At 63.4% G+C, this 115343-nt stretch carries 86 protein-coding genes and 3 pseudogenes (1 of these 89 running past the window's edge); 33 read left to right on the forward strand and 56 right to left on the reverse strand.

The features are described 5' to 3' along the window. On the forward strand, nt 1–1521 hold the full coding sequence (gene pdxR, locus LXM88_RS00005) for a MocR-like pyridoxine biosynthesis transcription factor PdxR (protein WP_262530957.1): 1521 nt from the start codon (nt 1–3) through the stop codon (nt 1519–1521). A gap of 377 nt (nt 1522–1898) precedes the next feature. Further along, complete coding sequence (locus tag LXM88_RS00010; RefSeq protein WP_262530958.1) at nt 1899–2399, forward strand: Ohr family peroxiredoxin; 501 nt, start codon at nt 1899–1901, stop codon at nt 2397–2399. A 114-nt stretch (nt 2400–2513) separates the two neighbouring features. Here the strand turns inward: LXM88_RS00010 and LXM88_RS00015 are convergent, their stop codons facing one another. Then, complete coding sequence (locus LXM88_RS00015) at nt 2514–3722, reverse strand: NAD(P)/FAD-dependent oxidoreductase (RefSeq protein WP_262530960.1); 1209 nt, start codon at nt 3720–3722, stop codon at nt 2514–2516. 230 nt (nt 3723–3952) lie between these two features. On the opposite strand from LXM88_RS00015, the gene LXM88_RS00020 reads away from it, so the two are divergent. The 5 genes from LXM88_RS00020 to LXM88_RS00040 all read left to right on the forward strand — a co-directional run bounded on the left by LXM88_RS00020 (nt 3953) and on the right by LXM88_RS00040 (nt 9324). Beyond that, the gene (locus LXM88_RS00020) at nt 3953–4954 is read left to right on the forward strand and encodes a bestrophin family protein (protein WP_262530961.1); all 1002 of its coding nucleotides are present in this window, start codon (nt 3953–3955) and stop codon (nt 4952–4954) included. Between the two features lie 329 nt (nt 4955–5283). After that, nucleotides 5284–6063, forward strand: a complete 780-nt coding sequence (locus LXM88_RS00025; protein WP_262531649.1) for an acetoacetate decarboxylase — start codon at nt 5284–5286, stop codon at nt 6061–6063. Between the two features lie 15 nt (nt 6064–6078). Beyond that, nucleotides 6079–6861, forward strand: a complete 783-nt coding sequence (locus LXM88_RS00030; protein WP_262530962.1) for a 3-hydroxybutyrate dehydrogenase — start codon at nt 6079–6081, stop codon at nt 6859–6861. 10 nt (nt 6862–6871) lie between these two features. Continuing rightward, a complete protein-coding gene (locus tag LXM88_RS00035; protein WP_262530963.1) occupies nt 6872–8143 on the forward strand; it encodes a patatin-like phospholipase family protein in 1272 nt (423 codons plus the stop codon). Nucleotides 8144–8319: 176 nt separating this feature from the next. Then, nucleotides 8320–9324 (forward strand): DedA family protein/thiosulfate sulfurtransferase GlpE, encoded by a 1005-nt coding sequence (locus LXM88_RS00040; RefSeq protein ID WP_262530964.1) that lies wholly within the window; start codon nt 8320–8322, stop codon nt 9322–9324. A gap of 1017 nt (nt 9325–10341) precedes the next feature. Here LXM88_RS00040 and LXM88_RS00045 read toward each other — a convergent pair. The 3 genes from LXM88_RS00045 to LXM88_RS00055 form a co-directional block, all read right to left on the reverse strand. Beyond that, on the reverse strand, nt 10342–11895 hold the full coding sequence (locus LXM88_RS00045) for a DHA2 family efflux MFS transporter permease subunit (protein WP_262530966.1): 1554 nt from the start codon (nt 11893–11895) through the stop codon (nt 10342–10344). A gap of 104 nt (nt 11896–11999) precedes the next feature. Continuing rightward, on the reverse strand, nt 12000–13316 hold the full coding sequence (locus LXM88_RS00050; RefSeq protein WP_262530968.1) for an HlyD family secretion protein: 1317 nt from the start codon (nt 13314–13316) through the stop codon (nt 12000–12002). A gap of 34 nt (nt 13317–13350) precedes the next feature. Beyond that, nucleotides 13351–15459, reverse strand: a complete 2109-nt coding sequence (locus tag LXM88_RS00055) for an efflux transporter outer membrane subunit (RefSeq protein ID WP_262530970.1) — start codon at nt 15457–15459, stop codon at nt 13351–13353. Nucleotides 15460–16082: 623 nt separating this feature from the next. On the opposite strand from LXM88_RS00055, the gene LXM88_RS00060 reads away from it, so the two are divergent. The 3 genes from LXM88_RS00060 (at nt 16083) to LXM88_RS00070 (ending at nt 17665) form a co-directional block, all read left to right on the forward strand. Further along, nucleotides 16083–16583: an Ohr family peroxiredoxin gene (locus LXM88_RS00060; RefSeq protein WP_262531650.1), complete on the forward strand. Its 501-nt coding sequence runs from the start codon at nt 16083–16085 to the stop codon at nt 16581–16583. Nucleotides 16584–16776: 193 nt separating this feature from the next. Next, nucleotides 16777–17256: a carboxymuconolactone decarboxylase family protein gene (locus tag LXM88_RS00065; protein WP_047903938.1), complete on the forward strand. Its 480-nt coding sequence runs from the start codon at nt 16777–16779 to the stop codon at nt 17254–17256. Nucleotides 17257–17260: 4 nt separating this feature from the next. Then, complete coding sequence (locus LXM88_RS00070) at nt 17261–17665, forward strand: cupin domain-containing protein (protein ID WP_065504483.1); 405 nt, start codon at nt 17261–17263, stop codon at nt 17663–17665. Nucleotides 17666–17790: 125 nt separating this feature from the next. Here LXM88_RS00070 and LXM88_RS00075 read toward each other — a convergent pair whose 3' ends face one another. The 4 genes from LXM88_RS00075 to LXM88_RS00090 form a co-directional block, all read right to left on the reverse strand. Beyond that, nucleotides 17791–18330 (reverse strand): HD domain-containing protein, encoded by a 540-nt coding sequence (locus LXM88_RS00075; protein WP_262531651.1) that lies wholly within the window; start codon nt 18328–18330, stop codon nt 17791–17793. Between the two features lie 138 nt (nt 18331–18468). Beyond that, nucleotides 18469–19518 carry a patatin-like phospholipase family protein gene (locus LXM88_RS00080; RefSeq protein WP_262530974.1) on the reverse strand — a complete coding sequence of 350 codons (1050 nt, stop codon included), beginning with the start codon at nt 19516–19518 and terminating at the stop codon, nt 18469–18471. A 92-nt stretch (nt 19519–19610) separates the two neighbouring features. Beyond that, nucleotides 19611–23066, reverse strand: a complete 3456-nt coding sequence (locus tag LXM88_RS00085) for an adenylate/guanylate cyclase domain-containing protein (protein WP_262530976.1) — start codon at nt 23064–23066, stop codon at nt 19611–19613. 78 nt (nt 23067–23144) lie between these two features. Beyond that, nucleotides 23145–23318, reverse strand: a complete 174-nt coding sequence (locus LXM88_RS00090) for an Arm DNA-binding domain-containing protein (protein ID WP_262530977.1) — start codon at nt 23316–23318, stop codon at nt 23145–23147. Between the two features lie 556 nt (nt 23319–23874). Between LXM88_RS00090 and LXM88_RS00095 the strand changes: the two are divergent. Further along, nucleotides 23875–24152, forward strand: a pseudogene (locus LXM88_RS00095) (DDE-type integrase/transposase/recombinase); the annotation flags it as partial. A gap of 177 nt (nt 24153–24329) precedes the next feature. On the opposite strand, the gene LXM88_RS00100 reads toward LXM88_RS00095, so the two are convergent. The 9 genes and pseudogenes from LXM88_RS00100 to LXM88_RS00140 all read right to left on the reverse strand — a co-directional run bounded on the left by LXM88_RS00100 (nt 24330) and on the right by LXM88_RS00140 (nt 32143). After that, nucleotides 24330–25709, reverse strand: a complete 1380-nt coding sequence (locus LXM88_RS00100) for an IS5 family transposase (RefSeq protein WP_262530978.1) — start codon at nt 25707–25709, stop codon at nt 24330–24332. Nucleotides 25710–25936: 227 nt separating this feature from the next. Further along, on the reverse strand, nt 25937–26902 hold the full coding sequence (locus LXM88_RS00105) for a porin family protein (RefSeq protein WP_262531652.1): 966 nt from the start codon (nt 26900–26902) through the stop codon (nt 25937–25939). Between the two features lie 835 nt (nt 26903–27737). Beyond that, complete coding sequence (locus LXM88_RS00110) at nt 27738–28274, reverse strand: YMGG-like glycine zipper-containing protein (RefSeq protein ID WP_318654670.1); 537 nt, start codon at nt 28272–28274, stop codon at nt 27738–27740. A 192-nt stretch (nt 28275–28466) separates the two neighbouring features. Next, nucleotides 28467–28595 (reverse strand): annotated as a pseudogene (locus LXM88_RS00115) (IS6 family transposase); the annotation flags it as partial. Beyond that, the gene (locus LXM88_RS00120) at nt 28549–29079 is read right to left on the reverse strand and encodes a Clp protease N-terminal domain-containing protein (RefSeq protein ID WP_262530979.1); all 531 of its coding nucleotides are present in this window, start codon (nt 29077–29079) and stop codon (nt 28549–28551) included. The gene LXM88_RS00120 and the pseudogene LXM88_RS00115, both read right to left, overlap by 47 nt. A 175-nt stretch (nt 29080–29254) precedes the next feature. After that, complete coding sequence (locus tag LXM88_RS00125; protein ID WP_262530980.1) at nt 29255–30745, reverse strand: alanine/glycine:cation symporter family protein; 1491 nt, start codon at nt 30743–30745, stop codon at nt 29255–29257. Nucleotides 30746–30811: 66 nt separating this feature from the next. Further along, nucleotides 30812–31063, reverse strand: coding sequence for a hypothetical protein (locus LXM88_RS00130; RefSeq protein ID WP_262530981.1), 252 nt, complete (start codon nt 31061–31063; stop codon nt 30812–30814). A 43-nt stretch (nt 31064–31106) separates the two neighbouring features. Further along, nucleotides 31107–31826 carry a MipA/OmpV family protein gene (locus LXM88_RS00135; RefSeq protein ID WP_262530983.1) on the reverse strand — a complete coding sequence of 240 codons (720 nt, stop codon included), beginning with the start codon at nt 31824–31826 and terminating at the stop codon, nt 31107–31109. Nucleotides 31827–31843: 17 nt separating this feature from the next. Next, a complete protein-coding gene (locus tag LXM88_RS00140; RefSeq protein ID WP_262530985.1) occupies nt 31844–32143 on the reverse strand; it encodes a hypothetical protein in 300 nt (99 codons plus the stop codon). A 65-nt stretch (nt 32144–32208) separates the two neighbouring features. On the opposite strand from LXM88_RS00140, the gene LXM88_RS00145 reads away from it, so the two are divergent. Further along, the gene (locus LXM88_RS00145) at nt 32209–32814 is read left to right on the forward strand and encodes a response regulator transcription factor (RefSeq protein WP_262531007.1); all 606 of its coding nucleotides are present in this window, start codon (nt 32209–32211) and stop codon (nt 32812–32814) included. Nucleotides 32815–32883: 69 nt separating this feature from the next. On the opposite strand, the gene LXM88_RS00150 is transcribed toward LXM88_RS00145, so the two are convergent. The 12 genes and pseudogenes from LXM88_RS00150 to LXM88_RS00205 form a co-directional block, all read right to left on the reverse strand. Continuing rightward, nucleotides 32884–36567, reverse strand: a complete 3684-nt coding sequence (locus LXM88_RS00150) for an ATP-binding protein (RefSeq protein WP_262531009.1) — start codon at nt 36565–36567, stop codon at nt 32884–32886. Between the two features lie 94 nt (nt 36568–36661). Then, nucleotides 36662–37162 (reverse strand): transposase, encoded by a 501-nt coding sequence (locus LXM88_RS00155; RefSeq protein WP_262531011.1) that lies wholly within the window; start codon nt 37160–37162, stop codon nt 36662–36664. A 216-nt stretch (nt 37163–37378) separates the two neighbouring features. Continuing rightward, nucleotides 37379–43723, reverse strand: a complete 6345-nt coding sequence (locus LXM88_RS00160) for an autotransporter outer membrane beta-barrel domain-containing protein (RefSeq protein WP_262531013.1) — start codon at nt 43721–43723, stop codon at nt 37379–37381. A 352-nt stretch (nt 43724–44075) separates the two neighbouring features. Beyond that, complete coding sequence (locus LXM88_RS00165; RefSeq protein ID WP_262531015.1) at nt 44076–44969, reverse strand: DUF4150 domain-containing protein; 894 nt, start codon at nt 44967–44969, stop codon at nt 44076–44078. Continuing rightward, a complete protein-coding gene (locus LXM88_RS00170; RefSeq protein WP_262531017.1) occupies nt 44966–45226 on the reverse strand; it encodes a hypothetical protein in 261 nt (86 codons plus the stop codon). The genes LXM88_RS00165 and LXM88_RS00170 overlap by 4 nt, the downstream gene beginning before the upstream one ends. Further along, nucleotides 45223–46488 carry a DUF2169 family type VI secretion system accessory protein gene (locus LXM88_RS00175; RefSeq protein ID WP_262531019.1) on the reverse strand — a complete coding sequence of 422 codons (1266 nt, stop codon included), beginning with the start codon at nt 46486–46488 and terminating at the stop codon, nt 45223–45225. Before LXM88_RS00175 ends, LXM88_RS00170 begins: the two co-directional genes overlap by 4 nt. Nucleotides 46489–46655: 167 nt before the next feature. Beyond that, nucleotides 46656–48350, reverse strand: a pseudogene (locus tag LXM88_RS00180) (type VI secretion system Vgr family protein); the annotation flags it as partial. Nucleotides 48351–48504: 154 nt separating this feature from the next. Continuing rightward, nucleotides 48505–49611: an ImpA family type VI secretion system protein gene (locus tag LXM88_RS00185; RefSeq protein WP_262531021.1), complete on the reverse strand. Its 1107-nt coding sequence runs from the start codon at nt 49609–49611 to the stop codon at nt 48505–48507. A 9-nt stretch (nt 49612–49620) separates the two neighbouring features. Next, complete coding sequence (gene tssG, locus LXM88_RS00190) at nt 49621–50697, reverse strand: type VI secretion system baseplate subunit TssG (protein ID WP_412524100.1); 1077 nt, start codon at nt 50695–50697, stop codon at nt 49621–49623. Beyond that, nucleotides 50697–52586: a type VI secretion system baseplate subunit TssF gene (gene tssF / locus LXM88_RS00195; protein WP_262531024.1), complete on the reverse strand. Its 1890-nt coding sequence runs from the start codon at nt 52584–52586 to the stop codon at nt 50697–50699. Before tssF ends, tssG begins: the two co-directional genes overlap by 1 nt. A gap of 30 nt (nt 52587–52616) precedes the next feature. After that, complete coding sequence (tssE, locus tag LXM88_RS00200; RefSeq protein ID WP_262531026.1) at nt 52617–53168, reverse strand: type VI secretion system baseplate subunit TssE; 552 nt, start codon at nt 53166–53168, stop codon at nt 52617–52619. Continuing rightward, on the reverse strand, nt 53155–53865 hold the full coding sequence (locus LXM88_RS00205) for a TagK domain-containing protein (protein ID WP_262531027.1): 711 nt from the start codon (nt 53863–53865) through the stop codon (nt 53155–53157). Before LXM88_RS00205 ends, tssE begins: the two co-directional genes overlap by 14 nt. A 730-nt stretch (nt 53866–54595) precedes the next feature. Here LXM88_RS00205 and tssH point away from each other — a divergent pair. The 13 genes from tssH to LXM88_RS00270 all read left to right on the forward strand — a co-directional run bounded on the left by tssH (nt 54596) and on the right by LXM88_RS00270 (nt 73259). Beyond that, the gene (gene tssH / locus LXM88_RS00210; protein ID WP_262531029.1) at nt 54596–57304 is read left to right on the forward strand and encodes a type VI secretion system ATPase TssH; all 2709 of its coding nucleotides are present in this window, start codon (nt 54596–54598) and stop codon (nt 57302–57304) included. Between the two features lie 39 nt (nt 57305–57343). Next, a complete protein-coding gene (gene tssB, locus LXM88_RS00215; RefSeq protein ID WP_262531030.1) occupies nt 57344–57892 on the forward strand; it encodes a type VI secretion system contractile sheath small subunit in 549 nt (182 codons plus the stop codon). Between the two features lie 32 nt (nt 57893–57924). Next, nucleotides 57925–59418 carry a type VI secretion system contractile sheath large subunit gene (gene tssC / locus LXM88_RS00220; protein WP_262531032.1) on the forward strand — a complete coding sequence of 498 codons (1494 nt, stop codon included), beginning with the start codon at nt 57925–57927 and terminating at the stop codon, nt 59416–59418. A 272-nt stretch (nt 59419–59690) separates the two neighbouring features. Next, nucleotides 59691–60332 (forward strand): hypothetical protein, encoded by a 642-nt coding sequence (locus LXM88_RS00225; RefSeq protein WP_262531034.1) that lies wholly within the window; start codon nt 59691–59693, stop codon nt 60330–60332. Nucleotides 60333–60649: 317 nt separating this feature from the next. Continuing rightward, entirely contained in the window at nt 60650–61306 is a 657-nt protein-coding gene (locus LXM88_RS00230) for a hypothetical protein (RefSeq protein WP_262531036.1), read from the forward strand. A gap of 207 nt (nt 61307–61513) precedes the next feature. After that, complete coding sequence (locus LXM88_RS00235; protein WP_262531037.1) at nt 61514–61984, forward strand: Hcp family type VI secretion system effector; 471 nt, start codon at nt 61514–61516, stop codon at nt 61982–61984. A gap of 84 nt (nt 61985–62068) precedes the next feature. Then, nucleotides 62069–62572, forward strand: a complete 504-nt coding sequence (gene tssJ / locus LXM88_RS00240) for a type VI secretion system lipoprotein TssJ (protein ID WP_262531038.1) — start codon at nt 62069–62071, stop codon at nt 62570–62572. A 22-nt stretch (nt 62573–62594) separates the two neighbouring features. Beyond that, the gene (gene tssK, locus LXM88_RS00245; RefSeq protein ID WP_262531040.1) at nt 62595–63941 is read left to right on the forward strand and encodes a type VI secretion system baseplate subunit TssK; all 1347 of its coding nucleotides are present in this window, start codon (nt 62595–62597) and stop codon (nt 63939–63941) included. Nucleotides 63942–63998: 57 nt separating this feature from the next. Beyond that, a complete protein-coding gene (gene tssL, locus LXM88_RS00250) occupies nt 63999–65339 on the forward strand; it encodes a type VI secretion system protein TssL, long form (RefSeq protein WP_262531041.1) in 1341 nt (446 codons plus the stop codon). A 30-nt stretch (nt 65340–65369) separates the two neighbouring features. Further along, the gene (gene tssM / locus LXM88_RS00255) at nt 65370–69437 is read left to right on the forward strand and encodes a type VI secretion system membrane subunit TssM (protein ID WP_262531042.1); all 4068 of its coding nucleotides are present in this window, start codon (nt 65370–65372) and stop codon (nt 69435–69437) included. Nucleotides 69438–69465: 28 nt separating this feature from the next. Continuing rightward, complete coding sequence (icmH, locus tag LXM88_RS00260) at nt 69466–70722, forward strand: type IVB secretion system protein IcmH/DotU (protein ID WP_262531043.1); 1257 nt, start codon at nt 69466–69468, stop codon at nt 70720–70722. A gap of 5 nt (nt 70723–70727) precedes the next feature. After that, a complete protein-coding gene (locus tag LXM88_RS00265; protein ID WP_262531044.1) occupies nt 70728–71702 on the forward strand; it encodes a Ca2+-dependent phosphoinositide-specific phospholipase C in 975 nt (324 codons plus the stop codon). An 819-nt stretch (nt 71703–72521) separates the two neighbouring features. Further along, nucleotides 72522–73259, forward strand: coding sequence for a response regulator (locus LXM88_RS00270; RefSeq protein WP_262531045.1), 738 nt, complete (start codon nt 72522–72524; stop codon nt 73257–73259). A 129-nt stretch (nt 73260–73388) separates the two neighbouring features. Here LXM88_RS00270 and LXM88_RS00275 read toward each other — a convergent pair whose 3' ends face one another. From LXM88_RS00275 to LXM88_RS00320, 11 genes are all read right to left on the reverse strand, one after another. Beyond that, a complete protein-coding gene (locus LXM88_RS00275) occupies nt 73389–74855 on the reverse strand; it encodes an efflux transporter outer membrane subunit (protein ID WP_262531047.1) in 1467 nt (488 codons plus the stop codon). Next, nucleotides 74852–78052: an efflux RND transporter permease subunit gene (locus LXM88_RS00280; RefSeq protein ID WP_262531048.1), complete on the reverse strand. Its 3201-nt coding sequence runs from the start codon at nt 78050–78052 to the stop codon at nt 74852–74854. The genes LXM88_RS00275 and LXM88_RS00280 overlap by 4 nt, the downstream gene beginning before the upstream one ends. A gap of 10 nt (nt 78053–78062) precedes the next feature. Next, nucleotides 78063–79286 (reverse strand): efflux RND transporter periplasmic adaptor subunit, encoded by a 1224-nt coding sequence (locus tag LXM88_RS00285; RefSeq protein ID WP_262531049.1) that lies wholly within the window; start codon nt 79284–79286, stop codon nt 78063–78065. A gap of 321 nt (nt 79287–79607) precedes the next feature. Further along, nucleotides 79608–79808 (reverse strand): hypothetical protein, encoded by a 201-nt coding sequence (locus LXM88_RS00290; protein ID WP_262531050.1) that lies wholly within the window; start codon nt 79806–79808, stop codon nt 79608–79610. A 445-nt stretch (nt 79809–80253) separates the two neighbouring features. After that, nucleotides 80254–81039, reverse strand: coding sequence for an AMP-binding protein (locus LXM88_RS37090; RefSeq protein WP_318654671.1), 786 nt, complete (start codon nt 81037–81039; stop codon nt 80254–80256). Beyond that, on the reverse strand, nt 80939–81862 hold the full coding sequence (locus tag LXM88_RS37095) for an AMP-binding protein (protein ID WP_318654672.1): 924 nt from the start codon (nt 81860–81862) through the stop codon (nt 80939–80941). The genes LXM88_RS37090 and LXM88_RS37095 overlap by 101 nt, the downstream gene beginning before the upstream one ends. Nucleotides 81863–82044: 182 nt before the next feature. Continuing rightward, nucleotides 82045–83154: a porin gene (locus LXM88_RS00300; protein WP_262531052.1), complete on the reverse strand. Its 1110-nt coding sequence runs from the start codon at nt 83152–83154 to the stop codon at nt 82045–82047. Between the two features lie 170 nt (nt 83155–83324). After that, nucleotides 83325–84194, reverse strand: a complete 870-nt coding sequence (locus tag LXM88_RS00305) for an SDR family NAD(P)-dependent oxidoreductase (protein ID WP_262531053.1) — start codon at nt 84192–84194, stop codon at nt 83325–83327. 13 nt (nt 84195–84207) lie between these two features. Beyond that, complete coding sequence (locus LXM88_RS00310; RefSeq protein ID WP_262531055.1) at nt 84208–85512, reverse strand: MFS transporter; 1305 nt, start codon at nt 85510–85512, stop codon at nt 84208–84210. A 116-nt stretch (nt 85513–85628) separates the two neighbouring features. After that, nucleotides 85629–86678 carry a 3-keto-5-aminohexanoate cleavage protein gene (locus LXM88_RS00315; protein ID WP_262531056.1) on the reverse strand — a complete coding sequence of 350 codons (1050 nt, stop codon included), beginning with the start codon at nt 86676–86678 and terminating at the stop codon, nt 85629–85631. Between the two features lie 38 nt (nt 86679–86716). Next, a complete protein-coding gene (locus tag LXM88_RS00320) occupies nt 86717–87109 on the reverse strand; it encodes a carboxymuconolactone decarboxylase family protein (RefSeq protein ID WP_262531057.1) in 393 nt (130 codons plus the stop codon). A 150-nt stretch (nt 87110–87259) separates the two neighbouring features. Here LXM88_RS00320 and LXM88_RS00325 point away from each other — a divergent pair, with 150 nt between their 5' ends. After that, complete coding sequence (locus LXM88_RS00325) at nt 87260–88282, forward strand: AraC family transcriptional regulator (RefSeq protein WP_262531058.1); 1023 nt, start codon at nt 87260–87262, stop codon at nt 88280–88282. A gap of 66 nt (nt 88283–88348) precedes the next feature. Here LXM88_RS00325 and LXM88_RS00330 read toward each other — a convergent pair whose 3' ends face one another. The 5 genes from LXM88_RS00330 to LXM88_RS37220 form a co-directional block, all read right to left on the reverse strand. Then, nucleotides 88349–89689: an SLC13 family permease gene (locus LXM88_RS00330; RefSeq protein WP_262531059.1), complete on the reverse strand. Its 1341-nt coding sequence runs from the start codon at nt 89687–89689 to the stop codon at nt 88349–88351. A gap of 17 nt (nt 89690–89706) precedes the next feature. Beyond that, the gene (locus LXM88_RS00335) at nt 89707–90732 is read right to left on the reverse strand and encodes an amino acid ABC transporter substrate-binding protein (RefSeq protein ID WP_262531655.1); all 1026 of its coding nucleotides are present in this window, start codon (nt 90730–90732) and stop codon (nt 89707–89709) included. 48 nt (nt 90733–90780) lie between these two features. Then, nucleotides 90781–91986 carry a sodium/glutamate symporter gene (gene gltS, locus LXM88_RS00340; protein ID WP_262531060.1) on the reverse strand — a complete coding sequence of 402 codons (1206 nt, stop codon included), beginning with the start codon at nt 91984–91986 and terminating at the stop codon, nt 90781–90783. A 362-nt stretch (nt 91987–92348) separates the two neighbouring features. Continuing rightward, nucleotides 92349–93029 (reverse strand): IS6 family transposase, encoded by a 681-nt coding sequence (locus LXM88_RS00345; RefSeq protein WP_262531656.1) that lies wholly within the window; start codon nt 93027–93029, stop codon nt 92349–92351. 4 nt (nt 93030–93033) lie between these two features. After that, complete coding sequence (locus LXM88_RS37220) at nt 93034–93447, reverse strand: Arm DNA-binding domain-containing protein (RefSeq protein WP_412524101.1); 414 nt, start codon at nt 93445–93447, stop codon at nt 93034–93036. Nucleotides 93448–93759: 312 nt separating this feature from the next. Between LXM88_RS37220 and msrB the strand changes: the two genes are divergently transcribed. The 4 genes from msrB (at nt 93760) to LXM88_RS00365 (ending at nt 98356) form a co-directional block, all read left to right on the forward strand. Next, nucleotides 93760–94290: a peptide-methionine (R)-S-oxide reductase MsrB gene (gene msrB, locus LXM88_RS00350; protein ID WP_262531062.1), complete on the forward strand. Its 531-nt coding sequence runs from the start codon at nt 93760–93762 to the stop codon at nt 94288–94290. A 35-nt stretch (nt 94291–94325) separates the two neighbouring features. After that, nucleotides 94326–96182, forward strand: a complete 1857-nt coding sequence (locus LXM88_RS00355; RefSeq protein WP_262531064.1) for a cytochrome c biogenesis protein DipZ — start codon at nt 94326–94328, stop codon at nt 96180–96182. Nucleotides 96183–96268: 86 nt separating this feature from the next. Further along, nucleotides 96269–97012, forward strand: a complete 744-nt coding sequence (gene msrA, locus LXM88_RS00360; RefSeq protein ID WP_262531065.1) for a peptide-methionine (S)-S-oxide reductase MsrA — start codon at nt 96269–96271, stop codon at nt 97010–97012. Between the two features lie 228 nt (nt 97013–97240). Next, nucleotides 97241–98356 (forward strand): aromatic ring-hydroxylating oxygenase subunit alpha, encoded by a 1116-nt coding sequence (locus LXM88_RS00365; protein WP_262531067.1) that lies wholly within the window; start codon nt 97241–97243, stop codon nt 98354–98356. 48 nt (nt 98357–98404) lie between these two features. On the opposite strand, the gene LXM88_RS00370 is transcribed toward LXM88_RS00365, so the two are convergent. From LXM88_RS00370 to LXM88_RS00405, 8 genes are all read right to left on the reverse strand, one after another. Beyond that, on the reverse strand, nt 98405–98794 hold the full coding sequence (locus LXM88_RS00370) for a cytidine deaminase (protein WP_262531068.1): 390 nt from the start codon (nt 98792–98794) through the stop codon (nt 98405–98407). Between the two features lie 129 nt (nt 98795–98923). After that, the gene (gene deoA / locus LXM88_RS00375) at nt 98924–100240 is read right to left on the reverse strand and encodes a thymidine phosphorylase (RefSeq protein WP_262531069.1); all 1317 of its coding nucleotides are present in this window, start codon (nt 100238–100240) and stop codon (nt 98924–98926) included. Between the two features lie 39 nt (nt 100241–100279). Beyond that, on the reverse strand, nt 100280–101554 hold the full coding sequence (locus tag LXM88_RS00380) for a NupC/NupG family nucleoside CNT transporter (RefSeq protein WP_262531070.1): 1275 nt from the start codon (nt 101552–101554) through the stop codon (nt 100280–100282). Nucleotides 101555–101707: 153 nt separating this feature from the next. Next, complete coding sequence (gene hydA, locus LXM88_RS00385; protein WP_262531072.1) at nt 101708–103165, reverse strand: dihydropyrimidinase; 1458 nt, start codon at nt 103163–103165, stop codon at nt 101708–101710. Between the two features lie 64 nt (nt 103166–103229). Beyond that, entirely contained in the window at nt 103230–104738 is a 1509-nt protein-coding gene (locus LXM88_RS00390) for an NCS1 family nucleobase:cation symporter-1 (protein ID WP_262531073.1), read from the reverse strand. A gap of 99 nt (nt 104739–104837) precedes the next feature. Then, nucleotides 104838–106145: an NAD-dependent dihydropyrimidine dehydrogenase subunit PreA gene (gene preA / locus LXM88_RS00395; protein ID WP_262531075.1), complete on the reverse strand. Its 1308-nt coding sequence runs from the start codon at nt 106143–106145 to the stop codon at nt 104838–104840. A gap of 58 nt (nt 106146–106203) precedes the next feature. Continuing rightward, nucleotides 106204–107541, reverse strand: a complete 1338-nt coding sequence (locus LXM88_RS00400) for an NAD(P)-dependent oxidoreductase (protein WP_262531077.1) — start codon at nt 107539–107541, stop codon at nt 106204–106206. Nucleotides 107542–107668: 127 nt separating this feature from the next. After that, the gene (locus tag LXM88_RS00405; RefSeq protein WP_262531079.1) at nt 107669–108949 is read right to left on the reverse strand and encodes a Zn-dependent hydrolase; all 1281 of its coding nucleotides are present in this window, start codon (nt 108947–108949) and stop codon (nt 107669–107671) included. A 355-nt stretch (nt 108950–109304) separates the two neighbouring features. Between LXM88_RS00405 and LXM88_RS00410 the strand changes: the two genes are divergently transcribed. Continuing rightward, nucleotides 109305–109997 carry a TetR/AcrR family transcriptional regulator gene (locus tag LXM88_RS00410; RefSeq protein WP_262531080.1) on the forward strand — a complete coding sequence of 231 codons (693 nt, stop codon included), beginning with the start codon at nt 109305–109307 and terminating at the stop codon, nt 109995–109997. A 101-nt stretch (nt 109998–110098) separates the two neighbouring features. Here the strand turns inward: LXM88_RS00410 and LXM88_RS00415 are convergent, their stop codons facing one another. Genes LXM88_RS00415 through LXM88_RS00425 form a run of 3 tightly spaced genes read right to left on the reverse strand, consistent with a single transcriptional unit; the run spans nt 110099 to nt 113756 of the window. Further along, complete coding sequence (locus LXM88_RS00415) at nt 110099–111289, reverse strand: acetyl-CoA C-acetyltransferase (protein ID WP_262531081.1); 1191 nt, start codon at nt 111287–111289, stop codon at nt 110099–110101. An 18-nt stretch (nt 111290–111307) separates the two neighbouring features. Continuing rightward, a complete protein-coding gene (locus LXM88_RS00420; protein ID WP_262531082.1) occupies nt 111308–112075 on the reverse strand; it encodes a 3-hydroxyacyl-CoA dehydrogenase in 768 nt (255 codons plus the stop codon). A 13-nt stretch (nt 112076–112088) separates the two neighbouring features. Next, the gene (locus LXM88_RS00425; protein ID WP_262531084.1) at nt 112089–113756 is read right to left on the reverse strand and encodes an acyl-CoA synthetase; all 1668 of its coding nucleotides are present in this window, start codon (nt 113754–113756) and stop codon (nt 112089–112091) included. A gap of 145 nt (nt 113757–113901) precedes the next feature. Here LXM88_RS00425 and LXM88_RS00430 point away from each other — a divergent pair, with 145 nt between their 5' ends. After that, nucleotides 113902–114906 (forward strand): AraC family transcriptional regulator, encoded by a 1005-nt coding sequence (locus LXM88_RS00430; RefSeq protein ID WP_262531086.1) that lies wholly within the window; start codon nt 113902–113904, stop codon nt 114904–114906. Nucleotides 114907–115274: 368 nt separating this feature from the next. After that, nucleotides 115275–115343, forward strand: partial view of a hypothetical protein gene (locus LXM88_RS00435; RefSeq protein ID WP_262531087.1) — the 5' portion only. 531 nt of this gene lie beyond the right edge of the window; only the first 69 of its 600 coding nucleotides appear in the window; it begins with the start codon at nt 115275–115277; its stop codon lies off the right edge, out of view.

A 115343-nucleotide genomic window follows, 5' to 3' on the forward strand; every position in this document is an offset into this window, starting at 1 on the left:
ATGTCTGAGCAAACGCCCCCACTGACCATCGAAATCGACCGGCACCATCAGTTGCCGATCTATCTGCAGATTTGCGAGCGGTTCAGAACCGCGATCGCCGCGGGTCATCTGCGTCCCGGCGATCGCGTGCCCGCGCTGCGTGGCCTCGCGACGCAACTGAACACGGCGCGCGGCACCGTCGAGCAGGCTTACACGATCCTCGTCGACGAGGGATATCTGCAAATGCGCGGCGCGGCAGGCACGTTCGTCTCGCCGTCCCTGCCGAAATCGCTGACGCGGCCGCCGCCCGCGCGAACCGACGAACAGGCACGGCACGCCGATAACACCGACTCGCTCCGAGCACCGGGCATGTCGCGCGACAGTCCGCCTCCGCCGCGCCCGCAGCCGATCGCCGTCGCAATGAGCGGCGTGCCGCGCCCGTTGCAACCCGGGCTCCCTGCGTTCGACGCATTTCCGCGCAAGGTATGGCACCGGCTCGTGTCGCTGCGCGCGCGCAGCGGCGACCGGGCGCTGCTCGGCTACCCGAATCCGGCCGGTTACCGGCCGCTGCGCGAACACATCGCCACCTACCTGGGGTTGTCGCGCGGCGTCACCTGCGTACCGGAACAGGTGTTCATCACCGGCGGCTACCGCGCAACGCTGGAACTCGTACTGCGCAGCCTCGCGCGTCCGAACGACCGTGTGTGGTTCGAGGATCCCGGCTATCTGCTCGCACGCAGCTTCCTGTCCGAGACTGGCGTGCAACTCGTGCCGGTGCCAGTGGACACCGAAGGAATCGACGTCGAACGCGGCCTCCAACTGGACCCACAGGCACGCTTCGCGCTGGTGACGCCGTCGCATCAGAGCCCGCTCGGGCACACGCTGTCGCTTGCCCGGCGAGTCGCACTGCTGGATTGGGCCGAAAAAGCATCGGGCTGGATCGTCGAGGACGACTACGACAGCGAGTTTCGCTATCTCGGCCGCCCGCTGCAGGCGCTGAAGAGTCTCGACCGGCGGGATCACGTGATCTATTGCAGTACCTTCAGCAAGGCGATGTACCCCGGTTTGCGGCTGGCGTACACCGTCGTGCCGGAGCGCGCGGTGGAGCGCGTCGAACGCGTGGCATGCAGCATGAATGCCGGCTCGCCGACGCTCTTGCAGGCGGCCCTGGCGGATTTCATCGAACAGGGCCACTTTGCCCGGCATCTGAAGCGGATGCGTACGCTGTACGGCGAGCGACGCACGCTGATCGTGCACGCTTTGCGGCAGGCGTTCGGCGAGCGGCTGATCGTCGAAATGCCGCCCGGCGGCATCCAGTTCGCGGTGCGCTTCGCAGAGGGCCCCGACGGGCCGGTCGACGACGTCGCCATCGCCGCGCGCGCCCGCGACGCGGGACTCGCGGTCTTGCCGCTCTCGATCTGGTATACGAACAGCCACACGCGGCAAACACCGCGCGGCCTCATCATCGGATTCGCGAACATCGCCGATGCAGACGAAGCGCACCGCCTCGCACACATGCTGCGCGCCTGCCTGGGTCCTTGACGCGCGGCACGCGGAAACTGCGTGCGTCAGCGAGCATCAGTGCGCGCCGGCAGCCGCTGCTACCGAGCATCACGAGGAAGTTCGCGGCGGCGCTCATCGAGCCGTTGTCCGGATTGGTGTCCAACGGGAAACATACAATCGCCCCGGACGGCTATACCGTCGTCATTTGCGCTCCTCTAGCATGAAGGCGTCTTTCTCCGGTAGACGAACCAGGAATCGGGCTGCACCGGAAGATTGCCGCATTCCTCATACGATATCCCGCTCCACAGCATTTCTCGAAGACGCTATTTGCCAGGGCAGTGCAGCCCCCTTCGCAAGACGCTTCGACGAATGAATGACTGAGGGTCGGAGCACGTCTCTGAACTCGAGCATGCATCATGGATGACAAGAAGCTGCAGGCCCCTCCGCTGTCCCTCCTCGACAGGTATCGGGGCAAGGATTTTCAATCTCTTTACACCACGACCGTCACCGTGTCCGGCGGCGAGACGGGGCACGGCCGCGCATCCGGCGTGGCCCGCTCGGATGACGGGAATCTCGCTGTCGACCTGCGCCTGCCCGCCGAGTTCGGCGGGCCCGGCAACGGGACCAATCCGGAGCAGTTGTTCGCGGCGGGCTTTGCCGCATGCTTCCACGGTGCGCTGAACCTGCTCGAGAAGCGCGCCGACATGGAGACCATCGACACCGTCGTGGAGGTGCAGGTTTCGTTCGGTCGCGATCCGATGGACGGTGGCTATGCACTGCTCATCGATGTCCGGGTCCGGATGCCCGGGGTCGACCGATCCATCGCGGAAGAAATGGTTCGAACGGCGGAGCGCCTGTGCCCGTACGCGAAGATGGCCAGACAAGGCACCATCAATATCGTGACCGTCATCGACTGACTCAACGCCTGTCGCGCGGCGGCAGCGTCCTGTCCGTTGAAGACGCTCATTGCTTCCGCCGCCGTGCGTCGCCGCCCCACTGCGCACCTCGCGACACGCATGGGGCGCTACAGGTCAGTCGAAGGATGCTTGCGGATTACCCGCTGCCAAAGCATCGGCACGATTCGGCGCCGGCGGGTAGATCCATTGCGTGTTGATCATCTGCTTGCGGGCCTTTCCTTCCGCGTGCGTCAGTTTGATCTGCCGATCCCAGCCTTCCGAGTAAACAGCGCCCCATTCGCCAAGGTCGACGCAGGTCGCATAGAACGGCTGTCTGTATTCCAGTGTCGGCACGCCGATCAGATCCGCGGCGACGTTGTGTCCGCCGAACTGCCCCATCACGATGGCGTGCTGGCAGGACATCAACGCATGGTGCCCGTCATCGTCGCTCCGCGCGCGCGCCACATCTCCCGCCACGAATACATGCGGCGCTTCGGCTACGCGAAGATCAGGCGTGACCTCGACGCGCCCAAGCGGGTCGAGATTCGAGGAGACTTGTGCCGTCAACGGGCTGGCACGCATTCCGCCCGCCCAGATCACCGTCATGGCTTCGATATGCATGCCCGACGCGGTACGAACGCCATCCGGCCCGACCGACACGACGCGCGATCCAAGTACGGCCTCGACGCCCAGCGAGTCAAACGCTTCAGCGACATACGGTCGAGGATTGGGGCCAAGATCGGGACCGATGTCGTCCTGCGCCCCGATCACGACGACACGACCCGTCGCGTCCGGGCCGAACCGCTCGCGCAATCGCTTGGGCAATTCGGTCGCGACCTCGATACCCGTAAAGCCGCAGCCGACGACCGCAACCGTATTGCGCGCCGGCGAATCCGGCAGTTTGGCCAGCGCCGCGAGGTGATCATCGAGCGCCACCGCGTCCTCGATACGATCGACCGAGAATGCGTGTTCCGCCAGCCCCGGCACCGGCGGCCTGCTCAACTTGCTGCCGCTGGTCAGCAACAATCTGTCATACGCGAGCAAACTTTTTTGGCCGCTTGAGCCAGCGACACTTACCGTCTTCTCGCGGGCGGAAATCTCTTCGACACTCCCTTCGAGAAACTTCACGCCAACCGCATCGAGCAGCGGCAGCAGCGGTACGGCCATCCGCTGCGGCTCGCTTTCGTACAGCCGCGGCCGGATCTGCAGTTCCGGTTTCGGGGAGATCAACGTGATTTCAACGTCACCGCTCGTCACACCCGCACCGTCCAGCACGCGGGCCGCGCCCAGTGCGCCCCACACTCCGGCGAAGCCGGCACCCACTATCAGGATTTTCTGCGACATGATCATTGCCCTCGGTTGATGTCGATAGCGGCAACCTGCCGCGCGAAATCATCGTAGGTCCACGCGGCACTGCGCAGTAGATCCGCAATCGTGCTCACGATGTTGCCTCATCGGCACCAATCGATCACATTCCGCCCGAATCGATCGCAGGCATGATGTGCGACGGAAGTTCGCGCGTTACCCAAACGCCATCTTCGTCACCCACCTGAATTATCGATGAGGCAAATAAAATGCATCTCGGAAAATCGTACAAATTATCGGAATTCCTGATCTGGACGCGCTGGAAAATATACGAACTCCTTATTTTCGGTTCCGTGCCGGTTGTTCTGTATAAGTTCTTTGCCATCACATGGCTGTCGATACCGCTGACGATCGTGGCTCTCCTCGGAACCGCGACGTCGTTTATCGTCGGCTTCAAGAACGTTCAAACGTACAACCGCGCGATGGATGCGCTGGAAATCTGGACCGATATCCTGAGCAAAAGCCGCCGCTGGGGCCAAATCACCCGCGACTTCGTCACGGACGAAGAGATCTCCCGAAAGCTGGTATATCGACACCTTGCGTGGCTGACCGCGCTGCGATACGACCTGCGTCGCCCCCGAATCTGGGAAAGCACGAGCAAACGCTACAACGCGGAGTACCGCCGGTTCTATCGCGTTCCGGAGTGGGAAAAAGACATCGATGATTTATTGCCGAAATACCTGTCCCCCTCTGAAACGGCACAGGCGCTCTCTTCTGCTTCCATCGCAACATTCGTGCTGAGCCTGCAAGGTAATTCGCTCAAGATGCTTCACATGGACGGCCACCTTAATTCGAATTTCTATATGGACCTTCAAAAAACGATCGGAGACTTCATTGATCTCCAATCACGATCGGAGTGTTTCAAGAACTTCCCCTATCCACGGCAGTACGCAACCGTCAGCGCTCTGTTCGTACGATTTTTCTGCCTGTCCCTTCCGTTCGGTCTTCTGAACGAATTCAACCGGCTGAACGATAGCGTCAGCGGCTTCATGCACGGCAACATGGTGTGGCTGGTGGTGCCTTGCAGTGTCGCCGTTTCGTGGATGTACACATCGCTCGAGCAGGTTGGCGAAAGCACGGAGAATCCGTTTGAAGGCGGTGCGAACGACGTTCCCATTTCGACGCTGTGCAGCACGATCGAGCGCGATCTGAAAGCGATGCTCGGAGAACCTGCAAGCGATCCGTCTAGCCGCACGATCATTGCGCTCTAGGGCGTTCAGCGTTTTTCGCACGCCACTGTTTGCACCGCCTGGATTTTTTACCGCGCAATCCCCCTGTCGTCGATTGTTGTCGCCGAGACAACATGGTGAGGTCCTTTGCGACGCTACTGCCGCACGACCACATCGCCTACGCTTGGCGCTGACGGTGGCCGTACATGCTGCCTGATGCTCTCCGGTAAGCAGACACGACACCGCAAGCGAAACGTGCGAGCCCACGCGGCGAGTCTGCGCCGCGTTGCGTTTTCGCGCGTCATTGGTCGCGTCAGCCAAGGCTGTCGCGATGGGTGCGATTCAGCACCTCACCAACCGAGGAACGAACCGTGACAGAAGAAGATATCCGCAACAACGTCTTTGCGATGCCCGTGCACAACCCGGCGTATCCGCGTCCGCCCTTTCGCTTCGTCAATCGGGAGTACTTCATCATCTCGTACGAGACGGACATGGACGCCCTCCGGGCCGTCGTCCCGGAACCGCTGACGGTCGACCGCGCCGTCGTCCATTACGAATTCATCCGCATGCCCGATTCGTCGGGATTCGGCGACTACACGGAAAGCGGTCAGGTGATCTCCGTTCTGGACGAAGACGGCAATCGGGCCAATTTCACGCACGCGATGTACCTCGACGATGAAGGCCCGATCGCAGCCGGACGCGAAATCTGGGGATTTCCCAAGAAGCTGGCGTCACCGAAGCTCTGCGTCGACGGCAAGGACACACTGCTCGGCACGCTCGACTACGGCACGCAGCGCATCGCCACCGGAACGATGGGTTACAAGTATCGCGCCCTCGACACGACGGCCGAGCGCCGCAAGCTCGCCGATACGCCCAACTATCTGCTGAAGGTCATTCCGCACGTCGACGGCTCGGCTCGCATCTGCGAACTGGTGCGCTTCTACCTGCGCGACGTCGACGTGATCGGTGCATGGGAAGGGCCGGCAGCGCTCGAACTGCATCCACATGCACTCGCGTCGGTTGCCGATCTGCCGGTTCGCAAGGTAATCGGCGCGCGTCATGTCATTGCAAATCTCACGCTCGATATCGGCGAAGTGGCTTATGACTATCTCGCCCCTGCCGAGTCGTTGAAACTCGCGGTCAATCAATAAGCTCCCGGAGGACGTATGGCACTGAATGACAAGGTCGCGCTCGTGACGGGCGCAGCAAGCGGTATCGGCGAAGTCTGCGCGCGCAAGCTCGCGGCAGACGGCGCGACGGTCGTGATCGCCGATCTGAATCTCGCGGCAGCACGAAAGGTTGCCGACGATATCGTCGCCAATGGCGGGAAAGCGTTGGCGATCGCCATGGACGTAACCAGCGAGGAAGCCGTCGATGCAGGCCTGGCGGAAACGGTGAACCGGCTGGGCGGAATCGACGTCCTCGTGTCGAACGCAGGCATCCAGATCGTCAACCGGATCGAGGACTATGCATTTTCCGACTGGAAGAAGATGCTGGCCATTCACCTCGACGGTGCATTCCTGACGACCCGCGCCGCGATCCGGCACATGTACACGTCGAACAAGGGCGGCTCGGTGATCTACATGGGCTCGGTACATTCGCACGAGGCCTCGCCGCTGAAATCCGCCTATGTGACCGCGAAACACGGGTTGCTCGGTCTCGCGCGAGTCGTCGCGAAAGAAGGCGGATCGCGTGGCGTGCGTGCCAATGTCGTGTGCCCGGGATTCGTCAGGACCCCGCTGGTCGACAAGCAAATTCCCGAGCAGGCAAAAGCGCTGGGCATCTCCGAACAGCAGGTCGTCAAGGACGTGATGTTGCGGGAGACGGTCGACGGCGAGTTCACGTCGCTGGCCGATGTCGCGAACACGGTTGCGTTCCTGGCCGGCTTCGAGTCGAACGCGCTCACCGGACAATCGATCGTGGTCAGCCACGGCTGGTTCATGCAGTAAGGAGAACACCATGAATTCGAGCCAGCGTAACAAGCTGAAGCAGCCCCATCGCATCATGCTCCCCGCCTATGACGAAATCGGGCTCGTGCTGCAGGGCGGCGGCGCACTCGGCTCATACCAGGCCGGCGTATACGAAGGTATGGCCGAAGTCGGCGTGGAGCCGACGCGAATCGCGGGCGTATCGATCGGTGCGCTGAATACGGCGATCATCGCCGGCAACGCGCCCGCGGACCGAACGGAGGCGCTGCGCGGCTTCTGGAACACCATCAGTCAGCCGACCGATCCGCTCTCGCACATCGGCGCGTACCTGTCGGCGTGGCCCGGGCTGGAAGACATGGGGCGAAGATGGTCGAGCGCATGGGCCGCGACGCGCACGCTGATGGAAGGTCAGGACGGATTCTTCTCTCCGCGCAGGCATGTGCCTTTCGCAGGGTTCGGCAGGAAACGCCCCGATCAGGTCAGCTATTACGACACGTCGGCGTTACGTGAAACGCTTTTGCGGTATGCAGACTTCGATCGCATCAATGACGGGAACATTCGCGTATCCGTCGGGGCGGTCAATGTGAGAACGGGCAATCTCGTCTATTTCGACAATTCGAAAATGCGCCTGGCGCCGGAGCATTTCATCGCCTCCGGCGCACTGCCGCCGGGCTTTCCGGCCGTCGAGATCGATGGCGAGTTTTACTGGGACGGGGGACTCGTTTCCAACACGCCACTCACCGAGATCATCCGGGAAAGCCAGCACAAGGACACGCTCGTGTTCCAGCTCGATCTGTGGAGCTCGCGAGGCAAGTTGCCGGGCGATTTCCTCGACGTCAGCGAGCGTACCAAGGACATTCAGTATTCGAGCCGCACGCGCGCCATCACCGCGTTCATGTCGCAGAACCAGAGGCACGCGCAGACGATCAAGGCGCTGCTCGAACATATTCCAGAACACGTGCGGCTTGCGCATCCGATATTGCAGGAGGCGCAGAAGACGGCGGACGGCAGTGCGGTGAACGTCGTGCACCTGATCTACAAGAACAAGGCGTTCGAGGGGCACTACAAGGACTACGAGTTCAGCAAGGACACGATGCGCGAGCATTGGGCGAGCGGTCTCGAGGATATTCGGCGCTCCTTCGGACACCCGGAGTGGTTCGAGATTCCGAGCCGGGAAATCGGCTTCGTGACGCGCGACGTACACCGCCATCGTCAGGACGTCCGCGAAATCGACGGCCTGGGCAAACGCGCCGTGCCGGCATCGAAACACTTGCCGGAAGAAGAACCGTCCGTTGCCAGGTAGCGCGCATCAACACCTTCCGTGGTTGGGAAAACGGGTCGTTCCAGGGCCGACACCGTGTGACGTGTGGCCCGTTTTGCGCAATTCCCGGTTCAACGTGCCGCGCTTTCGAGACCGGTTCAAGCGGAGCGATGAACGATCTTCGAGGTCGGGCAGGTGTCAGCCTCAAGGAGAGCACCATGATGTCGCATGAAATGATCGCGCGGTACGGCACGTTGGTCGTATTCCTGAATGTGCTCGGGTCTTCGCTTGGCCTGCCTCTGCCCGCCATACCGACCTTGATCACGGTGGGAGCGGGCATTGCGCTCGTCACGCACGTTGCGTCGTCGACGTTTCTGCATTTCTCGACGATACTGGGCGCCGCCATGATTGGCGGCTTGCTCGGCGACCTGGTCTGGTTTCAGGGTGGCAAACGGTACGGCAAGCGTACGCTTCATACCGTTTGCAAATTGTCGCAGTCGCGCGAAGCGTGCGTCAGGACGACCGAGCAATTTTTCGGGCGCTGGGGCGTACGCGTGCTCGTGGTTGCGAGGTTCGTACCCGGCCTGTCACTCGTTGCCGTTCCGCTATGCGGCGCGATGGCCGTCAGGTTGCGATCCTTCATCTTGTACGATTGTGCCGGCATTGCGCTGTGGGCGTCGATCGGACTGGCGATCGGCACGCTATTCGCTTCGCAGATCGACGTGATTTTCGCACTTGTCGCTCGTCTTGGCTGGCGTGCGCTCATCGTGATCGGCATCGCGCCGGCGCTGTATGTCCTGTATCGCTACTGCCGCAGACAGATGTTGGCAAATGCGCTCGCAAAGGCACGGATCAGCGCGGGCGAATTGCATGCGTTGCTCGCGAACAATCCGCGGCCGGTCGTGATCGATATCCGCTCCACCGAGCGGAGGATGCTCGATCCGTTTGTCATTCCCGGCGCGGTGATTGCCGATGAACGAAAGCCCCGGCAGATCATGGAGCGCTACGGAACGAACCGGACGCTCGTCATCTATTGTGCGTGCCCGCATGAGGTGTCCGCGGTGTCAATGGCCAGGCAGTTGCGCCTGTCCGGCGTCAAGCTGGCGTTGCCGCTCGCCGGCGGTATCGATGCGTGGCGCGTGGCGGGTTTCGATATCGAGCCGATGATCGCGATAAACGATGCGGCCATCGTCGGAGAAGAACGGAAACTTTTCACGCATTGACTGCGGTGGCGCCCCAAGCGCCAGAGTCGCCGGGTAGCGCGCCGTTACCGGCCTGTCGGGCCGGCGACCCGCCCGGCCGCGGACAGCGCCCCCGTTGGCCTCATGCAGCGTGCGTCTAAAGGCGGCGCCACGACCTTTGCTCCCCTGGTTTCGAGCATCTTCCCGACACCAGACGATCTTTCCCTTGCACGCAACTTGCATGGAACTGCATCGGGCACATCATCGCGCTCGCGTCGTAAACGGCTCTGCGGCACCAGCCGTTCATGCTTGTTCGCTTGCGGCGTAATGGCGGGACCTTGGCGAAGATCCGTGTCGACTGCGTGAGAGCGTGCCCGTGATCGAGTACCGTGAACCGGAAGCGCTCCCCCTGCGTGACAGGTGCCGTCGAATGACCGCGTGCGATCCGCACCATTCCTGACGGGCCCCGCTCCCGTGCAATGTCGAATGACGCCCTGGCGGACCGGGTATCCCGCTCCCGCGCCAGTTGCGCCGCGCGGCAACTTAGCCTCCTGCGAGCAGCGTGGAGAAGCGGTTTATCTGTCGGGTAAAGGCGATCCCCTTCGCGCTCCGGACAAGCCTGTTCCGAAAGCAGGCACCGGGGTCATCGTTATCGAAACGCAGACCTGTGCACGAGTTCAGGTTCCGGGGGCCCGCGGCCGCACTTGGCCGATCGGCAATCGGGGAGTTCACTATCACGCGGCTTTTCGTTGGAGATCGAAGCTGTCGTTGAACGACGCCAACTGAAGGTATTCGACAGTCAGTTGCCCAGCGCTCCGGAGCAGATCTGGCGACCGAAACGCCAGGCTCGCCGGCAGCTATCGCCAGACTGCGCCAACATTCGGGATCGTGACTTGCGCGTCCGTTACACCTGCCCGGCTTCTGCATCGAAGCTGACCAGGTGGTGTCCATTCATTCGACAATGACCGGCACCATGTTGAGGTCGATCATCACGGTTTGGCGAATTCCGGCTCGACGGCGCACGGGTGATCATCGCCGCGCGATTGAATGCGACCTCGATCAGTGCGCCCCTGCCGCGCCCCCACCACCGCCCTTGCCTGGCCTGGTGAGCCAGACCAGCGGGATGATGACGATGAAGATGATCGACGACAGCCAGAAGATATCGTTCAGCGCGAGCATTGCTGCCTGCGCATTCAGCGTACGTTCGAAGAATGTCGAGGCCTGATCCATACCGCCGCCCAGCGTCGTGTGGAGCTGCGCGATGGCGCTCGTATAGTCGGGGTTGTTCACGCTCGATTGCTCGGCGAGCCGCGCATGGTGCAGGATCGTCCTGTCGTTCCACCCGGTCGCGATCAACGACGTGCCGACGCCGCCCGCGAACACACGCACGAAATTGGACAGGCCGGCGGCCGCAGGAATCCTGTCGGGCGTCAATCCCGACAGGATGATCGCGGTAAGCGGCGTAAAAAAGAGCGCCATGGGAATGCCTTGCAACAAGGTCGGCAGCACCAGCGTATAGGGGTCGACGCTCGTCGTGTAATGCGATCGCATGAAGAATACGCCCGCAAAACCAAGGAAGGCCAGCGTCGCGAGCACCCGTGCATCGGACTTCGGCATGATCTTCGCCATCATCGGCGCAAGCAGCACGGCGAAGATCCCGAGCGGCGCCGTCACGAGTCCGGCGTCCACCGAACGATAGCCCAGATAGCCCTGAATCCATTGCGGCAGGATCACGAGATTCGAGAAAAACACCGCATACGCAACCGAGATCGCAATCGTGCCGCCGCGGAAATTGCGCACCGCAAAGAGCCGAATATCGACGATCGGGTTCTTCTCCGTGAATTCCCAGATCAGGAAGAACAGGAAGCTGATCGCGGCGACGACGGCAAGCACGCAGATCACGGGCGAATTGAACCAATCGAGATCCTTGCCCTTGTCGAGCATGATCTGCAGCGTCGCGACCCACACGATCAGCGACATCAGGCCCACCTTGTCGATGGGAAGCTTGCGCACCGGCGTCTCCCGATCGCGATAGATCATCCACGTCACGCCGGCCGCGAACAGGCCGACGGGAATGTTGATGTAAAAGATCCACGACCAGCTGTAGCTGTCGGTGATCCAGCCACCCAGCGCGGGACCGGCGATCGGGCCGACTGTCGCGGTCATCGACCACAGTGCCAACGCGGTCGAGCTTTTCTCCTTCGAATACGAACCCAGCAGAATCGCTTGCGAAAGCGGAATCAGCGGGCCTGCGACGACTCCCTGCAAGACGCGTGCCGCGAGCAGCACGAGCAGGTTCGGCGCGACGCCGCACAGCCACGACGAGAACACGAACAGCACGATGGCGGCCACGAACAGCCTGATCTGTCCGACGCGCTGCGTGAGCCAGCCCGTCAGCGGAATCGCGACGGCATTGGCCGCCGAGAACAGCGTGATCACCCACGTACCCTCGTCGACGGACACGCCGAGGTTTCCCGAGATGGTCGGAATCGCAACGTTGGCAATGGATGAATCGAGCACGTTCATGAACGTCGCGAGTGCGACGGCGAGTGTTGCAAGCACCAGCTTTCCGCCTGTCAGCGGAGGCGGTGCAGGTTGCATTGAGGAATTCATCTCGCTTCCACTCTGAAGGTTCGACGGGCCCGGCATATCGAGCCGGCCAGTCAGGCGATTGGATCACCCGGAATGCGACTGCGACACGCACTCCGGGTGGAGATTCAGCTTGCGCGCAGTCTCGTGCCGCGCGTGTCTCTTGCGTCGCGCTTTGCGGAAGTTGTCGACGATACGGCGGACTCCGTCTGCGCCGCATGTTCGACGACGATGTTTTGCGCGATGATCTTCTCGATCTCGGCATCTGCCTGCGCGCCGTATTCGGCGAACACATCGGTGCGATACGACGTATTCATCGCCGCGCCGAGCTGCGGGCCGGTGTTGTCGCGCGTATCCACATCGACGTTCATCGACAGGCCGATGCGCAGCGGATGCGCTTCGAGTTCCTTCTGATCGAGCTGGATGCGCGCCGGCAAACGCTGGACGATCTTGATCCAGTTGCCTGTCGCGTTCTGCGCCGGCAGGCTCGCGAATGCGCTACCCGTGCCCGCCGAGAAGCCGACGACACGGCCGTGGTACTTGACCTTGCCGCCATACACATCGGCCGTCAGCGTGACGGGTTGACCGATGCGCATGTTGCGCAGCTGACTTTCCTTGTAGTTCGCATCGATCCACACGCCGTCGAGCGGCACGATCGCCATCAACGGCGTGCCGGGCGACACACGCTGGCCGACCTGAACCGAACGCTTCGCCACATAACCCGTGACTGGCGCGGGCAACACATTGCGCGCGTACGCGAGATACGCATCGCGCACTTTCGACGCGGCGGCCTGAACGTTCGGGTGCTGACCGATCGTCGTGCGGTCGGTCAACGCGCGGTTGGCTTGCGCCTGTCGACGCGCGGCGTCGAGCGCGGCACGCGCTGCCGCCACGGCGTCGCGCGCATGTGCGATGTCTTCCGTCGACACAGCGCCGGTGCCGGCAACGGCCTGACGGCGGCGCAGATCGTCCTGGGCGCGGGCCAGATCGGACTGCTTCTGGGCGACGTTCGCGGCATAGAGATCGTTGTTCACGTACAGGCTGCTCACCTGCCGCACGGTCTGGCCCAGCGTCGCTTCGGCGTTGCCGAGCGCGACTTTCGCATCGGCATTGTCGAGCTTCACGACCGGATCGCCCGCCTTCACGATCTGCGTATCGTCGGCATTCACGGCAACGACGGTACCCGCCACCTGTGGCGTCAACTGCACGAGGTTGCCGCTGACGTACGCGTCGTCGGTAGATTCGTGGTAGCGCGCAACCGTCAGGTAGTACACGCCATACGCGATCGACGACGCGACGACCGCCACGCCGAGCAGCGCCAGCAGCATCCCGCGCCGCCGCGTCGCGGGTTCGCTTCCGACATCGTCGCCTCCCGACGGCGACGGATCATGATTCACGCGGGCGGCATCGACCGGCTTGCGCACCGGCAGGTTGATTTCGCTCATTTCAGTTCTCCAGGCAGATTCGATGGGTAGCCGCTCAGCGCGCGGCGATGGCAGGCGTGCCGGATGCGGACATGTCGGCGCGCGCCGCGGCCCCCGAGTCCGTGAACGACGAGTCGACGAAGCCGCCGCCCAGCGCGGACGCCAGCGCAATCTGCCGGTCGCGGCGGTTCATGCGCAGATTCGCGACGCTCTGATCGGCGGAGAGCGCATTGACGTCGGCATTCAACACGGTCAGTTGATTCGTGAGACCAGCCTTGTACTGCGCGAGCGCAAGCCCGGCGGCTTTCAGCGCGGCTTGCTGCGCAGTCTGCGCATCGACAAGCTGCGCATCCGTCGAACGCACGTCGGCAATTTGCGTGGCGACTTCGCTCAACGCGGTCACAAGCGCCTCGTTATAGGTCGCGACGGCATAATCGAAGTCGGCGTAGCGTCCTTTCAGTTGCGCGCGGAGTTCACCCGCGTCGAAGATCGGCAGGTGGATTGCCGGGCCGACCGAAGCCGTGCGGCTCGCCGCCGTCAGGAAGCGGCCGAAGCCGAACGCGTCGAGTCCGATCGCGGCGCTCAGGTTGATGTCGGGATAGAACTCGGCCTTCGCTTCCTTCACGTCGTGCGCAATCGCATCGACGTTCCAGCGGGCAGCCACGATGTCGGGGCGCCGGCTCACGAGATCCGCGGGCAAGTTGTCGGGCAGGCGAACGTCGTCGCCCATGCCGAGCGCCGGGCGCGCGATCAGCAATCCGCGATCGGGACCAGCGCCAAGCAGCGCGGCGATCTGATAGCGCGTCGCGAGAATCCGACCGTCGAGCGATTTCAACGCGGCGCGGCTCGTCGCGAGATTCGCGCGTGCGGTCTCGCGCTCGACCTGCGTGTCGAGCCCTGTCGCGATACGGCCCGCGGCGATGCGATCGATCTGCTCGCGCCGGGCGATCTCCTGTTCCGCGATGGCACGCAACATGTACAGGCGCGCAAGCTGGTTATAGGTGCGCGCGATCGACGTCGTGAGCGTCAGCCTGACCATTTCCTCGTCGGCACGGCTCGCCTGAAGCCGGGACACCGACGCCTTCAGCGCCTCGCGCTTCTTGCCCCAGAGGTCGAGCTCATACGAAGCGCCGAGGATGCCCCGGTTCTCCGTCTGCCATGACCCGCCATACGGCGGCGGAACGAGCGCCGTTCCTGAAAATTGCTGGCGTGTGAGCGCGTAGCTGGCGTCGACGCGCAGCATCGTTCCCGCATGCGCGGACTCGCTATACGCCTGCGCGGCCGCCACGCGCGCACGCGCCTGATCGAGCGTCGGGCTGCTTCTCAGTGCCTCGTCGATCAGTGTTTTCAGTTGAGCGTCACCGAACTGATCGGCCCAATCGGCAAGGGGCCAATGGCCTCGCTCGAACGGAAGGCTCTGCTGCGTCGCATACTGCTGCGGATCGGCCATCGCTGCATTGCCGTGAATGCCTGCGTAATTCACGCACGCCGACAATCCGGTTGCCGCGATCACCGGCACACCCGACCTGAACGCGCGTGACAGGTGTCGCCCGGCGATTGAAAAAATGTTCATTGCTCGTCTCGTCACGTAGTAGGCAAAGAAAACCGTTCTCGGAAATACCGCCATGCGGAACCGTTCCGGTATCGGCAGAAACGCAGCGTGACTCGAGCGCATTTCATCAGGACGGCACGACGCCGTGCATGAGCGCGAAGCAAGCATCTCGTTCGCAAACGCGAACAACGTTCTGATGCCCACCCACGGATTCCTCAAGCTGCGACGTACCTGCTCGCTGCGTCCGACACCCTGTACGCACCAGGTACAGAAGTGTTCGCAGTTGTTCGTCAGAAGCTGGTATCGGTCTTCACCAAGTCTCGACCTGGCCCGCTCGACAACGGTCATCCCGGTATAAACGGCATCCGGTTCCGGTTGAACACGGACACCTTTGTTCGCCGCGAAGCGACGCAACGAGATCCATTCCACCGGGCACCGTCTGGTGGAACGATGAAAGCCGCCGTAGTGAATGACCAGTCCGTTCCCCGCGTAGATTCCGTGATGTGCATACCCTTCGCGCTCACTGACGAGATGAGCCCCTGCTTCGATACCGGATTCCGTTCGAATCGGCGCCAGCGAAGTCGTCAGCCGATCGATATCCAACGTTTCCATCGCAAGCCTCCGAATCCTTATGCGCATCACATGTCGCGTCGCCGATGGGCCGCTTGCACGCGCAAATCGAAGAGTCGGTCACGGTCTTCCGGATCAAAGACAAAACCGCCCCCTCCCGAAATACACGTTTCGGGAACAGTTTCCGTTGCATTCGCGGCACGACATCGACGACGGCAAATCACGATTCCGTTCGCGTGCGTCGGGCGCTGTCGAAATCCGCGACTCGTCAGCGCTGCCGATCAATCGCATTGCCGTGCCGTAATACTAGGAGCCGGACCCATGTGCAGGTAGACCCGTATCGGAACACTTTCCCGTTCCTCATTGACACCAATCGGCCTCGTCTCTGCATTCGTCGAGAGATTGAAGCAACCGACTGCCTCCCGTGTTCACCCGATTGGTGCAGAGCGGGCAACACCATGCATCCCGAGTCGATCTGGTACGGCGACACGTCTTTGCCTAGCATGCAGGTGCGCGTGGTCCATCTTTCGGATGACGGTCATGGGGATCGACTTGCAGGCAAGACCTGCGCCATCGCGCTGATTCGCTTCGAAAAACAACGCACCGCCTCGACACACAAGGTTCGAGAGATGCTCGCGTTGGCCATGCAAGCAACCGGGAGGCATATGGAGAACGAGAGGTTACGACCTCCGCCGCTGACACTGCTCGACAAATACCGGGGGCGGGAATTCGCCGCGCTCTACACGACGAAAGTTACGGTCTCTGGAGGCGAATCCGGGCATGGCCGCGCATCGGGCGTCGCGAAATCCGACGACGGTTGTCTCGTCCTCGATCTGCGATTGCCCGTCGAACTTGGCGGCCCGGGCGGCGGCACCAATCCCGAACAGCTTTTTGCGGCCGGCTACGCCGCATGCTTTCACGGCGCACTGAGCCTGCTGGCACAACGCGCGCGGATCGACATCCGGGAAACGACCGTGGCTGTCGAAGTATCGTTCGGTCGTGATCCGGTAGATGGCGGATATGCGCTGATTGCCAACGTCACCATATGCATGCCGGGTGTCGACCAGCTGGCCGCGCAAGGCCTTGTCCGCGACACGGAACGCCTGTGCCCCTATACGAAAATGACGCGACAGGGAATCTGCAGTGTCATCACGGTGTCGGCATGACTGCATGCCAACGATGTGCGGTCGACGGCCGCCCTCGACGAACGATTGGTGCCGAAGGGGCAACATGGTGCACACGTACCCGGCACTACTGCCTCCTGACGCACGCGACTACGATGGTTGTCAGGCAGGCCCTGCGTTGAATCGTTCGACGCGGGTTCAGCAGTAGTCCTCCCACCGATCAGGAGAACAGATCATGACGCAACGCATCAACTACTTTCAGCAATCGCCGGAACTGACCAAGAAGCTCGTCGAGCTGGACGGGTTGTTTCAGAAGACGACGATCGAGGCGCCGGTCCGCGAACTCGTCGAGGTTCGCGCATCGCAGCTCAATGGCTGCGCGTTCTGCGTCGACATGCACATCAAGATGGCGAAAATCCACGGCGAGCGCGAATTGCGCCTGCATCACGTCGCGATCTGGCGCGAGTCGACGCTGTTTTCGCCGCGCGAGCGTGCCGCGCTGGAATGGACCGACGTACTGACCCACCTCCCGTCGCACGGCGTGCCGGACGACCTCTACGAGCGCGTCCGTGCGCACTATTCCGAGAAGGAGTTATCGGACCTCACTTTCCTTGTGGGGGCGATCAACAGCTGGAACCGCCTGAATGTCGCGTTCCGCATCGCGCCCGGCTCGTTCGACAAGATGTTCGGGCTCGACAAGGCCAACCTGGAGTGACGACATGAAACGCATCATGCTCGTTCTCGCGCCGCTGGTATCGTCGCTGCTGATGGTCGTTCAGCCGGCCGCCGCCGCACCGCAAGCCAAGGTCACGCCGCTGACCACGGAGCCGTTGCCCGAGTATCCGGGCAAGGAAGTCCAGATGATCGTCGTGGATTACCCGCCCGGCAGCGTCGACCCCGTTCATCGTCACGATGCGCACGCATTCGTCTATGTGCTCGACGGCAGCATCGTGATGGGCCTGAACGGTGGCAAGGAAGTCACGCTCCACGCTGGCGACACGTTCCACGAAGGCCCCGAGGACGTGCACACGGTCGGACGAAATGCCAGCAGCACGAAGCCGGCAAGGTTCGTCGTGTTCCTGATCAAGGACAAGGGGGCGCCGGTCCTCACGCCGGTGAAGTAGGGCGATCGTTGGCAAGGCCCGTCATCGGCGGGCCGATTCTCGATGAAAAAACTTGCCGCAAACAGTTCAGTTTTGGTTGGCTATCGACAGTTCTTTACGTGACAAGTCCCGGCAGCTAGTCGTCGCTATTCCGGAATCGGCAAGCCAAGCCGCCAACTCAAATTTCTGCGCGCTCGCGTCTCGCAGCGCGTGTAGAAGAAATCCGTGAGATAGATGCGCGGGCGGGCGAGTAACCCGCGCAGAATGGTCCGTTCATGAAGGTCGTAAGCCCGGTCGTCAAGATCGGGGCGCTCCGCCCTGAGGAGGCGGCCGTCTTCGCGAAATCTGCTGCGAGAAGCACCTAGCACGGCCAGGTCGATGTCGCACACAAAACGGGTATCCAGTTCTGCGGCAATGCCCAAGTGGGTCGTCGCGAGAATCATCGCGCAGATACGGTCGCTCGCGCGGATTCGCCCCCCGGCCTGCCGGCAGAACCAGTCCGCGCTACGCTGCTCGTTGTCTTGCGCGCCGGGAACGAAAATCGCGTCATGAAACCAAAGCGTGAGCTCGACGGTGTCCGGTTCGGGAATCGAGTCGCGCGCCAGGTCGAGATGACGCAAACATCGCCGGACATGCACGAGCGTATGGTAACGGCGCGCCGGCTCCCTATAGCATTGCGCCAGCATGCGATAGACATCGTTGGCATGTGTCCCGCCGCTGCATGACCACAACGCGACGAATCGCGCCTGCGTCCGGTTCACGTTCGCTCCTTGGCCCGGGACGGCTACGCACGAGCGCCCCATGCCGACATTGCCGCGATGCGCTCAGAGAAATTCCCTGCGGATGTCGATACTCGACCGCTGTCCGATGTTTCCGTAGTGATGCGCGAGCCAAGCATCCGCTTCGCGTCGCCCGTAGTCATGCAGTTCGCTGAGAAATCCCCAATCCGCGTTGTACTTGCTCGATACACTCAACGCGCACAGAGCGTCGTCGGCCCGAATCGAATGGATCAGCATTTCCTTCATCTCGCCGCGTTGTATCGTGCCTTGCTGGATCAGGTCGGTGACGAACGCGATGGCTCGCATCTCGCGCATCAGCGACGAATTGAAACTGATCTCGCTGATACGGTTGAGAATTTCGGCAGCCGTGATCGGCACACCGCGGCGCACGAGCGGATTGATGTGCACGATCACGACGTCGCGCGTCGCGCAATTGTAGATAAGGGGATAGATGGCCGGATTACCCATGTAGCCGCCATCCCAGTAGTACTCGCCGTCGATCGTGACCGCCTGGAACAGTGTCGGCACGCATGCCGATGCAAGTACCGCGTCGGCACTGACATCCGCTCCCGTGAAGAGACGTATTTTTCCCGTCTCGACGTTGGTTGCGCATAGATACAACCGGATCGGACAGTGCTTGTGCAGCGCGTCGAAGTCAACCTGGTTCTCGAGCACTTCGCGTAGCGGGTTCAGGTTGCCCGGATTGAACTGATAGGGCGAAAAGACGCGCAACATCATGTCGGCGAATGCATAAAGCGGCGAATGATCGAGCCCGAAGCTGTGCGTACCCTTCAGCCACGGCACCCAGCGCAGCGGGTTGTAGCGCTCCGCCGATTGCGCGACCGCCTGCCAGAAGTCGTGCAGCGCCTGACGCGCACCGTCTTCGCCTCCCTTTTGCAGACCATATGCGAGTACCGCGGCGTTCATCGCGCCTGCGCTGGTTGCACTGACACCCTCTATTGCGAGCCTGCCGTCTTCGAGCAGCCGGTCAAGCACACCCCAGGTGAAGGCGCCGTGCATCCCGCCACCCTGCAAAGCCAGCGCAATCTGTTTGCGCGGTACATCGTTGCGGCGTCTCGTGTGCGTGATTGTCATGCCCGTCTCCCCAGCTCTCCGTCATGCGGAGCAGCGGCAGGTAGTGGACGGTACGTCGTCACGCGATACGTCGTCGTGCGCCGCAGGTCCGTTCATCCTGTGCGCGCGTCCAATGCATCCAGCAGCGCTTTCGCCTCTCGCAGGTCGCTCGTGTCAAAGCCTTCCGTGAAGCAGGCGTACACCTCGGACAGCGCTTGCCTTGCCTCCACGGTCTTCCCCTGCCGTTGCAATAGCCGCGCAAGGTCTGACGCTGCTCGCAATTCCAGCGCTCTCGCACCCTGCCGGCGCGCTCGCGCGATCGCTCTGTGAAAACAGTCGACCGCTTCGTCATCGCCTGCGGCGGCAGTTCCCTCCTTGCCCGCCCCTCCGGCCAGATGGATTCCCGTGAGCCGGTACAGCTCGGCCTCGTAGCAATGCTCGCCGGATTGCTCGACGATCGTCGTCGCCTCTTCCAGCGTGTCTCGTGCTGCCCTCTTGTCACCTGCAAGCCAGTAACGGTCGGCGAGCAACGCGAGAGAATACGGCCGCAGGTCCTCGCCGCCAGCTGCCCGCTGCGCGTCGAGACCCAGCCGCATCTGCGCGATGCCGTCCTGAAGGTTTCCTTGCTCGCTCGTCGCCCAGCCTCGCAGAAGCGTCCCCCACGCAAGCCAGTAAGGCAATCCGTGCTCGGTCGATACGGTAATGACCGCATCCGCATGCTCACCGGCAAGCACCGGCTCTCGCCGCAGTTGATGCAGGTGGGCTGCATAGGTAAGGCTGAACGCCAGAGATGGCCCATAAGAAAGGCCCTGCGCGAGCGTGAGTGCTTCAGCGCTGCGTTTGAGTGCCTGCTCCGGATATCCCTGAAACCACAAAGTCAATACGAGGTAATTGAGCGCCCGAATGCCGGGATCCACCCCGTGTGCGAAGACATGTGCCTGATGCTGCTTCGGATCGTAGATCGCACGGGCCTGTTCCAGGTTTGCGCGAGCAGCGCCGAAATCGCCCTGCAGGAAAAAGCATGCGCCCAGCGCACCATGTGCCTCCACGAGCAAGCCCGGATCGTTCGCTTCCCGCGCGGTACCGAGCATCTGGTTGCTCAGATCAGTCGCGATTGCATACTCGCCGCGCACCACATGGTGTATCCGCAATCCCAACTGCGTCGCAAAGCGCTGCGATGCCTCGCCAGTCCGCTCGCATAACTCGAGCGCGCGCCGGTAGGTCACGCCCACCTCTGTCGCCCCATACCCACGGACATCCATCAAGACTGGCCCAAGGGAAAGCAGCAGCGTCAGTTCCCAATGCGCATGCATCGGTGTATCCGGCAAACGCTCGAGCAGCGCAAGCGCCGCTCCGAGGTGATTCATTGCATCGAGGTGGGCAGCATGACGTAGCGCCTGCTGCGCCGCACGATGCAGATATTCGACAGCCTTGGGAATGTTTCCGCTCTGACTGTAGTGGTGTGCGAGTTCGCTGCAGTAATCGGCGATGCGCGTCGGGAACAGCACCTCGATAGCCTGCGCAGTGCGCTCATGCAGTGTGGTGCGCCGCTCCGTGAGCAACGAGCGCCCGGCCACTTCCTGGGTCAGCGCGTGCTTGAACGAATAATTGACCTCGGGAAAGGCGGGCCGCTCGTAGATGAACTCCGCCGCTTCGAGATGGGCGAGCAGACGACGCAGATCGTCGTCCCGCGCCGGCTCTTCACTGCAAATTCGCCGGATCAGGCTGAACGGGAACTCGTGGCCTATCACGGCGAGCGCCTGTAGTAGCTCCTTTTCCTCGATGGGAAGCCGATCGATCCGGGCAGCCAGCACGCCCTGCACGGTGGTGGGAATATGCAGCGTCGCCGGGGTCGCCACGACGCGATAATGCCCGGCATCGCCGAGCAGCGATTTCTCTTCCACAAGCGTCTGGACCACCTCCTCAATGAAAAACGGGTTGCCCTCCGTCTTCTCAAGGATGAGCTGCTTGAGAGGCACGAGCGTGCGATCCTCGCCGAGCAGCACCGTAAGCAGTCCTTGAGCATCGGATGGGCCAAGCGGTTCGAGCCGGATTTTGCTGCAATGACGCGCGCCGGCCCACGCAGGCCGATACTCGGGCCGGTAGTTCACCAGAAGCAGGATCCGTGCGTCCGGCACGTGGTCGATCAAGTATGTAAGGAATGCTTCTGTTTCACGGTCCAGCCATTGCAGATCCTCGAACAGCAAATGGACCGGCTGATTCTGGCTCTCTCGCACGAGGAGCTGCCTGATCGCGTCGAAGGTGCGGTCGCGCCGGATCTGCGGATCCATTTCGACGAGCACCGACCCGCCTTCACCGATGCCAAGCAGATAGAGGACGTATGGCACGACGTCCTCGAAACTGCGCTCCAGAGTGAGCGCCTTGCCGATGACCTTTTCCCGGCAGCGCCGCTCGTCGTCCTGCGGCGTGATCTGGAAATAGTTCTTCAGGAGTTCGATGAGCGGCAAATTGGAAAACGCCTTGCCGTGCGATACCGAAAACGTTTCCAGCACCAGCGCGCCACGTCGTGAACGCTCTTTGAACTCGTGGAAGAGGCGAGACTTTCCGACGCCGGCCTCGCCCACCACGCCGACCACACGCCCATGCCCGGCCCTCATGGTCTCCAGGGCCCGGTTCAGGTGTTCCATTTCCGTTTCGCGGCCGACGAACCGCGCGAGACCACGGTGCGCCGCCAGTTGCAGGCGCGTGCGTAACGCACCCAGGCCAAGCACCTCGTATACGCAAAGTGGCGCGGGAATTCCCTTGAGTTGCGTTGCACCCAGCGCCTTGAACTCGAAATAGCCTTCGGCCAGCTTGTGGGTGGATTCACTGACGAGTATCGACGTGGGCGTGGCGATTCCCTCGATCCGCGATGCGATGTGGATCGTATGCCCGAGCGGATCGTATTCGGTGTGCAAGTCGTCGGTGCGGATGGAGCGGACGACGACCTCGCCGGTATGAACACCGACGCGAATTTGCAGAGGAATGCCCTCCTGCAGACGAATGCGGTCGCCATGTTGCCGCATCGCTTGCTGCATTCGCAGTGCAGCGAAAAGCGCGCGCTGTGCATGGTCTTCGTGGGCGATCGGTGCGCCGAACAGCGCGAGGATGCCATCGCCGAGCGATTTCGCTACGTACCCTTCATAGTAGTGGACCGCTTCCATCATCAGCTCGACCACGGGCACGATCAAGCGATGCGCCACTTCGGGATCGAGATCGTGGATCAACGCGGTCGATCCGGCCATGTCGGCAAACAGCGCGGTAACGGTCTTGCGCTCGCCCGCAGACGAGCCGCGCGCTTCCATGGCCGTGTGTTCGGCGCGGATCCGCTCGGCAAGATGATCCGGCGTGTAATGAATCGGGGTGGGCGACGAATCCTGACCCGATGATCGAGAAAGTGGCGGCGCAGCCGCAGGTGTCGACTGCGACGTCCCGCAATTGCTGCAGAAGCGTGCTGCTGGCTCTACCTCATGTCCACAATGCGGACAATGATGCGGCAGCACGGCCTGACATTCCTGGCAGAACCTCGTACCGGCAGGATTCTCAGACCCGCATATTGTGCAGCGCATAAAACCCTCTTCCTGCCAAGGGTCGACATCAATCCATTATGCGCCACCATCTGCGGGCATTCAGGCCGGCGAGAGTAATCATGCCTTGCCGAGCGGCTTGTCGCGCTGCTTGCCATTGATGCTGACGCGAACAAACCAGGTTTTCCCGCCGTCCGGGCCGACCCGCAGGAACAGTCCACGCTCATCCGACAGGAAATACCGCTTTCCCGTCGCCGGTGCGGCTTCGATCAGCCTGACCGTCAATGCGCCCATGATCGCCCTCTCCATCGATATCGCCACTCGATCGACCCGTGCATCCCAAGTAGAGCCTACCCCACACCGCGAACACTAAAAAGTCGTGGCTCGTGCAGGATTTCCGCGGAATTTTGTGGTCCGCCAATTCCCCGCAAACCCTCGTCAGACGGGGCCTGGACGGATTTCAGCGGATTTGGCCGGATCACCCGGAAAACATCACAATTCATTTAACTTTGAATCGTGCCTGTCCTGCGAGCCAACACCCGCAAGGCTTTCCGCTCCGGCCCTTGAAATTAAATTTCCGTCACCCCACCCGAACTCTAAATCGACACGAAAAAGCGGACGCGACACGTGCCTGGCGATGGCACAAGTCCGACCGGAATCCGCACTGCCTGCGGCCTCAGCGCCACAACGTCGTCACCCTGGCACCGTCCCGACAGCAACCGCTTGCTACCCGATCGCGGACGTCGAACCGCGCGTCACGAAGCTCACCAGGACCGAACTCGTGTCGCTGTGCCTAATCCAGCGCTGAGCATAATCACAAATATGCGAAGCTTCGCATATTCACGAATCCCGGCCAGGCCTCAACTTGGCGGCGCTCAAGGACATCAACGCCACCCGTGAGCAGCCAATCAAGATTCGTCAGCAAAATATCTGAACAATATCGTCGAGCAGGATCACCGCGCCATCAAGCGCCGAACCCGACCGATGATGGGCTTCAAAGATTTCCACTGCGCTCGCATCCTGCTCGGCGGTATCGAAGTGATGCACATGATTGCCAAAGGGCAAATGACAGCAGTTAGAAAGAACCAGGCGGCCGCCGAGCAATTCTGCTCGCTGGCTTCTGTATAAGGAATCCTATATATGCAATCCAGAATTCATGCACCTGGACGTTCTTATCGCGCCGGAACCGTCAGGCAGTCCGCGACAGACGGTCTATCCTGTTACTCAGGAAACACCCCGTCCGACGCAGGAGGAACGATCATGAAAGCGACAGCCCTGGCAGCGCTGCTTTGCGCGTTGCTTGCTTCAAGCGGTTTCGCAGCCGACTGCACGACGAGCGCACGCGGTACGACCACGTGCAGCAACGGCGACAAGGCGGTCCGCCACAACCCGAACACGGGCAATACGGCGAAGGCGGAAACGAATACGCGCGGGGTCACGACCGTACAGACCACCAACGGCGGTGAAGCCAGAATGAAAAACGGCAAGGGCGTTTACCGGGGGCCGAATGGTGAGACGTGCTACAAGACGGCGAATAGTCAGGGCTGTCGTTAGGGCCGCTCGGCAGTGAACTGCCCTGCGGGCTCTTGACTTACGACGGCGTGCCGCTTCTCGTGGTGACATTTGCCGTCTATCCCATCGCGAAGGGCTTTGTTCGGCAGGGTCACACCCAATTGCTTTCGGACGCAATCGGACTGCCTTGATGCAGACGGCCTTGCCGAAGCTGTTCCACCGGTTCACGAGGTTTGCGATGATCACGCCCTCGCGCTGCTGCGAGTCGAGCCGACGCGTCAGCAGTCGCGCGCCGATGCAGCGTTTGATTCGCGAGATCTGCGATTCGACCAGTGCGCGCTGGCCGTACCCGTATTTGTTCCGGAATGCGTGGATGCCCTTGTCCTTGATGTACCGAACGAGATGGTCGTGCCAGCGTGTCGCCGGCGGGTCATGAACAACCGCATTGGCCGGCGACGGAATCACGGGCTGCACGCTGCAGGCCGACCATGCTTCGGTCCGCGCGATATTGTAGTACGCGCCGTCGGCAATCACGCAGTCGACATTCGCGTCGACCGCCAGCACCGCATCCAGTCCTGCCTCGTCGAACACATGGTCCTCGGTGACCGCGATGGCGTGGATGTTCATTTCCGGATCGATCGACAGATGGACCTTGCGCCACGGCGTTCGGCTCGCGTCGCGGCCGTACTTCTGACGATGCCATTCGCTGGCCCGGCCGAAGCTCATGCCGATGCTGTCGACGAGCAGGCTGATCGCTTTGCCGTTGGCCAGACGGTCGGCCCCCCGCTGGCAACGCTGCCGCACCGGGACCGGCAGCGTCGCGAATCGCTCGCTGAGCTGCCCGAAGCCTGGCACGGCGATCTCGAGTCCACGCAGTCGCCAATACTCTTCCATGAAGCCGGTGATCTGGCGTATCGCCCAACGAAACAGCCGGTAAAACGTGTAGATCAGCTCGATGTAGACGTTCGTGTAGGTCGGGGCACGCCCGGACACACCCGGCACATACGGCCGGGCATTGATGACCAGCGCCTTCAGATCGCCGTCCGGGTATAGAGGCTGAGCTGGCCTCGCCGCTTCAGTCTCTGATTGTAGGCGCGGGCGTTCGCGACACGATACGTCTGTTTCGGGCGTTTGCGCGGCGCACTGGATTTCAGTGCTGGCTTTGTATGGCACTGAACGCACGAGGCGGATAGATCAATTGCCCCTTTCTATTCGACTTCACGCTGCCGCGCAACCACCCCTTCCGAACAAAGCCGATATATGCATGCAGACCGTTTCGACGTCACGAACAAGAAGCTTGCAAAAGGCGCCGGGGCCATACATGCACGAAAAGGTCGATTACCCCTTTACGCGAGCACTATAACGCTCCTGGCTTATCGCTTACGAATGAGCTCCGTGTATCAGAAGCGATAGCCGAGGCCAGCCTGGATCACGTCCGTGTCGCGGTTGTAGCGGGTCACGATGCGATTCCACGTAACACGCGTGAGCCAATGATCGGAGATTCGGTAGCTGGCTGAGATCGACACGACGCCCGACAGTCTGCCATCGCCGGGACCGGGCTGCCCTTCCAGCGTGCGCTCGTTGACCATGAAGTAGGCGCCTGCGCCGGCTGCCAGCGCGACCTTGTCGTCGAGGAACGTGCGAGTCAACCAGAACTGCGACGCGATGCCGTTACGGCGGACCTCCTGCTTCGCCCCTTCGTACATCCACGTCGCAGTCCAGTCGACCATGTTAGTAAGGCCGCGCCGGTATTCGAGGCTGCCACCGAGCGTCGACGGTGACGAGCGGCTGTTGACAATCGTTTCGCCAAGCATTGCCGTTATCTCGTTGTTCGTAACCTTGCCGGTGCGCGCCAGTGGCGTGTCGCGCAAACCTGGTGTACCGGGTGCGTCGAGCTGGTAGCCGATGCCGAACATCACCGACGTGGTGTTCGGGCCGCGTAGCAACTGCGTGCGATTCAGCTGCATCTGCGTGACCCAGCGATCCGACGTGTAGTAGGCGGCACGCACGCTCATCAGCACGCCCCAACCGTGCGAGTTCGAGTAGTCTTGGCCCTGGCCGGCCGGTGTAGTGTCGAAGTAGCGGTACGGTCCCGCACCCGCCGACAGCACGAAGCGACGGTTCTCGAGCGGCCAGCGCCCCCAGAACTGGACCGCCTGGCCGTCGCGGTGATGATTCGGAATGTGCCCCTCGTTATACCAACTGAAGCCGATCGCGGTGTGCGGGCTCAACCCCTCCAGGTAGTCGAACGCCCAAGCGTACGAGCGACCGCCGCCGCCCCAGAGTGAGCCGCCGAACAGCGCGAACTCTTGCGCGGACGCCGGGGAGGCGTACAACGCTGCGGCGGAACACAGGCCGATAAGCAGCGACCTGCTATGAGGAACGGGGTGCCTGCGGGACGTCGAGCAATTGGTTGACACGGGATACCTATTTCAATTGCATCACATTCCAATCTTCGCGCGCGCCAAGCGGTGTGTGGAGCGTATTCTGAAAATTGTATGTGACGCGCTTTGCCGGAAATCGTGTGAATAGTGCGGATCGTGTGCCGGATGGCGACGATGCCCGGCGTTCGATGCATCGCTGCGCTACTGCTTGCGACGCAATGAAACAGCCGACTGGCCGAACAAATAGTTAGATATCCAGAATTACATGTTACCCCTTCCATCAAGGGTATGCAGGGAGTTGCAGGATTTCCCCTCGATAAACCAAATGGATCTGAATCGAAACTTCGAAGTTGAGAGATGCGCGGACGGGTACCAACGACTTTTTCCGTAGCCGCCTGGATGCAGATGATCGATCTGTGCCGCCCGCTCGCCGTGCCTGCGAAGAAGCGCATGCCGCGGGCGCAAATCGAAGGGTCGCTGATGCCGGTGTTTGCTCATCGCGACCGCGCACGAAGGCCCGCCGAGGACATCGAACTATTCGTTTCGACCGTGCAACTAGCCGGTGCCGGCGTGAGCGCGGCGGTTCGGCCGCGTCTGTCGATCCGGCTGCAGGCCGGACTTCCTGTTCGACAAACTCCTGAAACCGCATTTGCACACCGATGCGCCGCGCCAACATTTCGGGTTGTGCACCCGGACCCGTTCGGTTCGGCCCGGTCCAGCGCAATCGCAGCCTCCAGAAGATCCGCCAACTCGATCCACACGGGTTGCTTCCCTGTCAGCTCGCCAAACTCATCGAAATCAACGTTCCGCTCCAATACTATTGGCTCGTGTAACCTCGTCCGTTCATGCACGCGGTTACCGCGCGCGTAAACGTCGACAGCTGACTCGCGGTGCTGCTCTGCATAGCCTGCTGCTGCTGTGCGGCGGCCTCCTCCCGACGAAGCCGGCGCATGCCGCCGCCGGCGGTACCCGTGACAGCACCGATTGCCGCCCCTTTACCCGCATCGCCGGCGATTGCGCCAATCGCGGCCCCAATGGCCGCTCCGCCTGCCGCGCCCGCCACGGGGCCACCCTGCGGCGGCTGGGGAGCAGGCGGAGATGCCGAGCGTTGCGCGAGGGCGACCGGGTCGACGCCAGTAGTCTGCTTTGCCCAGACCTGGCATTCAGCCGTATCGGTCTGCTGCTTTTGCGCACTCTGCTCCTTTGCCGGATAAAAGATCGGCTGCTGCGCAGACGCAACGCCACCGATCATCAATGCGACGAGGCCAATTGCCGAGCGTGCAGGCCACCGCTTGCTGAGCGGCACAACCTTGCGTGGCCATGCAGGCCACGATCGCTGTCGTGCGGATTCCATGTTTGGCCTCTCTTCCATCCTAATCAATCCAATCACATGACATCCCACTTCAAACTGTTTCATAAACGTGAAATAGTCGGCTCTGAAAAATCGACTGTTCCTTCAAGAAATCGCTGGCCAAGCGAATCGAGTTGATCCAGACAAAGCGGATATCATCATCGATGGGCCGAGTGAAGCATTGGACGTCGTCGATTCTTCCCGCTGCGGTGTAAAACGCCTCACCCAACGCATGATCGTCGTGGTCGACAGCGACAATCCCCGCTCGGCCATCATCTCAACCAGATCGCGCAGGCTGAGCTTGTAGCGAAGGTGCCCGCGCATGCACGCGAGCCTCGATCGACACGTCGCAAATCTGCTGGAACTCGCTGCGCATAAGCTTGCGATCGAGCCTGCCGAGTGTGGGTGCGTAGTTGCCGAGCGAGTAATAGTTCGGGCGTGCCACAAGCGCAAGCAGGATGGCCCCTGAGCGGATATTCGACTCCTTCAGGTTGATCGACGCGATCAGCCACGCGTCCTGCAACAGATCGAACAGCAGCGGCGAGAACGCCGGCTGACCACCGTTGCCGGCGCGCCTGGTTTCGATCGATCGGCCGATCGCATGTCTGACGAGCGCTGCGTCCACGTTCCGCCGGTGCAGCAACATCGGGATGTCGGCCTGATCGTCGTCGAGCAGCTTGACAAGCAGATGTTCGACGGTAACTTCGTAGTGTCCGTACGCGACGCATAGCCCGATGCCGTTCCCCAGCGCTCGCCTCGTATACGCATTGAGGCGGTCAATGAGGGGCGCGAGTTCGACAAGCATCATGTTGGTTCTCCAGCAAACTGATCGAATCGGCGGCACGGGTCGACGGGCAACGCCGCTCCCCTGCCGCCCGTGGTGTTGAATGTCGAACGCATGGCGGCGTCGAGGCGCGGTCGCGTCGTCGACTGAAACCGCCTGGTCGAACAGCACGCCGCGCACGGATCGCCTTCAGGCTTCGCTAAGATTGCCGTTCGCGAGCGACGGCACCGGCCGGGTTCATCTCCGCTTCCGCGGGCCGGCTATCGCGCCCCTCCCAGAAAGTGGCATTGGTCACGCCAAGTGCGACCGGGTTGTAGGTCAGCGGCTTTCCGGCGCGCTTTTGCGCCTCGAAATCGCGCAGCGCACTGAGCGCGGGTTTCTGCAGCAGGAAGATCGCGACGAGATTGAGCCACGCCATCAGCCCCACACCGATATCGCCGAGCCCCCAGGCGACGCTTGCGCTCTTGACCGCGCCGTAAAGCGTCGCCACCAGAATCCCGCCGCGCAACAGGAACGTCCAGGCGGCAGCGCTGCGCCCGCGGCTGAGATAGGCCACGTTGGTTTCCGCGATGTAGTAATACGCCAGGATCGTCGTGAATGCGAAGAAGAACAGCGCGAGCGCCACGAACGCCGCACCGAATCCAGGCAGGGCCGATTCGATCGCGAGCTGCGTGTAGCCCGGCCCCGCCTCGATACCGGCGGCACCGGAGAACAGCTTGTCGCCCGTCGGTGCAACAACGTTGTACGCGCCGCTCAACAGGATCATGAAGCCGGTCGCCGTGCACAGGAACAGCGTGTCGACATACACCGAGAACGCCTGCACGAGCCCCTGTTGCGCGGGGTGCTTGACCTCCGCCGCCGCGGACGCGTGCGGCCCTGTTCCCTGGCCTGCTTCGTTCGAATACACGCCGCGCTTCACGCCCCACTGGACGGCAAGGCCGAGCACCGCGCCGAAGCCGGCTTCCAGTCCCAACGCACTCTTGAACACGAGCGCGATCACGCCAGGCAATTGCTGGATATTCAGTGCGATCACGACGCCCGCGATCAGGATATAGCCGAGCGCCATGAAGGGAACGACGATCTCCGCGATACGCGCGATGCGCTTCACGCCGCCGAAGATGATGAGGCCGAGCAGCAGCACGATGATGGCGCCCGTGACAGGCTTCGCGATGCCAAACGAATTCTCGACTGCCGCCGAGATGCCGTTCGCCTGAACGCCCGGCAGGAGGAGGCCGCACGCAATCACGGTCGCGATCGCGAAGATCGCCGCGTACCAGCGCATCCCGAGCCCGCGCTCGATATAGTACGCAGGGCCCCCGCGGTACTGGCCGTCGCGACGCTCCTTGTAGATCTGCGACAGCGTCGATTCGACGAACGCGGTGCTTGCACCGAAAAACGCGACCACCCACATCCACAGCAGCGCGCCCGGCCCGCCGAACGTGATTGCAGTTGCGACACCCGCGATGTTGCCGGTGCCGACGCGTCCGGACAACGACAAGGCCAGCGCCTGGAACGACGAAATGCCCGCATCGGATGCCTTGCCGGCACGCATCAGGCGCAACATCTCGACGAAGTGGCGAACTTGCGCAAAGCGCGTGCGCACGGAGAAATAAAGTCCCGCCGCGAGGCAGAGGAAGATGAGCGCGGGACTCCAGACAATCCCGTTGACGGTATCAACCAGTTGATTCATCGATCAGTTCCGAACAGTCGAGTTGAGCAAACGCATTGCAAGTTTTCGGGATTCACGATGGCGAAATCACGCTTGCCTGTCGATCTTCGCCCACACCTTCGCAAAGCTTTTCGTTTTTCCAACACCTCGTAATTTTATTTCGGCATCCGCATTAGTCCTGTTCAGGAAGCGGTTGATGCTCGCTGCGATACCGGGATGCGCGATCCCGTCGCGCGCCTCTGGGCGTGCCAGCGTGGTTCGTTCGATGCACGGTCGATCGATCGCCGTTCGATCCCGTCGAGCGAACCGGCCCGCATCGCTCGACGGAAGAGATTTCATGAAGACGAGTCGGAATGTGCGGCGCGACGTTCATCGCACGGCTCTAGAACCTGTATGTGACCCCGACCGTGGACAACACCGCAGTCCGCTTTTCGACGATCGGGCTGTCCGCGGCATCGCCCACGAGCGACTTGACGCCCACGGAGGCGACGGTGCTCCAGTTCTTGTTCAGATGGCGGATCCACGCCACGTTTGCTTCGACGCTCTTGAAGCCGTGCGATATGGAGTACGGTGTCAGGTTGCCGTTGCTGCGCATCGCCTCTGCGTCCGTCACACCGAAGTAGGTATTCATATGACCGTTGTTGCCCCATGTCGTACCGATTCCGACACGCAACACGTCCTTCTGCGTAAGGGCCGCCGTGTAGGCACCTCCCGCGCGCACCGTCAGTCCATAGCCGCTGTGCGTCGCCTGCAATACCTTGACCGACGCCGACCACGGGCCATGCTGCCAGTCGACGAATCCGCCCAGCAGCGCCGTGGTCGAGATGTCGTCGGTCCCGGCCAGCCGATCCCCATCGCCCTCGTCGCGGCCGAAGGCGACCGTCGCCATCAGGCCCGTCGAAAAACCGGCACCCAACGGGAAGCGCACGCCGGTCGAGAGGTCGTTCACGAAGAAGTAGCCCTTTTCGTATTTCAGGATCGGCAGCGGCAAGACGCGATATTCCGATCCGCCTTCGTATTTGGGTGAGACGTTGACGCCCAGGCCAAGCGTCCCTGCCGCATGTGCCGAAGCCGCAAAAGCGGCGCTGACGGAAAACAGCATCGCTGTCCGGATGTACTTCATTGGTTGCCCTTCAATTCCACGTTTAGACAAAGCGAATTGTCGCGATGCACGCGCCGGCGGAACGATGGAAAAATAACAAACGGAGTCGGAAAATTCGGAATATGCGTGGCATGTCGATGCAGGCGACGCACGCGTGCGCGGCTCCGTCCGGATCGAACGGAGACCGATCGATCGCAGTCGTTCGGAAGATGCGACACGTGTGCCGATGACGTCACGCAACGCTGCGAAAACACGCGATGCAGATCCGCCGCCGCACGCCATATCGCGATAAAATAATGTTTTTTGATGAGCGCCACTCCGGCCGCTCCCGCTCGCCCTTATGACGCACTATGCGCATCACTCCGGATCGGGTCCCGCGTCGGTGAGCCGCGTCCTGCTGATCGACGATCATCCCGCCATGGTTCTCGCGCTGACGATCATCCTCGAGCGTGATCCGCTGCTCAAGGTCGTCGGCACCGCCGAGACGGGCAAGCTTGCGCTGAAGCGCTATCGCGAGCTGAAGCCCGATCTGCTGCTCGTCGATCTCGATCTGCCGGAGCTGGATGGCCTGAACCTGATCGAGACCATCCGGCACGCGGACAGCGACGTGAAAATTCTCGTCGTGTCGTCGCAAAAGGCCGCCCGATTCGCGACGCGCTGCCAGGCGGCAGGCGCAAACGGCTACGTCGAGAAATGCGAGGACATCCCGCAGATCCTGAACGCGGTGAGGGCCACGCTTTCCGGCTACAACTGCTTCCCCGCGATCAAGTCCACCGCCACGGCCGAAGGCCCGATCTCCCTGTTGAGCGAACGCGAAGTCTGCATCCTGACGTACCTCGCGCGAGGCTGGAGCAACAAGCAGATCGGAGATGCACTCTCGATCAGCAACAAGACCGTCAGCACGCACAAGAACAGTATCCTGACGAAGCTCGGGATCACGAACGTCGTCGACCTCGCGCTTTTCGCGAAAGCGAACGATCTGCTCTGACGCCGGTGGCCGCGCACCGCGCGCCTCGTCGTGCGGCCGCACCCGTGCCATCGCACGTGCCGCGACCTTTCACACCGAACGAACGTAGCCCGAGCACAGCGTGACGAGTTCGCGATCGAGCGCCTCGATGTGCTCGAACACCGGCTGACCGAGCGTCGCGAGCGGAACGTCGCCGCCGTCCTGCACACCGGCTTCCGCGACATTGCAAGCGTGGACCGCGGCACGTGCGCCGATCAGGTGGATGGCACTGCGCATATGGTGGACGATCGACACGAACGCGGCACGATCGCCTTGCTCGATGGCGCCCCGCAAGCGTTCGAGATCGGCGCGGTTCGCATCCAGGATGGTCCCGAGAAGCTTGCTTTCGTGCGCGGCATCACCCGCCGAAATGCCGTCGACGACGGCCATGTCGATCAGCCCTGTCGCTTCGGCCCGGCTCGCCGCTCCGTCGCGGCCATCGGCGCCTTCGCCTTGTTCCAGCCCGAGCGCGGCGAGCCTTGCGGCCAGCGCAGTCAGGCCGAGCGGCTTCATCAGGCACATGTCCATGCCAGCGCTGCGTGCGTGAGCCAGCATGTCGCGTTGGATGTTCGCGGTATAGCCGACGATCGGCGTCCTGGCGATGCCGCTTCGCGCCTCTTCGGCACGCAGACGCTGCGTCAGCTCATAGCCCGACATCTCCGGCATCAGGCAATCGGTGACCACCACGTCGAAGGATCCTCGCCACCACGCGTCGAGCGCGCTCGCGCCGTCCGCTGCCGCTTCGACCCGAAAGCCCAGGTATTCGAGTTGCCGGCACAGCACCAGGCGATTGGCGGGATGATCGTCGACGATGAGTGCCGTATGGCCGAGAAACGCGTTCGGCGGTACGGTGTCGATCTGTTGCGTAACGCCGCCCCCCACCGCAGCCGGTGCATCGAATGCCAAACGCACCGTGGTTCCGATGCCGGCCGCGCTCGTGACTTCGATCGTGCCGCCCATCATGTCGACGAGCGACCGGCAGATCGACAGCCCGAGGCCGGTGCCGCCGAATCGGATGCCGATCGATTGATCCGCCTGGACGAACGGCTCGAACAGGTGCGCTTGCTGCGTACCCGTCATGCCGATTCCCGTATCGGACACGGTCACGTCGATACGAACCCGGCTCTCACCGGTTCGCGTGATGCTCGCGCGCAACGCGATGCGTCCCTTCTCGGTAAACTTCACCGCGTTCGACAACAGGTTGCCGACCACCTGCCTGAATCGATGCGCGTCGACCACCGCACCGAGTTGCTCCGGATTGTCGATATTGACTGCGAATTCGACGTTCTTCTGGCGTGCGGGCCCGTCGAATATCCGCGCCATGCCGCGGAGCGCCGCTTCGACATTGCACGGCTCCGCGGCTAGCTCGACCTTGCCCGCCTCGATCTTCGACAGGTCGAGAATGTCGTCGATCAACGTCAGCAGGCCACTTGCCGATTCGTAGGCCGCCTCGATCGATTCGCGCTGCGAATCGACGGAGGCTGGCGACTGCTTCAGCAATTCAAGCACACCCAGGACGGCATTCATCGGTGTACGAATTTCGTGACTGACCGTTGCGAGGAACGTCGATTTCGCCAGGCTTGCCTCTTCCGCCCGGTCCTTGGCCTGCTGCATCGCGCGCTCCAGCTCCGCGCGCTGCGTCATGTCGATCCAGCCGCCCATCGTGCCGACAACCGCGCCCGCGCGGTCATGAAGCGGCGCAAACCAGAAGTAGGCATCCATGCTCCGCCCGAGCGGTCGCCACGAGCGATCCTCGAATACGGGCCGTCCGGTGCGCATCACCTGGCTGCGGCGCTCGTCGATCCAGGCAAGATCATCGGCGGCGCACACGCCCTGTTCCAACATCCGGCGGCCGATCAACGCATCGCGGGTCCGGTCGTAAGCGCGCGCAAGTGCTTCGTTGCATTCCAGGAAGCGGCCGTCCTTGTCGATCACGCAGAACGGCAACGGCAGGCTAGCGAACAGGTTGACCTGAAACGCCAATTGCTCCTCCAGGTTCGACTCCGCCAGCCTGCGCGCGCGAATCTGCCTGCGCAGGATGTAGATCCAGGCGATACTCCCCGCGCCCAGCAACACCATCACGAGCAATGCGACACGCAGGTAGCGCAATCGAGCGCTCCAGATCGATTCAGGAAGTCCCTCCGATTGCCATTTCTGCCTGAGCGTGTTCATGCGCAGCGGCGAGTTGCGCGCAGCGCCCTTGTCGAGAAGCGTGAGCAGCGGCGCGGCCGTATCACGTACCGCGAAACCGATCGGAAAATTCGTGCCGCCGTTGGTCGGGCTGATCACGAGCCGATCGCGATACTTCTGGCGAATCACGTAGCTCGCGGTTTCGATGTTCTGAATGGTCGCAGTCGCGCGGCCCTCCGCCACGTCGCTCATGGCCGCCCACACATCGGCCGCGACAACGATGCGCACCTTTGGCGCGAATCGCGCCAGTTCTGCGGCGGCGGGATTGCCTGTATCCAGCGCGACCCGTTGACCATCGAGCGAGGCGAGCCCGTTTGCACGCTCCGTATCCACGCGCGTCACGATCACCCACGGCGACATCGCGTACGGCGCCGACGACTTCCAGCCGCCCATGTCCGCGTCCGAGCGCGGCACGGCAAGCCGCAATTCGGCGCTCTTCAGGCCGGCCGGATCGAACACCGGCTCGAACGTCAGCCCTGTGAGTTCGCCGATGTCCTTCAGCAGATCGACCGCAAGCCCTGCCGCTCCGCCGTCGGACGTCCTGAACACGAACGGCGGCGAATCGCGCGGCACCGCATAGCGCACCACCGGGTGCGCTGCCACCCAGTTCCGCTCTTCGTCCGTCAGCGTCAGGTTGTAGATTCCGTAGTGATTGGAGATGGCGCTCCATCTCACCTGGATCGCCATCTTCCGACTCGCGGGGATCGCCGCGAGTATCTGGTCGATCATGCCGATCACGACCCGGTTCCGCGCGGTCGCGGCAAAGCGGAAGTCGTCTGCGTCGAATCGCGCGAAATCGGTGATCCTGACGTTCAGGAGCTGGAGCTGCTCGATCAGATAGTTGATGGCAGTCGCATTACCGACGAAGCTCTCCGCCTGACCGAACGCGACGGCATTGAGCGCGCTCTCCATCGTCGGAAACGGCTTGACCGTCATCTCGGGATACAGGCGCCGCACCTCCTCCGCGGGCATCAGGTCCGGTACATATGCCAGCACACGTTCGTCTTCCCTACCACGCTCCGGCACGTAGAGCGAATCCTTTTGCCGGCTCGCGACGACGGTCTGATTCGTGAAATACGGTGCGCTGTAGACGAAACCGGGATCGGCGCCATGCTGTTGCATGCTCGCACCGATATCGACCTTGTGCTGGCGCACGGCGTCCCTGAGCTCGGACTCGCTGCCGTACTGGACGATGTCGATGCTCGTGCCGGTTGCCCTTTCAACGATGTTCAGATACGACGCGCTGATCCCGTCATGACGACCCTGCGAATCGACGATATCGAACGGCTCGAGACCGTGCGACACGATGCCCACCTTGATCCTGCCACCGCGGGCCGCGAGCCACGCCTTCTGATCGGGCGACAGCGTGACGGGCACCTTGATGTCGACTACGGCCGGAACGGCGCCCTCCGACGCCAGCACGGCACGGCCGCCGATCGACGTCGACAGCACCATGAAAAGCAGGGCAGCGCACCACCGGAGACGGTAAGACATGGCGTCGAAAAAACGTTTGAGACGATCGGGAAGCGGGCCGGGGACGCACACGTGGTGTCCGGCATTGCGCGAGCAATGCCGCTGTCAGAAATGATAGCCGAGCGCGCGTTGCCCGGCACATCGGCCGCGGGCAATACGCCAATGTTCAGACGTATTCTGGAACCGCGGGCGGGGAGACGGCGGCGCATGTCTCTGGCCGCGGCCGCCGAACCTTCTTGCGGTGCCGGATTTCAGCCAGCAAGTGGTGATGCATTCCCCGATACAGCATCGCCAGCGCCTGTTCGAGCACGCCTGAGTCGCGCCATCGCTTGAAACGTCGGTGACAGGTCTGGTACGGCGGGTAATCGGCGGGCATCTGGGGCCACGGACAGCCGGTTTGCAACACATAAAGCACGCCGCCGAGCACGGCGCGCGCGTCCGTGCGCGGCCTTCCGCGCGACATCCCTGGCCGGCCACCTTCTGCCTCCTGCAGGCAGGCACGGATGCGCCCCCATTCCTCGGGCCTCAGCGCATCGAGCACCGCCAGCGACGCGATCTTCGATTTCGACTTCCCTGCCGGCCTCACAAGGTCAGTCCCGCGCCTGTTCGCATCGCCATCCGTGCTACCCGTCGGGAGCGACCCTGAATTCATCTGCTCAATATTCATGCTTGCACCTGCCTGATCCCGCATCTTCGGTATCCCGGCGATGGCGATGCCACGCGCGTGCGCCAGAATGCTTGCTGACGATTGTGCAAGCGGGGACGTGGTCAGGCAGTGGGAATTTTCCGAAATTCGATGGGAAGTGCTTTATTTCGGAACGCTGGTCGCCGGCGGCATACGTCGGGCGGTCCTTGCGGAAACGCGGGAGCATCGCCGCCCGGCTCACTGCCAGCTGTACTTGACATTCAACTGGCCCTGGACCGCCGCGTAGTCACCCAGGTCCGTCTGGATGCCCACCGCTGCCGACACCGACAGATTCTTCGTGCCCTGCCCTTGCATGCCGGTTTTGACTTCCATCCGGTTGCGCGGCAGCCCCTGGCTGAATACATTTCCATCCACGTTCACGGAAGGCGTTGCGGGCCCGTGCCACCAATTCATCTCCGCGAACGGGCGCATCTCACGGCCGGTGCCCCGGGACGTCGAGCCATGCAACCGAGCGCCCAGGCGCGTCAGCACGCCGTTATTGATCTGCGCGCCGATCAGTCCCGCCGGCGCGCCGTGCTCACCTGCGCGGTAATGCGAATACACAAGCTGTGCCTGCGGTTCGACGTAGACCCTTGCATCGTGCCCGTCGTAGATCCTGAACGAATAGCCGGTCTCGAGCGACCCCGTTACCGTCTGCGAGCGATACGAATCCGTCGCGAGGCTCCCGCCCACGCTATTGCTGTACGTCCCGTATGTCAGCCACGCGTCCAAATACGGCCCCGACAGGATGTCCCGGTCGCCGTACCACGTGGCGTACAGGCCACCGTTGTAGCCGGACACGCTGCCGCGGGCCGTTGCCGACGCGTAGCTGCCCGCAAGCGGATTCCACAACTGACGGGTCGACCAGTTCGTGTTGCTGGCGTACATGCCCATTACCCCGACACGCACACTGCCTTTGCCGCCGTCGCTGAAACGCAAGACATCCGCGCCTGCATGGAATATGCGTTCATTGGCACTCACGTCACGACCGTCGCCGGTCAGCGACGAGGTTTGCCCCGCGACGCGCACCCATGCCGCGCCGTCAATGCCGTCCGCGGCGTCCGAAACCGTCGTACCGGGCGCCTGACCCTGGCGTTGACGCAGTGTATGCACCGACATCATCATCGCGGCCAGCGCATTGCCCTGATACGCATCGGGCTCAGGCGCCTGCAGTGCCGTTGGAGCTGGCGACGGCAGGCTGACCAGGTACCAGTCGTGTTCGTTGCCGGCATTGCCGCTGCGTTTGAGCATATAGTCGTAGCCCCCCGTAGACACCGTGGCGAAGCCCCGACGGTAACCGTCGGACGCTTCATGCAGCGCGAATGCGCCCATGTCGGTCGTGCCGCCGTTCGAGGTCTGCACCACCTGAATGCCGACATCTGTCTGCGCGCCGTCGCCGCCAGCGCGTTTGAAGACCAAGCCGGTGGTGCCCGACGCATGGCCGCCATCGATCACCAGCCTGTCTGTCGCAGAATCGTCAGCGCCGTGCGCCGTGCCCAGCACGACCGTACCGTTCTCGCCGACGTAGTCGCCCTGGATCACCAGCGTGTTGCCCGTGCTGCCGCCTGCGAGGTTCACCGTGCCGCGATTGACCAGGCCTCCAGCCAGCGTGAAGATGCCGACCGGATCCGCGCCGCGATCCCGCAAGGCGTTCAGCGCGCTGACCGTGCCCGCGTTCACCACGCGACCGCTGACCGTGCCCAGACCCGCAAGCGTGCCGCCTTGGGCAACCGTGACCTCCTCCGCGCCTGCCCCGCCCAGGGTGATGTCCGGTGTCTGCGCGTCGCCGACGATCAATGTGCCCGCGTTCACCGCGGTTCGGCCGGTATATGTGAGCGCGCCACCCGCGGTCAGCGCGCCAGTGCCCTGCTTGACGAAGTCGCCAGAGCCGGAGACTGCGTTGGCCAGCGTCCAGTCGGTCGCCGTGTTCACCGTCAGCGTGCCGTCGTTGGCGACACCGGCCGTGCCCAGGTTCGCGGCCTCCACCACCGTCAGCATGGTGCCCGCGGCAGTCGTGAACCGACCGCTGAAGCCGCTGTTATCGCCAATCGCCGCCACTTCGGCGCCGTTGCTCAGGTTCACCTCGCCCGCCCCGCTGAGCGCGTTCACCAGCATACCGGTCGCCCCGTCCAGTGCCAGCGTGCCCTCGTTGACGATGTTGCCGCGGCCCAGCCCCGCCGCGTCGTCGAGCTGCACGGTCGCCCCGCTGTCGATCGCTACGTTGGCCGAAAGCGTCGCATTGGCACCCTGCACGTCCAGCACCCCGCCTTGCACGTGCAGTTGGCCAGCGCCAGTCAACGTGCCTTGCGAGGTGCCGCCGTTGACGATGTGCAGCGTGCCCCCGTGAATATCCAGCAGCGAACCGGCCTGCCCCTCCAGTGCCCCGATCGTCTGCGTCCTGCCGTTCAGGTCGGTTGTGGCCACCCCCGCCATGCGCAGCAGGCTGGTCTGGCCCAGCGCGTTGTTCGCATCCAGCCGCAGCCTGCCCGAGGCCACGGTGGTCTCGCCGGTATAGTCGCTCCGCGCATTGGATAGCGAAACGGTACCCGTGCCCGCTTCAATGGCCACGCCGCCGCCGCCGGTAAGCCTGGCCGACAGGTCGGCCGCGGCGCCGGCAGCGCCTGGCGCCTGGGCCAGCGTCAACATCTGGCCGTCCTGCAGGTCGAGCTGCGTGAGGCCGTAGTTCACGTACAGGCCATCGTCCGGCGCCGTGGTCAGGCGATAGTCGTAGGTGGCCACTGCGACCTTGCTGCCGCCCTGGGCGATGTCGACCGCCCGCGCGTCCGAAATGACATGGCCGTTCTGGTCCTGCAGCACTAGCGCACCGCCGCTGCCCATCGTCTGCCGCGCATCGACCAGCTTCACCAGGATGTTCGCGTCATCCTGCTCGAACAGGTTGGCGGTATCGGGGATGCCCGGTGCATTCGGCACGTATGGGTCCGGTACGTTGATCTGCACGGTACCCAGACCGCTGGCGTCCAGCACGCCGGTCTTGACCAGGCTGGTGGTCACCGTTTGATCGGGCAGCGTGGCATTGAACACCATCGTGCCGCCATTCAACGTCAGCCCGCCGATCGACTGGTTGCCGTCGCCCACCGTGATCACGCTGCCCATGTCCGCACGCAAAGTCGCGCTCGTCAGCGCCGTGGTGTTGACGCCGCTCAGGTCGAACTGGCTACGGCCCACCGCCAGGGTGCCAGCAAAGGCATCGCCGGTGGTCGTGTCAAAGTCGAATCGCTGACCGTTCGTGTCGGTCGTGACCAGCCCGCTGCCCGACAGCGCATTGCCCAGCGTGAACGCCCCGCCACGCTTTACCGCCAGCGTGCCGCCCGCTTCCACGCGGATATCGCCCACGATGTTGCCGGTGCCAGCGCCATTGCCGAGCTGCAGCGTGCCGGCACTGATCGTCGTGCCGCCCGTGTAGGTGTGGTCGCCCGTCAGCACCGTGGTGCCCGCGCCGATCTGCCGTACCTGCCCCGCGCCCGAGATCTCGCCATCGAACGCGAAGCGGTCCGAACGGCTGAACGCCAGCGTGCCATCGTTGGTAACATCGCCCACGATGCTGCCCGTCGTACCGCCGTTACCCAGTTGCAGCGTACCGCCAATGATTGTCGTACCGCCCGTGTAGGTGTTGGTGCCAGTCAGCGTCAGCGCGCCGGCGCCCTGCTTGACGAAGTCGCCAGAGCCGGAGACTGCGTTAGCCAGCGTCCAGTCGGTCGCCGTGTTCACCGTCAGCGTGCCGTCGTTGGCGACACCGGCCGTGCCCAGGTTCGCGGCCTCCACCACCGTCAGCATGGTGCCCGCGGCAGTCGTGAACCGACCGCTGAAGCCGCTGTTATCGCCAATCGCCGCCACTTCGGCGCCGTTGCTCAGGTTCACCTCGCCCGCCCCGCTGAGTGCGTTCACCAGCATACCGGTCGCCCCGTCCAGTGCCAGCGTGCCCTCGTTGACGATGTTGCCGCGGCCCAGCCCCGCCGCGTCGTCGAGCTGCACGGTCGCCCCGCCGTCGATCGCCACGTTGGCCGAAAGCGTCGCATTGGCACCCTGCACGTCCAGCACCCCGCCTTGCACGTGCAGTTGGCCAGCGCCAGTCAACGTGCCTTGCGAGGTGCCGCCGTTGACGATGTGCAGCGTGCCCCCGTGAATATCCAGCAGCGAACCGGCCTGCCCCTCCAGTGCCCCGATCGTCTGCGTCCTGCCGTTCAGGTCGGTTGTGGCCGCCCCCGCCATGCGCAGCAGGCTGGTCTGGCCCAGCGCGTTGTTCGCATCCAGCCGCAGCCTGCCCGAGGCCACGGTGGTCTCGCCGGTATAGTCGCTCGTCGCATTGGATAGCGAAACGGTACCCGTGCCCGCTTCAATGGCCACGCCGCCGCCGCCGGTAAGCCTGGCCGACAGGTCGGCCGCGGCGCCGATGGCGCCTGGCGCCTGGGCCAGCGTCAACATCTGGCCGTCCTGCAGGTCGAGCTGCGTGAGGCCGTAGTTCACAAAAAGGCCGTCACCCGGTGCCGTCGTCAGGCGATAGTCGTAGGTGCCCACCGCGACCTTGTTGCCGCCTTGAGCGATGTCGACCGCCCGCGCGTCCGAAATGACATGGCCGTTCTGGTCCTGCAGCACTAGCGCACCGCCGTTGCCCATCGTCTGCTGCGCACCGACCAGCTTCACGACAGTACTCCCCTCGTCCTGCTCGAACAGGTTGCCGGTATCGGGGGTGCCCGGTGCACTCGGCACGTATGGGTCCGGTACGTTGATCTGCACGGTACCCAGACCGCTGGCGTCCAGCACGCCGGTCGTGATCGTGCCGGCGGCCACCGTTTGATCGGGCAGCGTGGCATTGAACACCATCGTGCCGCCATTCAAGGTCAGCCCGCCGATCGACTGGTTGCCGTCGCCCACCGTGATCACGCTGCCCGTGTCCGCACGCAAAGTCGCGCTCGTCAGCGCCGTGGTGTTGACGCCGCTCAGGTCGAACTGGCTGCGGCCCACCGCCAGGGTGCCAGCAAAGGCATCGCCGGTGGTCGTGTCAAAGTCGAATCGCTGACCGTTCGTGTCGGTCGCGACCAGCCCGCTGCCCGACAGCGCATTGCCCAGCGTGAACGCCCCGCCACGCTCCACCGCCAGCGTGCCGCCCGCTTCGACGCGGATATCGCCCACGATGTTGCCGGTGCCAGCGCCATTGCCGAGCTGCAGCGTGCCGGCACTGATCGTCGTGCCGCCCGTGTAAGTGTGGTCGCCCGTCAGCACCGTGGTGCCCACGCCAACCTTGGAGACAGACCCATGACCCGTGATTGCACCCACATACGTGCCATCCTGCGATTCGCTAACATTGGGCGAATATTGGTTGAACACGACTTTGCCATGGTTAGTCACCAGCGGCGGAAGGCTTTGCGCCCGGCCTTCGAGTGTCGCCTCCAAGTTGGAGCCCGCGCCACTCAAGCTCGCGTCGGGATTCACCGTCACGGTGCCGTTAAAGTTCGTGTTGTTGCCCGCAAGCGCCAATACGCCATCGAATATGTACACCGATAACGGTGCATTGTTGCCCGTGTTGGCGATAGAGCCTGTCATCATCCATCGCCCCGCGCCTGTCTTGTTCAGGACCTGAAAATTGCTGAGTTGCCCGATTATGGTGTCGCTTGAATTCGCGAGCGCCTCAAGATTCAGCGTATTGAGTCCCCCACCGCCAGTGAGGTTACCCGTGATGCTTGAACCCGCCTCGAGCGTGACGTTATCGTCGCCACCGCCAAAGTTCAGGTTGCCGATGATCGTGGCGCCGGATCGGTTGGTAAAGTCGATTCCAACAGCGGCACCGCTGCTGCCGAGGGCGCTCACGGCCTCGATGGTGCCATGGTTATCGACCAGGTTTCGAGGACTGGAACCAGTGACACCCGTGTTTTGGAAATAAATTGCGGTACTTGCGCCGCCAATGATTGAGCCATGGTTCTCGATGATATTTCCAGCGCCATGCACGTTGATCGCTTCGCTAGTGATCTGGCTTCCCGCCGAAATTAGCTCAGCGTCTGCGCCAACGAATATGGTGGAGTTCGCATTAACTTCAATCGTGTTCCAACCTGTCCCGAAGTTCCCGCCACCCGTCCCATTGGCTGTTGTCCGAACTCGTGTTGTTTTTTCGGTTGGGGACGTCCCCGAACCTATGGTGATGGTTGCGTTGTCGTAAAGACTGATCGCGCTCCGATTTGTAACATCGATATCCGTTCCGCTCAGTACGGTGACGTTGACAAAATTTGCCGGGGCACTACCACCAGGTCCCTGGCCCAACCCTGTCCCATTCGTGCCGCTGCAAACGACATTGACATTGCTGATGTTGCCAGTAACCGGTGTTCCGTTTATGGTGCACTCAGCGTAGCTGTCCAACGAACTCATCAGTGCCGCCAGCGCCAGCGCGCTCTTCTTCAGCGCGACTGGCGCCCCAACGGACGCACGATCCATGCTCCACCGCTTGCAAGGCCCGGCGATGTCGCGCGATCCAGTTTCCCCTGGCCTGACCGTAAAAGTATTGCCATCGATATTTTTAATTGATGCAGTCATTCAACACCTTCTGATTTTCATATATTTCCACCCACAGGCAAATCCGCCCCGAAAACTCACTCGTGGCCGATCAATTCCGAGCCATTTCCCGCGCCCTGCTTGCTTGATGGAATGAAAAAAACTCGGCTGCCACGTGGCTTGCCAACCCGTTTCTTGCGACCCTTGATATCCGAACCGGCTTCCTCTTGGAATCGCTACAATTTATGTAGTCCTGATTTATATTTCTGTAATTTTTTATTCAAAAATTCGATTCATTCATGCTCGCAACGTGGATGTGAACGGAAGATCGACATGGGTAGCCACGTGATGCCGACATCACACTCTGAAGTCGTGGCTTTCCAGCTTTTGTCGCTTACTTTTTCACCACCTTCAGGCCGTCGCCGGCCGGCCTTGCGGCAACTACCGTGGCGGATATGGCATTACCTCCCGCCTTCGCAGACTGACTCGTCTGGCTCATCGCAACGATGCCCTCATCAGCCTGCGCAGCGACCTCTGCCACGTCGCTGACGTATGCGGCGACATTCGAGGCTTCGCTCGACCTGTCGGCAACGATGGCCGGCATGCTGCCGGACTCGGCCACCCCGACGCCCGGCGTCTCACTGGCGCTACCCTGTTTCCACGCGTCGATATACGACGTCGTGATGGATTCCACGAGTGACCGTGAACACCCTTCCGTAGCCAGCGGCACGCGTGACAGTTCGGCGGCGCAGGTGCCGGAATAAGCCCGTCCCTCGTCAGCATCGCGCGACGCGCAGTCCGCGCCGCGAGTGAAACCCTCGACCTGATGCATGACGTCCTGGTCGGGCGGCGGACTGGCGTCGCCCGAGACATTGCCGTCCGGGCTTACCGAGCCACTCGGCGCAGGTACTGTCAAGAAGATGCCGGTGCAGTTGCCGTTGTTCATCGTGCATGGGTCACCATCGCGCACGACCGCCTTGCCGCCTATCTTGACGGTGCCGCTGCCGCGTGTCGGCTTGACCTCGCCGCCGACCGTACCGGATTTGACGCCCATCGCGCTGCCAGCCTCGTCGCCGGTGCAGTTCGGCACGACACTTCGATCGAGCACACAGGCCGGCTTGCCGTTAAAGCGGACATTCGACGTCACGCCGGTCGACGCGCCGAGATCCGCGATGACGGGATACGGCACGGGCGGCGTAGCGCAGCCCATAGGCGTCTTGCAAACGTCGGGCGTATTGCCGATGGCCTTGAAGGTGCCGCATTGCCGAACCGCAACCTTATTGCTCATGGAAAAGTACTCCGCAGTCTGGGGCTGCTCCCTTTGCCGGCAGTGCCCGGAATCGAAGCGCAACGCGACTTGATGGCCCGCCCGGAAGAATGCGTCGGCATCACTTCGACGCTCGGGGGTGCACCATGGGTCAGGTGCGATCCACGCTGATCAAGCTGTTCCACTTTCGCACGCGCCTCGGCGGCGTGGCCGATCTTGTAACAGGCCCGGAATTCATCGGCGGCGTTCATCGTCATCCTGGCGTCCTTCGCGCTCATGCGACGCCCCCGTTGATGACATCGGACAGCGGCTCGCGCCGCGCGGACAGTCGCAGCTTTTCGCCGCGATCGATATAGCGCGCCTCGAAGCGCTGAGCATTCTTCGTGTTCCAGACTGTCGCGCGCCACACCAGCGTGACGTTCGGTTCCGCGGTCCCCGGCACGTCGATCAGCACCGTGTCGACTCGAAATGCAGCGAATTCGAGGGCACTACGGGTATAAAACCAACCCATTGGCAGATGACCGGGTAACGGCACTCGCAATTCCGTATCGCCGAGTGAGTTGACGAGCGCGCTTGCCGATCCCGGCGGCGAAAGGTTCGTGAGCACGATGGTTTCATCCCCTTTGAGAAGAGGAGCCTGCAACGCTCGATTTGCACCGTTCCAGTAGTCGAAGGTGAAGTTCTCCGGAAGCTCCGGATGCACGGCTTCCAGCCAATGCCGATCGAAGGTGCCAGCGAGGCTCCGGCGCGGCAACCATGCCCGCCCGGTCAACCCGAGGCCGGCAGGATCAGGCATGGAGGCCCCCTCTCCCGAGAGCGCGGCAGCCCAGCTTTGCGCGGTAACCCGTGCGTCTTCCCATTCGATCTGCGGCGCGGGAATGTATTCCGGTCGCGCGGCATCGATAAACCAGCGTTCCGCGTAACCCACGCCCAGCGGATTGGCTTCGCAAACGGTATGCGCGGCAGGAGGGTTCTCCCTGTCCGGATGATCCTGCTGCTGCGCCGCCGTCAGAAGAAACGCCTCCGGGATTCGCGCGGCGGCCTCGTCTTCCGTATCGATGCGACACTGACCGCCCCATGCATATTCATAGCGGATCGGCAAGGAGACAATCGGCTCCGGTTCGGCAAGCGCCCAGCTTCGCCCTCGCACAAAGCGCCGAGGTCCGGTCACGCTGATGCGACCGTCGAGCAAAAGACCGGAGGATGCACGATCGCGAGTCCTGCCAGCAGCGACGACGCGCACCGACGCGCCAAAGCGGGGAGTCGGCGACGCGTGTGGGGCATACGCGACAGCCGACACCACAACGTCGCACCGCGGTTTGTAGGGCGCGAGGTCGCTTTCCTCGATCACACTCGATCGGCCGCTCACGCCGTAGAAGCGATCCGTCGTGGCCAGCGGCTTTTGTGTCTCGCTGAGCACGAGTTCGCCGTCGCGCAACGCGAACGTCTGTCGAAGTACGACGGTGTGAAACCGCGCGCCGCCAGGTGCAGCCGATTCGAATGCCAATGCCGGAAACGGCGTGTAGTTTCGGAATTCCATAGCCAGTCGGTTCAGTTGATGTCGACGTCCTTGCCGTTGATCTGTACAGCCCCCGTGCCTTCGATCAGCAATTTCTTGCCGCGCAGCGTGATGGCGCCGCTCTTTTCCATGATGAAGATCGCATCACCGGACTTCAGTTCGAGCCGTTCGCCCGCGACGATCGTGCAGTTCTTCCCGACCTGCGTAACCTGCATTCCGTCGACCGTCACCGTACGGTCACGCTGCACGCTCAACGACTCGTCGTTCTCGACCTCGACGCGCATGTCTTTCTCGGCGTGAATCCATAACTCTTCGCTATCCTTCTTGTCTTCGAACCGAATCGCGTTGGCTGTTTCGTAACCGCCTTGCGTGGAACGTGTCAGTGTCCCGCTCTGCGTCGCGTTATCGGGCAACGGCCACGGTGGCATGTTGAGTGCGTTGTAGACGCGGCCCGTTACGACCGGTCGGTCCGGGTCGCCGTTTTCGAAATCGACAATGACCTCCGAACCTACGCGCGGAATGCTGATACTCCCGTAGTCGTTTCCTGCCCATGGGTACGACACGCGCACCCAGCATGACGAATTGTGGTCAATCACGGGCGAGCGATCCCAGTGGAATTTCAGCTTCACGCGTCCGTACTGATCGGTCCAGATTTCCTGCCCCTGCGGCCCGGTGACGATCGCTGTCTGCGGACCTGTCGTACGCGGCTTGAGCGCCGTACGCGGCGGACGGTACACGGTTGTCGTCGGCTGGACGACGAACGAACAATCGATGCGGTATTCGCCCATGCCGGTCGAGTCGCCGGCTTCGGTGGCCTTGAACTGCGCCTCGATCACCAGGTATTCACGATTTGCGCTGTCGTACGGAAAGCCCTTTAGCCGGAACGTCGCGCCGCATACCACGTTGCGCACGTTGCCGCCGCCCCGCGCGCGCGCGCCGAGCGAGAGCATTTCCTCCATCCGCAACCTTGCAATCCGCTCGCCGGCCTTCGGGTCTGCATAGTTCCCTGGCCACTCGTACCGCTCGAACTGGTTATGTGCCGTGTCTCGCTGCAGCGAATTTTCGACCCCGAGCTGGGCATCAGGCTTCTCGAAATTGAAGTCGTTTGTCGTCCAGCAGCCGGATTGGAGGCTTTCAGACGTATCGAACGTGTCGATATACTCCGTATCGATCTTTTGTCCCGGCGGGTAATACCGGAGCGTCCGATACGCGATGCTGTCGACCGGCTTGTGTGCGCCCAATTGATCCACGAGAACCATTCGATGCACTTTTTTCGAATGTTCGAAAAACCAGTAGATTCCGTGTTCCTGCATCAATCGCTGGATGAACGAGTAGTCTGTCTCTCCGTACTGCACCTGGTAAAGCAGCTCCGGATACTGCGCGCTCAGGCGCTTGTCATAGGAATACGTATATTTTCTCAACACCTCGTCGATGATCTCGATAATCGACTTCTTCTGAAAAATCCTGAAATCGGAGCGTTTGTCGGTCAAATAGATCCACGGCCGCAAGGTCAATCGATACCTGCACTGTCGGCTGGACTGCCCGGCAAAGACCGCTTCGGTGACGATGCCGCTGATTTCTCGTACGCTGTGGTCGGCATTCGCGCTCCCCGACATGCCAGGCGCAGCCGCTCCCATCCCGTCGAGCCGCACGGTCACGGTCAACTCCTTGCCGATCATGGCCTTGAGATCCAGGTTGGCCGCCTCCTTGCTCGACAGCGCCGGATCCGACGGCGTCAGAAACTCCAGCTCGTAGTGATAGATTTCCGACAAGCGCTCACTACCCGTCATGCTGCTGAGTTCCAGCATCGGGGCGCCGCTGGACGAGACGGGTAACGCGGGGCCACTTGCAGTGACGGTGCGGTTCTTGGAAAACGTCGGCATGAATGCAGCCCCTCCAGTAGATGGTCTCGATCGCCGGTCAACACCAACATGTGTTGCTTGCCTCTCGGTCGCGGCGCGACGCGCTCGCACCCCGTCCGCGCCTTCAACCACAATCTTCCGCAGCGCCGACGGCAGGACGGTTCTCGCGTTGCGGTTACCATTCGCTCTCCCATTGCGCAAGCAATTCCGCGGGCAAGGCCTTGACCACCTCGGCATAACGCTTGCCCACGAACTGTTCCGCGCGCCGCAGCAACACAGGAACCGGACTGCTTGGCTCGTGCTGCTCGAACCACCGGCAGGCCTCGCGAATGCGTTCGAGCGCGGCATCGCGATCAGCCGGCTCCGTATCGGTCCGCAGTCCACGCGCAGCGGCAGCCCGGCCTGTCGCGTCGTCGGCCGGCAACGCTACGGGTACGCCCGTCGCATCGCATCGCGACGCATCGTCGGACGGCAAGTCATCGACCATGCGCTGCGCGGGCGTGCCGACACGTCGATCATTCACGTCCACCACGTGACGCAGCAATCGGGTCAGTGGCGACAGGTCGGGAGCATGCGCGCCAAGGTGTTCTCGACTCCACGCATCTATCGAACCGAGACTCTCGAGCCCTCTGTCGAATCCGGACAGAACGGCCGGTTGCCGAGCGCGGAGTTCGTCGAGCTGCTGCGTCACCGATTCAGGCGTGAGCGCGTCGCTCGGGCGCGGATGCGCGAACGCCCGCTCGATATCGCGCACTTGAAGGCGCGTCGCAGTCGCCGTGGCAAGAACGATCTCCCGCACATCTGAAAGGAGTCCATCCGTATCGGTCAACGCCTGCAGCGCGTTCATGCGTATTTGAAGCGCCGCTTCGCGATCCGAGTCGACCGCCATTTGAGGGTGAATCACGTCGGGGAAGGCGGCCAGCCACGCGGCAAGCAAGCCGACTCCTTCGGCGAAGCCCGCAGCGGCGGCAAGACGTGTACGGCAACGCGTGAAGATGACAGCGAACCGCATATCCTTGCTGCGCATCATGAGCCGCCGGCAATCGCGATCCACGTCGCTCCAGCTCACCGGCTCCGGCGAGCCTACGAAGTCCCCATACTGCGCGTCCGGACGCGACGCGATCTTCGTGCAGAGCACCACGAACTCGGGATCGTATTCGAGGTCCGAACCGCACGGGGCCGTGCCACCAATGGGTTCCATCCAGTCATGAACGGTAACCGTGCCCGGCGGCTCCTTGCCGGTCGATTGCCTCTGCGATGTCGACTTTTTGCTGTTACCCATCGCCAACCTTCAGGCGCCGCGCCTGGCACGATCATCGCCATCGCGCGACGCGTGACATGCATGTTGATCCGGTTCGAAGCGCATGCCCGTGATCGGTTGATCGGAAGACGGTCGGCCCAGCCAACCTGACCAGCCAAGCTGCTGTGCCCCCCCGATCACCGCCGGCGGCGCACCCTGCGGCTTGATCCGCAATTCCAGCTCCCATTGGAATTCGTGGCCGACAAAGGTCCTCACCCATTCGACCAGCCGCGGCAAGAAGGCGCCCTGTGGCGTGAAGCGCAGATAGTCCGAGAAATCGAGCGGCCCGACGATGATGCGGAATCGGTGCTGGCGATCGGGTACCTGATCGCCGAGCATGGCCCCTTCCGCAATCGTCGAGGGTGCCCGAAGGCCGGCAAGCCGGCTGCGATCGCTCGGGGCCAGCGCGATCCAATGAAACACGTGCTCCTCGATGGTGACCGGTACACCGAAGTACTGCGCCAGCGTCGCGCGAAGCCCGTCCGGATTGCGCGCCTCTCGTACAAGATGTGCCGAAGCGGACAAGCGCGCATGCGCGGGCAGATGACCGTGGCGGATCTCTTCCGTATCCTGACCGATCAGGCTCGCTACATAGAACGAGAACCGCTCTCTCTCGGGCCGGTCGAGCCCGGCGGCGGATTGCCCCAACGCCCACGCGCGATACAGAAGCGTGAGGTAGCGATGGTGAAAAATGTCGAGAAAGGCGACGAGCGTCGGATCCCGCCGGCCCTCCTCGCGCTCACGCGCAATTTCGGTGACGTGGATCGGCAACGGCCCGTTCGGCCCGAGCATTCCCAACCCGAAGAGGCGCACTTTCAGTCGCCCGCGCGTCTCGCCCACGCTTGCGATCTCACGCGGCGCGAACGTCAGGCTTGGCTGCTGGCCCAGGCGGAACGGCTCCGCCTGCGGGCGTCGTGCCGTGCCGATCGGATCCACCCGCGGATCAGCGCCGATACGGCGGAGGAGCGTCAGGAAGCCGTAGCGCCACGGTTCCGCCTGCAGGCGCCGGAGAAACACCTCGGACAACGCCGCGTTTCGGGCGACGCCCCCTTCCGATGCATGTGCCATCATGCGACCCCGCGTGTGCCGATGCGCGCCGGCCAACGTGCGACTCGGCCGCGCTGCATCGAATGCAGTTCGGTTCGGGTGAAGGAATTGATCGAGACATGACGCGCCAGATAGTGTTCAAGTACCAGGCCGAACAGATAGGGGCTCATTCCGGAGAAGCCGTTTTCGTCAACGGTGAGTTCGCACTCGATACCACGTCCGAACACGAGCGGTCCGGCAACGGGAAGTTTGCACGTCACGGGTCTCGTCTGCACGCCCAGGAGGCTGTCGACCTGACGTTTATGATCAGCGTCGTCACTCGTCAGGAACAAACCCAGCATGTCACGGAGTCCTTGTCCGCCCGAACGGTGATCGAACTCATGTAGCGGCAAGTAATTGAAGTTCAGTTGCCTGATCAGGCGCCACGCCATTTCTCGCTCGGCAAAAGGCGCCTTTGGCGAGCTGGGCGCGCGAATCAGGCCGACGCTTTCGAGCGGCGCGTCGTCGGCAGCCGTGAGATCGGCGATGCCGTCACGCGGCACGAGGTTCGGCAGATCGCGGTTGGTCACCCACGCGTCGACCGACAGGTAACGAATATCCTCGCCGTACGGCGCTTCGTTCTGGTCGACGAGCGACACGAACATCTCCGTGCCGATATACGGCGTACGCGTGCCGTATCGGCGCGCCGAGTCCGATATCAGCCTGCGTTCGCGGCGCACCGAGAAGTACCGACCATGGTTGCCCTCGTCGTTGTTCAAAGTCTGGTACAACGGCCGGAATTCGCGTTCGGTCGATGTGGAGGAAACCTGGCCGCGCAGCCGCTCGACAGCAAACACTTCGTAGTCCATAGGCTCAAGGCGAGACGGCACGAGACGGAACTCCGTGTCGCTCTCCGAGAGTTCGATCTGATCCGTACGCTTCCGAAACAGATTGATGACCGGCGTGCAGAATAGCGCAAAGCGCGACGCGTCGACGAGATTGGCAAGCCGATCCGTCGCCTGGTCAAGCAGCACGACAATCTCGACGTCGCGGCCGTGTATACGGCTCAAACCCTCTCCAAGCCCGGTCAGCGTAAAGAAGTAGAACCGGCTCGGACACGCAAAGTATTCGTGCAGCAAGTTGTGGCCATGAAATTTCGACCAGCCGAGCGGCAACAGGCCTTGGTCGACATCCATGCCTTCGAGCGTCACCGCGTCCGACGAGACCGTGGATGGTGGATCGCCCGCAGTTGCAAACGCGCCGGGCGCGCCCGTCATCGATGCCACGCTCGCCGTGTGCAGCATTTCGAACAGGTGCGACGCAACCTGCTCGTCACCCGTCAAATAGACGGGCAGCCGGTCCAGTCCCTGCAAGTCGGCAATCCGCGCTTCATTGGTCGTACGAAGCCGCAGGCGCAATGCGCCACGCACGACGACGTCCTGCGGGACATACCGCTCGAGCGCCGGAATATCCGGCGGAATTCCGGTAAGCCTGGCCTCGACGATTTCGAGCGGATAGAGCGTGACATCCTGGCTGCTGCGGAACTGACAAGCTGTCTTCTCTCCGTCGGGCACGCGCGCCCGGAACACGGTGCCGCGTGCGATGCGAAAGCCATGCGCGAGATTGCCTTCGGTGCGGCTCGGATACAGCCGCGCGACCGCCATCGAGGGCGTAGGCGAGACGTAGTTCGGGTATATGACCTCGAGCAGTCGTTCCGTGAAGCGAGGGAATTCCGCATCGAGCTTGATCTGCAATCGCGCCGCCATGAAGCAGAACGACTCGATCAGGCGCTCGACGTACGGATCGGCCACCTCGCCGGCCTGCATGCCAAGCCTGCGTGCAATCTTCGGGTGCGCCTGCGCGAACTCCACGGCGAGTTCACGCATGTAGATCAGTTCCTGATTGTAGTAATCGAGTAGCCTTGGATCCATGGTGTGTCGTCGTTGATTGCTTCCGTCCGATCAACCCGCGCGCATACCGGTCACGCTAAGCTGGCCCGTTTCCAGATCGAGCGAACTCTGCACGATAAATTCGATTGGGTACGGATCCATGCGGATCATGCCGCGCACCGCGAATGAAAGCAGGTTGTACTGGGCACTGCCCCCGGCATCCGACAGCGGGCTGATCGACAGATCCTCCGGGCTCAGGCGCGGCTCGAAATCGAGGATCGCGCGCCTGATGATTTGCTCGATTTCCGTCCATTGACGCGACGCAACGAAGGCGCCGGCCAGGGGCGGCATGCCGAAGTTGACAGTCGATGCCGCAGCCTGTGGGAAGCGGGCCCGATCGATCAGGTCTTCGATGCTCGTCGTATTGAGCAGAAACGCCAGATCGCGTTGAACGATCGCGCGCATCTGTGCTCGATTGACCGCGTATTCGGCCGGTGCTTCATGCTGCCGAGACGGCGCGTCGTCGCGCAGGCGATCGAGCAGCGTCGGCAGCAGGTACATGTTTGCGCGACGGGGCGGTGCCATGCCGCGCAGTTCCGCGGCTCTACCCTTATCCGGCTCCATTGACTGCTCCTTCGCCCGGCAGGGCATGAATCGTTATGTCACCCGCCACGCCGGTGTCCGCGCGGGGCGCAACCGGGAAGCGCATCGGCAGCGGACTGTCGATACTCCACGCGTGGTGCTCGCGGCGCGCGAGTTCCGGCGGCAACGCAGCCAGTCGACGCGAAGCTGCAGCCTCGTATCCGGGCGGGGCGAAGAGCCGAAGTATCTCCGGCACCGGGTCGGGTTCATGCAACTTCATGACTTCGCTTTCCACCAGCGGGCCAAACGCCTGCTCCAATCGGCCATCACCGAAGAACCACGGTTCCATTGCGGCCAATCCACCCGTCGAGGCAGGCGGGCCCGACGACACATCGGCAGGTCCGGCGCCTGATTCGACCGCTGACGTGGCCTGAGGCACCCAATCCGCAGAGGCGAGCGACGCCCAAGGGTTATCGAGGGCGTGACAGTACTGATCATGCAACGTCGCGATCAGATCGTTCGACGCCGCATTCGTTTCACCGGACACATCTCGTGCGACGCCACAATCGATGTTTGCAGGCTCGCCGATCAAACCGAGTACGGCGTTGCTCCCGCGAAAATCTTCGTCGAGCTCGCTTTTCGACAACTCGGTGATGGGATCGGCGGCACGGTCGCGCATGCCGCTTGCATCGCGGACCGATGAGTCCGCGACTTGAATTGCTCCAGGCTTGGAGCGCATCGATGTCGGGTTTCCGCGAAGCAATCGAAAGGCACGCATGCGGCGAATCTCTGAATATCAATTTAATGTCATTCTAAACACGCCCCGTTACCACCTGTCCACAAATTCAAATCGACATGAAATTACATTTGAAGCATGCGATCGATCGGCGCCGACCACGACCCGCAACCCACGCGGCCCATTTGACCGATGTCGATCCATTTCCGGCTTCGCTTCAGTGCATCGCGGCCAGGACCTGTATACGAGTAAAGCGACACCGGCCCACCATTCGACAGGTTCATACACAAGCGGCGTTGCCTGCCGCGAGACGTCGTTCGCCTTTCGGCGGAAACATCAACACGGCAATCCAATTGTTTAATTTTAAACATTGCCATTACAAAACGAACACCAATGTTAATTCATAAATATTTTTATTTAATTTGTAACGCAACTCCTATTTCAAAATTCGCGCTTTGCTTTACGATGCTTACACCGAATTGGTACTGATTCACGATGCAAACCGCCACATGCGCTCGAGATTCGAACGCGCGAACCTGGCGCAGACAGTCTCTTTGCATTGACGCGCACCAGTTGTACGAATGGTCCGACACGTGTGGATCTGCACCGAGGTTCGAAGTGAAGCCGCCTGCACGATCGGGCAAATGTGCCGCGTGGTGGACATGATCTGCTCCACTCGCCGACCGCGAATGGCACAGGGCCGCTGTACGAATACAAGTTCTGGAGATGTCGCATGACGATTTCGCGCCAAGCGCTATTCGGCAAGCTCGGGGCCACGCTTTTCAGGAGCGCCGAGTCGGCCACGACTTTCTGCAAGCTGCGCGGCAATCCTTATGTCGAGCTTGTTCACTGGCTGCATCAGTTGCTGCAGCAACCTGATTCAGACTTGCACCGGATGCTGAGGCATTGCGGCATCGACCGCAAGGCACTGGATGGCGACATCGCACGCGCGCTTGGCGAGTTGCCCGCAGGCGCAAGTTCCATCATCGATTTTTCTCATCATGTCGAAGCCGCGATCGAGCGAGCGTGGGTGCTGGCGACGCTGAGCTTCAACGACCGGCGCGTGCGTGGCGCGTGGCTTGTCGTTGCGCTCGTGACGACCCCCGAACTCCGGCGTGTGCTGCTGTCGATCTCCGCCGCCTTCACCAGGATCCCGGTCTCCAACCTCGGCGAATCGGTGCTGCCATGGATAGACGGCTCGCCGGAAGCAAACGAGACCCCGTATGACAACACCGGCCTCGAGGCGATGCTTCCCGGCACGGCTTCCCATGCGATGCCTGCGCGATCGACGGGCTCTCCGCTCGAACAGTACTGCCTGGACATGACGGCAAGGGCACTCGCCGGTGAAGTTGATCCCGTTATCGGCCGCGAACAGGAAGTTCGCACCATGATCGACGTGCTGCTGCGCCGGCGGCAGAACAACCCCCTGCTCACCGGTGAGGCAGGCGTCGGCAAGACCGCGGTCGTCGAAGGTCTGGCGCTTGCGATTGCGAATCGCCAGGTGCCGCCCAAGCTTGCCGAAGCGCGCCTCATCAGCATCGACGTCGGCGCGCTTCTTGCCGGCGCAAGCATGAAGGGCGAGTTTGAAGCGAGGCTCAAAGGCGTGCTCGATGCGGCGGCAGCGTCACCCGTGCCTGTCATCCTGTTCGTCGACGAGGTACACACGCTGATCGGCGCCGGCGGCCAGGCGGGCACTGGCGATGCGGCAAACCTGCTCAAACCTGCGCTTGCGCGCGGCACCATTCGCACGATCGGTGCAACCACATGGTCCGAATACAAGCGGCACATCGAGAAAGATCCCGCCCTGATCCGCCGGTTTCAGGTATTGCAGATACCGGAGCCGGAAGAAGCTGCCGCGATCGCCATGGTGCGAGGTCTCGCCCCGACATTCGCCCAGCACCATGGCGTCTTCGTGCTCGACGAAGCCATTCGGGCATCCGTGATGCTTTCGCACCGCTACATCCCGTCGCGCCAGTTGCCGGACAAGGCGATCAGCCTGCTCGACACCGCATGCGCACACGTCGCGCTTTCGCAGCATGCTCCGCCGCGTGAACTTCAGAGGGTGCGCGATCAATTGCAAACAGCTCGCGCTGAACTCGATCTGCTAGAGAAGGAAGCGCGCATCGGCCTCGATGTCGACAAGGCAATCATGGCTGTACGCACACGTGTCGCCGAGGCACAGATCGACGAGGCCGCCATCGAGGCGCGCTGGCAGGCTCAGGTCGCCGCCGTACGGGCGCTGATCAGCGCGCGCGGCGAAGCCGAGGCGGACGACACCAATCCGGTTCCACACGGCGCACTGCGTGAACGCGAAGACATGCTTGCCGGCCTGCAGGGCGATATGCCGCTAGTCTTTCCGGAGGTCAGCGAGGCAATCGTTGCCGAAATCGTTTCGAACTGGACGGGTATCCCGCTCGGCCGCATGGTCACAGACGAAGTGGACGCCGTGCGAGTGTTGCCGGAGACGCTCAATGCACGCGTGATCGGCCAGCCCGAAGCACTGCGGCAAATCAGCGAGCGCGTCCAGACCGCGCGGGCAGGACTGACCGATCCGAAGAAACCGCTTGGCGTGTTCATGCTCGTCGGTCCTTCGGGCGTCGGCAAGACCGAAACCGCGCTCGCGCTCGCCGAAGCACTCTACGGTGGCGAACAGAATCTGATCACGATCAACATGAGCGAGTACCAGGAGTCGCACACCGTCTCCGGCCTCAAGGGAGCCCCGCCGGGCTATGTCGGTTACGGCGAAGGCGGGGTGCTCACCGAAGCGGTTCGCCGCCGTCCATACTCGGTCGTGCTGCTCGACGAAATCGAGAAAGCGCATCGCGACGTACACGAGATGTTCTTCCAGGTCTTCGACAAGGGTTATATGGAAGACAGCGATGGCCGATACATCGACTTCCGCAATACGACGATTCTGCTCACGAGCAACGTCGGCTCGGAACTGACAGCGCGCCTGTGTGGTGACGACGCGCCGGCGCCGGACGCGGATAGCCTCCGTGCCGCGCTCGAGCCGGAACTGCGCAAAGTCTTCCCCGCCGCCTTTCTCGGGCGCGTTTCCGTCGCGCCGTACCAGCCTCTGCGCGAAGCGTCGCTTGCTTACATCGTGCGCCTGCACCTCGATCGCGTCGTCCGGCGCATGGCCGAAAGTCACCGGATCGCACTTGTCTACGACGAGGCAGTCGTGAACTACATCGTCGGGCGATGCCTCGTTCATGAGACGGGTGCCCGCGTCCATATCGGCTTCATCGAGCAGCATGTGCTGCCGCGTCTCTCCGCACTGTGGCTCGATGCGTTCTCGGCGAAAGAAGTGCTCGAACGCATCGAGATCAGCGTCGCCGACCCACCGTGCACTTTCCCGGCCACGGCGCTGGTGTTCCGCAGCACATGCGTGGCGCCGGCAGACGATGCCGTGCGCGCCGTATCCGTCGAGCAGTCCTGCTAAACGCTGCCGCTTCATCACACGCTTACAAGGAGTTCGTTCATGTCCGCTTCCAGCAGTTCGCAGAAATTCATCGCGCGCAATCGGGCGCCGCGTGTGCAGATCGAGTACGACGTCGAAGTCTACGGCTCGGAGAAGAAGGTCGAGTTGCCATTCGTGATGGGCGTGCTTGCAGATCTTTCCGGCAATCCCGCGCAGCCGCTGCCGCCCGTGGCCGAGCGGAGCTTCCTGAACATCGACATCGACAACTTCGACGAACGATTGAAGGCCATCCAGCCGCGCGTCGCGTTCGCGGTGCCGAACACGCTCACGGATGACGGACAGATGCTGATCGACGTGACGTTCGAGCGTATCGAGGACTTTTCGCCGGCGGCGATCGCGCGCAATGTCGCGCCGCTTCGTCAACTGCTCGAGGCACGCATGCAGCTTGCGAACCTGCAGACCTACATGGATGGCAAGTCAGGGGCCGAAGCGCTCGTGAGCCGGCTGTTGCAGGATCCGGCGCTGCTCAAGTCGCTCGCGGCAGCGCCGAAGCCCCAAGTTCCCGATTCGGCTGCAACTGCGTCTGACAGCGCCGACTCCGCAAGCTGAGACAACCCGAGCACATACATAGAGGACAGACAATGGCGCAACAACAAGCAGCGGAGAACACGCCGGTCATGCAAACGCAATCGGACTTCGCGGAACTCCTGTCCCAGGAGTTCAAGCCGAAGACCGAACAAGCCCGTGAAGCGGTCGAACACGCCGTCCGGACGCTTGCCGAGCAGGCGCTCCAGCAATCGATCACCATCAGCAACGACGCCTATACGAGCATCGCCGCGATCATCTCGCAGATCGACCGCAAACTTTCCGAGCAGATCAACCTGATTCTTCACCACGACGATTTCCAGAAACTCGAATCGGCCTGGCGCGGCCTGCACCATCTGGTCTCGAACAGCGAGACGGACGAGCATCTGAAGATCCGCTTCATGGACATCTCGAAGGACGATTTGCGACGGACGATGAAACGCTACAAGGGCCTCGCGTGGGACCAGAGTCCGCTCTTCAAGCAAATCTATGAACAGGAATATGGCCAGCTCGGCGGAGAACCGTACGGCTGCCTCGTCGCCGACTACTACTTCGACCATACGCCGCCGGACGTCGATCTGCTTGGCTCGATCGCGAAGATTGCCGCCGCTGCCCACACACCGTTCGTGTCAGGCGCTTCGCCTTCGGTGCTGCAGATGGAATCCTGGCAGGAGCTGGCCAATCCGCGCGATCTCACGAAAATCTTCACGCAGAACCTCGAGTACGCGCCGTGGAACTCGCTGCGCGGTACCGATGACGCCCGCTATGTGGGTCTGGCCATGCCGCGCTTCCTCGCTCGCCTGCCATACGGGGTGAAAACCAATCCGGTCGACGAGTTCGACTTCGAGGAAGACGTCAACGGCTCGGACCACCGCCGCTACGCATGGGCAAACGCCGCCTTCGCAATGGGCGTGAACATCAACCGCTCGTTCAAGCTGTACGGATGGTGTTCCCAGATCCGTGGCGTCGAATCGGGTGGTACGGTCGAAAACCTGCCGTGTCATACGTTTCCGACCGACGACGGCGGTGTGGACATGAAGTGCCCGACCGAAATCGCAATCTCGGACCGACGTGAGGCGGAACTCGCGAAAAACGGCTTCATTCCGCTGATTCACCGCAAAAATACCGATCACGCCACGTTCATCGGCGCGCAGTCGCTGCAAAAGCCGGTTGAATATCACGATCTCGACGCCACCGCGAACGCCAACCTCTCGGCGCGCCTGCCGTATCTCTTCGCCTGCACGCGCTTTGCGCACTACCTGAAGTGCATCGTGCGCGACAAGGTCGGCGCGTTCAAGGAGCGCGAGGACATGCAGCGCTGGCTCAACGAATGGATCATGAACTATGTCGATGCCGACCCGGCCAACTCCTCCCAGGACACCAAGGCACGCCGGCCGCTCGCCGCGGCTGAAGTCGTCGTCGAAGACGTCGAGGGCAATCCGGGCTACTACCAGGCGAAGTTCTTTCTGCGTCCGCATTTCCAGCTCGAAGGCCTGACCGTGTCATTGCGACTGGTGGCGAAGCTGCCGTCGGTCAAGGAAGCTGCGTGATGTTTCATGCGTGTGCCGTTGTCGTGGCCGGATGCAATGGCGTTCATCCATCGATCAAAGGTGCGAACACCCGGCATCGCGGACATGTTACGCGGCGCGGCATCATCGGTAGAGCCCCCCGATCGAGACGGCCGAGGTACGCAATGAATTAGTACCAGTAATGCGTCGGCCGAGCATGCGCACCGTCGATGGCGGATCCATGTAAGAAATCGACACGTCATGGCGTGGAAATACAAGCCAGTTTTCCAAATCGAAATCAAGGAGCATTCCAGATGCCGTTGCTACCATTTTGCATTCCAAGCGCTCCGTCATTCAAGCGCCATTTCTTCCCTCATCAGTGGTCGCAGGTGGATGTTCTAAAGAAAACCGGCGTACGCGAGGCCCGCGGTGGAATGTGCTTCATGCTGACAATCGAGTGGTTGTCGTACATGATCAAAAATCACGTGTCAGTCGATACCTCATTCATTCGATTGATTAACGACCGAATCCTGTTGAAGCAGATTGCGGCGCAGCAGCGGCACTATCTAACCAACCCCTTAAATACGGCGACGAGTGGTCCGGTTGACGATCGCGAGATGGTAGAACTCGCAAGCAGGAAGTCATTAACTCACGGGCCGAAATTCAGCTTTGTCCCTTCAGGCATGGCTGACGTAATCGCACAGCAAATTGACAGCTGCGGGAGACCCGGTTTTTTTGAAATAGGAATCTTCCTCAAACCTGGCGGAGGCCATTCCATTGGTTTCGCGGTCGACATGTTCGGAAACCTGGCTCTCTTTGATCCGAATTTTGGGTTGGCCATGATTCAAACACCCTACCTGGGGAGCGTACAGCGCGGAGGCGTGTTTGACGATGTTATTGATGAATTGATATGCGCCTATGACGTTAATGACGGTGAGTGCGCGCGCGTGTCTTGATCCCAATGAAAATTCGACGCGCCGATACGGGTTCAGCGGAGTTAAAAGTTGCATCCCGGTAATTTCTCCGCCTTTCAGGAGCTTCAAGAAATGATCAATGCTGAGCGAAAGTGTGATCGCATGGCATGGCAGAACACGTCATGCAGCGCTGCATCACCGGGCGAACTCCCCGAATGAGACCAGGTCACTCGATGAATCAGAATCAGTGATTTGTTCATTTGACATGTGAATCGTCTTCGGAAAATTCGTGAACGCAAGGTCAACACGACATGAAGATATACGCCAATTTTTTGCAACTGGGTAACGGAGCAATCTAGATGCCATTATTCGGCCGCTCATTCGAACGCCATTTCGTCGCCCACCCGTGGTCGCAAGGCGATGTACTGGGGAAGACTCGCGTGCGTGAGGCTCAAGATGGAATGTGTCTCGCGCTGACGATCGATTGGTTGTCTTACATGAAGAAACATCACGCGTCAGTCGAAGCATCATTTTCTCGATTGATCAGCGACCGCACTCTGCTGAAACAGCTTGCGGGACAACAGCGACACTACGTCACCAACCCTCTTAGTGCGTTGCCGAGAAAGCAGAGAGGCCCGATTTCATCCACGGAATTGGTGGAACTCGCGAGCAAGGATTCTTTGACCCTCGGATTTGAATTTACCCCTGACCCGGCGCATTTTGCCGACGTAATCGCAAATGAAATAGAAAGACGTGGGCACCCCGTTTTTTACGAAGTTGGAATTTACTTCAAGACGGGAATTATCTTCAAAGAACGAGCGGGTCACTCCATTGGCATTGCAGTCGACGCATATGGAACTTTGGCTCTTTTCGATCCGAATTATGGACTGGCGACGATTCAGAAGTTGTTTTCCGGGTCCGTACAACGCGGAGGTACATTTGACGAAGTAATGAATGAATTGATCTCGACCTATGAAGTCAAAAAATTGACTTATAACTGCATGATAAATATATAAAAGAAATAAAACACCGCAAGGCAGATCTGGAGCCGAAGCCCGCAGCATTTCCGTGTTCGTCGACCTTCCCCAAAGGGAATTTTCTTGTACGACCAACGCCGAACCCACATTGCTCCGACATGCCTTGGTTGATCGCAAGAATTCCTGATGCAGCGTCCGATATGGGATCGCCGCATCTTCTTTCCACCCAAAGCAAGGAAGAAAACCATGAGCAACGATATCTTCATCAAGATCAACGGCATCGAAGGCGAATCGAAAGACGCCAAGCACAAGAACGAGATCGACGTCTCCAGTTGGAGATGGAGCATGTCCCAGCACGCCAATATGCACGGCGGCGGTGGCGGCGGCGCCGGGAAAGCCAGCGTGACCGACTTGCGTTTCGACCACGCCATCGATCGTGCGTCGCCCAACCTGATGAAGTACTGCCTGACCGGCAAACACATCGACCAGGCCGTGCTCGTGATGCGCAAGGCGGGAGGCAATGCACTGGAGCATGTGAAGATCACCATGAGCGACGTGATCATCTCGTCCGTCACGATGGACGGCGCATCCGATAGCGAGACCGTGTCGCTCTCATTTGCGAAGGTCAAGCAGGAGTACATGGTGCAGAACGAACAGGGCGGCAGCGGTGGTGCCGTGACAGCCAGCTTCAACGTCAAGGAAAACAAGGAAGCCTGAGCTTCCCGTCGTTTCGTTCCGTGTGCCCGGCGCGCGGCTTGCGCCGCCGGGCATGTCCCGTCTGTTTCACTTCGTGCCCTTCTCATGCGATTGATTACCGCTGCTACGGCCGCCGCGTTCGCACTGCTTCTCGCCGCATGTGCAAGTGGCGATCCGAAGGCCAAGGTACCGGTCCGTCTCGACCTGACGATACGGGCGACAGCCGATGTCAATCCCGACGATCAGGGGCGCGCCGCGCCGATTGTCGTCCGCATCTATGAACTCAGGACCGACGGCACGTTCAATGCCATCGATTTTTTCTCGCTGCAGGCGAATGACAAGACCTTGCTTGCTGACGACCTCATCAAGCGCGACCAGTTCCAGTTGCGTCCGGGCGAACGCAAACGTATTCGGCGCAACGCCGATCCTGCTGCCAGCACGCTCGGGGTGATCGCGGCTTACCGCGATTTGCCGAACTCGGCGTGGCGCGCGATCTATTCGATGCCGGATGTTCCGGACAAGGCCTGGTACCGCTTCTCGCGAGATCTGAAGTTGACCATCGATCTCGGCGAAAGCGCGATTCAGATCATCGACAAGACAAACCAGTGAAGCTTACCGCGCATACCCACACATGAGCTGGCACAACAAAGTCGTCTGGAGTGAAGGACTCTTTTTGCGCCCACAGCTGTTCCAGCAGCAGGAGCGCTACCTGGAGCACTATGCGCACAAGCGCGCTGCTCCCCTTTCACCGTTCTTCTATGGCTTCATTCATTACGCGCTGGAAGTCGAGGCGCTCGCGCTCGGCAAGGTGATCGTGAGGTCAGCGTCCGGCGTGTTCGCCGACGGCACGCCTTTCGATGCGCCCGGCAGCACGCCCCCACCTTCGCCACTGACGATCCGGCCCGAGCACCTCGACCAGCTGATCTATCTTGCGGTACCGATCCGCGTGCCCAACGGCGAGGAAACCACGTTCGACAATGGGGCCGATTCGCTCGCCCGGTACGCCGTGTTCGATACCGAGTTGCGTGATACGAATTCGATCGGACAGGGTCCGAAGGACGTGCAATTGTCGAACCTGCGGCTCAGGCTCGTGCCCGAAAAGGAGCTCACTGACGCGTGGATCGGGCTGGCGCTCGCCCGTGTGAAGACGATCCGCGCCGACGGCAGTATCGAACTCGACGATACGCTCGTTCCGCCGGTGTCCGGTTACGGTGCAAGCGATCGGCTGACCGGCTGGCTCGCAAAGATCCACGACCTGACCCGGCTACGCGCAAACGCACTCGCCCAGCGTCTGACCGGAGGCGACGGCAATGCCGGTACGGCCGCCGAGATCTCGGATTACCTGCTTCTGCAGACGCTGAACCGCTACGAGCCGCTGCTTCAACATCTCCGACGAGTGCCATCGACTTCGCCTGCCGATTTGTATGCGTTGCTCGTCGGCATGGCGGGCGAGCTCTCGACCTATGTGAGGACCGACACGCGCCGGCCCCTTGCGTCGCATCCGCCCTACCAGCATCAAGCGCCGCATCTGTGCCTCAGGCCGCTGGTCGATGACCTGCAGGCGCTACTCAATGCCGTACTCATACGCAGTGCGCAGATCATCGCGCTCACGGATCAACGATATGGCATGCGCAATGCCGTGGTCGACCCGGCCGACATGCAGGGCTTTACGGCGGTCGTGCTTGCCGTCCACGCGGCGATGCCGCCCGACACACTGCAGCAGCAATTTGCCGCCCAGGCAAAAGTCGGGCCGTCGGAACGACTGCCCGATCTCGTACGCGGCCACTTGCCCGGCATCGCGCTTCAAGCGTTGCCGGTACCGCCCCGTCAGATCCCGTTCAACGCGGGATACGTGTACTACGAACTGTCCCGCGTCGGCCCGCTATGGGAAGAAGTCGCCCGGCGAGGCAGTCTCGCATTGCACGTGGCTGGCGAGTTTCCCTCGCTCAAGCTCGAGTTGTGGGGCATCCGCGGGTAATCGCACGCGCGGGCCAGCGTCAGTCGCCCGAGCCGTTCGTCACTAACAGGGGGAGCAGTGACTTCCGAAGCAGTCAGCCGATTCAATGAGCAGGGACGACGGCACGGCAGCGAGGGCGCATCGGCGCCAGCGCAGCCGTTCGCTGCTGACGCAGCGTCTCCAGCGGCGCCAGCGGGGAGCCCTGCGGCACCGGCCTCGCATCGCCACGAGATTCCGCCTGGCGAGACGCCCGCGGACCGCCTCGCCGCGATAGCCGCCGCCAGCAACCCGTTGCTCGAGGCAGCACGGCCGCTGTTGCGGGCGCTCTCCGACATTCCCGACGAGCTCGATCCCGAGGGCGTAGAACAATTGCGCAACCTGCTCGAACAGGAGGTGCGCACCTTCCAGCAACTATGCGCGCATGCCAATATCCGGCGAGACCACATGCTGGGCGCACGCTATTGCCTGTGCACCGCGTTGGACGAAGCTGCGTCGCAGACGTCCTGGGGCAAGGGCGGCGACACCGGCGTGGCGTGGGCGACCCACGGACTTGCAACGATTTTTCACGAAGACCGCCATGGAGGCGACAAGGTCTATCTGCTGGTCGGCCGGCTGATGGCCGAACCGCAGGAACATATCGACCTGCTCGAGATCATTTACCGCATTTTCAGCCTGGGGTTCGAGGGCCGCTACCGCTACGAATCCGGCGGTCATCGCAAGCACGAGGCCGTACGCCAACGGCTCTACAACGAGATCATGTCCCAGCGCGAGGCCGTCCCGGTTGCGCTCTCTCCGCACTGGCAGTCGGACGCAAAGAGCCGGCGCGCGTCGTTCGTCGATTTTCCGGTATGGGTCACTGTCGTCCTGTTGTCGCTCGTCGCGCTCGGCCTGTTCGGCTACTTCAAGTATGAGTTGCTGCGCCGCGGCGCCGATGTACAACGGCAGATCGCCGACATTCGAAACACGTCCTCACCCCATGCAGCGCCGGAGCCGGCGCGCAAGCTCAGGACGCTACTCGAGGAAGAGATCGCCGCGGGCACGGTCAGTGTCGACGAAAGTGCGCACCGCAGTTCAATCACGCTTCGCGGCGACGCCATGTTTGCGCCAGGGAGTGCATCGATCAATGCGGCGATCTCGCCGGTAATCGCCAAGATTGCACGCGAGATCGCCAAGGTGGCGGGCAAAGTGACGGTGCTCGGCTATACCGACAACGTGCCGATCAGAAGCCCTCAGTTTGCTTCGAACGACGCACTTTCCATGGAGCGTGCGACTCAGGTCGCGCAAATTCTGCAAGCGTCGGGTGTCCCGGCGAGCCGCCTCGAAGCAATCGGCAAGGGCGATGCCGATCCGGTCGGCGACAACCGCAATGCGATGGGACGGGCACAGAACCGCCGTGTCGAAATCATCGTCGCGCAGTAGCGGAATCAAGAGATCAAACGGCATACGAACATGAAGAAATTCCTTTCGTTTCTGATATCACGCCAGTTTCTCGCCCTCCTTGCGCTCCTGACCGTCGCGCTGGCAATCTGGTTTTCCGGCCCGTTTATCGCGTTCGGGAGCTTGAAGCCGTTCGCGGGCGCCGGTGCGCGCGTGCTCATGACCGCGCTGCTGCTCGCCGGTGTACTGCTCCGGCTCGCGGGCTTGTCGATCAGTCCGGTGGTGATCACGCTCCTGTGCCTGCTGATCTGGCACGCAGGACCGCTGCTTGCATTCCGTGATATCCAGCCGTTCGCGTCCGTTGAAACACGCAGCGTTGCAATCGCGATCGTGCTGCTCGTGTTTGCGGGCTATTGGCTGTTCCGGCTCTGGCAGGAAATGCGCACCAACAGGCAATTCCTCGATCGCGTGCTGTCGTTTGGAGGAAAGAAGGAGCCATCGCCCGCAGCCGACCGGTTGAAAGAAGTTGCGCCGATCGTGTCCGGTGCGCTCGCACGCCTGAAAGCGATGCGCACCGGTGCACGCGGGCCATGGCGGCTGTTCCAGGGCAAGCGTTACCTTTACGAGTTGCCGTGGTACATCGCACTTGGCTCAAGGTCCTCCGGCAAAACGAGCATGCTGCTGAACGCCGGGCTGTCCTTCCCGCTCGCCGAACAAATGCAGCGGGCCGTGCGTGCGACCGATAGCCATACGCAAAATGTGGACTGGTGGTTGACCAATGATGCCGTGCTGATCGACACGGCAGGCTATTACACGCGTCACGGTACGTCAGAGCACGGCGTGCCGGCACCGTTCGACACCCAGGCCAAACGCGAGACCGATAATCAGGATGGCCAGACGAACGACGGCAAGGTCGACGTCAAGGCGATCTCTGCCGCAGCGGAGAAACTCACCGCGGCAACGACGGCGGCCATGCCCTCGACCGAAACCGGCAAGGTGCGCGCGCGTGCAGACGCGGCCGAATGGCTGGGCGTTCTCGGAATGTTGCGCAAGTATCGGCCGCGCGCGCCCATCAACGGCGTCCTGCTCACCGTCGATCTCACCGTACTCGCCAGCCGGGACGGCAGCCGGCGCCTGGCGGAAGCAGCCGATTTGCGCGCGCGCCTTGCGGACCTGCGTCGCGAACTCGGCATCCACTTCCCCGTTTATCTCGTCATCACGAAGGCGGACCGGCTGACCGGCTTTGTCGACTACTTTGCGCCGCTGACCGCCGAAGGCCGATGCCAGGCGTGGGGCTTTACGCTCCCCCATGGCGAAGAGCGCATCGCGAAGGAAGACATCCGCGCGCGCTGCCTGGATGAGCACGGCCACCTCGTGAAGCGTCTGGTCGATGGCATCAATACGCGCCTGCAGGACGAGCACGATACGCAAAGACGCCGAAAGCTGGCAGTGCTGCCGCAGGAATTCGCGGCGCTCGCTGGCCCGCTGTCCGAGTTGATCTCGCTTGTCTTTCTCGACTCGCGCTATGACGACACCCCGCTCCATACGGCCCTGCGTGGCGTCTATTTCACGAGTGCCGTGCAGACAGGCGACGAACTGGTCGTCGACCGGCACACGATCGCACAGCGACTCACCCCGGCAACAGCGAATGCAACGGTCGGCGCGACGCGCGAAACCGTCAATGAGAGCTTCTTCCTGCGTGACCTGCTCGCGAAGATCGTGCTTCCGGAAGCGCATCTGGTACGCCCGAACCTGCGTTGGGAGTTCCGCTTCCGCATCCTTCGCCTGCTTGGACACATGCTTGCGGTGCTGATCTTCGTGTGGCTCATGTTTGGTTTGCGCGTCAGTTTTGGCCACAACACCGACTATCTCGTTGCTGTCGCGCAAAAGGCGCAGGCGCTCTCGGAACGCGTCAAGCCGCTCTATCAGGACCCCAAGCCTCCGGTCATCGCCGACACGCTCTCTGACGCACGCCATTTGCCGACCTACCCTGGGCTCGACCTTTCGGATCCCGACGGCGCCTTCGGCTACGGTTTGTATACGGCGAAAGGCGTTGCGACTGAAAGTCGTCGCACCTATGACGCGCTCGAGGATCACCTGCTGCTGCCGCATATCGTGCGCAGAATGGGGGACGTCGTTTCGCAGTCTGTCGCGAGCAAGGACGCGACGGGCACCTACGACGCGCTGCGCGTGTATCTCATGCTCTACGACAAGGTGAAATTCAATGCCGACGACGTCAGGACATGGGTTCTCGACGACTGGGCGAATGCCGACGGCGCGTCCATATTCGGCGGGCGGGCGTCGATGATCGACCATGTCCAGCATCTTTTTTCGGGCGACCGCGTCGTACAGTCGCCGTTGATCCGCAATAGTGCGTTGATTCAGCAGGCACGGGGATTTCTCGACGAGAGCAACTCAACCGATCGGATGTATCAGCGCGCAAAAACTGCGATGTCCCAGAACGCGCCAGACGATTTCACGCTGATGCGCGCAGTCGGACCGCACGCCGGTACCGTCTTCACGCGGGAGAGCGGCGCTCCGCTGTCGCGCGGCGTACCGGGCCTCTTCACACTCGACGGATACCGTAATCTGTTCGACAAGCGCCTGCCGGAATTCGTGCGGATTGCGCGCGACGACGATACCTGGGTGATGGGACGCTCGTATCCGGATGGTCCGTCAGCGCCGGGGCAAAAAAAAACGACAGTGATCGCGGAGACGGCTGCTCATGCGGACAACAGTCTGACAGAAGCGATCCGCAGAGAATATTTGATCGAATACGCACGCCAATGGGACGCGTTTCTTGGGGACGTCCGCACGGTGGCCGGCGCGAGCCTCGCCTTCAATCTGCACGTGCTGCGCAGCTTCGCCGCGCCGGATTCGCCGCTCGCGCGCCTCGCACGCGCGGCTGCCTACGAGACCACACTGACACAACCCGCCGCGGTGGCGAATGGCTCGCTGCGGCTTGCGCCTGCCGGGCAACTCGCCGGGCAGGCGAATACCCCGCCTGGGATTCCGGCGTCCGAACGTATCGAACGCGAACTCGTCGACAATCATTTTGCAGCGCTACGCGAAGTCGTCACGGGTAGTGCGGATGCACGGAATGCCGCGCAACTCGCTGCACCGGCGGGAACGACCGGACTGAACGAAGTCACGAATTTGCTCAATGACTACTACACCGCACTGACGATTGCCGAGAATGCCATCGGCAACAACAGCATGCCACCGACAAGCGACGCCGCGGCAAAACTCAAGATGACGGCCAACACGATGCCCTCCCCCTTTCGCGAAGTATTGCTGCAACTCGCGCAACAAGGCTCGCAAGGCGTCAATCACGGTATCGGTCAGTTGCTGTCGACGCAGATGCAAGCAGCGGTAGGTGACAGTTGTCGGCTCGCCATCGAAGGAAGCTATCCATTCGCACCCGACAGCACGCGCGAAGTCAGCATCGACGATTTCACGCGGCTGTTCGCTCAGGGTGGTCTCATCGACGACTTCTTTACCAAGACACTGGCGCCCTTCGTCGATACCTCCGCGAAACCTTGGCGGTATAGAACATTGCCCGGCGCAACCGACCCCGTTCAGGGACCGGACTTGCAGCCTTTCCAGCGTGCAAAGGCGATCCGCGACGTGTTCTTCGGCGGCCCTGGCCATAAGCAACTGATGTGGAAAGCGCACATCCAGATTCCCGAACTCGATCCGACGATTACCGAACTGCTGATCGATATCGATGGCCAGAGCACCCGCTATCAACATGGCCCCGTCACGCCCTTTACCGTTACATGGCCAGGCCCTCGCGGTGGCGTTCACGCGGAGATCACGGCGAACCCGCGCATCCGGCCGGATACGTCGACGCTCGCATCCGATGGGCCTTGGGCGCTGATGCGCCTGTTGCGGAAAGGCAATGTCGTCGAGACTGCGATCCCCGGTCGTACGCGCGTCGTGTTCGACTTCGACGAACGCAGGGCCGTACTTGACGTCTTTGGCACCGGCAGCGTCGCGAACCCGCTGACGAGCGACGTGCTGAGCGCATTCAGTTGCCCGAGTTCGATGCCGACGTTTCATCTGACCGACACCGGCCCGCCACCGGGATTGCCGCCGGCCGGCCGGCCGATGCACGCGGCTTCCCGCGCGCTGCCCTGAGCCTCTTCCGAACAACCAGGAGGAACACTTGACGCCGAAATTCGCGCCGCTTCATCCCCGAGACCGGCTCGGCCCCCCGGCATCGCAGTCCGTTGCAGAACGGGTGAGCGTTTGCGCCCAGACGATCAACCCGCTATTCGAGGCGGCGCGTCCCTTGCTGCAGGCGCTGGCCGATACGCCCGATGTGCTCGACCGTATTGCCGTCGCACAGCGCCGTCAATGGCTGGAGCATGAGATCAGGATATTCGGAAGAGTCTGTGCCGAGCTTCGGCTCCATCCCGATCACGTCCGCCACGCGCGTTACTGCCTGTGCGCAGCCCTTGATGAAGCCGCCATGCGGACTGATTGGGGCAAGGGCACGACCACCGGGGTGGAGTGGAGCACAAACGGTCTGGCTGTCGTGTTCGCGCATGACAGGCAGGGAGGCGACGGCGTCTACAGGATCATCAGCGAGATCATGCGTGACCCACACGACAATCTCGACCTGATAGAAGTCGTGCAAAATATCCTCGACCTCGGCTTCAAGGGACGCTATCGCTTCGAAGCCGACGGCGCGCACTCGCTGCAAATCATTCGGGAGCAAGTTCAATACGCCGTTGCGACGAACGGCTCGAGCATGCTGCCGAACTGCCTCCCTCTACGCAGCATGCCTCGTCCACCACGTTGGCACGTCGACTCCTGGGTGCAGCCTACCGCAACCCGCAAGGCACGCTCGCGGATCGTCGTCGGCCTGTTCTGTGCCTTCCTGTTGGGTGGGGCTGGATATGCCGCCTATGAGCAGCTGGCCCATGTGCTCTATCCGAAGCAAACGATACCTGCGATTGAAGCGCTGGCGCAGCATCTCGGCGAGCGGCTGAACGGAGAAATCGCCGCCGGAATGGTCAGCCTCGAGGAAAACGCCAGACGCACATCGCTCACCATTCGATTCAACGACATGTTTCCTCCGGGAGAGGCGACCGTCCACGCCTGGGTTGGTCCGCTGATCGCTGCCGTCGGACAGGAGATCGCCATGATGAAGGGGGACGTGAAGGTGGTCGGCCACACAGACAGTCTTCCAGCCGGCAAATCTCCACTGGTATCGAACAAGGAGCTCTCCGAGGCACGCGCGTGGCACGTGACCAGGATACTGCTCGCAACGGGCGTACCAGGAGACCGCATCGACACTCGAGGAAAAGGCGACGCCGATCCCGTCGCGAACAACGGCACCCCCATGGGACGGACGAAGAATCGCCGCGTCGAGATCACTGTATCGGAGTCGTCCCTCAACCAGGCTCAAGGAGAATAGTCGAGATGTCGTCACGCAAGACTCGTGTGTGTGGGATTCTCTCATCGGCAGCGGCCATGCTGATTTCCGTGGCCGCGATGGCAGACGATCGTCAGGCTCGCTGGATTGATGCCGCCGTGTGGAATACCCCTTTGAACAAGATCGCGCAAGTAGCCTGTCACAATTGCTACGAAAAGAAGTACGCACCAACCTTCACGTCGGTTTTCCATGGCACCCGTACCGTCGAGCTGGACTTTTGGGATCAGCGGGACGCCGTCACGGGCGGATGGGCAAAGCACTGGTTTGTCAGACACAATCCGGGAACGATTTTCCAGTCCGGCAACGACAACAACTGTACCGGTGACGGTTACGGCACGAACGATCTCGATGCATGCCTGAACGACATCAAGAGGTGGAGCGACGCCAATCGCCCGCATTTCCCGATCACCGTGATGCTGGACAAGAAGCAGGGGTGGTCGAAGGAAAGCTCGCAAAGAACGCCGAAGGACCTCGATGAATTGCTGGACCGGATTTTCGGCGCACGGATCTTCACCCCGAAGGATCTCCGTACCCATATCGGCAACATCGATCCGCTGCAAACCACCGTGATCGGGAAAGATTGGCCGACCGCCGCGCAACTCGAAGGAAAAGTCATCTTCGTGCTCAATCACGCCGAGAATCAAAAGCTTTCGCAATATGCCGAAGCGCGCGGGCTCGACGGGAAGATATTCATCGCTCCCTACACGAATGGCCAGAACGACATAACCGGCGACGTCAGCGGCATGTCTCGCCAATCATCGAACGTGGTCGTCATGAACAATATGGGAAAGGGTGACAAGGGTTGGGCCCAGCAAGTCAATGCAAGCAGTCACATCGGTCGCGTCTACGGCGACGACAACGTTTCGTTTCAGCAGCATGTCAATGAGCGGATTCATATGTCCGCCTATAACGACTTCCACGCCGCGATGGATGCCAATGGCTATCGAATTCGCCCGTTCTAGCACGACAGCCATAACGATGCAATTTTCGGATGTATTTACCATGTCGAAAATTGGCTCACCGCTACTAATTGCGGAACAATTCAATTATGAAATTTCCGAGTTCAATTGGGAAACGGGCGATAGCGTCAAATGGTTCCTCAACTAAGATTGACCATGCAGATTAGCAGTCTGCTCCATGATCTAGATTACCCCTGCTCCGTAACCCGGAGCGGGACTTTTTGTCTGGTCGTATTTCATGACACATGGCGTTATTCGCCCGATCATGTGCTTAAACAATATTTCAATGCAGCTTCAATACCTGATCATTGCCTGTGCTCCGTCATGGACTACGACGAATATTGCGGGTTGTCTCCACCGTCGTGGGAATCATGCGTGCACTGACTACCACTGAGCTTGCCCCGAAAAACGAGTCCTTTGCCGAGCGCTTGAACTCGAGCACAGAGACTCGAGGGGATGAGCGAACCGAAGCGAGCGCTTCCAGGACACGCTCACGGCGTGCGGTATGCGTTCGTCGATATGCCGACGCGTTGAATGCCGAGACAACGCGCCGACCGAGGGAACGTAGCGTTCGTTGATGGTGGAATGGCTGCACAGTCGGCACGTTGTGACGTGACGTGCGGAAGCGGACGAATCATCGACTGGCGTGGCTCGCTACCATGCCCGTCGGCTGCATTCGGCATTGAATTGCCTCGACCCCTTGGTGTGCAAGAAGAACTGGGCCACTGCTTTGCGAGGACAAGCAGATTGATTGTCTCGATCATGGATTTCGCAAGGCAGGGAAACGATCGCAACAGTGCGACGCCGTTATGGAGAATATCTATGAGCCTGCCACCGCAGCATACGATCCTCGTGGTGGATCGCGACCACGCCGTGCGAACCACGTTAATCGACTATCTCGCTGGACACGGCTATCGGGCCGACGGTGCGGCAAGCGCGGCTGAGGCCATCTCTGCGTTGGATACCCGCTCGTACGGCCTCGTGCTCCTCGATCCCAACCTGCCAGACAGTGACGGCGTCGAACTGGCGCGTCAATGGCGCGAACAATCGGCCATTTCGATCATCTATATTTCCGATCGCAACGAAGAGGCCGATCGGGTGATGGGCCTCGAACTTGCCGCGGACGACTACATCACCAAACCGTTTTCGCTGCGCGAAGTGCTGGCCCGGATTCGGGCTGTCATGCGGCGTTTTTTTTCGAAAGCGCCGCACGCGCCCGTCACGCGTGGCAAGCTTCCGCGCGGCTATCGCTTCGCTGGCTGGACGCTCAACCTGAATACGCGCCGCCTCACCGCGCGTGACCAGAAGATCGTTTCACTAACCAATGTGGAATTCAATATGCTGGTCGTTTTTCTGAGCTTGCCGCGTCGCGTCATTTCACGTGAAAAGCTACTCGAATACTCACGTGCCTTCGACGACATCTATGATCGTGCAATCGACGTGCAGATCCTGCGGTTGCGACGAAAACTGGAAGTCGATCCCACAAAACCCACACTGTTGCGCACGAAGCGCGGCGTGGGGTATTTCCTCGATGCAGAGACCGATCCGTTGTGGAGCTGATCGATTTCCCCCTGTCTACTGTCAGTCATACAAACTATCTCCAACGTGATTTGCCCTGGCGGCGACCAGGTTCGTCAAATTGCCGATCGGCATGATCCGCTGTCCCATGCCTGGAATGACTGCATGCGTTCACCCGCGCTTTCCGGCCGCGTTCGTCTCCGGCGGCATGACGGACATCTCGCCCGCCTGCCGCACGTTGCGCGGCACGGACGCCCAGCCACCGCCAAGCGCCTTGTAAAGCGCGACATACGCGCTCAGGAGATCGACGCGCCCCTGAACGTCCGCGAGCTGGGCGTTGAACAGCTTCTCCTGTGCATTGGTCACTTCGAGAAAGCTCGAGTACCCGCTTTCGTAGCGCGCACTCGCCTGATTTGCGTAGACGGCGAGCGCGTCCTTCTGGCTGTTCAGGCTGCCCAGGCGCGCCTCCGATTGCTGCGCGCCGACGAGCGCGTCGTCGACTTCTGCAATCGCTTTGAGCACCGCCCCCTGGTACGCGAGCAGCGCCTGCTCTCGCTGCGAACCCGCGATGCGCACCTGGCCGCGAATCGCGCCCCCCTGGAATATCGGCTGCGACAAGCCGGCCGAAATCCCCCAGATCTGCGAAGCGCCATGCCAGAGCGCACCGGTGCCGCCCGCCGCCTGCCCGATGAAACCCGACAGGCTGAGCGACGGAAGATGGAGCGTCTGCGCTGCGCCGAACAGCGCATTGGCCGCGACCGCGCCCTGTTCCGCCCGCAGCAGGTCGGGGCGCCGGTTCAACAGGTTGATCGGCGGATCCGCCGCAAGAGGCGGCAGCGTCATGAGCGAAATCGCCCTGCCCCGCTCGATCGGCCCTGGTTCGCGGCCGAGCAGCACGGACAGCGCGTTTTCGATCCGGACAATGTTCGCGCGCAACGGCGGAATCGCCGCTTGCGTCGCGAAGTAGTCGTCTTGCGCCTGGCTCAGCTCCATGTCCGAGATGACGCCGTGCGCGCGGCGCAGTGTGAAGATATCGAGCGCATGCCCGCGCGCATCCAGCGTCCGCTGTGCGATCTCGAGCTGCGCGTCGAGTCCGCGCAGCGTGAAGTAGCCTTGCGCGACGCTCGCCGCCAACGACAGCGCGATCCCACGCCGCGCATACTCAGCCGCCCACAGGTCCGCCTTCGCCGCTTCGGTCTGCCGGCGAATCCTGCCCCACAGATCGATTTCCCAGTTCACGCCGCCTTGCACCTGGAACCGGTCGTTCGGTCCGTCGAAGCCCTCGAGCGGCGTGCCCGCGAACAACGAGCGCTTCTCTCGGTTCGCCGCGGAAGACGCCCCGACGCTCGGGAACAGGCCGGCGCGCGTCGCCTGCACCTGGCCGCTGAACTGTTCGATACGTGCCGCCGCGATGCGTGCGTCGTAGTTGCTGCGCATCGCCTCCTCGACGAGCGAAGCGAGCACCGGATCGCCGAAGCCGAGCCACCACGCGCCGTCGTGGTCGACGAATGCGTCAGCCGTCTCCGCATGCCGGTATACCTGAGGTGCGCCCGTGACGGGACGCTCGTAGTCGGGGCCGATCGCACAGCCGGCCAGTGCGATCGACAACGCGGCCAGAGTCACGCTGATCCGCTTCATTGCGCCTCTCCTTCGCCGATTCGCGCGGGCGAATGCCCTACCGCCGGCTTTGCATCGCCGGAGCCGGTCCGGTCGGTCTTGCCGCGCCTGCCGCCGAGGCGGTCGGCCGTCGACGCGATCAAATGGAAGAACAGCGGCACGAACAACAGCGCCAGCGTCGTCGCCGCGATCATCCCGCCGATGATCCCGGTGCCGATCGAATGTCGCGAGTTCGCCCCCGCGCCATACGCGATCGCGAGCGGAACCGCGCCGAGGATGAACGCCAGCGACGTCATCACGATCGGCCTCAACCGCAGCCGCGCTGCTTCGACGGCCGCTTCAAGCGTGCTCATCCCTTCCCTGCGCTTGACCACCGCGAACTCGACGATCAGGATCGCGTTCTTCGCGGCGAGCCCCACCAGCGTGACGAGGCCGATCTGGAAATAGACATCGTTCTCGAGTCCGCGCAGCCAGATCGCGACGAGCGCACCGAAGATCGCAAACGGAATCGCCGTCAGGATCGACAATGGCAGCGACCACGATTCGTATTGGGCCGCCAGGATCAGGAACACCATCAGGATGCCGAACGCGAACACGGCGACCGTCGTGTTGCCGGCCTTCTTCTCTTCGAATGACTGTCCGCTCCACTCGAACGCGTAGCCGGCCGGCAAGGTGGCACGCGCCACCTCCTCCATCGCCGCAAGCGCCTGGCCCGAGCTGTAGCCGGACGCCGCGCCACCCGTCACCTTCGCAGCCGGAAAGCCGTTGAAGCGCGTCTCGAGATCCGGGCCGCTCACGTACGACACCTTCACGAGGCCGGCGAGCGGCACCATCTTGCCGTCGCCCTGGCGCACGTAGAGGTTCTGAAGATCCTGCACGCGCTCGCGGTATTGCGGCTCCGCCTGCAGGATCACCTGCCACACGCGGCTGTCGAGCGTGTACTGGCTCACATACAGCGAACCGAACAGCGTCTGCAGTGCGCCGTACACCTGCGCGATCGGCACGCCGAGCGCTGCCGCCTTGTCGGTGTCGGCCTCCACGCGCAGCTGGCGCGACGACGACTTGATCGTCGTCATCAGGCTCGCGAGTTCGGGGCGCTTCGATGCCGCCTTGATGAACTCGCGCGTCGTCGCCTCGAGCTGCGCCGCCGTCCCGTTGCCGCGGTTCTGCACCCAGAATTCAAAACCGCCCTGCGTGCCGAGCCCCGGAATCGACGGCGGCATGACGGGCACCGCGATGGCTTCCTGGATGCCGCGCAACTGCGGTACGAGCTTGCGCATCACGCCGAGGATCGACAACTCCAGGCTGCCGACGCGTTCATCGAAGTCCTTCAGCCCGACGAACACCGTTCCCGCATTGGTCTTGAACTGACCGTCGATGAAGCTGTAGCCGGCAAGTGCCGACGCGTCCTCGACGGCCGCGTGCTGCCTGAACATTTCCGCGACCTGCTCGGTCGTCTTCTCGGATCGCTCGAGGCTCGCGGCGTCGGGCATGAAGATCCCGGACAGTGCATAGCCCTGGTCCTCCTTCGGCACGAAGCTGCCCGGGATGTGTGCGAAGAGGCCCCACACCGCGACGAGCATCGCGCCGCAAAGCACGATCGACAGCGCGGCGCGGCGCATGACCACGCGCACCGCCGACGTGTAGCGGCGGGTGAGCCGCTCGAACATCGCGTTGAACCACGCGAACAGGCGCCAAGGCTTGCCGTGCGCGGGCTTCAGGAGCAGGGCCGCGAGCGCCGGCGACAGCGTCAGCGCGACGATGCCGGAAATCGTCACCGACACCACGAGCGTCAGCGCGAACTGCTTGTAGAGCATGCCCGTCGTGCCGCTGACGAATGCGACCGGAATGAAGACCGCCGACAGCACGAGGACGATCGCGATCACCGGGCCTGTCACCTCTTCCATCGCCCGTAATGTCGCGTCCTTCGGCGACAGGCCGAATTCGTGCATGTTGCGCTCGACGTTCTCGACGACGACGATCGCGTCGTCGACGACGATCCCGATCGCCAGCACGAGTGCGAACAACGTGAGCAGGTTGATCGAGAAGCCGAGCGCGAGCAGTCCCGCGAACGTGCCGATCACGGATACGAACACCGCGAGAACCGGAATCACGGTCGCGCGCCAGCTTTGCAGGAACAGGAACACCACCGCGACGACCAGCACCACGGCCTCGATCAACGTGTGAACGACCTCGCCGATCGAGGCCTGCACGAACTTCGTGGTATCGAGCGACACCTTCGTCGCGATCCCTTGCGGCAGCGTCGGCGCCATCTTCTCGAGCTCGGCGCGAACGCCCTTCACCACTTGCAGCGCGTTCGATCCTGGCTGCTGGTACACGGCGATCAGCGTCGCGGGCTTGCCGTTCAGCGATGAGCGCAGCCCGTAGCTGTTCAGCCCGACTTCGGCGTGGCCGATGTCGCGAATGCGCACCGCCGCGACGTCATGCTTTGCAGCGCGGATGATGATGTTGTCGAAATCCTCGGGTTTCGCGAGACGCCCCGGCGTCACGATCGGAAAGCTCAGCACCTGTCCTTTCGGGCTGGGCGCCTGCCCGATGCTCCCCGCGCCATATTGCTGGTTGTGGCTCGCCACCGCATTCTGCACGTCGGTCGCGGTAATGCCGAGCGCGGCCATCCGGTCGGGCTTGAGCCAGACGCGCATGGCCAGATCCGCGTTGCCCATGATTTGCGCCTGGTTCGCGCCGGGCACGCGCTTGATCGCATCGAGCACGTAAAGATTCGCGTAGTTGCCCACGTACTGCTGGTCATAACGGCCGTCCGGCGACGAAACCGCGATCAGCATCAGGATGCTCGACGAGCGCTTCTGCACGTTGATCCCGTTCTGCTGGACCGCCTGCGGCAACTGCGCGAGCGCGAGGTTCACGCGGTTCTGCACCTGGACCTGCGCAATGTCGGGATCCGTGCCGGTGTCGAAAAAGACGTTCAGCGTCATCTGGCCCGTCGGCGAACTGGTCGACTGCATGTAGATCATGTTGTCGACGCCGTTCACCTGCGTCTCGATCGGTGCGGCGACCGTCTCGGCCACCGTCTGCGAATCCGCGCCCGGATAGGCCGCCGTCACCGTCACCTGCGGCGGGCTCAATTCCGGATACTGCGCGATCGGCAGATTGAACATCGCGACGAGGCCGCCGATCACGATGACGAGCGACAGCACCACCGCGAATACGGGGCGCTTCACGCAAAAAGCAGCTAGCATGCGCCCCCCGTCATTGCGTGCCGGCGGCCGGCGCTTGCGACGGCAACTGCCTGGAAACCGCAACCGGGGCGCCAGCGCTCAGCTTGAGCGCGCCGTCGACGACCACGTTGTCGCCTGCGTAAAGTCCCTCGCTGACCAGCCAGTCGTCGCCGACCGTGTCGCTCAGCGTGACCGGACGCTGTTCCGCCTTGAACGCCACCTGCCCGTCTGCGCCGCGCGGCGCCAACATGACGACGTAGACGAAGTCGCCCTTCGGCCCGCGCATCACCGCACGCTGCGGCACGGCGATCGCCGCAGGAAATGACGCACCGATCACGCTCACACGCACGAACTGGCCCGGGCGCAGCACCCGCTTCGGGTTGGGCATTTCCGCGCGGACGAGGAACGTGCCGGTCTGCTGGCTGTAGGTCGGATCCGCGAAGGTAATGCGGCCGCGCTCCGGATAGATCGTCCCGTCGCTCAGCGTGATCTCGACCTCGTACTGGCCGTCGTGCGGTACCGCGAGGCGGCCCGAATCGCGCGCACTCTGCAACTGAAGAAGCTGGTTTTCCGACACGCTGAAATTCACGCGCATCCGGTCCATCGACGACACCGTCGTCAACTGGCTGTTCTGCGCGCTCACGTACGTGCCTTCCATCTGGCTCGCGGCACTTGCCATGCCGTCGACGGGCGAACGCACGTAGGTATACGAAAGATCGAGCTGCCTTGCAGCCAGGTTCGCCTTCGCGCGATCCACGGCCGCCGCCGCTTCGTGCTCGTTCGCGACGGCGTCGTCGAGGTCCTTCGCGCTGAGCGCGTTTCGCTCGGCAAGTGGCTGTACGCGGGCAAGATTGGCCTTGGCACGCGCGAGCCTTGCCTCTTGCTGGGCCAGTTCCGCCTTGGCCGCGTCGACCTGCACCTGGAACGGCTCGTGATCGATCTCGAACAGCACCTGGCCCGCCTTGACCGACGCGCCCTCGACGTAGTTCCGCTTGACGATGAATCCCGATACGCGAGCGCGGATCTCGACCTCGTGCCCGCTCTCGGTTTGTCCGACAAACTCCATCACCGCGGGCGTGGCGTGCTCCACGACGGTCTGCGCAGCGACCTCCACGGGACCGGCTGCGGGGGGAATGCCCGCCGGCTTGCAGCCGGCGAACGTGAGTGTTGCCGCGACGAACGCAGCCACAAGCGGCGTCGTGCCGACTGGATGCTTCGGACGCTTGCCGTCAGCGACCGGGCCGGAATCCATCATCAGTATTCCTCATTTATTTTTCAGGATTAAATCCGCGAATATGTTCCAGCTCGCTGGAGTTCGTCTCGACGAGCAAGTCGAGTGTCGGTATCCGTCAGGGCCGAACGCCGCGAATTTAGTCGTGCCACGGCGGCGCATTGAAATGCGCCTGCGCTCTGTCCGGCACGCGAAACGGGATGCGCCCGGAAGCAGCGTGCCGGCATGGCCCGCGTGCCGCAAAAGCCGGCCCGCATGCGAGGGCATCGAAGCGCCACGCCATGCCCGCTTCGTTCAGCCATCCGACGCGCACTACATCAGATTGCGGCAGTGGCAGTCGGTTGCTCACGCAAGGTAAAAGCGAATGCAATTGTGCATTCGCGGCGGCACGATCAGCACCGGAAAATTCCCAGATTCGTTCGGAAAGCGCGGACAAGCCGAATCGTCGTCTCGACGCACACCATGCGACTGAATATCCATGCGGTGCAGGAGACCATCGCGCAGCCACATCGGGTCATTATCCCGGCGCAGGGTCAGGCGGGTCATGCCGTGAATCGTGAAAGCTGGTCAAAAAAAATCCTGCTCCGGGTGACGGAGCAGGATCAACTTGAGGTCACGGAGCAGGGGGGGGTGCCCTGCAGGGTTAATTTTACTTGCCGCGCCATTTGATTCACTCACCCGATTCCCAATTGCATTCGGAAATTTCCCAATTGGCCGACAGCGCGCCGGCGGGTCATCCATCATGTCGCCGCAGCAACACTGAAGATTTCGGGCGGATTGGCCGCCCGGTTGATGGTCGTCTTCGGGGCATCCGGAAAGAAATCGATCGACCGGCGAAGTGACATCTTTACTTCGCATACGGTGACCAAATTATTTTGGTCTACGGCAAGGGGCAGATACACTAAGAAGGTTTTGCAAAATCCTCGGCTGAGCATTTCTATTCGCTGATTGTATAAGTAATCCTTATCATACTGTGGATTACTCGATCTGCTTACCTTATCGCGACAGAACCGGCTGCGCCAGCCGCCGCGACGCTGGCATCTCTCAGCGCCTGCTTCAGCACCTTACCTGTCGAGTCGATAGGCAAATCGTCACGGAACTCGATTTCCTCCGGTAGCCACCATTTCGGAACGCGCTCCGCAAGGAAGCGACGCATCGCGTTGCCGTCGATCATACTGCCGACTCGGGCTACGACGAACAGACGAGGACGCTCTCCCCACTTCGCGTCAGGTACACCGATCACGGCGGCAAGCACAATGTCGTCATGAGCCATCGCCGCGTCTTCGAGTTCGATCGAACTGATCCATGCGACGCCGGACTTGATCACGTCCTTGACGCGATCCACGATGCACATGCATCCGGATGGATCGATCGTGGCGATATCGCCCGTGGCGAACCAGCCATCAGTCCGCGCCATGGGCGCGTCGCTGTCGAGGTAGCCCGCGGCGATCCACGGTCCGCGCACCAGCAGTTCGCCGCGCGCCTTGCCATCGTGCGGCACAAAATCGTCCGCTGGATCCGCGAGGGCGAGCTCCACGCCGAATACGGGGTGCCCTTGCGCTGAGCTGCACGCCACCTGTTCGCCAACCGTCCGTGCTTGCATCTGCCGAGGCGATGCGGACACCGTGCCGAGCGGGCTCGTCTCGGTCATACCCCACGCTTGGCGGACTTCGACGTCAAACTGCTCGACAAAAGTCCGGATCAATGCAGCGGGCATCGCGGCGCCGCCGACCGCCGTCCGGCGCATGGTGGTCGGACGGACACCGTGCTGCTGCATATACTGTGCGAGCGAGCGCCAGATCGTCTGGCACGTCAGCGGCGCAGGTTACGCGCTCCCCTTCGATCAGTTCGTACAAGCTCGCGCCGTCAAGCCGCGCCCCGGGCAGAACCAATCGGCAACCATTCAACGGAGCGGCATAGGGCAGCCCCCACACGGTTACATGCAACATCGGCACGACCGGCATGATCGTATCCGCCCACGACAATCCCATCGCCTGCGCACCGCCGAGCACGAGTGAATGCAGGACGGTCGATCGATGCGAGTACAGGACGCCCTTCGGATTGCCCGTGGTACCCGAGGTGTAGCAGAGTCCACTTGCCATACGTTCGTCGAACTCCGGCCAGATGAATGCATCGCTTTGGGCACCGATCAGTTGCTCGTAGTGCAGCAGGTTCGGCAACGTCGTATGCGCCTCCGTCATCGTGTTCAAGGCGACGTAGTGGCGAAGCCGAGGACAGCGTTGCGCGATGGCCTCGACTTGCGGCAAGAATGTCGCGTCAAACAGCAGCACAGTCGATTCCGCCTGGTTCAGCACATACGCGAGCTGGTCGGGATGAAGGCGCGGATTGCACGTGTGCATGACCGCACCCAGCCCTGGTACCCCGTAGTAGGCCTCCAGATGCCGGTGGTCGTTCCATGCAAGGCTCGACACCCGCGTGCCCTGCGCAACGCCCAATTCGCGCAGCGCATTGGCCAACCGTCTCGCACGTCGCGCCATGTCGCGGTAGGTGTAGCGGAACAGCGATCCGTCTGTCTCTCGCGCAATGATCTCGACGTCTCCATACGTTCGTTCCGCGTGCTGCAAAATGGAAGCGATCAATAGCGGCCGATCCATCATCAAACCTTGCGTGTCTTCATCTCCTGATTACGCCGTGGATTTCGGCGCGGCGTTGTGAATTACGAGCGTCGTCCGTGCAGCGACCGCCATCGACGCCACCCGATTGCGCACGTGAAAACGAGGCGATGGATTCGATGAAGACGTTGCTGTCATGCGCGACTCTGTCAGAACCGATGCGTCATGCCCACCGCCGCCAGAACCTGCTTCGTTCCCGGCTCGCTCACGGGAATGCCTACCCAACTGGTGGTCGAGCTTCCGTTGTTCTTGATGTAGCCGGCGCCGGCATAAACGCTCGTGCGCTTCGACAAAGCATGATCGATACCGATCTGGACCCCTGGCGCATTGTCGTGCGCGCCGCGGACATTGCGATGCCAGATGGCGATTGCGATCGTATCGAAGGGCGTCGCCTGGATCGTTGCGCCCAGTTGGGCGTTGCTGGACGAATGTGCCGTCCCGAGCTGCGCGGCCAACGATCCCGCGGGCGCATCTTTCGGGCGCGCGTAAGCGTAGTTGAATTGAAGTTTCACGATGCCGACCTGATACGCAAGCGCACCGATGAAGTGCTCGGTTGCGAGTCGGTTCAGCGAGGCCGGCAGACCGGCGATGGTTACCTGCCCCGATTGTTGGTTGGCGTACGAAAGGCCGGCATATATGCCATATCCCGAATAGCTCGCGCCCAGATTCAGCTCGTTGCCGATCGTAGCCGGCGCCGGCTGCGTGACCGTAGCGGAGAACGCATACATCCCATAGAATTGGACGCCGCGCAGATTCGGCGACTGATACAGGATCGAGTTGCTGGCACGGCCACTGCTGGACTGCGTCGACAGCGTGTTGCGGTCGACCGAAAGGAGGCTTGCCGATATCGGAGACAGCGCCTCATTCAAACGAAACGGGTCTGTGGGATAGGCGACCCGGAAGTTCGGTGTGTATTGGCGTCCGAATGTCAGGGCGCCGTATTTCGCGTCGATCAAGCCGACCCACGCCTGCCGGTAGAAGATCGACGCGGTGTCGATCAGAAGCGTACCGTTGTTGGTGTTGAAGCCGCTTTCAAGCACGAACTTCGCCTTGAGGCCGCCACCCAAGTCCGAGGTGCCGGTCATTCCGAGTTGAGAACCTGCCGAGCCGCCACTTCGTTCGGAAATCGAACGTGTTCCACCGTTATCCAGATACTGGATGAAGGCATCGGTCACGCCATAAAGCGTGATCGACGACTGCGCGCGCGCGGCACATGCGAAAGCGAACAGCGCCGCGGCGCCGGTCAACGTCAACTTCATCACGTCTCCTCGTGTCGATGTTGGGTGCCGGCAATAGCCGGCGCGATCTCAGCCATGTCTGGTTCGAAACGGGATAGCCTCGCGCGCGCTTGCTGATAGACCGACAGATAGCGATTCCGGCACGGCCGATCTTCCCCAACATCAATCGATCGGCTGCCCGGAACCGATGTTCAGATCACGGCGCCGCCATTCGGGCTGATCACCTGCCCGACGAGGTAGTGCTCGCCGGCGAGGTGAACGACCGTCGCCGCGTATTCCTCGGGCGTGCCGAGGCGGCCCGACGGAACCATTTGCCACAGGCGGTTGCGCGCCTCCTCACCGGCCGTTTCCAGATACGCGTTGAACTCGGGGGTGGCGACACCGCCGGGGGCGAGCACGTTGACGAGAACGTTCGCACCTGCCACTTCCGCTGCCAGCGACTTGCTGAACGCGATCACGGCACCCTTGGTCGCGCTGTAATGCGGACTGTGCGCACTCATCGCGCTCATGCCGGCAATCGACGCAACATTGACGATGCGGCCATATCGTTGCGGCTCCATCAACCGGAGTGCCTCGCGCGTGCAATAGAACAGCCCGTGCACATTGACGCCCCAGTATCGGTGCCAGTCGTCGTCGCTGATGTTGCTCGTGAAGCCGAGCGATTGTCTTGGCACCGGCGTCGTGAGGTACGCGTAGTGTCGATTGCGGCGTTGCGTGTCTTGCGGCCCGTTCGGCACGAGCGCCGCGTTGTTGACGAGAATATGCAACGTGCGAAAACGCTCTCTCAGCTGTGAAAACATCTGCTTCACATCGACGCTGGACGACACGTCACAGCTCACCGCGAGACACTGCACGCCCTCGGCATCCACGGCGATACGGGTTGCCTCCAGCATTGCGCGATCGATATCGCAGATCACCACATCGGCCCCGGCCCGGGCCAACGCGACCGCACAGGCACGGCCCAGCCCCGGTCCAACCCCGGTCACGAGCGCCACGCGCTGCGCCAACGGACGCGAGTCGGAACACACCGTGTGCGGTCTGTCGAGTGCAGACTGATTCATTTGGCCTCCATTTTCAAGTTCTGGATCGGTGACGGGGCGAGCCCTGGCACGTGGGCAGATGCGTCCCGTCGACGTGAGTCGGCATGGAGCGGCTACGGCGCGCAAGCAGCAGGAAACAGACCATCGACGCAATCGCAAGCCCGTCCGCTACGAGCAGGACGAGCGTCAGCGGTGCATGCACCCCGGCCTTCGCAAGGTGGTCGCTGATTGCGCCGACGGCCAGATTGCCGAGCGCGAACGCGAAGATGTTGATGAACATCATCGTGAAGCCCGAGATCGTCGAGCGCATGTGCGCCGGCACATTGCCCTGAATGATCGTCAAAGCCGGTCCGTACAATGCCAGCGGCAGGAAAGAAGCCGCGCACATCCCCACATAGAACAGCGCGGAGTCCGTCGGCACGAAGCGAAAGGCGATCATCAGCGGAGCACATCCGGCGACGAGCAGCGCCATGAATCCGGCATGACCGCTCGCGAAGCGCCGTGCGAAGCGATCGCCAAGCAACCCGCCTACCGCCGATCCGAGCGTGCCGAAAACGATCTGCACCCCACCGATCAGCCGCGCGATGCCCGCTGGATCCACGTCGCGCTCGCGCACGAGCCAAAGTTGCGCGAACGTCAGGCCGACGAAGAGCAGCTGTGCAAGTACGAAACCGGCGATCGCGAGCCTCAACGCCGGACTTCCGCGCACCAAGGCAACCACATTGCGCACCTGCCCGGCGAAGGGCGCACCGCGCTCCGCTGCGGCAGCATGTGCGCGATCCTCTTTCACGAACGCGAGAAGGATGGCCATGACGACCCCGATTGCACCAAGCGCATGGAAGGTCGTGCGCCAGCCGTATTCGGCGCCATAGGTTCCCGCCAGCAGAAAGCTGAAGCCGACGCCCAGCGGAATGCCCGTGAAGAACAGGCCAAGCGCCGTGCTTCGGCGTTGCGCCGAGAAGAGTTCGGTCAGCAACCCGACGGCGGCGGGAACCAGCGCGGCTTCGCCGCTTGCCACCAGGAACCGTGCGGCCACCAGTTGCCCGAAGCTATGCGCGGAGCCGGAAGCAGCCGTGCAGACACTCCAGACCAGCAGCCCCACCGCGATAATGCGGGTGCGGCTGAATCGGTCGGCGAGCGCGCCCATCAACAGCGCCATCCCCGCGTAGCTCACGACCCAGATGGCGCCCACGAGCAGACCGTATTGCGTGTTGCTCAAGTCGAGATCGGCAATTATTTGCGACGAAAAGCCGAGCAGGATGTTCCGGTCGATGTGCGCCAGGATATGAGCAAGCAGCAGAACGCCCAACACGCCACCGGGGTATTTCTTCCATGCCATGAATGTCTCCGAACCTGCGCCGTTAAGACGGCGTCTTGTCCTGTCGCTGCGCTCTCAGACCGCATAGGATATCTAAACATGGCGTACCGCATGGCACGCCCTCGGCGGACCAACGTTCAGGCCGCGATCTGGAAACCGCGCTGCCCTGCCTTGCGGTTCGGCTCGTAGCCAAGCGCGTTCAGCGTCTCGTCAACGCCGTTGTAGCACTCGCCGATCCGGTAGATTCGGCGCGCCTCTTCGCCATTCGCCACATCGCGGTCGAGTTCGCGCGCAATGCGGACCACCTGCTCCACCTGTTGCACCGACGTCATGCGCTCGCCCTTGCGGCGCCAGATGTTGTCCTCGATGCCCACGCGCACATGCAGGCCCATAGCGATCGCCATCGTGTTGAGCGGCAATACATGGCGCATCAGGCTCTCGACCGTGAGCACCGCGCCCTGCGGGCAACGGTTGATGAATTCCATCATGTTGCGCGGGTTGGGGCCGTCTGCCCCTCCGCCGATCGCAACCCAGTTCAGCACGAGCGGGCCCGTGTAATGACCCCGCCGGATCAGACGCTCCACGCTTTCGAGCTGGCCCACGTCGCCCAGCATGAAATGCGGCTGGATTCCCGAAGCCTGCAGGCGCTTCAGGTGCGCCTCGACGAAGCCGGGTCCCGACGGGATCCACATCTCCTTGTACGCCTGAAAGTAGGCAGGCTCGCCCAGCGACGTGCCGTCACAATCGTCCTGCGTCAACAGTTCCGTGACGTTCATCTGGTTGGTATTGACGGCGACGGTCACCTGATCGGGCGCGGGCGTCAACTCTGCCAGCATGTGGCGCGTATCGTCATTGAGCCATTTGGCCGCGGCGCCTTCGTCCTCGGGTGCAAACGAAATCGAGCCGCCGACCTGAAGGATCATCTCGGGCACCGCGTCGCGCAGGCGCGCGAGCATCTCGTTGAATTTCGAAAGTCGCTTGCTGCCCTTGCCGTCTTCTTCGCGAACGTGAACGTGAAGCACGGTCGCACCGGCGTTCCAGCAGTCAACGGCCTTTTGCACCTGCTCGTCCATCGACAGCGGAATGTCGTCGGAATCGCCCGGAATGAACTGCGGACCGTACGGCGCTACCTGGATGACCAGTTTTTCCTGGTTTTCGGGCAGCAGTGAATCGTCGAAAAACTGCATGATTTCTCCTGTTCGGGTCGGATGTGAGTGAGTCGTTGTTACGCGCCGGCGTCGGCCGGGGTTTCTCGCGCCGCGAGTTCCTCGACGAGGATCGGCGCGGCGAGACTCATGCTGTGAATGCCGAGCACGGATACGCACTGCAGCACCGCGGTGATCTCTTCCTTTGATGCACCGAGTTCAAGCGCCTTGCGAATATGACGTCGCACGCCTGGCGCGTACATGTGCGTGCACGAAGCGTCGACGGCGATCGCGATGAACTCGATGGTCTTCGCGTCGAGCACGCCCGACGTCAACGGCATCACGCCCATCGCCATGAATCGTTCCGTCCACTCGGGATCGAGTTCCGCGAACGGCTGCCAGTTCGGATTCCAGTTGCCGCTCGCGCGCAGCGCGTCGCACACCGGAGTCACGTTTTCCCTGTTTTCGCTCATCTGTAAGCCCCTTATATTCAATAAGTTAAGACCAATCACCTGGACCGCTTGTCACTGGGTGAATGAACTGATTCTAGGTAGGGACATCGTTTCACGCTTGACATCAGGGGTCATTTTCTTACCATATCGGGACACCGCGGGAACACCCTGATGCCCAAGCTGATTCGAAGTGCAAGCCTGACCCACTACGCAAAAGTCGCCCGCGCGTCCGGCCTCGACCCCTATCGCATGCTTGCCGAAGCCGGACTTCCCGCGGACAGCCTCACTGAGGTCGACCTGAAGATTCCGGCCGAGAAAGTCGCGCTGTTGCTCGAACTGTCTGCCCAACATTCCGGCGTCGAAGCGTTCGGATTGAGGATGGCCGAAGGTCGACGCGCGTCGAACCTGGGTCCCCTGGCACTGTATGTCCGCGACGAGCCGACGTTACGCCATGCGCTGAACGCGGCCGCACGCTATAGCCACCTGCAGAATGAGGCGGTGTTCATCAGCGTGGAGGAGGACGCGAATGTGGCGATCATTCGCGAGGAACTGCTGGCTGGCGAAGGCGTACCGGTGCGTCAGGGGACCGAGCTGGCGCTAGCGGTGATGTTCCGCTTGTTGCGCTTTTTTCTCGGCGAGGAATGGCGTCCCAAGCGAGTTTGCTTCACGCACGGGGCACCGGCGGACCGCGCCGTTCATACGCGTGTTTTCGGGCCCGATGTGGAGTTTGGTCATGCATTTACCGGCATCGTGTGCGACGTGCGCGATCTGGGGCTGGCATTGCCTTCGGCCGATCCGGTGATGGGCCGGTATGTTCGTCGTTATCTGGGCGATATCGAAGGTGAAACCGGTAGACGGCTCTCGGATGATGTGCGGAAGCTGGTCTTTCTGCTCTTGCCCTCTGGACGCAGTTCGATCGACCATGTCGCGCGGCAGTTGGGCATGAGCCGCCGTACGATGCATCGGCACCTGGCACAGGAGAACACGACCTTTTCCGCAATCCTGGACACAGTACGTGGCGAACTGGTCCTCCGATATCTGGAACGGCGCGAACGCCCTTTCTCCGAGATTTCCGGTCTGCTCGGCTTTTCGGAGCCCAGCGCCTTCACGCGCTGGTTCAGGACCCGATTCGGGTGCAGTCCCTCCCAGTTCAAGTCCGAAAGCAGGATAGTCCGCAAAAAGTCGCGACATTGACCGACGACAGGTGTCGCGCGACGGGCAATGACGGCACGGCGATCGCGTGAAGGTACGGTGTCGCGGCTATCGCATCAGGCGCGCCATCACCGCCACGTAAAGCGCCGACGCTGCCAACTGGCAGAGCGTGACGGGCAGCCCGACACGCAGGAACCTCGCGAACGTTACCGGTGCACCATCGCGCGCGCAAACGCCCGCCGCGACGATGTTTGCAGACGCACCGATCAGCGTGGCGTTGCCGCCGAGCGTCGCGCCGAACATCATCGCGATGAACACCGGGATCGCCGCCGACGGCCACTGCGTGAAGTGCGCGGACAGCGCAGTCTCGGGCACGACCTCGGCCGCCACCAGGTAGCCCTTGATCATCACGATGGACGCCGCGGCCACGGGCACGTTGGCGAGCAAGCTCGACAGGAAGCCGATCCCCGCGATCACCGTCAGCGCGACGAGCGTCAAATGCGTGCCGAACAGGTCATACAGCCGCACCGCCATCATCTGGAGCATGCCCGTCTTGACCGTCGCCTGAACGAGGCAGAAGATGCTCGCCAGAAAGACGAGCGTCTTCCAGTCGACGTCGCGCAGCACGTTGTCCGTCGGCTCGATGCGGGCCGCAAAGCCGACGAGCAGCGCCAGCGCGCCGGCGATCAACGCGGCGGCCGGCGGGACGATCGGCGTGGGCAGGCGCTCCCCGAAGATGAAGAGCATCACCATCGCGGCCAGCACGGCGAGCGTGATGCCTGCGTAGATCGGGCGCACGATGCGCGTCGCCGTCTCGCGCGGCGGCAACGCGCGCCGCAGGTTCCATATGCGCGGCATCAGGCGCGGCAGCAATGGCACGACGATCGCGAGCGCCATCACGCCGCCGAGGCTCACGTGACGCAGATACGACGCGAACGTCATGCCGACCGAGCTGCCGACGAGGTAGGTCGCCGGGTCACCGACGAGCGTCAGCAGGCCGGCGGAATTGCTGACGATCGCGGTCAGGATCATCGGTTCGGCGATGTCCACGTCGAGCGCCTTCGCGACGCGGATGATCACGGGCGCGAGCAGCACGACCGTGGTCGCATTCGGAAGGACGGCACACAAGGGCGCCACAATCGTGATCAGCAGCAGCAGGAAGCGCCTGCCGCTCCCGCCCGTCGCCTGGAGGTAGTAGTCGCCGAGCAGGTCGAACACGCCCGTCGTGCCGAGGATGCGTGCGACGACCATGCCGCCGAACAGCAGACTCAGCGGTCCGGTCGAACTGCCGAACGCGGCCGCGATGTCCTGCGTGGTCAGGATGCCGAGCGCGACCAGCAGGCACGTGCCGACGAGCGCGGCGACCGCCATGTCGACCAGATTGAACGCGATGGCGAAAATGACCGCCGCAAAGACGGCCAGCGCGATAACGATCTGTATTTCGCTCATGCGTCGACTCCCGTCGCCTATCGCACCGGCGGCGCGGCCATTAAGCCACCGCCGGAGTCGAGCGCGTTGAGCCCGCGCACGAGTCCGAGCGGGCTGTGCTGTCCGAGATTGCGATCGAACATTTCACCGTAGTTGCCGGCGGCCTGCACGGCGCGCAACATCCACCCGGACGTGACGCCGAGGTTGCGGTTGACCTCTTCGTCGGCGAACAGCGCGGCCTGCACGGTGGCTTCATGCGAACGCAACGTCACGTTTGCCCGTGTGACGCCGAGCTGTTCGGCGCGCACCAGTGCGATCAACACCCAGCGCACGAGGACGAACCACTTCGGGTCGTCATCGCGTACGACCGGCCCGAGCGGCTCCTGCGAAATGCGTTCCGGCATGATCAGCCAGGATTGCGGACCGCCCGGCGCGGTCAGGCGCGCTGCGCCGAGTTGCGACGCATCGCTCGTCCACGCGCGACATCGACCGGAGAACAATGCGGCACTCGCTGCGCCGGTCGACGCGACGATGACCGGCCGCAGGTTCAGGCCGTGCACCGCCGAATACGCGACCAGATGATCCTGGCTCGTCGTATCCTTCTTCACGCACACGAGCGAATCCTTGAGATCGGCGGCCGTACGCGGCGCGCCCTGCATCCTGACCATGAACGCCTGGCTGTCATAGAAGAGGACGCCGGCGAATTGCACGCCGAGCGCGCCCTCGCGCAGCAGGGTCCACGTCGTGTTGCTGGCGAGCAGGTCGATCGCGCCTTCTCGGAGCGCGGGGAAGCGTTCCGACGCACGCAGCGGCACGAAGGCGACCTTGTCCGGACTGCCCAGCGCGGCGGCCGCGACCGCGCGGCAGAAATCAACGCCGATACCGGCCCAGGTACCGGACTCGTCGTGTGCCGAAAACCCAGCGATGCCTTCGCTGACACCGCAACGCAGGATGCCGCGCGCCTTTGCCTGCGCAAGCGTGGCGCCATCCGCCGCATGCGCGCCGGGCAGCGCGACGATCAGCAGCGTGCAGACCGCAACGATTCGACTGAGCAATCGCTCCACGCGCGTCATGGCCCTCCCCGTTCTTCAAGTTGACTGGCCCGATCACTGCTAACCGTAGAGCGGAAGCAGCAGGAACAGCTTGATAACGATTGCATTGGCGATGTCGATAAAGAACGCGCCGACCATCGGAACGACCAGAAAAGCCAGATGCGACGACCCGAAACGGGCCGTTATCGCCTGCATGTTGGCGATCGCGGTGGGTGTCGCGCCAAGTCCGAATCCGCAGTGCCCGGCGGCAAGGACAGCCGCGTCGTAGTTGCGTCCCATCACGCGAAACGTGACTAAGATCGCGTACACGGCAATGGCGAGCGCCTGTGCCGCCAGAATGACCAGGACAGGCAGCGCGAGCGCGGCCATTTCCCACAAGCGCAGGCTCATGAGCGCCATCGCCAGGAAGAGCGCGAGGCTGACGTTGCCGATCAGTTCGGCCGCACGCTCGAAGACCCGATACCAGCCGAGAAACGAAAAAAAGTTGCGCAAGATGACGCCGACAAACAGCACGCACACGAACGCGGGCACCTCGAACGCCGTTCCATTGAGCCACGCACCGAGCCCCGAACCCGCGGTGATACAGATCGCCACGAGCGCAAGCGTCTCGATGAACGCGTCGGGGGTGATCAGCCGCACCGCTTTCGGTTGCTCGAAGCCGATGGGCTCGTCGACAGGGATCGCGGCGGCATTGCCGCCAAGCTTGTGATGGCTGATCAGCAGCCGGGCAACGGGCCCGCCGACCAGGCCGCCGAGAACCAGGCCGAATGTCGCGCACGCGATCGCGATTTCCGTGGCCGACTCGAGCCCATGACGCTCCGCGAACACGCGGCTCCACGCCGCGCCGGTTCCATGACCGCCCGACAGCGTAATCGACCCGCCTAGCAGGCCGATCAGCGGGTCGAGGCCGAGCGTCTTCGCCAATACAATGCCCAGCACATCCTGCATGATCAACTGCCCGACAACGACTGCCAGAAAAATCGCCAGCGAGCGGCCCCCGGCCCTCAGGCTCGCAAGGTCGGCGCCGAGGCCGATCGTCGCAAAGAACGCGAGCATCAACGGGGCCTGTTGACTCGTATCGAAGCGAATTTCGACGTGTACCGCGATCCGCAGCACGAACACCAGCAGCGCGACGATCAGCCCGCCGACAACCGGTTCCGGGATGGTGTAGGTCTGAAGCACCGGCACCCGGAGGATGATCCGGCGACCGGCAAGCAGGACAAGCGACGCGGCGACCAAGGTTTCCAGCGAGTTCAGGTTGACCATGTTCTTGTCCCGGGATCACGTCGGCCGGCAGTCCGGCGCGCTTGCGCATGGAAGCGGCACCCGGCCCGCCACGCGTGCCGACCGGGGATCGACGCGGGAAAGGGCTAGGCCCTTTCACGAATAGAGTATCGGATCCCCCATCGCCAAATGACAATAGGCCCTTGGTCCCATGCACGGCGGTCGATCCGGCGAGCCGCATCCACGGACGCTCCCGCCTCCGGCCCCGCCGACGCGCAGGGTGCGTAGCACCCCCTGCGCGCACAAGGATCGCGGTAGGGATGCCCATTACTGCCCCCCCCGAACAGAGGTTCTGTCGCGATAAGGAGGTCCATACGCGCGAGTTATGGAATGTATAGGATTCCTTATTCAGACAGCGCGTAGAATTGCTCGGTGACCGTCTGGTTCTTGCGAGCTGCTTTCATTTGCCCTTTGGCAATCATGTGCATCACTTCGATACCACCGAGCAGGATGCGGGCGCAGTGAAAATCTCTGAAGCCCATCATCGGTCGGGTTCGGCACTTGATGGCGCGGTGATCCTGCTCGACGATATTGTTCAGATATTTTTGCTGACGAATCTTGACCGGCTGTTCGCGGGTGGCGTTGAGGTCCTTGGACGCCGCCAGGTTCGCCCCGCTTTTGTCGATCGTCACGGTCTCGGGCGCACCGTTCTGCGCGACAGATTTTTCGAAATACCGGCGTGCTGCGGTCGTGTCCCGGCGGGCGCACAGCAGGAAATCGATGGTGTTACCGTCCGTGTCGACGGCTCGGTAGAGATATTTCCATGCGCCATTGACCTTGATATACGTCTCGTCCATCCGACAGCTTTTTCCGACCGGCCGCTTGCGCCGACGGAACGCCTTTTCCAGCACCGGCAGCAACTTGATGGCCCATCGATACACCGTCGAATGGTCCACTGACACGCCCCGTTCGGCCATCATTTCCTCGAGGTGGCGCAGGCTCAGCGGGTACGCAACATACCAGCGCACGCATAGCAGGATCACGTCGAACGGGTAATGCAGTCGCTGGAACAACTGTTTCAGGATCGCATCATGCCTTGCTGCATCGCTCACTTCGCCTCAATTCCGATCTCGCGAGCTTACCCGACCAACTTACTGCGACAGAACCCGCGAACCACGCATCGAATAAATCGCCGAATGTGAGGTCCGCCGTCGCCGCTTTTTCCGCCTTGGCCCGGCGTTCACGCTCCTTCGCATCGAAATAGTCCACGCCGTCGCGCGCCTGTGAACGAATCGTCACCGCTGCTGCGCGTGCATCCGCTAGCGATAACTGCGTGTCGGTCGTCGAGCGCGCCCGAGCCTTGCCGAGCGGCTTGTCGCGTTGCTTGCCATTGAGGCTGACGCGAGCAAACCAGGTTTTCCCGCCGGCCGGGCCGACGGGCAGGAACAGTCCACGCCCATCCGGCAGGAAATACCGCTTTCCCGTCGCCTTTGCGGCTTCGATTCACCTGACGATCAGTGCACCCATGATCGCCCTCCATCGATATCGTCACCAGATTGGCCCGTGCATCCCAAGCAAAGCCGACCCCACACCACGAACACTAAAAAGTCGTGGCTCGTGCAGGATTTCCGCGGAAGTTTGTGGTCCGCCAATTCCCCGCAAACCCTTGTCAGACGGGGCCTGGACGAATTTCAGCGGACTTGACCGGATCTCCCGGCAATCATCACAATTCATTTAACTTTCCGTGAGGACTTCGACACCGGCCGCTACCTACGATAGGCGCATGTTTTCAGGACCTGCTTCCAGGAGCCCATCATGCCCACCCGCAGACATCTGCTGTTCGCCGGCGCCACCGGCCTCGCCGCGCTCGCGGCGCTGTCGTCCGCCGGCCGCCGCGCGCTGGTCGGCCGCGCGTTCGCCGCGCCGCCGGCCGCCCCGCGGACGGCCGCCCCGTTCGAAGTCACCCTCAGCGACGCCGAATGGCATCGCCGGCTCACGCCCGCCCAGTACACGATCCTGCGCGAAGCCGGCACCGAGCGGCCGTTCAGCAGCCCGCTGAACGACGAGCACCGGCACGGCACGTTCGCGTGCGCCGGCTGCGATCTGGCACTGTTCTCGTCGGCCACCAAGTTCGACAGCCATACGGGCTGGCCGAGCTTCTGGAAGCCGCTCGACCACGCGGTCGGCACCAACGCCGACGCGTCGTTCGGGATGGTCCGCACCGAAGTGCACTGCCGCCGCTGCGGCGGCCATCTCGGCCACGTGTTCGACGACGGCCCGCAGCCGACCGGCCTGCGCTACTGCATGAACGGCCTCGCGCTCACCTTCCACCCGGCCGCCGCCTGATCCGGCCCCGCTCCCGACCGACTGGAGAACGCACCATGCTGCTCATCGTCCTTGCCTATCTCGGCGGCGTGCTCACGATCCTGAGCCCGTGCATCCTGCCCGTGCTGCCGTTCGTGTTCGCGCGCGCCGACCAGCCGTTCGTGCGCACCGGCCTGCCGCTGCTGGCCGGCATGGCGCTCACGTTCGCCGTCGTCGCGACGCTCGCCGCCGTCGGCGGCGGCTGGGTCGCGCAGGCCAACCAGGCCGGCCGCTGGATCGCCATCGTGCTGCTCGCGGTGTTCGGCCTGACGCTGCTGATGCCGCGCTTCGCCGAACACCTGACGCGCCCGCTCGTCGCCGCCGGCAACCGGCTCACCGGTCTCGCGCAGCGCGACGGCCGCCCGGCCGGCCCCGCGTCGTCGCTGCTGCTCGGCGTCGCGACGGGCCTGCTGTGGGCGCCCTGCGCGGGCCCGATCCTCGGGCTCGTGCTGACCGGCGCCGCGCTGCGCGGTGCGAGCGTCGGCACGACGCTGCTGCTCGTCGCGTATGCGGCCGGCGCAGCGACGTCGCTCGCCGTCGCGCTCGTGATCGGCGGGAAGGTGTTCACCGCGATGAAGCGCTCGCTCGGCGCCGGCGAATGGATCCGGCGCGGGATCGGCGCGGCGCTCCTGGCCGGCGTCGGCGCGATCGCGCTCGGCCTCGATACGGGCGCGCTCGCACAACTGTCGACCGTCGCCACCGGCGGACTCGAGACAAAGCTCATCGACCGGCTCGGCGGGCGCTCGAACGGTGCGCCCGCAACGACGGCCGCCACGGGCAACGCTGCCGACAACACGACTGGCAACGCAAGCGGCGGCGCGATGATAGCCGCGACCGCCGATGGCGCGCAGGCCGGCGGCGCAATGATGCGCGCGGCCGACGTGAAGCCGTCCGCGCTGCCCGTCGAAGGCACGCTGCCGTCGCTCGACGGCGCCGTGCAGTGGCTGAACTCGCCGCCGCTGACGGCGGCCGGCCTGCGCGGCAAGGTCGTGCTCGTCGATTTCTGGACGTATTCGTGCATCAACTGCCTGCGCACGCTGCCGTACACCAACGCGTGGGCACGCAAGTACGCACCGTACGGGCTCGTCGTGATCGGCGTGCACGCGCCGGAGTTCGCATTCGAGCGCGACATCGGCAACGTGAAGAAGGCCGTGCACGATCTCGGCATCGACTACCCGGTCGCGATCGACAACGGTTATTCGATCTGGCGCGCGTTCGGCAACGAATACTGGCCCGCGCACTACTTCATCGACGCGCAAGGGCGCATCCGCCATCACCACTTCGGCGAAGGCGAATACGCACAGTCGGAACGCGCGATCCAGTCGCTGCTCGCCGAAGCCGGCCATCCGGAAGCGCTGAACGTGCCGCTCGGGCTGGCCGGTGCGCCCGCGAAGGGCGCGCTTGCGGCGGCGGATGCCGCGGACGTCCGCTCGCCCGAAACCTATGTCGGCTATGCGCGCGCGGAAGACTTCTCGTCGCCGGGCGGCGTCGTGCGCGACGCGGCGCACCGCTACGACGCGCCGGCCCGCCCCGATCTCAACGACTGGGGCCTCGCCGGTACGTGGCAGGTCGGCGCCGAGCGCGCGTCGCTCGCCGCGCCGGCCGGCCGGATCGTCTACCGCTTCCATGCACGCGACCTGCACCTCGTGCTCGGCCCGGGCGCGAACGGCCAGCCCGTGCGCTTTCGCGTGACGCTCGACGGCGCGGCGCCCGGTGCCGCGCACGGCGCCGACGTCGACGCGCAGGGCTACGGCACGGTCACCGGGCAGCGCCTGTACCAGCTCGTCCGGCAGCCCGGCGCGATCGCCGACCGCACGTTCGCGATCGAGTTTCTCGATCCCGGCGTCGATGCGTACGCATTCACGTTCGGTTGAACGCGGGCGCCGCACGCAGGCGCCGCACGCCGGCAACGCCGCCACCCGAGCACCGTCTTCCACAACGCATTCCGAAGGAGCAAACGATGAACCCGACACCCACCCGCGATTCCGCGCCGCGACGGCGCGCAGCGATGCTGCGCCGCATCGGCGCCATTGCCGTCGCGGCCACCGCCGTGTTCGGCTTCCAGCGCATCGTCAATTCCGCCGAGCCGATGCGCACCGTCCCCGCGCCGACGCTCGACGAGACGCCCGGCGCGTCGCACGACGAGACGGCCGTGCTCGCCGGCGGCTGCTTCTGGGGCGTGCAGGGCGTGTTCGAGCACGTGAAGGGCGTGAAGCAGGTCACGGCAGGTTATGCGGGCGGCGCGTCCGAAACCGCGCACTATGCGCTCGTCGGCTCGGGGCTGACGGGGCACGCGGAATCGGTTCGCATCGTCTACGACCCGACGCAGATCACGTACGGCCGGCTGCTGCAGGTGTTCTTCTCGGTCGCGCACGACCCGACCGAGCTCAACCGTCAGGGCCCCGACGAAGGGCCGCAGTACCGGTCCGCGATCTTCCCGACCAACGCGCAGCAACGCGCGGTCGCGACCGCGTACATCGCGCAGCTCGGCAACGCGCACGTGTTTCCGGCGCCCGTCGTCACGCGCGTCGAGGCATACAAGGGGTTTTATCCGGCCGAGGCGTATCACCAGAACTACCTCGAACTGCATCCCGACGCGCCGTATATCGCGTTCAACGACCTGCCGAAGGTTGCCGGGCTGAAGCAGCGCTTCCCTGCGCTGTATCGCACGGACGCGGTGCTGTGGCGCGATGCCGGCTCGTGACCGGCAGCCGGCCGCGTGACGGGATACCCCCCGCCGCCCGCCGCGCGGCCGGGGGCCGGCGCGCGCCGCCCGCGGCCCGGTTTGCGCCGCATCAACGAAACCCCGGCCGTCATGCCGGGGCAAACCCGCATCGCGTCCGCCGCAACGGGCAACTTCGCGTAGACTTCTCTAGATCCCCGCCGCTTCTTGCGGCGCCCGGACTTTCTGCCCAGCCAGGAGACGTCACGCATGCTCGCAGTGCCTTTGCCTGACAGCAGCACCCTCGAAGAACCGTCTTCCGGCGCGGTCGAGCGCGACCTGCGCCGCGTGCCCATTCACCCCGATCACTGGTATCCGCTCGCGTGGTCGCGCGAGCTCAAGCGCGGCAAGACGCTCGGCGTGCGCTTCGCCGGCGATCCGATCGTGCTCGTGCGCACCGAATCGGGCGCCGTGTACGCACTCGAAGATCGTTGCGCGCACCGCCAGGTGCCGCTGCATGCGGGCGTCGTGAGCGGCGAAACGCTGCGCTGCTGCTATCACGGCTGGACCTACGCGTGCGACAGCGGCCGCTGCGTCGACGTGCCCTACCTCGGCCGCGAGCGTTTGCCGAACGGCGTGCGCGCGTATCCGTGCCGCGAAGCGCACGGGCTGATCTTCGTGTTCCCCGGCGACGCGACCCTCGCCGACACGCGGCCGTTCCCCGCGCTCGAATCGGCGGACAACCCCGCATACAAGACCCGCCGCTTCGGCCGCGAGGTCAAGTGCCACTACTCGTTCATGCACGAGAACCTGATGGACATGAACCATCAGTTCCTGCACCGCAAGCAGATGGGACAGATGCGCGCGCGCTCGTTGGGCCGGCGCCGCGGCGACGACTGGGTCGAGGTCGACTACACGTTCACGCGGATGGAAGGCAAGCAGCCGGTCGGCGAGGCGCTCGTGTTCGGCGCGAGCAAGCAGGCGTCCGACCAGTCCGACAAGAGCGTGATGACGGTGCGCACCGGCTATCCGTACCAGACGCTGCGGATCCTTTCGAGCGAAGGCACGCTCGTGATGGACCTGTGGATCGTCTACGTGCCGCTCGACGCCGAGCAACGCACCAACCGCACGTTCGGACTGCTGTCGATCCACAAGCCCGGCATACCGTTCGCGCTCGATCTCGCGTGGCCGCTGCTCGTATGGTTCACCGAGCGCATCTTCCGCGAGGATCGCTGGATCGTCGAGCGCGAGCAGGAAGCGCACGATCGCCAGGGCGCCGACTGGAACCACGAGGTGTTTCCGGTCATCAACGAGCTGCGCGACCTGCTGCGCCAATGCGGCGCGCGCACCGTGATCCCGATCCGCGAAGCGCGCGACGGCGCGTGATGCGTGCGGCGCGCCGCACGACGGCGCAGGCTCGCCGCGACGCGCCCGCTACAACCGGAACGCACCCGGCAGCAACGCGTGTGCGGTCGTGGCCTCGACATCGCCCTTCAGGTTGCCCAGGATCACTTCGATGTCGGGCATGCCGATCTCGATGATCACCTGACGGCACGCGCCGCACGGCGCGATCGGGCCGTCCGTGTCGCCGACGACCGCGAGCCGCGCGAAGTCCCCCGGACGATAGCCGGCGGCGATGGCCGCAAACATCGCCGTGCGCTCCGCGCAATTGCACAGCCCGTAGGACGCGTTCTCGACGTTGCAGCCGTGAAAAATCGTCCCGTCGCGCGCCTGCAGCGCCGCGCCGACCTTGAAGCGCGAATACGGCGCATACGCGCGTTCGCGCGCCGCCTTTGCCTGTTCGATCAGTTCGTCTCGTTCCATCTCGATGGTGCCTCCGGTGGTGTGCCGGGATGCATCGACGCAACCGCATCCCGGCGCGCACGATACTCCCGTGATGTGAAGCGGCCGCCGATGCCCGCACGCTCCGTCCGTGCCGGCACCGGCGACCGGTCAACCGATCTGCTGGTGAATGGTCGGCGGCGCATCGCCCGTCTCGCCCAGCACGTAGCTGCGCTGCACCGCGTCCACCGCGCGCGCCGCCGCGGCGGCGTCGCGGGCGTGCACGCAACCGAGCGATTGGCCGGCCTCGACGCGCTGCCCGATCTCCGCGAGCTCCGACAGGCCGACACTGGTGTCGATCGCATCCGCCGCGCGCGTGCGGCCACCGCCGAGCGCGACGACCGCCAGCCCGAGCGCGCGGCAATCGACCCGCTGCACGACGCCGCTCGCACGCGCCGGAACCGGCACGATCACCGCCGCCCGCGCAAGATGACGCCCGGGCGCATCGATCAGGTCCGCGGGGCCGCCGAGCGCCACGACCATTCTCGCGAAGCGTTCCGCCGCCGCGCCCGAGTCGAGCGCCCGTTGCAGCAGCGCGCGTGCCTGTGCGGCATCGCGTGCTAGCCCGCCGGTGACGAGCAACTGTGCCGCAAGCGCGATCGTGACGTCATGCAGCCGGGCCGGACGCGACTTGCCCGTCAGGTAGTCGATCGCGCACGCCACTTCAAGCGCATTGCCCGCACACGGTGCGAGCGACTGGTTCATGTCGGTGAGGATCGCGGTCGTCTTCATGCCGGCGCCGTTGCCGACGTCGACGATGCTGCGGGCCAGTTCCGCCGATTGCTCGACGGTCGGCATGAACGCACCTGAGCCGACCTTGACGTCCATCACGAGCCCGTCGAGTCCTGCCGCGAGCTTCTTCGACAGGATCGACGCGGTGATCATCGCGACCGACTCGACGGTCGCCGTCACGTCGCGAATCGCATAGATGCGCTTGTCGGCCGGCGCGAGCCGCGCGGTCTGCCCGATGATCGCGACGCCCACGTCGCGCACCGTGCGACGAAACGCATCGGTATCGGGCGTCACGTCGTAGCCGGGGATCGCGCTGAGCTTGTCGAGCGTGCCGCCGGTATGGCCGAGCCCGCGCCCCGAGATCATCGGCACGTAGCCGCCGCACGCGGCCACCATCGGCCCGAGCATCAGCGACACGACATCGCCGACGCCGCCGGTCGAATGCTTGTCGATCACCGGTCCGTCGAGATCGAGCGCGCGCCAGTCGAGCACGTCGCCCGAATCGCGCTGCGCGATCGTCAGCGCAACACGCTCGTCGACGCTCAGGTCGTTGAAGTACACGGCCATCGCGAACGCCGCCACCTGGCCCTCGGTCACGCTGCCGTCGGTCACGCCGCGCACGAACGCGGTTATCCCGTCGCGATCGAGCGTCTGCCGATTGCGCTTCTGGCGGATGAATTCCTGCGGTAGAAACATCGGTGCATCTCCTCGATCGGTCAGGGGCTGCTGCGCGGTTCAATGCAGGGAGAAGAACAGGCCGGCAATCGCGGCGCTCATCAGGTTCGACAGCGTCGCGGCCGTCAGCGCACGCAAGCCGTGCCGTGCGACTTCCGACCGACGCTCCGGCGCGACCGCGCTGAAGCCGCCCGCGAGAATGGCGATCGACGAGAAGTTCGCGAAGCCGCACAGCGCGAACGACACGATCGCGAGCGTCTTCGGGTCGAGCACTTGCAGGCCGGCCGCCGCGACGTGTTCGCTGCCCTTCAGGTACGGCGACAGGTCGCCGTACGCGACGAACTCGTTGAAGATCAGTTTCTCGCCGATGAAGTTGCCGGCCAGCGTCGCGTCGTGCCACGGCACGCCGATGATCCACGCGAGCGGAGCGAACAGGTGGCCGAGCATGCCCAGCAGCGTGACCCGCGGAAAACCGGCGAACGCGGCCACGCCGCCGACGATCAGGTTCATCAGCGCGATGAGCCCCACGAACGCGATCAGCATCGCGCCGACGTTGATCGCGATCCGCAGGCCGACCGACGCGCCGGACGCCGCCGCCTCGATCACGTTGGCGGCCCGCTTGTCGTCGAAATCGAGGCCGTCGACCACGACGCGGCTCGGTTCGACGGTCGGAAACAGCAGCTTGCCGAACAGCAGCCCGCCCGGCACCGCCATGAACGACGCGGCGAGCAGATACTCCATCTTCACGCCGAGGCCCGCGTAGCCGACCAGCACCGAGCCCGCGACCGACGCCATGCCGCTCGCCATCACCGTGAAGATCTCGGCGCTCGTCATGTTGCGCACGAACGGCTTCACGAGCGCGGGCATCTCGCTTTGCCCGAGGAAGATCGTCGCGACGGCCGAACACGCCTCGATACGGCTCACGCCGAGCACTTTCGCGAGCCCGGCGCCGAGGATCGCCACGATCCACTTCATCACGCCGAGGTAGTACAGCACCGCGATCAGCGCGGTAACGAAGATGATCATCGGCAGCACGCGCAGGCCGAACACGAACCCGCCGTCGCCGAACAACTGGAACATCCGGCTGTCGACCAGCCCGCCGAACACGAACGCGATGCCGTGATTGCCCATGTCCAGCACGCGATTGACGCCGTTCGCGGCCGCCGCGAGCGCCGCGCGGCCCGACGGCACGAACAGCACCAGCGCGCCGATCGCGAGCTGCGTGAGCAGCGCGGCGATCATGGTCCGACCGCTCACCGCGCGCCGGTTGTTCGACAGCAGGTAAGCCACCAACAGCAGGAACGACATGCCCAGGAGACTGCGCAGAATATCCACCTTGTGCTCCTTTCTCTCAATGTTATTGATCTTGTCCGGCACGCGGCCCGGAACGCTCTTGCGACGCTGTCGGTGGATATTACTCGTTCGGCGCGCTCAAATGCGTGCGGGGCGTGCCGTTGAAACGGACACGCCCCGCGCGACTCGCGCCGCTCAACCCGCGCGCTCGACCGGATGCGGTTCGCGCAACCGGTTCGCAATGCGCGCCGCCTCGTAGTAACCGGCCGCCGGCGGCCGTTTCAGATAGCGGCCCGCGCCGCGCACCGCGCGCAGGTCGCCGTCGGCCCACGCAAGCGCGCCGCGCGTGAGCGTGTGCGTCGCGACGCCCTGCACGGTCATCCCCTCGAACACGTTGAAGTCGACCTGCTGGTGATGGGTCTTCACCGAGATCGTCTTCGTCGCGGCCGGATCCCATACGACGAGGTCGGCATCGGCGCCCACCTGCACGGCCCCCTTGCGCGGATACAGGTTGAAGATCTGCGCGGCGTTCGTCGACGTGATCCGCACGAACTCGTTCGGCGTGATGCGGCCGTGATTCACGCCGTGATGCCACAGCACCGACATGCGATCCTCGACGCCGCCGCAGCCGTTCGGGATCTTCGTGAAATCGTCGCGGCCCATCGCCTTCTGCGACGCGCAGAACACGCAGTGATCGGTCGCCGTCGTATGCAGTTGCCCCGACTGCAACCCGCGCCACAGCGCTTCGCGATGCTCGGCCGAGCGGAACGGCGGGCTCATCACGTGCGCGGCCGCACGCGTCCAGTCCGGGTCGCGATAAACGGCCTCGTCGATCACCAGATGGCCCGGCAACACTTCGCCGAATACGCGCAGCCCTTCGCTGCGCGCGCGCGTAATCACGTCTACCGCGTCCTTCGCCGACACGTGCACGATATACACGGGCACGCCGAGCACCTGTGCGATGCGGATCGCGCGGTTCGCGGCCTCGCCCTCGACCTCCGGCGGCCGCGACAGCGGATGCGCCTCCGGCCCCGTCATCCCGCGCGCGAGCAGCGCCTTTTGCAGCTGGAACACGAGCTCGCCGTTCTCCGCGTGCACGGTCGGCAGCGCGCCGAGTTCGAGCGAACGCGTGAAGCTGTTCACGAGCACCTCGTCGTCGGCCATGATCGCGTTCTTGTATGCCATGAAGTGCTTGAAGCTCGACACGCCGTGCTCGCGCACCAGCGTGCCCATGTCGCGGTGCACGCTCTCGTCCCACCACGTCACCGCCACGTGGAAGCCGTAGTCGGCCGCCGCCTTCTCGGCCCAGCCGCGCCATGCGTGGAACGCGTCCATCAGCGGCTGCTTCGGGCTCGGGATCACGAAATCGATGATGCTCGTCGTGCCGCCCGACAGCCCGGCGGCCGTGCCCGAATAGAAATCGTCGCTCGCGGTCGTGCCCATGAACGGCAGTTCCATGTGCGTATGCGGATCGATGCCGCCCGGCATCACGTACTGGCCGTGAGCGTCGACGACGCTCGCGCCGGCCGGCGCGTCGATCTTCTCCGCGATCTGCAGGATCGTGCCGCCGTCCTGCGGGTCGGCGCAGAGCACGTCCGCGCGATAGGAGCGGTCCGCATCGACCACGGTGCCGCCGCGAATCAGGATTGCCATGGGTTGCCTCCTCGTTGACTGTCGGGTGCCGCGTGCGGCGCTTGGGTCACATGCACTGCGCGCGTCATGCGCTCGCGATCTGCGCGCGCTGTCCCGCGCGCCACTTCATCCAGGTACCGTACACGCCCGACGCCAGCACGAGGCCGACGAACCACGCGTACGTGTAAAGCGTGTTGAAGAACGCCGGCACGTTCGGGAACGACGCCGGAAATGCGGTGTGCAGGAAGCCGGGCAGGTTCGGCAGCACGCCGACCGCGAGCGCCACCAGCGCGGCCGGGTTCCAGCCGCGCGCGTAGCTGAAGCCGCCGCGCTCGTCGAACAGCGCGCGCGTGTCGAGCTGCGTGCCGCGTATCAGGAAGTAGTCGACCATCAGGATGCCCGCGACGGGCCCGAGCAGCGCCGAATAACCGACGAGCCAGGTGAAGATATAGCCGTCCGTCGTCGCGAGGATCTTCCACGGCATCATCACGATCGCGATCGTCGCGGTGATCATCCCGCCCGCGCGGTACGAGATGGCCTTCGGCCACAGGCTCGAGAAGTCGTACGCGGGGCCGACGAGGTTCGCGGCGAGGTTGCAGCACATCGTATCGAGCGTGAGGATCACGAGCGCGATGCCCACGCCGATGCCCGTCATCCGGCTCGTCAGGTCGATCGGATCCCAGATCGCGTTGCCGTAGATCACGACGGTCGCCGACGTCACGACGACCGACACCACCGACAGCAGCGCCATCGGCAGCGGCAGCCCGATCGACTGCCCGATCATCTGGTCGCGCTGCGAGTGCGCGAAGCGCGTGAAATCGGGAATGTTCAGCGCGAGTGTTGCCCAGAAGCCGACCATCGCGGTCAGGCCCGGCCAGAAGGTCGCCCAGAACAGCCCGGCCTTCTTGCCGCCCGCCGCGAACTGCGACGGCGCCGACAGCATCGAGCCGAAGCCGCCCGCCTTCGACGTCGCCCACCACACGAGTGCGACGCACATCACGACCTTGATCGGCGCGGACCAGCTCTCGAGCCAGCGGATCGAATCGGTGCCGTGCAGGATGAAGTAGATCTGCAGCGCCCAGAACACGAGGAAGCACGCGAGCTGCCCGAACGAAATGCCGACGACCGGCAGCGCCGCGCCGTGCAGCGCGTTGCCGGTCAGGATGTTCAGCAGCGTGTAGATCGCGCTGCCGCCGAGCCAGGTCTGGATGCCGTACCAGCCGCACGCGACGATCGCGCGCAGCAGCGCCGGCAGCTTCGCGCCCTGCGTGCCGAACGACGCGCGCACGAGCACCGCGTACGGAATCCCGTGCTTCGCGCCCGCATGGCCGATCAGCAGCATCGGCACGAGCACGATCAGGTTGCCGAGCAGCACGGTCATCACCGCCTGCCATGGCGACATGCCTTCCTGGATCAGCCCGGCCGCGAGCATGTACGACGCGATGTTCATCACCATCCCGACCCACAGCGCCGCGAAGTGATACCACTTCCACGTGCGCTGCGCCGGCGTCGTCGGCGCGAGGTCGTCGTTGTACAGGCTGCCGCCGGGCGCCGCGGCGCTGTCGGGATCGGCGGGGGTCGCTGCTGGTTTCATCAAGGCACTCCACGTAAACGTCAGCGCCGGCATCGCGCGATGCCGGCCCACGGAAACGAAAAACGACGGCGCCGGATCTCCCGCGCCGCCGGACGCAGGTCAAGCCGCCTTCGCGTGCTTCTCGGGCGCCGCGGGGCTCGCCCCCGCATCGGTGCGCGCCGGATTGTTCGGATGCGTGGTCCAGTTCGCGTACTCGCCCGAGTCGACGCGCTCCATCGTGATGCATTGCTCGACCGGACACACATGCATGCAAAGATTGCACCCGACGCACTCCGAATCGATCACTTCGAAGTGCCGCACGCCGTCCTTCTCGCGCGTGATCGCCTGGTGCGACGTGTCCTCGCACGCGATATGGCACAGCCCGCACTGGATGCAGCGGTCCTGGTCGATGCGCGCCTTGATGTCGTACTTCAGGTTCAGGAATTTCCAGTCGGTCACGTTCGGCACCGCGCGGCCGCGCACGTCGTCGAGCGTCGCGTAGCCCTTCTCGTCCATCCAGTTCGACAGCCCGTCGGCAAGATCCGACACGATCCGGAAGCCGTAATGCATCGCGGCGGTGCACACCTGCACGCTGCCGGCGCCGAGCACGATGAACTCGGCCGCGTCGCGCCAGGTCGAAATGCCGCCGATACCGGAGATCGGCAGGTTCGGCGTTTCCGGATCCCGCGCGATCTCCGCAACCATGTTCAATGCGATCGGCTTGACCGCCGGGCCGCAATAGCCGCCGTGCGTGCCCTTGCCGTCGACGGTCGGCATCGGCGCCATGTGGTCGAGATCGACCGCGACGATCGAGTTGATCGTGTTGATCAGCGACACGCCGTCCGCGCCGCCCTTGTAGGCGGCACGCGAGCCCATCCGGATGTCGCTGATGTTCGGCGTGAGCTTCACGAGGCACGGCAGTTTCGTGCCCTCCTTGACCCAGCGCGTGACCATCTCGACGTATTCGGGCACCTGCCCGACGGCCGCGCCCATCCCGCGCTCGCTCATCCCGTGCGGACAGCCGAAGTTCAGCTCGACCGCGTCGGCGCCCGTATCCTCGACGAGCGGCAGGATCCATTTCCAGTCGCGCTCGTTGCACGGCACCATCAGCGACACGATCAGCGCACGGTCCGGCCAGTCGCGCTTGACCTGCGCGATCTCTCTCAGGTTCACGTCGAGCGGGCGGTCGGTGATCAGCTCGATGTTGTTCAGTCCCGCGATGCGCTGGCCGTTCCACTGCACGGCACCGTAGCGCGAACTGACGTTGACGACGTGCGGATCGAGCCCGAGCGTCTTCCAGACGACGCCGCCCCAGCCCGCCTCGAATGCGCGGTTGACGTTGTAGGCCTTGTCGGTCGGCGGCGCGGACGCGAGCCAGAAGGGATTCGGCGAAGTGATGCCCGCGATGGTGCAGCGAAGGTCGGCCATGTTCGGCTCCGTGAGAGTGGGGTCGCTGTCGTGGATGCGTGGATGCGTGTGCGGGTGCTTATGCAGCCTTCGCGTCGCGCTGCGCGAGCGCCGCGTCGATCGACGCGGCCGCGCGCTTGCCGTCCTGCACGGCCTGCACCGTGAGATCGATGCCGTCCGTCGCCGCGCAGTCGCCGCCGGCCCACACGTCGGGCAGCGCGGTGCGTCCGTCCGCGTCGACCGCGATGCGCGTGCCGTCCGCCGTCAGCAACGCGGCCACGACACCTTCCGGCACCAGCGTCTGGCCGATCGCCTTCAGCACCATGTCCGCATCGACGGTGAAGCGCTCGCCCGACGCCGCTTCAAACTCGACGCCCGTCACCTGCCCGTCCACACCCGCGATGCGCACGGGTTTCGCGTGCGTGACGAGCGTGACGCCGCTCTTCTGCGCGAACTCGCGTTCGGCCCACGTCGCGCTCATCGCATCCACGCCGCGCCGGTAAACCATCGTCACGCGCTCGGCGCCGAGCTTGCGGCTTTGCACGGCCGCATCGATGGCCGTATTGCCGCCGCCGATCACGACCACGCGCCGCCCGACCGGCACGTTCTCCAGCCCATCGGCCTGCCGCACCTGTTCGATGAAGTCGACCGCGTTCATCACGCCGGCCAGTTGTTCGCCGTCGATCGCGAGCGCACGCACGCCGCCGAAGCCCATCGCGAGGAACACCGCGTCGTGCTGCTCGCGCAGCGTGTCGAGCGTCATGTCGCGTCCGAGCGCAACGCCAGTCTTCAGCGTGATGCCGCCGACCGACAGCAGCCACTCGACTTCGCGCTGCGCGAAATCGTCGACGGTCTTGTATGCGGCGATCCCGTATTCGTTGAGGCCGCCGGCCTTCGGGCGCGCGTCGAACAGCGTCACGCGGTGCCCGGCGAGCGCGAGCCGGTGCGCGCATGCGAGCCCGGCCGGCCCCGCGCCGACCACCGCGACCTGGCGGCCCGTGTCGGGCGCACGCGTGAAGCGCACCGCACCGGTTGCCATCGCCCAGTCGGTCGCGTGCCGCTGCAGCCCGCCGATCGCGACAGGTTGCGCATCCTGATGGTTGCGCACGCATGCGCCTTCGCACAGGATCTCGGTCGGACACACGCGCGCGCACATCCCGCCGAGCGGATTCGCGGACAGGATGTCGGTCGCCGCACCTTTCAGGTTGCCGTTGCCGATCTTGCGGATGAAGCTCGGGATGTCGATCTGCGTCGGGCATGCCTGCACGCACGGCGCGTCGTAGCAGTAGTGGCAGCGGCTGGCCGCGGCGGCCGCGGCAGTCGGGTCGAGCAGCGGCGCGATATCGGCGAATTCGCACGAGAGTTGCGTGGACGACAGGCGATGCGCGGCGATATCGCCGGTTGGCTTGGTGGTCATACGCGTTCCTTCGACTGGGTGGAGACAAAGCCGTCCCCGCCGGCTGCGAATGCACAGTCGGGGCGGTCACGCTCAGGAATGCTACGGTCAGGCGATACGCAGCCTGCCGGCTGCTACGGTCGATTCGTCATGAAGCCGGCTCGCATGCGCGCGACAGCATCGCGTGCAGCAGCACGTTCGCGCCGGCCTCGATCCACGCGGGCGTCGCGTCCTCGATCTCGTTGTGGCTGATGCCGTCGACGCACGGCACGAACACCATCGACGTCGGCGCGACCTGCGCCAGATAGCATGCGTCGTGCCCCGCGCCCGACACGATGTCGCGATGCGAGTAGCCGAAGCGACCGGCCGCGCCACGCACGGCCTCCACGCACGCCGGATCGAACGCGACGGGCTTGTAATAGAAAATCTGTTCGAGTTCCGTTTCGAGCCCGATGCCGGCCGCGATGTGCGCGACGCCGTCGCGCAGCGCGGCGTCCATCTTCGCGAGCACGGCGTCGTCCGGATGACGGAAATCGACGGTGAAGAACACGCGGCCGGGAATCACGTTGCGCGAGTTCGGGTGGACCTGCATCATGCCGACCGTCGCGCAGCCGAACGGCGCGTGATCGAGGCCGATCCGGTTGACGAGATCGACCACGCGCGACGCACCGAGCAGCGCGTCGCGGCGACGCGGCATCGGTGTCGGCCCCGCATGCGCTTCCTGGCCGGTAAATGTGATCTCGTACCAGCGCTGCCCCTGCGCATCGGTCACGACGCCGATCGTCTTGCATTCCGCTTCGAGTATCGGCCCCTGCTCGATATGCAGTTCGAACGCCGCATGCAGCTTGCGCCCGCCGCACGGCACGTCGCCCGCGTAGCCGATGCGCGCCAGTTCCTCGCCGATCGTCTTGCCGTCGACGTCCTTGCGCGACAGCCCGTATTCGAGCGGGAACACGCCCGCGAACACGCCGGACGCGACCATCGCGGGCGCGAAGCGCGAACCCTCCTCGTTGGTCCAGATCACGACCTCGACCGGATGCTCGGTCTCGATCCCGTGATCGTTGAGGCTGCGAATCACCTCGAGGCCGCCGAGCACGCCGTAGATGCCGTCGAAGCGGCCACCGGTCGGTTGCGAATCCGCGTGCGAGCCCGTGACGACCGGCGCCGCGTCGGCCACGCGGCCTGCGCGGCGCATGAACACATTGCCCATCGTATCGACCGTCACCGTGCAGCCGGCGGCCTTCGCCCAGCCGACGATCAGGTCGCGACCGGCCCTGTCGAGATCGGTCAGCGCGAGGCGGCACACACCGCCTTTCGGCGTCGCGCCGATCTTCGCGACCTCCATCAGGCTGTCCCACAACCGCTTGCCGTCAACCTTGATCGACGGGTCGAAGACCGGCCGCTTCACTGCTTCCGATACCGCGTTCATTCGCGTCGCTCCTGTGGGGTCGGTGAGTCGTCAGCCCGGTCTGCGCCGGTGCATGCAATGCCTGTTCTGGGGCAAACCCGCCCATGCGCGGTGCATGCCCCGGTCGTGCGCGAAGGTCGCCCGGCGAATCGCCGGAACTGCCTTCCGCCGCTCGTCGAATCCTGTCCGATTGGACAGGTTTTAGACGATCAAAATGACCAAGGCAATGTCTTTCTTTCGTGGATCGACAGAGCGAGAAACGTGCCATCGCAACGCAGCATCGCTGCGGATGCGCATGGTCCGCACGCGTGCGTTCGACGCGGATCAGCGGCTAGAATGAAGCCCAACGCGGCATGCCCGCCGCGCGAGGGTAACGATGAGACATGACGAGGCGGCAGCCGAAGCGATCGACAGCGACGAAACGTCCGCGCCTTTGCGGCGACGCAAGGCGCACATCCGCGAATCCAACGAGGCGCATCTGCTCGCCTGTGCGGAAGCCGTGTTCGCGGAACGCGGGCTCGACGGCGCGAGCACCGCGATGATCGCGGAACGCGCCGGCCTGCCGAAGGCGAACGTGCATTACTACTTCCCGACCAAGCTCGCGCTGTACCGCCGCGTGCTCGACGACCTGTTCGAGGACTGGCATCGCGCGGCCGGCACGTTCGAAGCTGGCGACGATCCGGTGGAAGCGATCGGCGGCTACGTACGCGCGAAGATGGAGCTGTCGCGGCGGCGCCCGCTCGGCTCGAAGGTCTGGGCCAACGAGATCATCCACGGTGCGGCACACATGCAGGACATCCTGTCGCAACGCGTGAAGCCGTGGTTCGACACGCGCGTGAAGGTCATCGACGGCTGGATCGCGCGCGGGCTGCTCGCGCCGATCGATGCGCATGCGCTGATGTACCTGATCTGGGCGACCACGCAGCACTATGCGGATTTCGATGCGCAGATCCGCGCGCTGAGCGGCAAGCGCACGTTCACGCGGAAGGCGTTCGACGAGAAGACCGAACAGGTCGTGCAGCTCGTGATTCGCGCGTGCGGCGCGGTGTCGCCGAAAAAGAAGGCGTAGCGCAACCGCGCGATCCGCCGAATGAAAAACGGGCGACGGGTAACGCGCAGGTGCTCCCTGCGCGATACCCGCCGCCCGCATCGCAGCGTACGGACCAAGCGTTATGCGATGCGCTCGATCGCGATGGCCGTCGCCTCGCCGCCGCCGATGCACAGCGACGCGATGCCGCGTTTCAGGCCATACGTTTCGAGCGCAGCCAGCAGCGTCACCATCACGCGCGCACCCGATGCGCCGATCGGATGGCCGAGCGCGCACGCGCCGCCGTGCACGTTGACCTTCTCGTGCGGCAGGTCGAGATCGCGCATCGCCGCCATCGGCACCACCGCGAACGCTTCGTTGATCTCGAACAGATCGACGTCGCGCAGGTTCCAGCCGGTTTTCTCCGACAGCTTGCGCAGCGCGCCGATCGGCGCGGTCGCGAACAGGCCAGGCTTGTCCGCGTAAGTCGAATGCCCGACGATCACGGCCTTCGGCGTGAGGCCCAGGCGTTCCGCTTCCGAGCGGCGCATCATCACGAGCGCGGCCGCACCGTCCGAGATCGACGACGCGTTCGCCGCCGTCACCGTGCCGCCTTCGCGGAACGCCGGCTTCAGCGTCGGAATCTTGTCGAGCTTCGCGTTGCCCGGCTGCTCGTCGATCGACACGACCGTTTCGGTCTTGCCGGCCTTCACGGTCACCGGCGCGATCTCCGATACGAAATGCCCTTCGGCGATCGCGCGTTGCGCGCGCGTCAGCGACGCGATCGCAAACGCATCCTGCGCCTCGCGCGTGAACTGGTAGGCCTGCGCGCAATCCTCGGCGAACGTGCCCATCAGGCGACCCTTTTCATATGCGTCCTCGAGCCCGTCGAGGAACATGTGATCGAGCACCTGGCCGTGGCCCATCCGCATCCCCGCGCGCGCCTTCGGCAGCAGGTACGGCGCATTCGTCATGCTTTCCATCCCGCCCGCGACGGCCACGCCCGCCGAACCTGCCAGCAGCAGGTCGTGTGCGAACATCGCCGCCTTCATCCCCGAGCCGCACATCTTGTTGACCGTCGTCGCGCCCGCCGCGAGCGGCAGCCCGGCCTTCAGCGCGGCCTGCCGCGCCGGCGCCTGGCCCTGCCCGGCCGGCAGCACGCAGCCGAACACGATTTCATCGATGCGTTCGGCCGGCACGTTCGCGCGCTCGAGCGCCGCGCGAATCGCTACCGCGCCGAGATCGCTCGCGCTGGCCGCAGCCAGGTCGCCCTGAAAACCACCCATCGGCGTGCGCGCCATACCAACGATTACGATCGGATCCTGAGTCGTCATGATTCGCTTCCTCCAGTGTCAGCGCGGTGCCATGCGCAACGCGCCATCGAGACGGATGACTTCGCCGTTCAGCATCGTGTTCTCGGCGATGTGGCGCACCAGCGCCGCAAATTCTTCCGGGCGGCCGAGCCGCGGCGGGAACGGCACGCTCTTGCCGAGCGCGTCCTGCACGTCCTGCGGCATGCCGGCCATCATCGGCGTCGCGAAGATACCGGGCGCGATCGTCACGACACGAATGCCGAACCGCGCGAGTTCGCGCGCGATCGGCAGCGTCATGCCCACCACGCCGCTCTTCGACGCCGCATACGCGGCCTGTCCGATCTGCCCGTCGAACGCCGCGACCGACGCGGTGTTGACGATCACGCCGCGCTCGCCTTCCGCATCGGCATCCTGCTTCGACATCGCTTCGGCAGCCAGCCGGATCATGTTGAACGTGCCGACGAGATTGATCGACACGGCACGCGCGAAGCGGTCGAGCGAGTGCGGACCATCGCGGCCGACGACCTTCTCGCCCGGCGCGACGCCCGCGCAGTTGACGAGCGCGTCGATGCGGCCGAACGCGTCGCGCGCGGCGGCCACGGCCGCCTGCCCGTCGGCTTCGCTCGTCACGTCGGTCTTCACGAAGCGCGCGGCCGCGCCGAGTTCGTGCACGAGGCTCGCGCCGGCATCGTCATTGACATCCAGCAGCACGGCCTTGCCGCCTTCCGCGACGACCATGCGCGCCACCGCGGCGCCGAGGCCCGAACCGGCGCCCGTAATCAGAAAAACGCGATCCTTGATATTCATTAGCAATCCGTATTCAGGGTTGAGCGGCCTTCTCTGCTTCCATCTTGCGCAACACGAAGCGCTGGATCTTGCCGCTCGGGGTTTTCGGCAGCGCGTCGACGAAGTCGATCGCGCGAGGATAGGCGTGGGCGGACAGCCGCCGCTTCACGTGCAGGCTCAGGTCCTCGGCCAGCGCCGGCGTGCCGTCGAAGCCCTTCGACAGTACGACGAACGCCTTCACGATCTCCGTGCGCTCCGGATCGGGCACGCCGATCACGGCGGCTTCGCTGACGGCCGGATGCTCGATCAGCGCGCTTTCCACGTCGAACGGGCCGATCCGGTAGCCGGACGACGTGATCACGTCGTCCGCGCGGCCGATGAAGCTCACGGTGCCGTCCGGCTCCAGCTCGACGTTGTCGCCGGTTCGATAGTAGCCGCCCGCGATTGCCGGCGTGTCCTGCTGCCAGTAGCCGTGGAACCACAGCAGCGGCGAGCGTGCGATGTCGATCGCGAGGTTGCCGGGTTCGCCGGGGCCGAGCTCGCGGCTCGTTTCGTCGAGCACCGCGACGCGATAGCCGGGCATCGCGAAGCCGGCCGAGCCGGCATGCACGACGTGTGCGAGACCATGATGATTGTTCACGACCATCCCGAGTTCGGTCTGGCCGTAGTGATCGTAGATCGGTGCATCGAGCGCCGCGTCGAACCAGCGCACGACTTCCGGATTCAGCGGCTCGCCCGCGCTGCTCACCACGCGCAGCTTGCCCTTCGCGCGCGCCGCCGCTTCCGTACCGGCCGCCATCAGCATCCGGTACGCGGTCGGCGAGCCGGCGAGGCTCGTGATGCCGAGCCGTTCGATCACGTCGTACGTGCTGTCGACCGTGAAGCCGCCCTCGTAGAGCGTCGTCGCGTGGCCGAGCAGCAGCGGGCCCGTGATCGCGTAATAGAGGCCGTACGCCCAGCCCGGATCGGCGATGTTCCAGAACCGGTCGCCTTCGCGCAGGTCGACCGCGTCGTGCATGTACGCGCCGAACGCAAGCAGTGCGCGTAGCGGCACCGGTACGCCCTTCGGCAAACCCATCGTGCCCGACGTCGACATCATCATGAACAGGTCCGTGCCCTTGCGCAGCACCGGTTCGAACGTGTCGGGCCGCGCGTCGAGCGCCGCGCGGAAATCGATGTCGCGTTCCGGCAGCGCGTCGCCCGGCTCGCGCACCGTCGCAACCGGCGGACAACCGGCGATCTCGTCGAGCTTGGCGCGATTCGCGACATTGGTCACGACCAGGCGCGCGTCGCTCATCCGCAGACGGTGCTCGATCGCTTTCGGGCCGAACGCGGTAAACAGCGGCTGATAGACGGCGCCCGCGCGCCACGTGCCGAGGATCGTCGCGACGAGTTCGGGCGTGCGCGGCAACAGGCCGGCCACCACGTCGCCCGGCTTCACGCCCTGCGCGACCAGCAGGTTCGCCACGCGTGCCGACAGCGCCTGCATCTGCGCGAACGTGAAGCTCCGGTGCTGCCCGCCGGCGTCGATCCAGTCGAGTGCGATCGCGTCCGCCGATGCGTGCCGGTCGCAACATTCGACGCATGCGTTCAGGCCGTGCTCCAGGTCGCCGTGCAGATGCGCGGCGGCGGTCTCGATACTGAACCGGGCCACGGCGTCGGCGTAGGCCGGCACCGCCCGGGCGGTTGCTCCATCAGGCATGCGTGTCTCCTGTACGTTATGACCGCCGGCGAGCCTGGAGCGCGACGGGGGATACATCGATAGTAGACAGCCGTCACATTGCAATCAATGACAAACAGAATCTAGAATCGTGATCGTTTTTGCCATGTCTGGAGGAAGCAGGAAAATGGGGCCGCAGATGATTTCGCCGGATTTCGTCGACGACGCGCTCGCGTGCCTGCGCCGGCAGCGCATCGCGACGGAGCCCGTATTGCGCGCCGCTGGCCTGCCGGCCGCCGTGCGCGAGCCCGTCACGCCGCAACAGTACGGCCGCCTGTGGCTCGCGATCGCCGGCACGATCGACGACGAATTCTTCGGGCTCGCCGCACGCCCGATGCGGCAAGGCAGCTTCAAGCTGCTGTGCCACGCGGTGCTGCACGCCGGCACGCTCGAAAAGGCGCTGCGGCGGGCGCTGCAGTTCCTGCGCGTCGTGCTCGACGAGCCGCACGGCGAGCTCGTCGTGGCCGACGGACAGGCGCAGATCGTGCTCACGCAGTCGGGCGCGCCGTATCCGGCGTTCGCGTACCGGACGTTCTGGCTGATCCTGCTCGGCGTCGCTTGCTGGCTGACCGGCCGGCGCATCCCGCTGCAGCGCATCGATTTCGCGTGCCCGAGCCCCGACCAGCGCAGCGACTATCACCAGTTCTTCGGCGTGCCCGTGCATTTCGACCGCCCCGACAGCCGGCTCGCGTTCAACGCCGCGTACCTCGCGCTGCCGACGATCCGTTCCGCGCAGGCGCTGAAGACCTTCCTGCGCGGCGCACCCGGCAACCTGCTGGTCCGCTACCGGCACGACACGGGCTGGGTCGCGAAAACGCGCGCGCACCTGAAGGGGCTGCCGGCCGCCGAGTGGCCCGACTTCGATTCGCTGGCCGTGCGCCTCGGCACGACGCCCGCGACGCTGCGGCGGCGTCTGCGCAGCGAAGGGCAAAGCTTCGCGGCGATCAAGGACGAACTGCGCGGCGCGCTGGCCCAGTCGCTGCTGCGCGGGCACGCGCTCAGCGTCGCAGAGATCGCAGCCGAGCTCGGCTTCACCGAGCCGAGCGCGTTTCATCGCGCGTTCCGGAAATGGACGGGCACGAGCCCCGGCGCGTTCCGCCGCGACGTGCATGCGGCGAATCCGGAGCCTTGAATCGCGCGCGGATGATGCGGGTCGTACGCAGCGGATACTGAGATCCCCTCGCACGATGCTGATAACGATACGAAGCGCCGGCGGCTGTCCGTGACCGATGCATGATGGCAAACGACCGACCAACCACCACCGCTCCGGCTCCGATGCAAGGTTGTTTCTATTCATTCAGCCGTCGCGCAGTGGGTGCTCCGGCCTGTGCCGTTTGATTGCGTTTGATTGCGTTTGTTTGCGGTTGACCGCATCGGTCGCCGGCATCGGCATTCCGGTGCGACGCACCGCGCGAATGAGCGCAACCCTGCCCTGCGCGGCATTGCGCCCCGGCTCTTCCGACCACATACTGGTCGGCCTGTACCGACAGGGTTGCGTCAATGGTGAGTGTCGATCAGGGTGCCGCTTCGATCTTTGGCGTGATCGGAACTGCCGTGTCTTTGCTGGCA

The organism is Burkholderia sp. S-53 (genome assembly GCF_025560745.1).
GTDB lineage: Bacteria > Pseudomonadota > Gammaproteobacteria > Burkholderiales > Burkholderiaceae > Burkholderia > Burkholderia pyrrocinia.

What these genes read in the sequence shown, in the direction of transcription:
- LXM88_RS00085 (WP_262530976.1), bottom strand. Translation starts at nt 23,066, where the DNA reads ATGCGCTGCACAATATGCGGGTCTGAGAATCCTGCCGGTACGAGGTTC.
- LXM88_RS00165 (WP_262531015.1), bottom strand. Translation starts at nt 44,969, where the DNA reads ATGAGCAATAAGGTTGCGGTTCGGCAATGCGGCACCTTCAAGGCCATC.
- LXM88_RS00300 (WP_262531052.1), bottom strand. Translation starts at nt 83,154, where the DNA reads ATGAAGTTGACGTTGACCGGCGCCGCGGCGCTGTTCGCTTTCGCATGT.
- LXM88_RS00010 (WP_262530958.1), top strand. Translation starts at nt 1,899, where the DNA reads ATGGATGACAAGAAGCTGCAGGCCCCTCCGCTGTCCCTCCTCGACAGG.
- LXM88_RS00270 (WP_262531045.1), top strand. Translation starts at nt 72,522, where the DNA reads ATGAGCCTGCCACCGCAGCATACGATCCTCGTGGTGGATCGCGACCAC.
- LXM88_RS00325 (WP_262531058.1), top strand. Translation starts at nt 87,260, where the DNA reads ATGCCCAAGCTGATTCGAAGTGCAAGCCTGACCCACTACGCAAAAGTC.
- pdxR (WP_262530957.1), top strand. Translation starts at nt 1, where the DNA reads ATGTCTGAGCAAACGCCCCCACTGACCATCGAAATCGACCGGCACCAT.
- LXM88_RS00170 (WP_262531017.1), bottom strand. Translation starts at nt 45,226, where the DNA reads ATGAGCGCGAAGGACGCCAGGATGACGATGAACGCCGCCGATGAATTC.
- LXM88_RS00135 (WP_262530983.1), bottom strand. Translation starts at nt 31,826, where the DNA reads ATGCTGTTTTCCGTCAGCGCCGCTTTTGCGGCTTCGGCACATGCGGCA.
- LXM88_RS00035 (WP_262530963.1), top strand. Translation starts at nt 6,872, where the DNA reads ATGAATTCGAGCCAGCGTAACAAGCTGAAGCAGCCCCATCGCATCATG.
- LXM88_RS00050 (WP_262530968.1), bottom strand. Translation starts at nt 13,316, where the DNA reads ATGAGCGAAATCAACCTGCCGGTGCGCAAGCCGGTCGATGCCGCCCGC.
- tssC (WP_262531032.1), top strand. Translation starts at nt 57,925, where the DNA reads ATGGCGCAACAACAAGCAGCGGAGAACACGCCGGTCATGCAAACGCAA.
- LXM88_RS00185 (WP_262531021.1), bottom strand. Translation starts at nt 49,611, where the DNA reads ATGGGTAACAGCAAAAAGTCGACATCGCAGAGGCAATCGACCGGCAAG.
- LXM88_RS00225 (WP_262531034.1), top strand. Translation starts at nt 59,691, where the DNA reads ATGCCGTTGCTACCATTTTGCATTCCAAGCGCTCCGTCATTCAAGCGC.
- LXM88_RS00080 (WP_262530974.1), bottom strand. Translation starts at nt 19,518, where the DNA reads ATGACAATCACGCACACGAGACGCCGCAACGATGTACCGCGCAAACAG.
- LXM88_RS00065 (WP_047903938.1), top strand. Translation starts at nt 16,777, where the DNA reads ATGACGCAACGCATCAACTACTTTCAGCAATCGCCGGAACTGACCAAG.
- LXM88_RS00155 (WP_262531011.1), bottom strand. Translation starts at nt 37,162, where the DNA reads ATGAATATTGAGCAGATGAATTCAGGGTCGCTCCCGACGGGTAGCACG.
- LXM88_RS00330 (WP_262531059.1), bottom strand. Translation starts at nt 89,689, where the DNA reads ATGAGCGAAATACAGATCGTTATCGCGCTGGCCGTCTTTGCGGCGGTC.
- LXM88_RS00280 (WP_262531048.1), bottom strand. Translation starts at nt 78,052, where the DNA reads ATGCTAGCTGCTTTTTGCGTGAAGCGCCCCGTATTCGCGGTGGTGCTG.
- LXM88_RS00045 (WP_262530966.1), bottom strand. Translation starts at nt 11,895, where the DNA reads ATGAATTCCTCAATGCAACCTGCACCGCCTCCGCTGACAGGCGGAAAG.
- LXM88_RS00430 (WP_262531086.1), top strand. Translation starts at nt 113,902, where the DNA reads ATGGGGCCGCAGATGATTTCGCCGGATTTCGTCGACGACGCGCTCGCG.
- LXM88_RS00425 (WP_262531084.1), bottom strand. Translation starts at nt 113,756, where the DNA reads ATGCCTGATGGAGCAACCGCCCGGGCGGTGCCGGCCTACGCCGACGCC.
- LXM88_RS00205 (WP_262531027.1), bottom strand. Translation starts at nt 53,865, where the DNA reads ATGCGCTCCAAGCCTGGAGCAATTCAAGTCGCGGACTCATCGGTCCGC.
- LXM88_RS00310 (WP_262531055.1), bottom strand. Translation starts at nt 85,512, where the DNA reads ATGGCATGGAAGAAATACCCCGGTGGCGTGTTGGGCGTTCTGCTGCTT.
- LXM88_RS00400 (WP_262531077.1), bottom strand. Translation starts at nt 107,541, where the DNA reads ATGACCACCAAGCCAACCGGCGATATCGCCGCGCATCGCCTGTCGTCC.
- LXM88_RS00415 (WP_262531081.1), bottom strand. Translation starts at nt 111,289, where the DNA reads ATGACGACTCAGGATCCGATCGTAATCGTTGGTATGGCGCGCACGCCG.
- LXM88_RS00285 (WP_262531049.1), bottom strand. Translation starts at nt 79,286, where the DNA reads ATGATGGATTCCGGCCCGGTCGCTGACGGCAAGCGTCCGAAGCATCCA.
- LXM88_RS00305 (WP_262531053.1), bottom strand. Translation starts at nt 84,194, where the DNA reads ATGAATCAGTCTGCACTCGACAGACCGCACACGGTGTGTTCCGACTCG.
- LXM88_RS37090 (WP_318654671.1), bottom strand. Translation starts at nt 81,039, where the DNA reads ATGCAGCAGCACGGTGTCCGTCCGACCACCATGCGCCGGACGGCGGTC.
- LXM88_RS00030 (WP_262530962.1), top strand. Translation starts at nt 6,079, where the DNA reads ATGGCACTGAATGACAAGGTCGCGCTCGTGACGGGCGCAGCAAGCGGT.
- tssM (WP_262531042.1), top strand. Translation starts at nt 65,370, where the DNA reads ATGAAGAAATTCCTTTCGTTTCTGATATCACGCCAGTTTCTCGCCCTC.
- LXM88_RS00175 (WP_262531019.1), bottom strand. Translation starts at nt 46,488, where the DNA reads ATGGAATTCCGAAACTACACGCCGTTTCCGGCATTGGCATTCGAATCG.
- LXM88_RS00070 (WP_065504483.1), top strand. Translation starts at nt 17,261, where the DNA reads ATGAAACGCATCATGCTCGTTCTCGCGCCGCTGGTATCGTCGCTGCTG.
- LXM88_RS00160 (WP_262531013.1), bottom strand. Translation starts at nt 43,723, where the DNA reads ATGACTGCATCAATTAAAAATATCGATGGCAATACTTTTACGGTCAGG.
- LXM88_RS00015 (WP_262530960.1), bottom strand. Translation starts at nt 3,722, where the DNA reads ATGTCGCAGAAAATCCTGATAGTGGGTGCCGGCTTCGCCGGAGTGTGG.
- LXM88_RS00075 (WP_262531651.1), bottom strand. Translation starts at nt 18,330, where the DNA reads ATGCTGGCGCAATGCTATAGGGAGCCGGCGCGCCGTTACCATACGCTC.
- LXM88_RS00370 (WP_262531068.1), bottom strand. Translation starts at nt 98,794, where the DNA reads ATGGAACGAGACGAACTGATCGAACAGGCAAAGGCGGCGCGCGAACGC.
- tssH (WP_262531029.1), top strand. Translation starts at nt 54,596, where the DNA reads ATGACGATTTCGCGCCAAGCGCTATTCGGCAAGCTCGGGGCCACGCTT.
- LXM88_RS00055 (WP_262530970.1), bottom strand. Translation starts at nt 15,459, where the DNA reads ATGGAAACGTTGGATATCGATCGGCTGACGACTTCGCTGGCGCCGATT.
- LXM88_RS00355 (WP_262531064.1), top strand. Translation starts at nt 94,326, where the DNA reads ATGCTGCTCATCGTCCTTGCCTATCTCGGCGGCGTGCTCACGATCCTG.
- LXM88_RS00040 (WP_262530964.1), top strand. Translation starts at nt 8,320, where the DNA reads ATGATGTCGCATGAAATGATCGCGCGGTACGGCACGTTGGTCGTATTC.
- LXM88_RS00125 (WP_262530980.1), bottom strand. Translation starts at nt 30,745, where the DNA reads ATGAATCAACTGGTTGATACCGTCAACGGGATTGTCTGGAGTCCCGCG.
- tssF (WP_262531024.1), bottom strand. Translation starts at nt 52,586, where the DNA reads ATGGATCCAAGGCTACTCGATTACTACAATCAGGAACTGATCTACATG.
- tssJ (WP_262531038.1), top strand. Translation starts at nt 62,069, where the DNA reads ATGCGATTGATTACCGCTGCTACGGCCGCCGCGTTCGCACTGCTTCTC.
- LXM88_RS00405 (WP_262531079.1), bottom strand. Translation starts at nt 108,949, where the DNA reads ATGAACGCGGTATCGGAAGCAGTGAAGCGGCCGGTCTTCGACCCGTCG.
- deoA (WP_262531069.1), bottom strand. Translation starts at nt 100,240, where the DNA reads ATGTTTCTACCGCAGGAATTCATCCGCCAGAAGCGCAATCGGCAGACG.
- LXM88_RS00060 (WP_262531650.1), top strand. Translation starts at nt 16,083, where the DNA reads ATGGAGAACGAGAGGTTACGACCTCCGCCGCTGACACTGCTCGACAAA.
- msrB (WP_262531062.1), top strand. Translation starts at nt 93,760, where the DNA reads ATGCCCACCCGCAGACATCTGCTGTTCGCCGGCGCCACCGGCCTCGCC.
- LXM88_RS00235 (WP_262531037.1), top strand. Translation starts at nt 61,514, where the DNA reads ATGAGCAACGATATCTTCATCAAGATCAACGGCATCGAAGGCGAATCG.
- preA (WP_262531075.1), bottom strand. Translation starts at nt 106,145, where the DNA reads ATGGCCGACCTTCGCTGCACCATCGCGGGCATCACTTCGCCGAATCCC.
- LXM88_RS00390 (WP_262531073.1), bottom strand. Translation starts at nt 104,738, where the DNA reads ATGAAACCAGCAGCGACCCCCGCCGATCCCGACAGCGCCGCGGCGCCC.
- LXM88_RS00315 (WP_262531056.1), bottom strand. Translation starts at nt 86,678, where the DNA reads ATGCAGTTTTTCGACGATTCACTGCTGCCCGAAAACCAGGAAAAACTG.
- LXM88_RS00230 (WP_262531036.1), top strand. Translation starts at nt 60,650, where the DNA reads ATGCCATTATTCGGCCGCTCATTCGAACGCCATTTCGTCGCCCACCCG.
- LXM88_RS00320 (WP_262531057.1), bottom strand. Translation starts at nt 87,109, where the DNA reads ATGAGCGAAAACAGGGAAAACGTGACTCCGGTGTGCGACGCGCTGCGC.
- gltS (WP_262531060.1), bottom strand. Translation starts at nt 91,986, where the DNA reads ATGGTCAACCTGAACTCGCTGGAAACCTTGGTCGCCGCGTCGCTTGTC.
- LXM88_RS00290 (WP_262531050.1), bottom strand. Translation starts at nt 79,808, where the DNA reads ATGACCCGCCTGACCCTGCGCCGGGATAATGACCCGATGTGGCTGCGC.
- msrA (WP_262531065.1), top strand. Translation starts at nt 96,269, where the DNA reads ATGAACCCGACACCCACCCGCGATTCCGCGCCGCGACGGCGCGCAGCG.
- LXM88_RS00130 (WP_262530981.1), bottom strand. Translation starts at nt 31,063, where the DNA reads ATGAAATCTCTTCCGTCGAGCGATGCGGGCCGGTTCGCTCGACGGGAT.
- LXM88_RS00365 (WP_262531067.1), top strand. Translation starts at nt 97,241, where the DNA reads ATGCTCGCAGTGCCTTTGCCTGACAGCAGCACCCTCGAAGAACCGTCT.
- LXM88_RS00420 (WP_262531082.1), bottom strand. Translation starts at nt 112,075, where the DNA reads ATGAATATCAAGGATCGCGTTTTTCTGATTACGGGCGCCGGTTCGGGC.
- LXM88_RS00020 (WP_262530961.1), top strand. Translation starts at nt 3,953, where the DNA reads ATGCATCTCGGAAAATCGTACAAATTATCGGAATTCCTGATCTGGACG.
- LXM88_RS00275 (WP_262531047.1), bottom strand. Translation starts at nt 74,855, where the DNA reads ATGAAGCGGATCAGCGTGACTCTGGCCGCGTTGTCGATCGCACTGGCC.
- LXM88_RS00110 (WP_318654670.1), bottom strand. Translation starts at nt 28,274, where the DNA reads ATGGAATCCGCACGACAGCGATCGTGGCCTGCATGGCCACGCAAGGTT.
- tssK (WP_262531040.1), top strand. Translation starts at nt 62,595, where the DNA reads ATGAGCTGGCACAACAAAGTCGTCTGGAGTGAAGGACTCTTTTTGCGC.
- LXM88_RS00410 (WP_262531080.1), top strand. Translation starts at nt 109,305, where the DNA reads ATGAGACATGACGAGGCGGCAGCCGAAGCGATCGACAGCGACGAAACG.
- LXM88_RS00265 (WP_262531044.1), top strand. Translation starts at nt 70,728, where the DNA reads ATGTCGTCACGCAAGACTCGTGTGTGTGGGATTCTCTCATCGGCAGCG.
- hydA (WP_262531072.1), bottom strand. Translation starts at nt 103,165, where the DNA reads ATGGCAATCCTGATTCGCGGCGGCACCGTGGTCGATGCGGACCGCTCC.
- tssG (WP_412524100.1), bottom strand. Translation starts at nt 50,697, where the DNA reads ATGGCACATGCATCGGAAGGGGGCGTCGCCCGAAACGCGGCGTTGTCC.
- tssB (WP_262531030.1), top strand. Translation starts at nt 57,344, where the DNA reads ATGTCCGCTTCCAGCAGTTCGCAGAAATTCATCGCGCGCAATCGGGCG.
- LXM88_RS00120 (WP_262530979.1), bottom strand. Translation starts at nt 29,079, where the DNA reads ATGATGCTTGTCGAACTCGCGCCCCTCATTGACCGCCTCAATGCGTAT.
- LXM88_RS00090 (WP_262530977.1), bottom strand. Translation starts at nt 23,318, where the DNA reads ATGGGCGCATTGACGGTCAGGCTGATCGAAGCCGCACCGGCGACGGGA.
- tssE (WP_262531026.1), bottom strand. Translation starts at nt 53,168, where the DNA reads ATGGAGCCGGATAAGGGTAGAGCCGCGGAACTGCGCGGCATGGCACCG.